The organism is Paenarthrobacter sp. 10L420 (genome assembly GCF_056395385.1).
Genome location: NZ_JBFTJK010000007.1, coordinates 1 through 113958, shown reverse-complemented (window position 1 = coordinate 113958; position 113958 = coordinate 1). Strand labels below are relative to the sequence as shown.

Sequence of the window (113958 nt, the reverse complement as noted above, 5' to 3'; positions counted from 1 at the left end):
GATCGAGCGGAACTCGTCCTCCGCGACCTCGGTCGCGGCATGTCGCCACGTCTGGTGCTCGTTGACCGTTGGTATGCGGCCCCTTAGTGCTTCGAGAAAGGGTGCAAGGTCGGCGCGGATGTACTTGTCGACGTGTGGGTGATCGCTGGAGGGCTCGTTGTCGATGCGGACGACGCGCGTGTCGGGTCCGAAGAGGGTCCCGTAGCGGTGCTGGAAGGAGTTCATTGAGGCTCCGGCGACGAGGACGACGTCGGCCTGTCGTGCGAGGTCGAGGCGGTGCTCGCGGGCGAAGCCCCCGGCGATGCCGAGATTCCATGGGCTGTCGACGATGTTGACGGCCATTACGGAGGTCATGAACATGGCCCCCAGCCGGTCCCCGAGCTCTTTGAACGGGCCGACGGCCTCTCCGAGCAGCACCCCTCGCCCGGCCAGCAGGAGCGGACGCTTAGCATTGCGCAGGATGGCGGCGACCCGGTCGAGCTCCTTCCCGGACGCATTCCAGACGGGCTTGGCTGGCAAAGGTTCGAGGTGGGTCTGCTCCTCCAAGGGTTCGGTGGCCAGGTCGTAGGGGATGGCGAGGACCACGGGTTGGACGGTGCGCAGCGCGAGGTCGAAGGCGCGGTGAGCAATTAGTACCGCGTTTGCGGGGTGCGCCACGAGCGTGAGGACTCCTACCGCTTCTGCCGCTGTGACTTGGTCGATGTCGAACGACCGCGGCCCGGTGCTCGGCGCGTCCCCGACGATGAGCACCATTGGCACCCGGGCGAGCCTAGCCTCGGCCAGTGCCGTGTAGGCGTTGGTGAACCCGGCCCCGTAGGTCGTGGTCGCCGCCGCAATCTGGCCGCCGGCGCGGTAGTACGCGTCGGCCATCGCGACAGTGGCAGCCTCGTGGCGTCCAGAGGTGAAGGGGAATCCCCGGCTGGTGAGGTGGCTGATGAGGTGGGCGTTCCCGTTGCCCATTAGGCCGAACAGATGGCCGGCGCGGTCGGCCACCACGTCCGCGATTGCTGTGGACACCGTCGGGCTGGCGGTGGGTGGGATGGGCGTTGTCATGCGGTTTCCTATCGTGGGCCTTGGCCCGGTGAGAGAGGGATATGCAGTGCCTGCGCTGCGAATGCCGCAGTGACCGCTTAAGGAGTCTGGGGTGGTGGTCGTCCGCCGTGGTGTTGACGTGGAAATGGTGCGCCGACCGGATGCTGCAGGGTGAACCGTCGGGGCGGAGTTAGTCTCCGGGAATGCGTGGCGCTTGCCTTTGAAGGTGGGATGCCTTCGCTGTGGGCTTCCGGCGGAACCGTGGTCCCATGAATAGGGCGGCGGCGGGGCCAGGGTCGCGGAGAGCGCACAGCGCCCCACCGCGTGGCAGCTTTTACATGGCGTCCGGAGTGGAACGGCGCCGATCCTTATTCGGGGTAGACCACCCAGGGAGAATCCATGTCGGATCCTGCAGCGTCGAACTCATGGGTTTCCAAAGTGTAGAAACGGATAGCCAGCCCGTCGGGATCATGACAGACGAGCAGCCAGCCGACGATGCCGCGGAGGACAGACGAATTTGCTACTCCATGTTGGTTCAGGTGCTGTTCCCACAGTTCAAGTTCCTCGAGGGTCCCAACGCTGAGGATTGTCGGATCAAACCCTTTCATGCGCTCCGCGATTTTGGGGGCCAAGCGAAGTTCAAAGTATGTATCGATACCCGGGATCGTAACGATGTAGGCAAAGAGATTCCCTTCCCGGTCGAAGTGATCAAATTCTGCGCATCGTTTAGCTCCCAGGATCTCCTCGTACCATTTCAAGCTCGTCTGGAGATTGGTAACCGGAATTTTCAGGTGGTGGATACCAGCAAGAGATACTTCGGATGCTTTTATATCGTTTGTCATCAGTTACCTGGTTCCTGAATTTGTCGCGGCGAGGGGGCTATCAGCTGGGGGTATTGGCACCATCGGTTGAAAGATCTGGCCGGGGTCGTATTGTGCTTTGACCTCGCGGAGCCGGGCATATTTCGCTGCCCCAAATATGCTTGACAGATCTACAACTTCATCAGCACCGAGGAAGTTGATGTAGGCGCCTTCAGTTGCCAGACGGTTGAGGGATTGATGTGTTGAACGGCACCATCCGATATGTTCCTGGTCGAGTAGGTCACTTTCCCAGCCGGCTGTGACGTTGTAGGCGAAGCGTGCTGACCGTTTGGGGTAGGCCGTTTCGCTTTCAGGCACATCGTCAATTGCCCCTCCGAGAAGGAGAACTTCAATTTGAGCGTCTTCACTCGGCATTGATTCGGCTGCTTTGAGCATGGCGTCCGCAACCTCGGCTGTCAGCGCGTTGAAGTGACCGGGTTTGAGGAAGTATCTGAAGCCATGGGGGTACCTGTGGTCTTGGTGGCTTTGAACTTCCGCGAACCGTTGGCGGGCCATCTGGGCAGACCCGAGGTGCTCCAGCCCAAGCGATTCTTGCGCTGAGAAAGCGTCAACTGGGTCCCCGGACCACATCCATTCAAACGTGACCACGGGTTCACCTCGCCGGTGATTTGGACCCGACTGGCTCAGCGCTTTTTGTACTTTGACCATGACTTGAAGTTGTCGGGGCAGCGTGTCGGCGCGGCTCCCATATTCGATTAACGCGGCTCGCGCCTGCTGCAGATTCACCGTCCGCGTTCCAAACGTCACCCACCCAATCGGCGCGGCTTCGTAGGTGAATTCTGTGACGACACCAAAGTTCCCACCGCCTCCCCGCATGGCCCAAAAGAGGTCGGGATTCTCGGTGCTGCTGGCCAACCTCTCCCTGCCCGTACCGTCAATGACGCGAGCAGAGAGGAGCCGGTCACAGGTGAGTCCCCTACTTCGCGAGAGCCATCCAATGCCCCCGCCCAGGGTCAGTCCCCCCACTCCCGTGTGGGAGACAACGCCTGCCGGGACGGCGAGACCGTACCTGGATGCAGCACGGTCGAGGTCGCCCAGCAGTGCACCTCCACCCACTGAAACGTTGGAACTTTGTCTGTCTACATTCACCGAACGCATGGCGCTAAGGTCAAGGACAACGCCATCCTCTATAACGGCGCCACCGGCAATCTGATGTCCTCCGGCGAGAATTGAAATGGGCACTCCGGCTGCCACGGACTCGGTCAGCGCTATTGATACGTCTCGTCCGTCGGCACACTTGACCAGCCCAAGGGGTCGTTTATCGACCATGCCGTTCCACACTTTTCGCGCGGAGTCGTAGCGCCGGTCCCCTGGTGTAAGGAACCGTTCACCGAAATACTTCGAAAGGCTTGCTGCCAGGGTTCGTGGGGTCATGCGTGTATTCCTTCTGCTTCATGTTCCTGGGCTCGGTTGCCTTCTTCCTGGAGCCACCCAGCTACCAGCGGGTTGGTAAGTTCACCAATTTGTTCGACCGCGACTGTGACAGTGTCTCCGGGGGACATAAACTCAGGCGGGTTACGGAAGGCACCTGCTCCGCCAGGTGTTCCTGTAGTAACGACATCGCCGGGTTGAAGAGTGACCGTCCGGGACAGGAATTCCAGCAACTCCGGGATTCTCGTGAGCATGGTGCCGGTTGTCGAGTCCTGTTTTAGGACGCCGTTGACCGTAGAGGTGATCCGAAGCCCATAAACGTCGGCGATCTCGTCGCGACTTACTATTTCCGGGCCCACCGGGCAAAAGGTATCGGGACTCTTGCAGAGCATGATTTGCATGGCCTCGCGCTGCATGACGTCTCGCGCGCTCACGTCATTTACGAGAGTGTAGCCGTACACGTAGTCCCATGCTTCGGAAGCTTTGACCTTACTGGCGGTCTTCGAGATCACAAACGCGAGTTCAACCTCGTAATCAACGGTGCTATCCGGTTCTGGGATGGCGATGGGATCGCCTGGGCCTATTACGGAGGACCAGAGACCGGGGAAGAAGACCGGTTCTTTGGGCGTTACAAGGTGGGCGACTTCCGCAAGATGGCTTGCGTAGTTTCCACCGGTGTAAATGATCTGGCAGCGTTCGGCCACTGGTGCGAGGAGTTTTTCCGGACGGACAGGGCGGCCATGACCTGAGGCCTCAGTTAGGATTTCGGACCTGCGCGCGGCAGGGGTCTCCAGAAATTGTCTGAGGTCGGCGAAGCCGCTATCAGCAACGAGTCCATCATCGACTCTGACGCCCAGACGTATTTTGTTCTTATGCAGGTATTTAACCAACCTCATTGGGAATTCACACTCTTTCATTAAACATTCGGCTCAAATTAGCTATGCGTGCCCCGGATACACCACTTTCGACGTGTGCAGCATCTAGCCTCCGATGAGCCTGTGTACATGGGCCCTGAGTTCAGCGAACTCGGGGCGGGCCTTGGTTTGGAGCTGGGTGCGGGAGGAGCCAAGTGGAATCGAAAGATTGGCGCGAACATTGGCAGGCCGGCCCCCCAAGACGATCACCCGATCAGCGAGGTAGATTGCTTCGTCGATGTCATGCGTTATCAGGACAACTGCCTGCCCCTGGTCTTCCCTGATCCGAAGTACCAGGTCTTCGAGAGTTTCTCGTGTTTGTGCGTCAACCGAGGCAAAGGGCTCATCCATGAGCATTACTCTCGGTTCGAATACGAGGGCACGGGCGATCGCTACTCGCTGTTGCATCCCCCCCGAAAGCTGCCAGGGGTAGCGATTGGAGGCCTCCCGAAGCCCCACTTCCCGCAGGGCTTTTTCCGCCCTTGCCCGCCGTTCACCCTTGGAGACCCTGCCCTTCAGCGGAAGCGTCACGTTGTCGATAACACTCAGCCAGGGCAGCAGGGAGCGACTGTAGTCCTGGAAGACGAGACTGATTGCTGTCGATGGACCAGCGAGTGGGATGCCGTCAACCGCAACGTGGCCGGCCGTCGGTTGCTGCAGACCCGACAGGCAACGCAAAAGAGTTGTTTTGCCCACGCCCGATGGACCGACGATGCAAACAAATTCCCCTGGCAGCACTGAAAATTCAACAGAGCCAAGGATTTCGGCGCTTCCCACGGAAGTATTGTAGGAATGCCCAAGGTTCACAGCTTCGATGACGGCGTTGACGCTATCCCTACTCTCAGTTTTCGCCGCTTTGACAATAGCGGCCTCATTGGTGCTGTTCGATGTACTCACGGCTTCAATTCCGATCGGTCTGGTAGCTTTTGTCTGATTCACAAGGTGACAGCTCCTGTCGTGGCCTGCTGGCTAAGTGCAGTCTTTGGCGACACAACCTTTCCCCGCGACTGGTTTTGCGTTCGATAGCTGGGGTGCCAGTGCAACAGGCGGCCTTCAAGAATTCTGAAGGCAAGATTCAGCAAGTAGCCGAGGATCCCGAGGACCAGCATCCCGGTCCACATGTCCGTGATGGCGTAGTTCCTTTGGGCCGCCAAAATGAAGTATCCGACGCCGCGGTGGGCCCCTGTCATTTCGCTGACGACTATCAGAACCACTGCTATCGAGAGCGCTGTTCGCGCACCAGCGAAGATTTGCGGAGCAGCAGACGGAAGGCGCACGACGAACAGTCTCGTTGCAGCTGAAAGCGAGAACGCTGTGCTCATATCTTTCACTACGGGATCGAGCGCGCGGATGCCCGCGATGGTATTGAGCAGGACTGGCCACACCGCCCCGAAGGCGATGACAGCAATTCTCATGTCGTCCCCGAGACCCATAGCTATGATCGCGATCGGCAGTATTGCAACGGCAGGAACCGCGCGCAGAAATTCCAGCTCGGGTTCTATCGCTTCAAGAACCATGGGCATCAGCCCTAAAGCTGTGCCGATCAGGACTCCTGCAAGGACAGCGATCCCATAGCCCATCAGGAGATTCAGGAGGCTGGGGACCAGGTCACTTGTGAGGCGTGAATCTGTGATCCATACTTTTACTGCCTTCGTTAGGATCGTCTGCAAAGGCGGAAAGAAGGGCGACTTGCTGGATGCACTAATCGCCAGCCAGAGAGCCACCGCGATCACAGGTAGCCAAAGCTCGAGCAATAGGCCCTTCATTGCCCTAAGAAAACCTCGCTCTGTCCTATTTGTCATGATGGTTCTCTCACCTTCCACGTACAGACGGATGCCAAAAAAGAGCCTTGCGCTGACCGAGGCCCGTCCCAAGGTTGACCGCGACACCGAGAAGCGCGGCGATCACGACGTAGGCGTAAGCTGTAGGTACTTGCGCGCCCATTTGTGCCAAGGTGATCTCACGCCCGATTCCAGGTGCATTCCCGATGAGTTCAGCGGCGACCGCCAGCAGCAGCGCGATCGTGCTGGCAATTCGAAACCCTGTCAACAGAAACGGCGCCGAACTGGGCAGCAGAACATTCAGCCACAGGAACCGTGTCCGCAAGCGGAAAGCACGCGCGAAATCACGAAGAACAGGGTCCACTTCGCGTATGGCGTACGTAGCTTGCACAAAGAGCGGCCATATGCAGCCAAAAACAATGAGGACAATCTTCATCCAAGCGCTTGGGCCATATAGGAGAACGATCAGGGGAATGAGTGTGACTGGTGGGATTGTCCGGAGAAAATCTACGGAAAGGCGTGTGCTGGCCCCAAAGAAGGGACTCGCGCCTACCAACATCCCGAGAGGAACTGCCAGAACTGCAGCAATAGCTAGTCCAATAATGGAGCCACTGATTGTCGCCCACACGGCGGCCCAGAAATCCTGCTCGGGCAGGAGCCGGACCAGAGCCGTACCGACCTCCGCCGGTGAAGGAACAATCCCGGGCCCGAACCTCAGGGCTTGCACCTCCCAAAGACCCATAAAGAGGGCGAATGCAAGAGCTCTCAGGACGGGCCTTCTCCAATCGACGCCCTGACCGCGCCCTATGGACAAGGATGTCCTTGTTCTACTCGAATTCTTCAGAACCATGCCTGGCCTCCAGCCCTATTTCCCGCCGAGCAGGAGAGTGTTGAGGTCGGGCTGATTGTCCAGAAGCTTGTACTTATTCATGAGCCCTGCCAGTGTCCGCATTCCCGAAGTGTCGGCTGCATCTTCGGCATAGATGGGCAGCGTGATGACATTCAGGACTTCCGGGGCAATTTTGGTGTAAGTGGCCGTGATTCGGCGTGTGTCAGCTGCGTCAGCATTCGCTCGAGTTGATGCCTTGCTCATGGCAGCCTGAAATTTCTTAACAACTTCGGGGTGGGCCGAGGCGAACTGCGACGACGAGACGAAAATGGTCGACGGCAGGTCGGCGACTGCGTATGCTTGCGGCGCTATGACTACGTGGAGACCGTTGGCCTTAGCTCCGGACAAGAAGGGCTCAACCAAGAGTGCAGCGCTGACCTTGCCTGTAGCTACGGCCTCGGTCATCTGCGGAAAAGGCAATTCTACGAATTGGACAGCTGCCGAGTTTCCACCTTGGTTCTCTATGGCAGCACGAGCAGTGAGCTCGGAAATGCCTTTCAACTGGTTTACCGCAACCGCCTTCCCCTCCAGGGCCTTTACGTTGGTGATGGCAGGGTCGGCAGCGATGATGCCTGAATAGTCCTTGCCAGGATCGGAGGGCGAAGTCGTGGCAACACCGGAAGCCACTATGCCTACTCCGTTTGCTGCTGCTGTCATGGTGCCGGCGGCGTCACCCAAGGCGAAGGCCAACTCTCCATTCAGCAGACGGGGAATTGCCTCAGCCCCGGACTGGATAGTGGCCGTCTTCACGTCGAGGCCCTGCTCCTTGAATTCCTGCTCAGCGGCAAGATATACGGCTGCTGAAGCTGTGGATGGGCTCACCCCTACAGTTATGGAGGTTGGACCTCCCGCCTGGGTTGCGGTCGGCGCCGGATCTGCCCCGCAAGCCGAGACTGCAAAAAGAGCCAACGCGGCCAGGGACGTCGAAAGAACCATATTTTTCATCGAAGACACACTCCATCGTGTTTTTCAAGTTGGCCTCAAGTATCCTCATGGACAATCAAGGAGTCAAGGTCACTGGGTGACTTTGACACCACCGTACCCGATCATGTGAGTTAAGTCACCGGGTGACTGGGTGCGCTATTCTTGCAGCATGCCTACCTCGAGAGCGGCCTCGCGTCCACCAGCAGTCAGCCTGTCAGGTACCAGCACCCTAAGAAGCACCAACACCGCGGAACGAATTGTCGAAGAACTGCGCGGGCTCATCGCAACCGGGAAGATCAGTAAGGGGGCGCGCTTGCCGACTGAGCGGGACCTGGCCAGCACCTACGGCGTAAGCCCCTCCACTATTCGGGAGGCCATCCGCGCGCTGGCAGTAATGGGCCTCGTGGAGGTGCGCCATGGAAGCGGCACCTATGTTGTCGAAGACACCAGTGCCCTTGTAAGGTCGTCGCTGGTCACAGCCATGCAAATGGAGGGTGTGCAAATCAGCGAAGTGCTTCGACTGCTAGCGCTCATCAACGAGCAAGCCGCCTCCCTAGCTGTGGAAAGAGCCACGCCAGAGAACCTCCAGGCGCTCAGCGAAGCAAACAATGCAGTGGCCAGCGGTTCCACTTCCCGCGAGATCTTGGACGGAGTCGTATCCTTCCTCACCGCACTGCTGGCATGCGCCCACGAACCACTCCTGAGAGTCTTCGGGGGGTTTCTCATCCAACTACTCGACCGCATTGAGAGCGATCTGTTTCCAGACGACGCGCAGTTCTGGCGGACCCTAACCGGAAACGCGTACGAAGACAGGCAGGCCATAATACAGGCCATCTCCCAGAAGAATCATGATGCTGTTGTTCAAGCTGTACGCAAGTACCACGCGGGCGCCATTGATCTCTTGGAGACAAGTGCCCTCGAAACGGGCCCTGGATCAAAGCTCTCGGATGAAAGATTTGCTGCGCTCATTTCCGCCCTCATCACAACCAGGTAGGGACCGTCTAAAGAGGCCTCCTCTCGAGTGGCCCTATCCGGAGCGGTGTAATCCGAAGGGCAGCCGTTGGCCATCGAACTCGCCAAAACTTGGATGCATACTTGATGTCATGTCGCCGCGTTTCTTTGCCATATCCTGCAACGAATCTAGCGCAGGACGTCGCCGACAAGTGGTCACCTTGCAACACGACGATGTCCTTCATTACAAGACTGGCCGAACTGACCGATAGGGCTGCTCTTCGGACTGCGCGTCTGACGGTAGCTCTACCAAGCCATTCAGCACTAGTGGCAGCGCGGCCGCCTGTTCAACGCCCAGCTTCTATAGCTCCGCGACCGATGACTACACTTTTCTGTCACTTCAGGAAATAGCCGTTCTGCAAGCATCCCAACACCATTGGATTGGGCGCTCATGCCCCCGACCAGTCCACTATCACTTGCCTACGTCGGGACAGGTTCGGGGAATGAAGGGGTGGCCCTAGACGATGGCGTTCATGACGTTCCAGCCCTGCCCTACTTGGACTCTTGGCATCCAGCCGTAGTCACCGGCTTCCGGATAGAGCCACAGCAAGCCGTCGTTATCTCTTGCGAGCAGGTCCGGCCTACCGTCGCCGTTGAAGTCACCGGGGACCGTGATGGCGCTCATGGAGTTCCAACCTACCCCTGACTGGAACCGTGGAAGCCAACCCCCGGCACCGTCGCCCGGGTATACCCACAGCAAGCCCTCCGCGTCACGGGCCAGGACATCAGGTTCCTCATCCGCGTTCAGGTCACCAGCGCCAAGGACCGTCGTCATGCCATTCCACCCCTGACCGACCTTGATCCTGGGGAACCAGCCGCCGGTCCCGTCGCCTGGATATAGCCACAGCACACCGCCGGGGTCCCGGGCCAGGACGTCGGGGAAGCCGTCGCCGTCGAAGTCCCCCGCACCGAAAAGGGCCGTCATCGACTGCCAGCCTTGCCCGACCTGGATGCGCGGAAGCCAGCCGCCATCCCCGTCCCCCGGATACAACCACAACAACCCAGCCGTGTCCCGGGCCAGCAGGTCCGCGCGGCCATCGGTATTGAAGTCACCACCGGCGATGATGGCTGTCATGGCGTTCCAGCCCTGGCCCACGCGTTCAGGGCCAAGCCAGCCGCTTGAACCATTCGTGGGGTACAGCCAAAGGGCCCCGTCACCATCACGGGCCACCACGTCCGTTCGACCGTCCGAGGTGAAGTCCCGGTTTGAAGGGTCCCGGATGACAGCCACCGCGCCGACCGGCGAGGGGACATAGACAGAGTGTGATACCGGATCCACGACAGGTCGACCTGGTTTGTGGAACGAAACAACAGAGGACACCGCGCCGCCATGAACTACGGACACCAGGTGGGGACCCGGGCTTGTCACGTACGCGGTGTGGGTTGAAGAATCCACCGCAACATCCCGGGGATACAACGGAACATCAATCGTGCGCACCACCGCGCCGTCGTTGATCACCACGACTTTCCTGAGGAACTCAGCCGGCACATAGACGTCATGGGTTACCGAATCGACAGCAATTGACCAACCGCTGGCCGCCGGGATGGTTTTCGTGACGATGCCATCGACAATGACCGAAACCGCGCCCTTGGAATAGTTCCCTGCATACACTGCGTGCGTGGAGGTGTCCACGGCGATCGACCACACGTATCCTTCATCCTTCAAGGCGATCGTGCCAGTGACTTTATCGCCCTCAATGACGGTCACACCCGCCATTCCGTTGGCGATGTAGACCTTTCCGGCACCGGGGTCCAGTGCCAGATCCTGAGACCCCTCAGGAACCGGAATGGTGGCCGTCACGGTTGTTCCGTTGATGACCGCGACAGTGTTGTGTGTTGAGTCGAGCGCGTACAGCGTGTGCGTCAACGGATTCACCGACATAGTCCCCGTGGCCACGGCGATCTTGCCCACCGTGACGCCGTCCTTCATAACGGAGATAGCTCCGTCGGCTCCCACAAAGAGAGTCCGTGTCGTCGGGTCATAGGCAACCGCGTACGCGGAGTCGCCAACCTCGAGCCAGTCGCTCACCTCAGGAGCGGCCACGGCGACGTTACTGCCCCAGACAGCAGCGGCAGAGAAAGAGAGCGTGATAACCAGAGCAATGCTGATACGAGCCAGACGCCTAGCCAACATCATGCGACATCATTCCCCCAAGGATTTCGCACCGATTCATCCTGCTCAGACAATATGTCCAGGCCCACTTTCCGGCAAGTGGTCTGGACATGCATCGGGGAAATACCGGCGTCTTCGCTGGCTGTTTTTGTATTGGACTCTGTACGCATTCCGATGCCTGTCATGACGAGCGAAGAATTCTCTCAGTCGTGGGTGCACTTCTAGGAATTGGGACGGCGGCGGCGTGACTGTTCCGGCAAGGACGGCCCTAGTACCAGGGACATTGCGGCCGACCTTCTGGGGCTCATTGGATGGGTAGCCAGCTAGCATCCTGATCCAACTAGCGAAGTTGGATCAGACCAGCATTGGTTGGACGGAAACCGCATGCCTCCAGGTAGAAGGTCTTAAGGTGCTCGTCAAAGTCAACATGAAGCCATTCGCAGCCTGCCTGCCTTGATTGCTCCGTTACAACGGAGAGGAGTCGCTTCCCGATGCCCTGACGGCGGGCCCTGTTCGCCACCAGTGTGTCTTCGATAAATGCGTGTACATGACCATCCCAGATCACGACCCACGGAACGTACGCGATACTGAAGCGCCCTATATTGTGCGTAGCGCTGAGGACCACAGCTCCACTTGTGCCAAGAATTGAACCCAGGAGGAAAAGTCTCCAATTCAGGCTCCTGAAGCGCCACCAATAACCCAGACGTCGCCTAACCGTCATAGCGCTGCACCTCTAAGAATTTTGCTTTTGTTTGCTCCAAGGGACTACTCCTCAAGGGATGTCGATGCCGGCAGTCAGGTAATGCTGGCGCAACGTCCCCCTCACGATTCGTCTGAACGCCCCTAATGTTGTCTTCCTTATCCCAGCAGCTTGGATGGGATGACGTCGACGTGGCGCCCGGCGAACGTGAGGCCTCCACTGCCGTTGCCCGGGTAAAGCCAAAAGGCACCAGCGCGGTCCTTGGCTATGACATCGCCAAAGCCGTCATCGTCAAAATCGCCTGGAGCCACCATCAAGTCCATGACCTGCCAGCCCCACACGATCTGAAGCCGCGGCTTCCACCCTCCAACCCCGTTGCCTGGGTAGAGCCACCGATTGCCCTGTGCGTCTCTGGCGATGATGTCTGCTGCGCCATCACCGCTGAAGTCGTGGCCGCTGAAGTTGGACGTCATGACGTTCCATCCCCACCCGATCTGGGCGCTATACGGAGGTCCACCGCCCTCCTTCAGCCCTCCACGTACGTGCAGTCCGCCGTCGGTATTCCGATACAGTCAGTCGGCGTAGCCATCACCGTCCCAGTCTCCCGGCAGGAGCAGGGCATCAGCATCCGGGATCATGGTATGGCCAATGGTGAGCCGCTGGCTCTCCCAATTGGGTTTGCCCTCATAGACCCACTGGTCCCCGTTGTCTTCCACAACCAGGAGATCAGAATAGACAACGTCCCAGTCCCATCAGATCTGGATGAAGTTGTGCCACGAGTCGCCGAGAACTCACTTTAGATCCCGGTGAAGAACTGACTGCAGCAGCGGAGTCACTCCGCGACCTGCTGGCCGCCCCAAAAGCGTGAGCGTCAGGGAAAATCTTCAGCAGTCCCACGGCAGGCTCGCATCACCCTCGCAGACTGGCGCGGGTCACTCCCCCTCACGAATAGAAGTGCGGCCAGTTAACTACGGGGGTAGTAATAGGCGCGAGGACGGTCAGGAAAAGCCTCTAAACACGCCGTCGTCTGTGCGCTCTGCGAACTCTTCCCAGTCCATATTGGATATGTTCAGGTTGTTCTCGACTCCCCAGAGTTCACGCGCGATGCAACGAAACGGCTGACGCGACTGCTCGTCCAGATCAACAACGTGAATCGGATACCCCATCTCCAGAGCAGCACGATCCACTATGAAAAGGACCGACGCCTTGTCGTTGGCTGCCAGAGCAGCCTGACGGACTTGCCCCCCAGCTGGCGCCATCCCAAACCTTGTCATCAACCACTCTCACATAAACGCGGAATCCGTCTTCGTTCTCCGTAAAAACAACGAAGAGCAGATCTGCCCAGACCTCGTCGTCGGTGAAGGTAGTGCGCACCAGGCAGGATTCCTTCGTGCTTGGAAGCATCAACATGACGTTATCGAAACACAGATACCGTCTGCCACCCCTCCGCACGCGCCGTGTCATCATTCCAGCACCGCGCACCTACTTCGGGCTCCTGAATACCCGGTATGCCAGCCAAGAGGAGCCGAGGTAGTCGAGCAAGCTCCCTGCTCCTCGGTCTGCCGCCGATGGCAGCAATACCAGCTGCGCCTTCGCGTTCGTTGCGTTTGGGCGACGGAACTTTGTCTGGAGCTGATGTCACCGGCGTCCAGTGCGCTTATCCCGGCTGCTCCTAAAGAGCTCCAGCCAACAGGCAGCCGCCGACGGATGTATCGCCAGCGGGGTGGACACGTATCCTCATCAAAGACTCATCACTCTGAGGGTGTCCCCAAAAAAATTACCCCGGAGGCTGTGAGGACCGGGGTAATCAGAGTTGATGGTTCAGCTTCGAGCGCTACTTGTCAGTGAGATCCACGACAACGGACTGTGCATTCGCTTTGACTGAGTCGATGCCCTTTTGAGCAGCGGCTTTGCTTGAATACGACTCGCTCGTGGCTATGACCTCGCCATTTCCAGCCTTCAGTCGAAAACGAAAGCCCTGGGACTTGTCTGAATAGATTTCGTACTTACCTGCCATGCGTGATCCTCCTGCAACAATGCCACCCCCAAGGTGAACGTACCGGCGAAATGCTTGAACACCGTCATCCTAATCGCTTGGAATTGCATTTGGGCTGGAACATGAGGAGCGCTTTTAGCATCGCTACTTCGTCAGCAGCGGATGTCTAGCCCTCGCACTCGACGCAGTAGGCATGGCCATCCTTTTCGCGTGCAATCTGGGACCTGTGCCGGACCAGAAAACATGAGAAACACGTGAACTCGTCGGCTGCCGGCGGAATCACCTGGACGATGAGCTCTTCGGCGATGATCTCGCCGCCAGGACCGTCCTGGTCCAGGCCATCGGCCTGGTCGAGCTCCAGAACCACACTGCGTGCATCGGGCGCATTGGCTGACTTCAGGGCATCAAGCGAGCTCTCCTGGGATTCCTTGACGTCGGACCGGACCTCGTCGTAATCAGCTGCCACTTTGTTCGTTTTCTCCCTCATTTGGTGGATCTTCGACCTGCAACATACACGATGGCGGGAAAATTCCGCTCAGCCAAGGCGCACCTTACGGTGAGGAGCGGCAGCCCGACTCTCCCCGTCCGGGAGACCACACCCTACGATGGGGGCATGCAAGCAACCGGCGATGTGGGCAGACAAGCAGTGCTACGGGATCTTGTTGAACTTCGAGCCACTGTCAGCGACATGATCGCACGTTTGGCTGGCTTTGAGGGCCCATCCGCGCAGGATCTGGTGACACTGAGAACCCTTGATATTGCGTTTGCACTCGACCGCTACCAGCGAGCGTTGATCGGCAACGACGAACTCACTTCCTGGGCTGAGACGGTACACAGCCTTGATGACATTGCGCTCGATCCCCAGGATCACGACTTTCTGGCGAACTCACTGTTCGAGTTGTCCACGCCGGAGCTATTCGGCGACATGAAGGACATCGTGCAAACAATCAAGGCGAGAATGCCATGCGAGGTCGCAACCACCGTCCTTGGAAAGATGTCGTGAAGGCCGCAGGCGCGTTCACTGTGGCCATACTGCTAATGACCATGGCTGGCTGCGCGAAAATGCCGGAAGCCAAACGCGATGACGTGATCGGAACCTGGAGCTACTCAGCCAGTGAAAGCACGCAGGGCATGTGGGGTCCACCTGCCGAAATCGAACTTCATACTGACAACAGTCTCGTCATCACGGATTTTCCCCTTGACAGCCTCAGCAGATCGGACTTGTACAAGCTGCCTGTGACGTCGTCGGGGACGTGGGGGTTCATACCGCGGCTGTCCGAAGGAGAACAAGAATTCGAAGATCAGTCCGGGGTGGAAATCCTTGTGCCCTCGCCAGGGTCTAACGGCACGCGAACGCTACGCAATCTCGCCGTGGAAAAACTAAAGAATGGCACAGTGCAGTTGGTCCTCTACATCAATTTCCCGGACATCGTGGACGATAACTACGTACTGACAAAAAGCCAGTAGCGCCTACAGGAAGATCTGATTGTAGACGGCTTTCATCTTCGGACCCAGAAGGCCAAGAACCTCAGAACCAGGTTCCCAGGACAACGGCAAGTGCTCGATGAATGAAGCACAGATCACGTTATCAACGGGGTCCTGGCTCTGCATTAGGGTTTCCAGATGCGCTTCCAGCCACAACAGAAGCTGCAGAACCCGGATCGGATCAGCCTCTCGCTGCGCAATGACCCATCTGCAAATATCGGCCATCAAAAGGTGAGCCAACAATTCACCGTCGTTGTCCTCCATGTGTTCGTCGTAGAGTAGCCGGAGATAATCGCGTTCTGCAATCAGCTCCCGCATCAAAGCATTAGCGTCGCGCTGAGGGATATTAACCTCCCTTCAGAGCCTTGATCTGCGCAGGTCATGGGCGGGCTCCATGGGCTCATCGCGCCCTTGACGCCAATTCATTTCACTGCCTCTCACGAATCACAGGCAGTATATCCCTGAGGAACAATGAGTTCGTGCCTGTCCCCTCTTCTATTTTGGGAACACTGCCGACAGCCGGAGCCGGTACACAGCCATGACTTTGAACAAGGCATCCAGGTCCACGCGCTCAGTGGCAGGATCTTCGAGCTCTTTGAGCCGGATAAGCCGGATCTTCGCGACAGCAGTCACCTGCCGGTGAGTAGCCTTGCCTCTGGACTTCACCAAGAGATCCATAAGCGCAGATCTCCCCCAGTACGGGGTGTGATTCTTGCGTCAGATCGATCCTTGATTGAACAATATGCAGATGCCCGCAGTGTCCTTTGCACCGGTACAAGGTGCTCGATGGGTCATCGCGCAGTTTGGTTGGCATCTCGCCTTCGCGGCGGTACCTGCGTTTGAAGGCCCAGGAACCGTCGCGTTGGGTCTTGCATTCCCGCGGAGCGTGCTCTGGATCCGAAGGCAGCTCCGCCATGCCTGCGCAGCGGGCCGGAGCAGTTCATCGAAACCCGTCAGAACAGCCGGTCGCTAAGGGGTCAGTACTTCTTCATGCCCAAAAAGACGCCCATTATCACTAACGTCTCTGGGTAATACAACTACCCTGCGGCCGGAGCCAGAAGTCGTCCGGCGCGAGGAGCCACGGGATCCAGTTTGAGGTCCTTGAGGATGCGCCACGTGGTGGCCGACGCCGCGGAAAGCACCGGAATGTCGAACTGCTGCTGCACGATGTCCAGCACCGCCAGCGATGGCATCTGCACACAGGCACTGAGAACCAGCGCTTCGGCGTCGGAGGTCTTGACTTGATGCGCCAGCTCGATGAGCTGCTGTGGATCCAGGCGGCCGACGGCCAGGTTGTCCGACACTTCCAAGCTGATTGAATCGACCACTTCGACTCCTTCGAACTCGATGTAGTCGCAGACGGTCGCCGTCAGTTCTTTGACATATGGGGCTAACACAGCGACCTTCTTCACTTGCAGATGCTGCAAAGCCTCCACTAACGCTCCTGCCGACGACACGACAGGTACGGCGGAGCCGGCCACGTCCTCAGCGACGGCGGCAAGCTTCTTCTGCGATTCGCGGTGGTAGCCGGTGCCCTGGGACATGATGGCCACCAGACACGCGTAGGCCATAACATCAACCCGGGCATCTGCAAGCTCAGCTGCACACCGCAGGGAGTCGGCATCCATCGCCGTAAGTTCCTCCGGCGTGACGTGCTTCATCCGCATTCGGGAAGAATGAAACGTAAACGTCTCGGGCCGAATCTCGCTGCGGGCTGCCAGAATTGCAGGGATCTCCGTTTCCATCGTGGTGTTGGAACTCGGCACAATCAGGCCGACTCGATTTTTTTGCATGGTAAACCTCTCGTTGTCCCCCTGAAGAGGGCATGAACAGTGATGCCCTCGAACAGGGCAAAAGACGCGTGGGAGCGGGCGGGTTCTGAACGACCCGCCCGCTCAGGCCCTGGTGAAGACCAGGTTGGAAGTGGTCATGTCAGGTAATCCCGGCGCCTCGGTGTTGGTCCACCGCATAGCAGCGGGCCTATGCGAGTCCAGTTCGTGCAGGCCGTCCACTTCGATCTGCATCGCGCGCAGGCTGACCGCCAACGCCTCAAAACGGTATTCAGGGTCGGCTTCCAGCAGCAGGCCGACAGCGGCGTCGAGCAAATGCATTTCCAGGACCCGGCGGGCCAGCTCTCCGTCCCGACGTCGAACCGCGTCGAGGAAGACTCTGTCGAGCTCCGTGAAGTCGGCCACCGCCAGCGGACGGGAGAAATAGAGCCTCTGGTGGCGGTAGATCTGCTGATGCAAGCGGTTGACGAGATCGGAGGCGGATTTTGGGTATTGTTCCAGAAGTACCGCATGATAATCCGCGTGCGCTTCCTGGAAGATCCTGGTTGAGACCCCCGACTGTTCCATTTTGGAAAGCGCCACTTCCAGTTTGGAAACCTGCTCGTCGGTAACGGTGGAGACGATCGCCGAGGTGACCGCCGGTTCAACCAGCAGGCGCAGAGCGTAAGAACCCTCCACTTCGCTCAGCGAAGATGGAGCCACCACCATTCCCCTGTTGGTTTGACTGATGAGAAGCCCCTCGGTTACGAGACGTTGCAGAGCCTCCCTAAGGGGCGTGCGGGAAACTTCAAGTTCAGCCGCAAGCTCCTGCTGGGAAATCCGCGACCCGGGGGCATAAACCCCCGCAATGATCCGTTCCCGGATCGTGTCCACCGCGTCGTCCACTGCCGTTCCCGGCCGTTTGAGCTGTGTCATCCATTTCCCCTAGTCTTCAGAACCAAACTGTCGCTGGAAAAGACGGGTGAATTCCTGCGGCTTTTGTGCCGCCATAATCTCCAACTGCATTGCGTCCAACAGAATATAATAGCCTTTTCTTGGAACGCGGATTTCGAGGCGTTCGCCATTGCGAGTCCAGACTTTCCGGACCACGACTCCGGAGAACTCGTTCCCGATCCCGATCGCTTCGCCCGTCTTGATGACACCATCCATGCGCCTGTGGGGTGTGCCTGCCGATGCCATGCCGTCAGGCTCGTCCACTGGTTCCTCACCGGAACTCATGAATTCTCCTTGCCTTCTCCTGGATTGCCGGGAAGAACGATGGTCCGGAGCGGAGCCGCGTATACCTCGGGTTTGCGCCCGGCAAGCACCGGAAGGGAGCTCCTGATGGCATCCACTTTGCTTAGATCCAGCTCCACAACCTGCACTGCGGGGCTGTCCATTCCAAGGTCCGTGATCACCTCGCCCCACGGCGAAACGGCCAGAGCGTGACCATAGCTTTCGAAGTCGTCATGACCAGCGCCCAACTCCGACCTCACCGTTGCCGGGGCAATAATGTAGCAGCTGTTCTCAATCGCTCTGGCCTGCAGCAGCGTTTGCCAGTGCGCGGAACCCGTCTGATACGTGAACGCGGCCGGTACCAGGATGACCTGGGCGCCAGCGACCGCAAGTTCGCGGTACAGCTCCGGGAACCGCACGTCGTAACAGATGGTCAATCCGATGGGCACACTGTCCAGCTCAAAAAGCACAGGCGTGGACCCAGCCTGCTCAACGCTGCTGGCTTCGAATGAACGGCCGCCGATCTTCGCGTCAAAGAGGTGGATTTTGTCATAGCGTCCCGCGATTTCGCCCTGTCGGTTGATAACGAGAGCGGAGTTATACACGCCACTTTCGGTGGCATTTTTCATGCCGCCCAAAACAACTGTTACATTGCTTTGAGCCGCGGCAGCACAGACGGCTTTCACTTCCACACAGCTTTCGGAAAGCAGCCGAGCACGCATCTGGGTGTTGGTTCCGAGCATCAGCCCGTTCTCCGGCAGAACGACCAGGGAAGCGCCCTCTGCAGCCGCTTTCCCAATCAGCTCGACGGCGATTGCCACATTTGCCTCGATGTCGGCAGTGGCGTGCCACTGGGTCAGCCCGACTTTCAGTCCGCCGCCCATATCAGCCCCCGGTCCTCTCGGCCGTGCCCGCGGAGACCGCGGCCACATCGAGTCCTGCTGCTTCCAGATCCATCCGCACAACCGTCCAGCCGCCGCCGGAGGCTTCCATCGGTTCGTAGGCATACACCTCACCTCGCACCCCAGGGCCCGCTATGCCGAGCATGATTAGCCAGTTCATGAACTCGTACTGGCCATGATCCAGCAGCGGATATGGTTCGAAGGAGCCAAGGTCCAGACCGCGGCCAGCCTGCAACATCTGCAGGATATAGGTGTCGAATTCAGGGTCCACATGGCCAAACTTGCCCGGATCAAGCCAGTGCGAAAGACCACCCGTGGCCAGCATGGCCACGCGCAGGCCTGACTCGTCGATGGCGGTGCGCAAAGCCTTGCCGAATTCCCGTGCCGTGAAAGGCGAGTAACTGCGGTGAGGCTGAGTGATGATGGGGATCACCGGAATGTCGGCGCGAGGCAGGATTAGCCGCAGGGGCACAACCAAACCGTGGTCCAGGTCAACCTGCCCCGACACTTCCACTTCCAGGCCGGCAGCGCGCACGGCGTCGACCATCTTGGCGGCAAGTTCCGACTGACCTTCCAGTTTGAGGTCCAGATCCGGACGTTTGAAGAACTCCATCGAGCCGACGTGCTTGCTGCCGTTTCCGATCACAATGTGGCCGGTGTCGAAGCTCTGGAAGTGGCAATCGGCAGTTACCAACACGACCTCGGGATTCGCAGCCGCGAGGTCCGCGCCTAGGCGTCGGTACCCTTCCAGCAGACGCTCCACGCCCTCGGCCGGATCAATTTCCGGTCTGGCCAAGAGGTCCGGCACATGCGAGCATCCGCCAGCGAATACGAGTCCGCGTGGCAGATCAGCGTGTGGAAGAGGTGACTCCTCATCCACCACAAAGGTGCCTTTGCTTCCCGCGTCCGTCAGGTCGTCGCCGAACCAGCGGCCCACTAGAATCGTGATGCCGTCGTTCACGCCGGCCGAGCGCAACCGGTCGCGGTTGCCGCTAACAATGGCCTTCGCCCAGGAGGCGTCAATTCCCAACAGTTCCGAGGCACTCTCAGGTTCAGCCTTGATTCGTGCAAGCAGATCCGCGTCACGGGCCAGGGTCAGGATGGCCTTCTCCAGCTTTGAACGCATGGCCTACTCCCCTACCAGCTTGCCGCCCGTGACAACGGGAACGCCGTCGATTTCAACCGTGCAGCTTCGCATGGGAACGTCCAGGTGCGCCGGAGTCTCGCGGTCGGCAAAGCGGTTTGAACCTGTGGACCACATGAAGTTGCCGGCCGTGGAGCGCAGTTCCTGGCCGTACAGGCTCCGCGGATCGTAGACGTCGAACGCAGACCAGCGGGCCCTGGGCAGAACTCCCCAGCCCATGTGACTCAAGGCCCAGACTTCGGGGTCTTCCCAGCTGTCAAAGTAGTCCCGCAGCAGATGAGCATCGGCTCCCTGGCCCTGAACCTCGGTGATGAAACCCTTTTCCACAGTCAGGGTGACAGTTTCGCGAACATAACGCTGCCATGGAATGAGCGCGTCGCCTGGCTGGAGGACGATCTGCCCCTCCGCTGTGCGGTCTCGGGGGAAGCAAGCGACGAATCCGCTGGGCCAGTGGTCCCAGCGGCCCGGTTCGTCAACGTAACCCCATTGATGGGTAATCGGCAGATCGTCTCCGGAAATGTCCGCCGTCAAGTCCGTGCCGGCGCCGTTGGTCACATGCAAAAGCTTACCGGCCCTGAGCTTTTGGCCGCCCGTTTCGACGACCGTGCGCAGTTCCGGCCCGCCCATCAGGCGCTCCAAGACGTCATTGGGCTCGGCAATGAAGAGCATGCGCTTGCCGTTGCCGGTGATTCGCGTCCGGACGTCGGAATGGATAAGACCACCAACAGTCACATCGACGACGAAATCGCATTCTCCGGCGGCGGCAAGAAGAGCGGCCACTTCGCGCCCGTCTGCTTCGTAAGGCGGCAGCATCGGGCTGGAGAGGCTGGAAGCGTGCAGCACCAGCGCGCTGGCACCCAATTGACGGGCGGCTGCCACCGCTGCCTCCACATAGCTCTGCTTCTGGCCGAGCTCGGCAATGACTCCGATGGTCTCGCCTGGGGTGACTTTGCACAGCCGGAACTGCTCGACGAAGTTTTCAGTCAGTGTTCTGGGCATGGGTTTTCCTCATTCATTTTCTAGTTGGCGGCCGCGACGGCTCCGCCGTCGACCGTTAAGATGGATCCGGTCATGAAGCCGGCTCTCGGCGAGGCGGCGAAGGCTACGACGTCGGCAATTTCCTCCGGCTCGGCCCACCGCCCCAGCGGGATGGCAGCGACTATTTCTGCGATTTCGGCCTCGTTGGAGCTGCCATGAGCTGCTGCCTTGGCAGAAACGATGTTTTGCATCCGTTCAGTGCTGGTTGCGCCCGGCATGACCTGCAGGACGCGGACGCCGTCACCAGCCACTTCGCGGGACAGCGTCTTTAGCATTAACGAAGCCGCCGAGCGGTAGGACGAGGACAAGACACCTCCCGGAGCAGGCTGGCGGACCCAGGTCGATGAAAGCAGGACGATTGTTCCGCCGCCTTGTTCCCGCATCTGCGCGGCACCGGCTAGCGCCAACTGAACTACGGGACGCAGCAACAGCTCGTGTGCAGCAGCCCAGTCATCCCAGCTGGTCGACAGCACAGGCATGATTTCGGGCCCGGGAGTGTTGATGACGAGAACGTCCAGCCGGCCATGGGCATCAACGACGCTCGCGACCAGCTTTTCAGTGGCGGTCTTGTCTGCCAGATCACTGAACAGGGGCAGGATTCTGCCGGTACCGTGTTCTTCCTCTTGTCGGTCCGCAGAGCGGGCACCGGCTACCACGGTCATGCCTTCATTGGCCAGCCGACAGGCCACGGCCCTGCCGATGCCGCGGGAGGCCGCCGTCACCAGGGCCGTTTTTCCCGCAAGTTCGAGATCCACTTGAGCTCCTTTTTTACACGCTCGATCAATATCGCTTTGGCTTTTCCTGGCATGTCCTTGCTCTGGCACGGTCTGCGAGAAGCTATTCAGTGAGCTGGACCGCTTCCTCGGGGCAAAGGCGGGCGGCCTTCCGGGCGGCCTTCTCTTCACCGGGAGGAACAATTCCGTCGCCGATGGTGGACACGTAACCCCAGTCGTCCATGTCGAGGACGCTCGGACAGAGGTCCACGCATGCCCCATAGCCCTGGCACTTGGTGGCATCAATGTTCAGACGCATGCTGTGTCTCCTTGCTTGGGGCGGCTGCTGCTCGCTTGCTGATTTCCACGGCGACGCTGCGGGCCAGCGTGGCGGACCCGTTGATGAAGGCGCATGCGCCGCGATTCGACAAGCTGGAACCCCACCGCAGCAGGTTGTCCCGGTCATCCTGCGCCGCGGTGCCCGCGGCGGCTTTGGCAAGTGCTAGGGAAACTGCTTTCGTCCCGTTGATGCAGACACCGCATTGGCCTGCCGACTCCTGCTGGAACCAGCTGGCGAGTTCGGCGGCGATAGCCACAACATCCGTGTCGGGGCCCAGCCCGGTCAGGCAGGCGGCACCGAGGCCACTGCCTCGTGCCGCGACGTCTTCGTAGGAGCAGGCGAGGGAATCCAGATCACCCTGAAGGATGCCGCCGAACCAGCCGCCCATCAGCAGTCCGCCAAATTGTTCAGTCCGCACATCCATACTGGCGAACAGATCGCCGACCGTGGTTCCCAGCGGAGCCTCGCACACCACGGTGCCCGCAGCAGGGTAGGCGAGTGTAAAGAGTGCGGTCCCGGCTGATTCGGCGGTTCCGACGGTTCGGAAAGCCTCGGACCCATGGACTGCGATCCAGGCGGCCTGCGCAAGGGTTTCGACGTTCGAGATCAGCGTGGGCAGCCCGTCGACTCCGCTTTCGAAGGGTCTTGGGGGCTTCGACGTCGGCAGCGCCGGCCCGCCGTTGATGGCCCGGCACACTGCGGATTCCTCGCCTGCGACATAGGCCCTGCCGGTGACGAAACATTCCAGCCGCACACCGTCCGGAACAAGTCCGGCGTCCTCCACATCGGCAATCGCCTGCCGGACTCCAGCAATGCTGTCGGGGTGGGAGACGTAGACGACGGCGCGGGCTGCTCCGACAGCGCGGGCAGCCAAAAGCAATCCGTCAATCACAAGTTCCGGACGACGGGTCAACAGCCAACGGTCCTTGGCTGATGCGGGTTCTCCCTCATGCCCGTTGGCGACGACAACCTTGTCACCTGTCGCCGAGGCCACGCCACGCCATTTGATGTGTGCTGGGAAGCCGGCACCGCCACGGCCGCGCAGCCCTGCAGCCTGTAGCTTTTCGATGAGATCCGTGCCCTGATGGTTGAAATAGCCGAGCGCCCGTTCCTCGGCCAGTCCCCAGCCTGAGGACTCCGCTTCACTCACAACCAAGCGTCCCGGCCCGCCGGGCAGAATCAGCGCGGCGCCAATCGACTCCGGTGCCCGCACCAGCGGACTAATTGCGGTTGCGGTTTTCATCGCGTGTCTCCGATCATGGCCAGGGCCCCCTCAATGGACACCACATCGGCATATTTCGCGTCGAGATCAAGCAGCGCGCTGTCGTGGGGACGCTGTTCGCGGTCGCCGACACAATCGCGTACGACAAAAGTCGGCATGTCAAGCGCACATGCGTCGACGGCCGTGGCCCGCACGCATCCTGAAGTGGTCGCCCCGCAAAGGATGACGGTGTCCACGCCGTCGGCCTGCAAACGATCGGCCAGATCTGTGCGGGCGAAGCCCGAGGCCGCCTGCTTGGTCACCACGACCTCGCCCTTCAAAGGAGCAATTCGGGCATCGATCCGTTCCCAGCCGCTGCCCGCCGACAACACGTTCATGACCGGCATTTTGGCGAGCCAAACGGAGGACGCTAGTTGGTCCTGGTCAAAGGCAATGGTGGTGAAGTAGATCGGCAACCCCTGGCTCCGGGCCTGAGCCAGCAACCGGGCTGTGCCAGCGACGACATCGTCAAGGTCAAAGCCGGGCCCGCACTGCGGGTCGGTGAATCCGGTTTGGAGATCAACGATGACCAAGGCGGGCCGGTCCCCCAATTGCAACCTGCCCGCGAGTCCGAAGTTGCGGTAGCGCTCGTGGATCTCGTCCGCCCAGATGAAGTCGTCGCTCAAGTTTGCCTGCGTAACCTGGACCGCTGGAACAGAGCCCGTCACAGTGTGTTCTCCGGCCATTCGCCGGGCTTGGCGCGCATCATCTCGGCGTAATACTGATACAGATTTCGCTGAACCCCTTCTTCATATCGGGTCCAGTACGCAATGCCCGGCCCGGGCCAGTCATCGACCTTGCTGGCGATGCCCACACCCGGCATCCCCATCTGGTAGTTCAGTGAGAAGTCAAGTACTTCGGCGGCGACGGAACTCCCTGTCCGGGCCACTGTGATCCAGGGTTCGGTGTCATCCATTTCAAAGGAGCCTCCGACGGAGAAGGTGCCCAGCCCTGCCCTGTAGGCACGGTCCTTTTGTTCCGGGGTCATGTTTTTGTATGCCAGGAACCAGTTCCAGATCTCGATCTGACCCGGTCCCTTGGGCTGCCAGGTACGGATGGTGAGCACCCCTGTGGGCGCGTGGTTAGCCCCGTCCTCAGACATGGGCAGTGCCAGAATGGAAAAGTTGGGGAAGACATTGCCCACGAACACGCGTGCCCGGCGGGCAATTTCGAGCTGCTCTTCGCTAATCCGGGAGGTGTCAAAACGCCGAGCTAGATCCTCCGGAAAACCGAAGAAGTTGGGGCCCGGCTCGTTGGCATCCTCAGCCATGGAAAAGGACAGAGAATGCCCCTTGGCAGCCTGAACGTGATAACCCATCATGTTCTCGCTAAACGGCACCGGGAACGCGCCGATGGACCAGACGGAGCGGTGGAGTGTACCTAGGTGGTAGTCGTCACCGGAAAAGTTGTCTGAGCCTGACTTCCAGTTTGCGTCCACCACAAAACGCTGCGGTGCGCCCAGGATCTCCAGACCGTCCTTGTCGAGGCCGAAAATCAGATCCAGGTACCAGGCCATGCCGCCGAGGTACTCCTCCAGCGGAGGTGCGGAGGGGTCCAACGTGGCAAAGATCAGCCCGTGAAAGGATCGGACCTGGGCAGCCTTGGAAAGTCCGTTCTTGGATTTATCCATGCCACCGAAAGCGTTCTTCCAAAGCGGGGCACCTACAAGTGCGCCGTCCGAGGCGTAGGTCCACCCGTGGTAGGGGCACCGGAAATGCGAGCTGTTGCCTGAATCGGAACGGCACACCTGCACCCCGCGGTGTCGGCAAGCATCGAAGAGAACGTGGATTTCGCCTTCCTCGTCCCTGGAGACGATGAAATTGTCTTCGCCGATCTTGCGGACGGTGTAGTCACCATTGGCTGCAACCTCGGACTCGTGGGCCATGAATACCCAGCAGCGCCCAAAGATCTTGCGCAACTCGGCGTCGTAAAGCTCAGAATTGCCGAAGATGGATGCCGGTACCTCCCCCTCCGGCAGGCCCTGCTCAAGCTGGGTCAGCAGGCGGTCCACGTCTGCGGACATAGGCCGTTCAGCACTGGTCATTGTTGCTCCTATTGCCCTGCGCGGGCAAAAAATTGATTGATTGGAAGAATCAGAAAAACAGGGCAAGGTTGTGGGTGCCTATAACGGTCAGGTCAAGGCTCACTACGCGCTCGAGAAGTCTCAGCTCCCCGGCTTCTCTGCGAAGAACGTCCCGACGCTCCCCGGAAAGTATCTGAGGCGTAGTTTGTTCCTGCCTGGTGCGGTAGATCAACACATTGCTGCGCACGTAGAAGAGTTCAGGATCCTCATCGATCCGGACCCGAATGCCGGTCACAAAGTGCCGAACCCGGGAGGGTGGGTCCTCGGCCCAGGCGTAGGGAGTCTCATTCCGAGCCACTTTGGTCTGCAGGGAGCCGTAGTTTTCGTTCAGGTGGAAACTACCGTCTACGATGCCCGTGCCTCGGGCCCGTTCTACCGTTTGCCGCAGCGGCAGTTGGTAGACGATGTCTTTACTGACCAGCGTCTCCAGCCATTCTCGTTCCTTGAGGTCATCCAGCAATTCGGCTTCCAAAGTGAGGAAGTCAACCACGTCCAGATGCTGGGGACTACCGCTGGGAAGTGGGCGGCGTTCCTGCATGGTTCCTCCGATTCTATTTGCATACAAATTTGTATGCAGTTTGCTGGACCCAAGCATGCCATGTGTTTTCGCACTCGACAAGTGCCTTCGAAAAGAATCTCCCAAGGAGATCAACGCCAAGGGCGCCCAGCCCTCGAATCCCTTGACAGCCCACTCGGAACACGGGTACCTTCCAAGGTGTCTTCAAAAATGCATACACTCTAGGCCCCCTTTGGGGTCCTCACGATGCCACGGACATCTTTCAGGCAGTTCCGGGCAGCAAGCGGAACAGCTCCGCAAAATGCCAAGCCTCTGAACGGCCTCAAATCCCCAGAGCACAGCATCTATCGCCACTAGTCGGCCGGCAAACCCAGCTCTGCTCGTGACGGAATCCTGACACCTATCTGGACCCTGTCGCTCGTCAGACTGACACTCTCTAATCACTAAATGGAGGCAAAATTGAACCCGTGCTCTTGCAGCTCCCACCCCACTTCCGAAGTGGAAAAATCGATCATCGCCGGGGGTGCGCGATGAACCGCCTGGAAGGTCAGGTGGTTGTCTTCACGGGAGCCGGCGCCGGAATCGGCAAATCCGTCGTGGAGCGCTACATTCGCGAAGGTGCGCGCGTGGTCGCCGTCGATATCTCCCAGGACCGTGTCACCCAACTGCGGGACGAATTGGGCAGCGCCGTCGAGCCGGTCGCCGCAGACGTCTGCTCCTGGGAAGGTAACTTGGCTGCCATCAATAGGGCTGTTGAGAAGTTCGGCAAGTTGGACGTCTTTGTAGGAAATGCCGGCATCACCGACGGTGCCCGCATGCTGGAAGATATTGAAGGCGCCGATGTCCCTGGGGCATTTTCAGAACTTTTTGGCGTCAACGTACTTGCCCCACTGCTGGGTGCAAGAGCAGCGCTTCCCCATCTGGTGAGCTCAAACGGAAGCATCATCTTGACCGCGTCCTTCGCCAGTTCCAATTCTGCCGGGGGCGGGGTTCTCTACACCGCTTCGAAACATGCGGTCCTGGGCATCGTCCGCCAGCTCGCCTACGAATTTGCACCGGATGTGCGGGTCAATGGCGTAGCCCCCGGAGTCGCCCCGACGAAACTGCGCGGAATAAGCTCGCTCGGGCAGTCCTCGCATGACTCGGTGCTGGACGGTACCAGCGCGGTGCTTCCGCTGCAGGAAGTGCCCGGCACGGAGGCCTACGCTGGCGTCTTCACTCTTCTCGCCTCCCGCGAAGAGTCAGCGGTGATGACCGGCACGGTCATCACCGCTGACAGCGGGCTGGGAATCCGGGGTTTGAAGACCCCGGGAGGCCGTGTGGGCCGACGGACTTCGCAGCCAACCTGAGTTTGGGAGGCGGAGCAAAACCCGCAAAGTCGCATCAGATCCTTCTTCGGATTGAACTCCTTGCAACCCCCTGGCTGCTCGTGCCGGACGAACCGACACCAGCAGCCAAGGGGTTCGAGTTTTAAGCGACTGCGCATGAGCTTGAAGTATCCCCACACCTGATGCGCGATATCGAAGCCCTCTGCCGCCCGGATTTTGTCTCTGCGGAACGCGACCTCCCTGAAGCTTCGCATTGTTGCCCGATTTCGCTCCGAGTTGGCCAGCTGAGCCCCGATGAAGCTGTTAAGTAGCTGTCCGCAGGATCGGAGCCTGACCTCGGCGCTTGCCTCGGCCGACAGCAGGATCTCGCCACCGCCCCATGGCCCTGAGGGCTCTGTTAGTGATGCGGTGCGGGTCTCGACTGGAGCCCGACATTGACTTTCTCTGCCGCGGGCAGAATCCGGATGCCCCTGTCCCTCTCCGCGATAAGCGAGTCCGGCGCGCACTGTTCGCCGACACCAACTGCGCATCCACTACGCGAACCGGCCACGACCCGAATGGCGAGAGACAGTCCCGGCCGGCTTGGTCACCGTGCGCGACAAGGCAATTGCTGGCAATGGTTTGCGGCGCGGATCGCAGCTATCAGAGGAATTTGCCAACTTGAGGGGATTGGGTGGCGTGAAATTGCGGCCGAACTTGGCACGGCGAGATGAACTCGACGTCATTGTGGGGTTGGCGCTCCACGTTCCCGGGTTCCTCGTTGAAGAATTTCGCTCAATGCCGCGTACCCGCCCCGGCCGGGAAGGACCATGGTCAATCTGGGAAAGTCCGCGACGAGCACCGGCAACGCCCAGCGGCGCCCCTCGGCGACCACAACAACGTCGACCTGCACCGCAGGTTCAAGTTCCATGAGCAGCGCCAACATTACCGTCAGAGACCAGGACTCCTCGGGGTTGTATTCGACAACGACCACGAGTGTCTGCAGGGGCCCGCCGGTTGGCTCATCACCGTTCTCCTGCAGGGTTTCCTGACGTGCGACCGACTCCGCTGGGTCTGTTCCCGGCAATTCTTGTGTCCCGCGCGCGTCCCGCATCACGCCCCAGAGCCAATCCCGCGCGGCAAAGGTGTCCTTGTGGATGATGAGCTCAAAGGCCGACGCCCGGATCTTGCCGTGCTCAAAGGCAAGATTCTCCCCGACGTTCATCCACACCATTCGTGACGGCGTTCCATGTTCCGAAGACTTCGAGGGAATCACGTTACGGCACCCCGGATGCACCCTATGCCATGCTCCCAAACCCCCACAGTTAACCTGCCCTTGCTTCGAGTTTCAAAATTGTATTCATTTTTGTATTCATTATACAATGAACCCATGGAATTATCGCTCCGTCAATCCCCAGACGAGCAGTCAAACCCCACTTCACGGCGCTGCAAGCTGTGGTCTCGACCGCCCGGCCCTGCCGAATCCAAACCCTAGGCTGGATACATGCGAACGGATTTCAACCCCAACCAACTTGCGTCCCGGGCTTTTTACCGCTTACTAACGGCGGTAGTCGTTCCCCGTCCGATCGCCTGGGTATCCAGCACATCGCCCGACGGCGTGGACAATCTTGCCCCGCATTCGTTCTTCACCGTCGCCTCGGTCAGCCCGCCGGTCATCGCGTTCACTTCGGTGGGAGAAAAGGACACGTTGCGGAACGTCACCGCGACTGGAGAGTTTGTCGTGAACGTGGCGTCAGCTGGACTCCAGGCCAAGGTCAATGCCACGGGCATCAATTTCGCTCCCGAGGTGAGCGAATTCGATGAAGCAGGGCTCACCAGGGAGCCGGCCAAAACAGTGAAAGTTCCCCGCGTCGCCGAGTCCCCCGTCTCCCTGGAATGCAAACTGCACTCCACCCTGCCAATCGGAGACTGCTTCATGGTTTTCGGTGAAATCACACATGCCGTGGTCGCTCGCGAAGTCCTGCGGGGAACGCATCCGGAGATTAGCCTATTGGAGCCGCTTTCCCGCTTGGGACGCGATGAATGGGGAACCACCAGTTCACTAGGAGAGCTTCCACGGATCTCGATAACGGATTGGCCAGGGCACCTCACACGTGAGGGCGGCAGGCGAAACATGCCGGAGACCCACACGTAGACATGTCGACAGCCTAGGATCCGGTCGACTTGCCACGACGGGGTGGCCAAGGACGGTGACTCGATGGGGAAACCAAACGACGTCTTCAGCTGCCTCCCGGCTGTGATGCCGGCACCAATGCTGGACCCGGTTCGACAAGTCGTGCCAACAGCGGAGGATGAATGGGTCCGAGTGTCTCGCTGAGGCGCTTGCCGGTGGCGTTGCGGCCAAGCGAGATAATTTCAGCAAGGATCGACACAGCTGTTTCCGCGGGCGTCGTGGCACCTAAATCGAGACCAATCGGTGAGGAGAGACGTCCCAACTGGTTCTCCGTGACACCGGCTGCCCGGAGCCGTTCAAGCCGGTCTTGATGAGTGCGCCGGCTGCCCATCGCTCCCACATAGCCGGCTTCGGAGCGGAGCGCGAACTCCAACGCAGGAACGTCGAATTTGGGGTCGTGACTAAGGACGCAGATCGCCGTTGAACTCGTGATGGTGGCCGTCTCCAAGTACTTGTGCGGCCACATGACCACCACCTCGTCGGCGTCCGGAAAGCGGTCTTTGGTTGCGAACACCGGCCGGGCATCGCACAGAGTGACCGAATATCCGAGGAGCTTTGCCGAACGGATGAGTGCATGCGCAAAGTCAATGGCGCCGAAGACCAACATCTGCGGCTGGCTGGTGTTGGACGAAAGCAGCAGAGTCAGGTCGCTCTCCGCACAATCTCCCGTTTCACCCAGGTTTACGGTTGCGGGTGTGCCAGTGCCTAGGTGACGTCTGGCCTGTATGAGGGTGGAAGCGTCAAGATCCGGATTGCCAAACGTCCCTGCCCAGGATGTTTCCGTGACGACCATCGAGCGCCCGAGATACGGACCCTCGGAAATAATCGTTGCGGTCGCCATCGGATCATCGGCAGCAATCATGGAAATCAATCCGATGCCGGGTAGTTCAGCCGGGCCCGCTGCCTGGACCAAAACCTCCATCGCGCCACCGCACATTAGGCCGATGGATCCGGCATCGTCGTCGCTTACGTCAAAACGGCGGATAATCGGCGTGCGGGTTTCCATCACTTCTCCGGCAACATGGAAGAGATCGCTCTCGACGCAGCCGCCGGAGATGCTTCCGACGACTGCGCCCTGCCCTGATATCGCCATGACCGTCCCCACCGGCCGTGGAATTGATCCCGTCGAGGTGATAATCGTTGCGATCGCGCAGTCGGTACCAGCAGCGTGCCAAGCGGCTAGCTGCTCCAGAATTCCGAGCATCCGGGTGTCCGTTCCTAGTTACGTTTGAGGTTCCGCTTGCAGTTTCGACGAAGCAGGACGACAGCGAGCACGGCCAGGAGTGCCGCGGCCGCGAATTTGACGATCTGTGCGGGTTCGGGAGCCAGAAAGCTCACGAGGTCCAAGGGTTCATTTTCGATCCGCCTTCTGGTCGTCGCCGAACCGCTCGGGGTGGCGGCGCTTGAGGTGGTGGCTGCGGCGGTTTCGGGAGCTGCAGTTGTTGCCGTTAGGGCGGGTTCCTCCCTGTTGGATTCCCCCGTAGCGGGCTCAGCACCTGTATTGCGCGACTCCAAGGCCAGATTCTTCGCGAACTGCCCCACGATCTTGGTACTGATGTCTTCCAAGGCGCCGCGGCCAAACTGGGCAGGCCGTCCCGTGATGGCCAAGTCCGTGGTGACGTGGGCGTCGGTGGTCTCCCCGTTCGAGGTCAGCGTCAAGGTGACGGTGGCGTTGACCGTGCCGGCACCGCGATTTTCCTTACCTGCACCCTCGATAACCAAGCGCCTGTTCACCTCGTCGCGCTCGATGAAGCGGCCCTTCATCTTGTAGGCCATTTGGATGGCCCCGACTTTGACGCGGACGTGGCCCGCGACGTCGTCGCCATCAACTGAATCGAGCACCGCTCCTGGCATGCAGGACGCGACACGCTCGACGTCGAGCAGAAGAGCCCAGGCTTGGTCGATGTCGGTGGGAACGTTAAACGAGTTCTCTAAAATCACTGCTGTCTGCCTTGTTTTGTTGGGTTGGAATGACCGGTCATCGGGTGAGACAGGCCTTATCGAGAAGAGTCCAGATCCGGCTTGGAGACATAGGCAGGAATACGAGGTCCTCGGCGATCTCGGGAACAGCCGCTGCGACGGCATTTGCGATTGCACCGGGGGTCGGGATCGTGCCGCTCTCACCGGCGCCCTTGAAGCCGCCCGGAGTGAAGGGACTCGGATGCACCATATGATCCATCTCGATATCCGGGATGTCCTCGGAAGCCGGGAGAATGTAGTCGAGATAGGTGGTGGTCAGCGGCTGCCCTGCATCGGAGTAGACAACCTCCTCCAGGAGTGCGCTGCCGAAGCCCATGGCCACGCCACCGAGGATCTGGCCCTCGACAATCCTGGGGTTGACCACCACCCCGGCGTCGTGAACAAGCCAGTACGCCTCGACCGCAATCTTTCCGGTGTCCAAATCGACAGCCACCTGCGCCGCATGTGTGGCGTATCCGTACGTGATGCTTGGGGGATCATATTCTCCAAGTTCTTCAAGCGCGATTGGGTCACCTGGCTTGCGACCCCAGCCCATCCAGCCCCTGTGCGCGACCTTTGTCCATGAGATCGACTGCCCGCTGTCGGAGGCGGTGTAGTTCAGTCCGTCAAACGTGACATGCCCAACCTCGGATTTGAGCCCTGCGGCGGCTAGAGAGTGCATTCGTTCGCGGAGGCGTTCAGCTGCTCCGAGCAATGCTGCACCGCCGATCGTCACCGCTCGGCTCGCCTGGGAGGCCATGTTGGAAAACGGTGACACCGCCGTGTCGCCGAGTTGTACGGAGACCAGGCTCATCGGGACGCCGAGGGTTTCGGCCGCGATCTGGCCAAGAGCGGTTTCAATGCCCTGCCCCACCGAGGTGAGGCCCGAGAAGACAGTCACCGAGCCGTCCTCGTTGATGCGGACCTTGCTTGAATCCCATGAGCTCCAATGGATCTGATACATCTCGCATAGCGCCGACGGTGCAAAGCCGGTGATCTCCGTCATTGATGAGTAACCGATGCCGCGGCGTATTCGTGCGGTCGACGTGCTGTTCTTGTCCGCGGACATGGTCGCCGCGCGTTCGAGCGCTTGTGGGTAATCGCCGGAGTCGTAGGGCATCTGTAGCCGGGTCACGAAGGGCAACTCGTCGGATGGGATCATGTTCCGGCGGCGCAGCTCGATGGGATCAATGCCGAGCACGCGGGCCGCTTCATCGATCAAGCGCTCCCGCACGTAGGTGGCTTCCTGCATGCCGTAGCCACGGAAGGCCCCGGTGGGAACGGCGTTCGTGTACCAGGCCGTGACGGTGGCTGCTGCGGCCAGGGAGTACCGATATGGACCCTCCACCATCAGCCCAGACACTTGAAAGGGCCCGGTGCCCCCGGTTCCCGTGCAGGAGTAGGCGCCGACGTCACCGTGTAGATCCACATGTAGGGCAAGGAAAATGCCGTCTTCGTCGAGGGCAAGACGGGCCCGGTCCAGCTGGCCTCGGCCCTGGTAGCTGGACACTAGCGCTTCGGCGCGGTCCTCGATCCACTTAACCCTCGCGCCAAGGGTCTTGGCTGCCAGACATACGAGCGCCTCGTCCGGGAAGAGCAGCGTCTTAAGGCCGAAAGCCCCGCCAACATCCGGTGCTACCACGCGCACTTGATCGGCGCGCAGGCTCAGTGCCCTGGCTACTTCCTGGCGCACAAGATGCGGAACCTGGGTGCTCGAATGGACGGTCAGTTGTTCGACGGCCGGAATCCATTCGGCAACAAGGCCCCGCGGTTCCATCGAGTTGTGGCTGATTCGCGGCACGGTGTACTCGCGGTCAATGACCGTATGTGCCGAGGCGAAGGCACCCTTCAAGCTCTCGACGTCGTTGCCCAAGTGGATTTGGCCAACCATGTTCGAGCCGAATTCGGGGTGAACCAGCGGCGCATCCTGTGCCCGGGCATTCGCAATGGATACAACGGCGGGCGACTCTTCGAAGGTGACGTCAATCAGCTCAATGGCGTCCTCGGCAGCAGCACGACTGTCGGCCACGACCACCGCCACTGGCTGCCCGACGTAGCGGATCACCCGTTCGAAGAGGAGAAAATCGACCTCCTGCTGGCCCGGGATGAGCCAGGGCGCAGGGATAGTTTGGAATGCGCCGTCAAGGTCATCCGGCCCGAGCACTAGGGAAACCGCGGGGTCGCTCTGGGCTTCGGAGGCGTTGAATCCGGTGATGCGCCCGGCCGCGATCGGGCTGCGCAGGACGGCGGCGTGCAAAGCCCCGGTGTCCCTGATGTCATCGACATACCAGCCATCACCGCGAAGCATACGGTCGTCCTGGACCCGTGGAACGGAGGTCCCAATCAGGGACGCGCCAGTGTCTGGTTCGGTGATATTCATTCGGAGGCCTCCGCCCAGGTCTTGCGGATTGCGGAGCGGATCCCCGCGTAGCCGGTGCAGCGGCAAATGTGTCCGCCGAGCACGCGGTCCACGGTGTTCTCCACGGTGCGCCCTTCCCGCTGGGCGGCAGTGATGCTCATGAGGATTCCAGGGGTGCAGAATCCGCACTGCAGGCCGTGCTCGTCCTTCATCGCACGCTGAAAACAGGACAATTCGCCGTCGACAGCGAGGGACTCAACGGTTTCGACGCTTGCGCCGTCTGCTTGAACAGCGAGCATCAGACACGACCTGACAGCCACGCCGTCAACCAGGATGGTGCAGGCGCCGCAGACGCCCTGCTCGCATCCGACGTGAGTGCCGGTCAATTCCTGCTCGTGTCGGAGGAAGTCGCTCAGTAATGTCCGCACCGGAATCCTTTTGCTGCATTGGACTCCGTTCAGCATGAACGTAATTGATTTAGCCTGTTCCGTCATTTCTGCTCCTCGTCTAGGGTGGCAATCGCTCGTCGCACGAGCGAACGAAGGAGCCCACGGCGGAAGTCCGAGGTTCCATGGATGTCTGCTGGCGGGTTTACCTCTGCGGCCGCGGCCTTCGCGGCGTCGTCAGCCACTTCGGCGATTGGCCTCCCGATCAGGGCACCCTCGACGCCCACCAGACGTTGTGGAACGTCTGAAATTCCGGCGGCCGCTGCCCGGGCCTCGACGATGACGCCGTTCTCGGCCGACACGCCCAAACACAGCCCCGCGAAAGGGAAGTCTCCCTGGCGACGGGAGATCTCGTCGTAAGTGAAGGCGAGTCCCGGGTGCAGTGGAAAATCTACTGAAACGACGATTTCATCAGGTTCCTTCGAGGTGGAGAAGAGCGATTCGAAGAAGTCTTCCGCCGCCACTGTGCGTGAACCAAGGCGTGAGCGCAGATGGATCATCGCACCGAGAGCCACCGCAATTGCAGGAAGCGCTGCGGAGGGATCAGCGTGGCTCAACGTGCCGCCCACGGTGGTTCGTGCGCGGATCTGAGGATGGGCCACAAAGGAACATGCACGGCCGAGGACCGGCAGGACCGAGCGGACACCTGCGTCGTGTTCAAGCACCCCAAGGCGGACCGTCGAGCCGAGCGAAACAGCGGCCTCTGATATCGCGATGGTATCCAAGCCCTCAACACGATTGATGTCGATGACCAGCTCCGGCCGCGCGAATCGCATGTTAAGCAGTGGGATCAGGCTCTGCCCTCCAGCTAAGATCGTCGCGCCATCCTGCGCATCGGCCAAAAGATCGAGCACCTGGTCCAGAGAACTTGGCGCTTCATAGTCGAACGGGGGTGGTTTCATAAGGGTCCCTAGCGTCAGTGTCGGGGAACGGATCGGGTGCAGTGGCCTTAGCAGTAATAGATACCCGGCCAACGGCGGCACCAGTTCAGGAGCATACATTTTGCATTCAAAAGTGAATACACTTTGTAAGTGTGGCGCACGTCGCAGACTAAAGCAAGAGGGACCCTCGAAATTTGACCGAAGGAGTAGCCGCCAGTGATTAAGTTCCATGTTGGACCGTGATTCCGCCTCGCTGACGGCGGGTGCTAACTACCGGCCAAAGATAGTTCTTGAAGATCTCGGGTGCCCGGCGCGCTTCCCGCTGCGAGGTCCACGGCTTCTCGCGGAGGCTGGTCTTCTGTGCGATGTCGTGGGCCGCGCGGTACTTGGGACCGTGGCACATCGTGGCAGTCACCTACCCTGGCCCATATTAACCAATGGAACCCTGAAAGCGAGTCCCGCGCAGGTACCACGAAGCCGATGGGAAAGCTCTAGAAACGCAAAAAACCCCCGGAAAATCCGGGGGTTTCTTTCGGTGGGCGATACTGGGTTCGAACCAGTGACCTCTTCGGTGTGAACGAAGCGCGCTACCACTGCGCCAATCGCCCGTGTGAAACCTGCATCAACTCGCTGATGCATATAGAAGACTAGCCCACCCTGGCTGGATTGCAAAACGCCCTCAAGCGGCCGAATCACAAGGCTGGAATTACAGCCGTGAAACTCCCCGCCAACCCCGCAGATTCAAGGATCCAGGCCCCTTAAGAACCCAAAGCAACCAACCGATTTGGAGTTTGAAGCAACCTCCTATAGAGTTTTTACTCGTCGGAAAGCGACGGAATGCCTACCGGGCAGGCCGCCGCAACGGCACTGCGGACGTAGCTCAGCTGGTAGAGCACCACCTTGCCAAGGTGGATGTCGCGAGTTCGAATCTCGTCGTCCGCTCGCAAGGCACTGTCAAGGCAAGAATTCCTCGGAATCTGCTTACACGGTGGGTTGGCCGAGAGGCGAGGCAGCGGCCTGCAAAGCCGTATACACGGGTTCGAATCCCGTACCCACCTCGGTGAAAACCATGTCTTCCAGCCACGGCTGGATGCATGGGCGATTGGCGCAGCGGTAGCGCGCTTCCCTGACACGGAAGAGGTCACTGGTTCGATCCCAGTATCGCCCACCAGAACAAGGCAACTTGTTTGTTGTTGAAGGCCCGGCATGCGCCAGGCAGACAACATGTGCGGACGTAGCTCAGCTGGTAGAGCACCACCTTGCCAAGGTGGATGTCGCGAGTTCGAATCTCGTCGTCCGCTCTCCTTTCATTAGGACCCGGAAACGGGCGATTGGCGCAGCGGTAGCGCGCTTCCCTGACACGGAAGAGGTCACTGGTTCGATCCCAGTATCGCCCACCAGAACAAGGTAACTTGTTTGTTGTTGAAGGCCAGGCATCTGCCGGGCAGACAACATGTGCGGACGTAGCTCAGCTGGTAGAGCACCACCTTGCCAAGGTGGATGTCGCGAGTTCGAATCTCGTCGTCCGCTCCAACGAAAAAAGGCAGCTCCTCGGAGCTGCTTTTTTTATGCCCAGACGCGGAGCCACATGCCATTCATTATTTGAAGTAACTGATACACCTAAGAAAAAGTCGCTTTATCTAATGTGATTCCTCTCGCACAATGTAATGCGAGCTCATCACCGTTCCACGCCAACTGGCAGGAGTACCCCATGAATCAACAGACGGCTTCCCAATCCGTCATGAGGCGCAAGCCCATCGACGACATCGAGGAAGAAAGCAAGCACAGCGGACTCTTCAAGAGTCTTGGCCTCTGGCAACTGACGGCCATCGGCGTCGGCGGGATTATCGGCGTCGGCATTTTCTCGCTGGCCGGCCTTGTAGCCCATGGCGACGCAAACAACCCGGGCGTTGGCCCGGCCGTGCTCGTCTCGTTCCTTATTGCCGGGCTTGCTTCCGGCGCCGCCGCTCTGTCATATGCCGAATTTGCGGGCATGATCCCCAGGGCCGGTTCCGCCTACACCTATGGCTATGTGGCTTTGGGCGAGATCATCGGCTGGTTTATTGGCTGGGATCTCCTGCTTGAATACATCGCCATTGTTGCCGTTGTGGCCATCGGCATTTCCGGCTACTTCGATGCTTTCTTGTCCGGCATCGGAATTCACATGCCCACTTGGATGACGTCCACAGCGGATGAAGGAAAGGGCGGCATCATCAACCTTCCGGCAATCCTGGTGTGCCTCTTGGTGACCTGGATCCTGAGCAGGGGAACCAAAGCTTTCGGCCGCTTCGAGTTGGTGGCTGTCGCCATCAAGGTGGTGCTGATCCTGTTCATCATCGGGTTGGGCATTTTCTACATCAACACCGAGAACTTCAATCCGTTCATGCCCAGCGGCTTCGGCCCGGTTTTCTCCGGTGCAGCCACGGTGTTCTTCGCTGTCTTTGGTTACGACGCCATGAGTACAGCTGCGGAGGAAGCCAAGGACGGCAAGAAGCACATGCCCAAGGCGATCGTCCTGTCCCTGATCATCGCCATGCTGCTGTACGTGGCAGCTACGCTCGTCCTGACCGGCATGCAGAACTACAAGGACATCGATCCCAAGGCTGGCTTCGCCTCCGCGTTCACCGGGGTGGGTCTGCCTGTCATCGCCACCATCATTTCGGTTTTCGCTGTCTTGTCCATCCTGACCGTGATGCTGACCTTCCTTCTGGGCGTTACCCGCGTGTGGTTCTCCATGAGCCGCGACGGCCTGCTGCCGGGCTGGTTCGCCCGTACCGACCGTCACGGAACGCCGCAGCGGGTGACATGGATCGCGGGCATCGCCTCCGCCTTCCTCGCTGGCGTTTTCCCCATCAAAGCAGTTGCCGACCTGACCAACATCGGCATCCTGGCAGCCTTCGTCGTGGTCTGCATTTCCGTTATCGTGTTCCGCTACAAAAAGCCTGAGGCCCCCCGGACCTTCCGTTTGCCGTGGATGCCGGTGGTTCCTGCGTTCGGCGTGCTGGCTTCCGGATTCCTGATGTCCCAGCTGCATTGGGAAACCTGGCTGCGTTTCGGCGTCTGGCTCGTTGTTGGCCTCGTGATCTACTTCGCCTACGGCCGTAAGCACTCGCTCATGAATCCGGACAGCCCACGTCACCTTGAGCTCAGTAAGCCCTTGGCGTAGCGCGCCTGAATCCTTGGCACACCCGGATTCTGGTGTTATGGTCGGACGCGGAGGAGCGAACTGGCTCCGCGAAGGAAGGGAGGTGCCCGTGGGTTTAATTGACGACCTGAAGGGTAAGGCTCAGGGTCTCATTCAGGGCAACGAAGAAGCCATCCAGAATGGCATCGAAAAGGCCGGAGACTTCGTCGACCAGAAGACAGGCGGCAAGTTCGCAGGTCAGGTTGACGCGGTTCAGAATGCCGCTTCCGACTTCGTGGCTACAACAGACGGGGACGCCGCACAGGCTCCCGTCGCGGATGAGCCTAAGCAGCTGTAGCTGCCTGAGCCCGCCGTACCAGATACGTCAAGGGGGCACCGGTCCCGCCGAGAGGCGCCACCGGTGCCCTTGGCGTTTAACCGGCGACTGGCTTCCCGTCCGGTATTTTGGTCCTTATGCCATCAGCCTCTTCCGCAGTCCAGCGCCCCTCCCGCCAGGACACGTTGGGGCCGCCTATTACGGCTGGCATCGTCACTGCCCTCGTCGGTTTCACGTCCTCCTTCGCTGTGGTCCTTGCCGGACTGCGGGCTGTGGGAGCCAACCAGGCGCAAGCCTCCAGCGGCCTCCTTGCCCTCACACTGTCGTTCGGACTGGGCACCTTGTGGCTGGCGTGGAGGTCGAAAATGCCCGTCACCTTGGCTTGGTCCACCCCGGGTGCGGCGCTCCTCGCCTCGGCAGGAATGGTCGACGGCGGCTGGTCGGCAGCGGTGGGTGCGTTCGTCCTCGTCGGAGTGCTGATCGTCCTGACGGGGTTACTGCCCAGCCTTGGCAGGCTCATGGCGAAGATACCCACAGCGCTGGCGCAGGCGATGCTGGCGGGCGTGCTGCTCCCCCTGTGCCTGGCACCTTTCCGATCCCTGGGAGAAGTGCCCTTGCTGGTTGGCCCGGTGGCCCTTTGCTGGTTGGTGATGATGAAGTTCGCGGCCCGCTGGGCTGTTCCGGCATCGCTTTTGGTCGCCCTCGCTGTCATCGGCATCCATATCGTGGCGAACGGCGTTCAGATTCCCGGAGACGACCTGTTGCCCCGGCTCGAATGGACTACTCCCACATTTACTGTGGAGGCAGCGGTGGGGCTTGCCCTGCCCCTGTTCATTGTCACGATGGCATCCCAGAACATTCCCGGCGTCGCCGTGCTCAAATCCTTTGGCTTCACAACGCCGTGGCGGGCATCCATGGTGGTCACGGGAGCCGGAACCATCGCGGGCGCTCCGTTCGGAGGCCACGCCATCAACCTTGCTGCTTTGAGTGCGGCGTTGGCCGCGGGCGAGGAAGCGGGGAAAGACCACGGCAGGCGCTGGATCGCCGCGTTCGTTGCCGGGCTGGCCTACCTGATACTGGCAGCGTTCTCCGCAGCCCTTGTCACGGTCGTTGCTGCTGCACCGGCGGGTTTGCTTGAAGCGGTGGCAGGGCTGGCCTTACTAGGCACCTTGGCCTCAGCCATCTCCTCCGCATTGGCAGTTGCCGAAGAGCGCGTACCGGCGTGCATCACCTTCCTGCTAGCCGCCTCAGGGATCAGCTTCGCCGGAGTGGGTGCAGCCTTCTGGGCCTTGGCGGGAGGCATCCTGGTCCGCTGGTTGCTGAAAGACCGGGAACCGCTGACGCCTTCACACAAGTAGCGCCGGAACCGATTCAGGCAGGTTCGTGGTTCTGTCCTTCACGGGCAAGAGCCGTAAGCCTGGACACGGCACGGAAGTACTTCTTCATGTACCCGCCCGTCATCATCTCTTCAGTGAAGAGTTGGTCGAAGGGGACGCCGCTGGCAAGAATCGGCACATCTTTGTCGTAGAGACGGTCGGCGAGGACCACGAAACGCAATGCTACTGCCTGCTCGGTAATCGTCTCGACGTCGCGCCACACCACGGCTTCGATGCCCGAGATCAGCTGGCGGTAGCGGCTGGGGTGAACGCCGGCGAGGTGGTGCACGAGAGTGCCGAAGTCATCCACAGCAACTGTTTGTCCGTCGAACTCGGCGTGCATGCGGTGCTTGAGCTCTTCAGTCTTCAACGGTGACGGAGCTGCGGGCAGGCCGCGGTGGCGGAAGTCTTCGCCGTCAATCCTGACCACATCAAACTGGTCGGCAAGGACCTGGATTTCCCGTTGGAAGTCCACGGCTGCGAAGCGTCCTTCGCCCAAGGAACCCGGCAGGGTGTTCGAAGTTGCGGCCAGCTTTACGCCGGCGTCGGCCAGTTCGCGCATCAGGCGGGACATCAGCACGGTGTCGCCGGGATCATCGAGTTCGAATTCGTCAATGCAGACAAGCTTGTAGTTGCTGAGGGCTTCCACGGTCTTGCGGAACGAGAGCGCGCCTACGAGGTTGGTGTATTCAACGAACGTACCGAAGGCCTTGGGCCCCGGAGACCGGTGCCAAAGGGAGGCCAGAAGGTGGGTCTTTCCGACGCCGAAGCCACCGTCAAGGTAAATGCCGGCCCGGGTGGCGGGAGCCTTCTTGGCGAACAACTTCTTGAACAGGCCACCGCCGTCATCGGCTCCAACACCGTCAGCGAAAGCCGACAGCAGCTTGACCGCATTCGCCTGGCTGGGCTGGGCAGGGTCCGGGCGGTAGCTATCGAACGATACCTCTCCGAATCGCGGAGACGGGTAGAAACCCTTAAGGAGTTCCTCCACGGAGACTGCCGGTGTTCGGGCAGCCAGTTGTTCGATCTGTACCACGGTGGTCCGTTCTTAGAGTATTTGGGTCCCCAGCAAGAATACCGGCATCCGGCCTCCCGAAAACGGCGACGTGACCAAGGCCATGTTTCACCATATGACCAGCGGGGAAGCATTCCTCGCGGCCCGTGGTTAGTGTTGGAGCACGCCGGGCCGGCAACTGATGCAGCTTCCAGGGCCTGGCTCCGCCCGTTGTCAGTGAAAGGCCATCATCATGTCCTACCCCGTTGAACAAAACGAAAAGTTCGCGTCCTACGCCAACCCTGAACGACTCGTATCCACGCAGTGGCTTGCCGAGGCACTTGCCGAAGGCGCCATCGCCGACGGCAAGCTGGTGGTTGTGGAGTCCGATGAAGACGTCCTCCTGTACGAAACCGGCCACATTCCGGGTGCCGTCAAGATCGACTGGCACACGGACCTGAACGATGAAGTGACCCGCGACTACGTCGACGGTGCCGCGTTCGCCGCCCTTGCAGCGTCCAAGGGAATCTCCCGCGACACCACCGTGGTGATCTACGGCGACAAGTCCAACTGGTGGGCTGCCTACGCGCTCTGGGTGTTCACCCTGTTCGGACACGAAGATGTCCGCCTGCTGGACGGTGGCCGCGACAAGTGGATCGCTGAAGGCCGCGAATTGACCACCGACGTACCGACGCCGGCCCCGGGCACCTACCCCGAAGTAGAGCGCAACGACGCTCCCATCCGGGCCTTCAAGGAGGACGTCCTTGCTCACCTGGGCAACCCCCTGATCGACGTCCGCTCCCCCGAGGAGTACACGGGCCAGCGCACCCACATGCCCGCCTACCCCGAAGAAGGCGCACTGCGTGGCGGCCACATCCCCACGGCCGCTTCAATTCCGTGGGCCCGCGCTGCTGCTGAGGACGGCACCTACCGTTCCCGTGAGGAACTGGAAGCCCTCTACCTGGGCGAAGCCGGCCTGACGGCGGGCGACGACGTCGTGGCATACTGCCGCATTGGCGAGCGGTCCAGCCACACCTGGTTCGCGCTGAAGTACCTGCTGGGTTTCGAGACTGTCCGCAACTACGACGGTTCCTGGACCGAATGGGGCAACGCGGTCCGCGTACCCATCGTCAAGGGCGCCGAGCGCGGTTCCGTGCCGGCAGCCTTGGTCCGTAACTAGCGATACAACGTAACTAGCAATGCAATCAGCGCCGTTGTGCGTAAGCTGGAAGTGATGAGTACCAACACTTTGCCCGCCGCACTGGCGGAAATCGTCGATGACTTCCAGGCACTGACGGAGCCTGACCGCCTGCAACTGCTGCTCGAGTTCTCCCGTGGGCTGCCCGAACTTCCGGAGCGCCTCAAGGATCACCCGGAGCTGCTGGAGCAGGTTGTGGAGTGCCAGTCGCCTTTGTTCCTCACGATCGAGTCCGAGAAAAACAAGGACGACGCCGAAGGCCCCCGCGCCTACCGGTTGTTCTTCAAAGCTCCTCCGGAAGCTCCCACCACGCGTGGATTCGCCGGGGTACTGCACGAAGGACTCGATGGGTTGACGGCCCAGGAAATTCTGGACGTTCCGGATGACATGCCGGAGTTGCTGGGATTGACCAGGGCCATCACTCCCTTGCGTATGCGCGGCATGACCGCCATGCTCGGCCGTATCAAGCGGAAAGTAGCGGCCGCAAGCCGCTTGGAACGCTAAGCCGTTTCGGCAAGGCAAAGCGGGCTTTTCTGCAAGGAAAAGCCACTTTCTGTACGGCAACGCTGAGAGGCATCCTGGCACATGGCCAAGAAGATGGCATCACAGGGAACGCCGGCCACTGCAGCACTCGCTGCGGCCGGCGTTCCCTTCGTGCTGCACCCGTATGCCCATGATCCGTCGGCCTCAAGTTACGGGTTGGAAGCTGCCGAAGTCCTGGGCATCGATCCCCAGCGGGTCTTCAAGACATTGATGGTGGAGGTCGAAGGCAAACTCGCCGTGGGCATCGTCCCCGTTTCAGGAAACCTGGACCTCAAGTCCGTCGCGGCAGCCCTGGGTTCGAAGAAGGCAGCCATGGCCGACCCCAAGGCGGCCGAGCGCCGCACCGGCTACGTCCTGGGCGGAATCTCCCCCTTGGGCCAGCGCCAAGCCTCCCCCACCGTCCTGGATGAGTCGGCTTTGTCCTTTGACACCATCCTGGTGTCCGGTGGGCGACGCGGTCTCGACATCGAGCTTGCCCCAGGGGACCTGGTCCGGCTGACCAAAGCAGTGACGGCGCCCATCGGCGCCAAGGGCTAACGTCACCCAGCCTGCGCGTTACCCTCCGACTGCCCGGCACGTTCTGACAGACCAGCAGCCTCCGACTGCCCGGGATTGTTCCGGGGAGCCAACTGACGCTGCAGCCATGAGCGAACCAGCCGTTCCCATTTCTCCGGGTCAACGTTCCACTCCTTCGTGTGCCGCGCTCCATGGAATGGTTCGAACGTCACCATGTCCGGGTTCTTTTCCGCAAGGCTCGCAGAAGGCTCAAACGGGACGTAGTCGTCGTCAACACTGTGGATCAGCAGGGTTGGGGTTCGTAGCTCAACGGCCCGTGCTTCCCAGTCCATCGCTTTGAAATCCACGGGAGCGGATAATCCGGTGAGCCTGCGGCCCAGTGGATGTCCGAGCATCAACTGTCCATAACGGCCCACGTTGTAGGGGATCCTGTTCATCTCAGCGTGGTGGGCCATCACGTTGACCCAATTGATCACTGGCGCGTCCAGCACCAAGGCCCGGATCAGGTGCCTGTGCTTGGAGAGATCTGCTGTCTGGAGGCTGATCGCTCCACCCATGGACCAGCCGAACAGGACAACTTCCCGGGCACCATGTGCCATTGCATATTCGATCGCAGCTTCCACGTCCCGCCACTCCGTGGAGCCCAGGCCGTAGCGCCCATCGATCGCCGAGGGTGCAAGGCCGTCATTGCGGTACGAAATCAGCAGGCTATCCAGTCCCAACTCCCGGGCGGTCCGAACAGCCCTGAGGCCTTCAAGCCTGGTGGCACCGCGGCCATGAACCATGATCGCCCAGATGGGTGCGTGGGTAGCGGCATCGGCCCGGACCAGCCATGCTGGTGCCTTTCCGACGTCGAGGTCGATCTCTACATCCTCGGCGGCCAGGCCGATGGCCGCGGGATCCGGGTACGTTGCGCCGCTCCACCATCCCCGGCGGGCTTCAGCCAGATTGCCGCTGTAAACCTCTTCGACCTCGCGCAGCACCGTTTGTTCAGCTGGTGAGTAGGACACGATCCTGCCAATCCTGGCATGGCCTTTGCCGCCCTCGAAGAAGAGGCTGAACACGCCGTCGATGGTGGTGTCAGGGGTGGCCGCAAGGATGACCTGCAGTCCCTTGTCGCTGCGGATGACGGCGAGAACCTCCTGGTCCTCATGGCGGGCAGCGGGCGTAATGACGCGGCGGGCAAAATACACTGCGAGCGCGGAGGATCCTGCACCGACGAGTCCTGCGAGTGTCCCTCCGGTGAGGATTCCCGCGATGGCCCATTTGGTGCTCAGGGACATTTTCTTCTCTGCAGCGTTGCTTGCTGACCGGGTATTCAATGCCATGGCTCCATTGTCGCCGTTCAGTAGCCGTGGTCCATGCAGGTGGAGGGCGCGCGGCGGATTGGTTGCGGGGAATGGGCTGGCAGGAATTGAGTGCCGAAAATCTGCGTCGTCTTGTTCGGCGGGACTACGCTGTAGCCATGAGCGATCCCATCGTCATCCTGACAGAAGAGCCCCTTGGTCCCGACGACCGCGTCAATATCGCCAAATTGGTCGACGGCGGCGACGCACCTTTGGTTGTCCTGGTCCCGGCCAATACAGAGCGACATCTCCTGGTCGATTTCCTGGAGAACCTTTCCATGCTCGATATTGCCAAAGCGTTCCGGGAACTTGGCGGCCAGTCCCCCACTCCGGATGCTGAGAGGGCGGAGGCGTCGGAAACCCTGACGACTTCTTTGGCAGCGCTGGAAGGTTTGGGCGGCGGTGTCACAGGCGAGATTGTCGACGGCGGTGCCGTGGCCGGCTTGGTATCGAAGGTCCGGGCCCTGGACGCCGCGCAAGCTGTGGTGGTAACGCGTCCGCACGCAATCGCGGATACTTTCCACACGGATTGGGCCAATAAGGCGCAGGACCAGTTGGGGCTTCCGGTTCTTCACTTGTATGCGGGTTCGGGATTTATCGGCGACTCGTGAGCGTTGCATAAGACATGAACACTCCTGAGAACACCAGCAAGACCACGGGCGTGCCCATGGAGAAGTCCGACGCCCAGTGGCGTGATGAGCTAACCCCTGATGAGTACCAAGTGCTGCGCCAGGCCGGTACTGAGCGGCCTTACACCGGCGAGTACTGGGACACTCATACAGAGGGCGTTTATCAGTGCCGCGCTTGTGGCAGTCAGTTGTTCACCAGCCACGAAAAGTTTGATTCCCATTGCGGTTGGCCGTCTTTCTGGGCGCCGTTGGCGGAGGGCACGGTGCGTTACCTGCATGACCGCACCATGGGGATGGACCGGGTGGAAGTCCGGTGCGCGAACTGCGACTCGCATTTGGGTCACGTGTTTGAAGGCGAGGGGTACGGCACTCCCACGGATCAGCGGTTCTGCATTAATTCGATCTCGCTGCGGCTTGTGGAATCGAAAGAGCCAGTTGAGTCCATGGAGCCAGCTGAGTCCGACAAGAAGTAGGCCCTTCCGGGGCGGGCGGGCATGCCGCGCGCCCCGGAACGCACAGCTGCTGCATCTCGAGCACTTTGAAACAACCCTTTGCAACAGTCTTGCTTATGCTCAGCCCATTTTTGGATTAGCTAAGCTTTTCGGTTGCTACGCTCACATCAGAAATATGAACGACTTCTGAAAGGACGAGCATCAATGACCATCACTGCCACCGCCGCCCTCCCGCGTGTCACTGCCGACAACATGGAGTGGACTGCGCTCAAGGCCGCTGCCACCAGACTTCAGGCGTTCCAGGAGCAGGACGGTTCCATTGCGGATCCGGCCGTCCACGCAGAAGCCGCACAACTGGTAGCAACGATTTCGGATGCCATCATCACGTTGGCCCCTCACTTCCCGCACGACGCCCGATACCTTGAACTGTTGGTGGAAGACTTCAGCCGCTGGGTCCAGGGCGGGTTTGGAGCTCCGGATTTCCTGGACTCCCTCCAGGCGTTCCAGCCGCAGGAGCAGCGTGTCGATGGCCTCCAGCATCTGGTGGTCTTCCCGATGTACACCCAGAACGGCAGCACCAACCGCTTGTTTGAAGCTGTCTTGATCGAGGTCATTTGGCCGGAGTTCATTGGCGGACTGGAAGCCGGCGAGTACTCCAACAAGCTCTTCGTTCCCATTCGTTTTGTTGATTTCACCCCGGGCTACGACACCAATTCGGCAGTCCTCTTCCCGGAGACAGTGGCTGTCCGCGAGACACCGACGTTCACGTGGGGCGCCATCTTTGCAGACCGCGAAGCGGCCCGCTTCCGCCGCGTACTCAAAGCTGCGGCTGCCACCACATCACTTGTGCTCCCTGCGGACGCCGCGGAGCTCCTTGAAGACCAGGAACTCACCCAGCGCACTTTCGTCATGTGGGACTTGATCCACGACCGCACGCACATGCGAGGCGACCTTCCCTTTGATCCGTTCATGATCAAGCAGCGCATGCCGTTCTTCCTCTACTCCCTGGAAGAGCTCCGCTGCGACCTGACGGCCTTCCGGGAGTCAGTACTCATCGAAAAGGACGAGAACGCCGATCCTGATGCCCGCAGGCATGCCAAGCTGGTGCAGTACGCGGTGATTTTTGACCGGATCTTCCGGTTCGCCATCACCGGCAGCCGCGTCCGCAATTACGACGGCCTTGGTGGCCAGCTCCTGTTCGCGTGGATGCACCAACACCACGTGCTGCACTGGACGGACAGCAAGCTCAGCATCGACTGGGATGAAGCAGCAGACGTAGTTGTGGAGCTCGGTGCCAGGATCGAAGAGCTGTACTGGCGTTCCATCGACCGCCCGAAGGCCTCCCACTGGCTTGCGGCCTATGAACTCATTTCCGGTACAGTGACTCCACACCCGGCGTCGATCTGGGCCAAGGGCCCTGAAGCCCTGCCTTTGAACGGTGCCCCCCGCGGCCTTACCGACCAGGTCCTGGACGATGAGTTCCCGCTGTCCATGTTCTACGAAGCATTGGAGAAGAAAATGCGCCCTGTTATCGAATCCACTACCGGCATCACTGGCGCGACGGCGGCCTGATGAGCCCACTGACAGTCCTGGTGACCGGCGGCAGCAGCGCGTCCGGTGTAGCTGCGGCGCGCGCTTTGGCGGCCGCCGGTCACAGGGTTTTCACCATCGGTTCAGACGATGTCCGCATCAAGGCCGCATCCTTGGAGGCCGGTGATGGCGTAACCCCGCTGGTTTGCGATCTCGCCAGCCTTGATTCTGTTCGCGAACTTGCAGAGACGATTCATCAGCTCGGCGTCGAGCGAATAGACGGCGTCGTCCATCTGGTGGGCGGCTGGCGCAGCGCGACCGGCATCGAGGACCAGTCCGACGACGACTGGGAATCCCTTGAAGAGGGCGCGATTACCACCCTGCGCAACGTCTCGCGCGTTTTCTATCGCCAGTTGGAAGAGTCACCCCATGGCCGCTTTGCCATGGTCTCATCCACCGTCGTGTCTGCACCGACCGCCGCAACGGCCAGCTATGCAGCTGCCAAGGCCGCGGCGGAAGCCTGGACCCTCGCGGTAGCCGACGGTTTCCGGCAGGATCAGTCAGGAAACAAGCAAGCCCCGGCGCCTCAACACAGCGCCGCGGTGATTTTCGTGGTCAAATCCCTCGTCGATGCCGCTATGCGGCGCGCTCACCCGGAGCGGCGCTTCCCCGGCTACACGGACGTCGAAGAACTGGCTGCCTCCGTCGTCGAACTCTTTAGCGAACCGGCGGACACCCTCAACGGCCAGCGCATCCTGCTGGCCAAATAGACTTGAAAGCGTGAATGAACCAGTGACGAGCACAACAGAGGCGCTCCACAGCGCCACCGCCACAACCGGCCACGGCCAACTCCACGACCCCTCGGTTCGAGGCTTTGCTTCGGACAATTATTCCGGAGTCCACCCCGAGGTCCTCGCTGCTCTGGCTTCAGCCAACGGAGGCCACCAGGTCTCCTATGGTGAGGACGTTTACACCGCCCGGCTCCAGGAGGTCCTGGAACAGCAGTTCGGCAGCGGCATCGAAACCTTCCCGGTCTTCAACGGCACAGGCGCCAACGTCCTGTCCCTGCAATCGCTCCTCCCCCGCTGGGGTGCCGTCATTTGCGCATCCACGGCGCACATCAACATGGACGAGAATGGTGCGCCCGAGCGGGTTGGCGGTATCAAGCTGCTGCAGATACCCACCGAAGACGGAAAGCTCACGCCTGCGTTGATCGACCGCGAAGCCTGGGGCTGGGGGGATGAGCACCGCGCTCAGCCCCTGGTTGTCTCCATTACCCAGACCACCGAGTTGGGCACGTGCTACACCCCTGAAGAAGTACGGGCCATCGCCGATCACGCCCATGCCAAGGGCATGAAGTTGCACATGGATGGAGCGCGGCTGGCAAACGCGGCAGCACACCTTGGCGTTCCCCTGCGTAAGTTCACGCGCGACGCCGGTGTGGACATCCTGTCGTTCGGCGGCACCAAGAATGGACTGCTTTTTGGTGAAGTCGTGGTTGCCCTCAACCCTGAAGCCGCCGACGGCCTGAAATTCCTTCGCAAAATGAACATGCAGCTGGCTTCGAAGATGCGCTTCATCTCGGCGCAATTCATCGCCTTGCTGGAGGACGGACTGTGGCTACGGTCAGCTGCCCGCGCCAACGCGATGGCAGCACGCCTGCGCTCGGCCATCGAGGGTATCGACGGCGTGGAGCCCACCCAGGCCACACAGTCGAACGGCGTCTTCGCGATTCTGCCCGGCGGAGTCGCCGACCGCCTGCGCTCATCCTTCGCCTTTTACGATTGGGACGCTGCCCGTGGTGAAGTCAGATGGATGTGCTCCTTCGATACCACGGAGGAAGATATCGACGCCTTCGTCGCCGCCATTAAGCGGGAGCTGGCCACCGATTTGGCGGCCGGCTAACAAGTGAACAAGGAATTGTCCGGGGCGGCGAGCCTGCAGGGATTCGCTGCCCCGGACGCATAATCTGCGATGGTGAACGCCCTCGCCCAGGTTCCCTCGGAATTTCTTTCCGCCTTGGGATCGCTACGAAAAGCACAATGCCGCAGCGAACTGCGGTTGGACGAAATCCCTGCGCCCGCCCGTCTGGCACCATACGCTGTGGCCCTTGGAGCGGAAGTCTTCAGCCCGACGGCAGCCACCCGCCAAATTCCGGTCCACGGCCCTGCAGCCAAAGCCTTCGCCGAAAAGCAGAACGCCAGCCCTCCGGATGAAGAGGACGACGAGCTGGCTACCGGCCGTTTCATCCTGCTGTACGACCCCGACGGCTCGGCAGTATGGGAAGGCGAATTCAGGATTGTCACCTATATCCGCGCACAGATGGACGCCGAGATGGGAAATGACACCATGCTGGGTTCCGTCGCGTGGACCTGGCTGGTGGAAGCCCTTGAAAACCATGCTGCCCAGTACCGCGCTGCGGGAGGTACTGCAACAAGGATTCTTTCGGAGAGCTTCGGCACCCTGTCCGATCGCCCCGACACGATAGATATCGAATTGCGTGCCTCCTGGACTCCTGCCACGGCAAATGTGCAAGCGCACCTGGAGGCCTGGTCTGACATGGTCTGTACGTTCGCCGGACTGCCACCCTTGCCCCCGGGCGTTACCGGACTACCCAACAGGAGGCTCAATTGATTGCCCTGAATTCGTCCACAAGGGCCTGCCGCAGCAGGAATCGGTAAGCTTAAGCCACCATGACCCCTGAAAACCTGGATAAAACCACAACCGGCGATCCGGTTGCTGATCCCACCACCCACATCAAAGTTGAAGGCTTCGACAGCCACATCCCTGAAGTCATCGATCTCGATACCCCGCGCGAAGGCGTGCCCCTGGTCATCGATACCTTGGCAGGCCTGGAGCGATGTGCCGCGGCTATTGCGGCCGGAACCGGGCCGGCCGGCGTCGACGCCGAACGCGCTTCCGGATTCCGCTACGGCCAGCGCGCCTTCCTCGTACAAATCCGGCGCGAAGGAGCCGGCACCTGGTTGATTGACCCCGAACCGTTTGACAACCTGAACATCGTCAATGATGCGCTGCGCGGTGTCGAATGGATCCTGCACGCTGCCACCCAGGACCTTCCCTGCCTTTCCGAGCTGGGCATGTGGCCGGACAAACTCTTCGATACCGAACTTGCGGCCCGGCTGGCCGGACTCCCTCGCGTCGGGCTCGCTGCCGTCATCGAACAGCTGCTTGGGTTCGGTCTCGCCAAAGAACATTCCGCCGCAGACTGGTCAACACGGCCGCTGCCGGAGCCTTGGCTGCGCTACGCTGCCCTAGACGTCGAAGTCCTGGCTGAACTGCGCGAGGAGCTCATCGAACTTCTTCAGGCCGACGGCAAGCTCGGATTCGCAGAGCAGGAATTCGAGGGAATCCTGGCTGCCGGTATCGCACCCCCAAGGGTGGATCCATGGCGGAAGACATCCGGACTCCACCAGATCCGTGACCGCCGCCAGCTGGCCGCCGTTCGGGAACTGTGGGAGGAGCGGGATCAACTGGCCCGCAAGCGTGACGTCGCTCCCGGACGGCTCATCCCCGATTCCGCCCTCGTCGCAGCAGCCAAGGCGCTTCCCACCACCGTTCCCCAGCTCCTGGCCACCAAAGGCTTCCATGGCAGGTCAGCGCAGCGCGAAGCCCCCAGATGGTTGCGGTGCATAACCACAGCCCGCACGCTCACGGAACTGCCTCCCCTGCACTTGGTCACCAACGCCCCGCCGCCGCCACGCGTATGGGTGGACAGGGATCCGGCAGCTGCCGCACGCCTTGCCACAGCCCGCCCCGCGCTCCAGGAAAAGGCCGACGAACTCAAGCTACCTATCGAGAACCTGCTCACCCCGGACTACCTCCGCCGCGTGGCGTGGCGGCCACCGTCGGACGTTTCACTGGAATCGATAGCCGATGAGCTACGCACCCTGGGTGCGCGGGAATGGCAAATCTCCTTCGCAGCGCCCATCCTGACTGAGGCATGCTTGAACCCAAAGCCACTCCCCGGCAAGGAGTCCAAGTCGAGGGAAGCGCAGCAATCCAAGGACTCCGACTGATTCATTACCTTGCCCCTGGGCCCGTCACCCGAACTTCGGTTCGAGGTGGCGGGCCTTTTGCGTCCCGGGACACGTCAGGCATCCGCAGCATCTTGCATCCTAACCACCTTGCACCCCATCTACCTTGCACCCTAAGTTACTCACGAGTAACATTGCATTAATGCCAATCGGAGACCGCTCTGCGGAATCCGGCACCATGTCTCAACGAGGAGTTAACACATGAGTCCATCACGCAGTGCTCAGAGGAGCGTCCGCGACGTCGTGTTCGTGGACGGTGTGCGGACACCCTTCGGTAAAGCCGGCGAGAAAGGCATCTACGCGGGTACGCGCGCTGATGACCTCGTCGTAAAGTGCATCCGCGAACTGATGCGCCGCAATCCGTCGTTGCCTGCTGACCGCATTGACGAGGTAGCCATCGCCGCGACAACCCAGACCGGCGATCAAGGCCTCACCATTGGCAGAACAGCGGCCCTTCTGGCAGGCCTTCCCCGCACGGTGCCCGGCTTCGCCATCGACCGCATGTGCGCTGGAGCCATGACAGCAGTGACGACGACGGCGAGTGGCATCGGCTTCGGCGCGTACGACGTCGTCATTGCCGGCGGCGTGGAGCACATGGGAAACCACCCCATGGGGTCCGGCGCCGATCCCAATCCGCGTTTCATGTCAGAGCGGCTCGTGGATCCCGCAGCGCTGAATATGGGCAACACGGCCGAGAATTTGCACGACCGCTTCCCGGCCATCACCAAGGACCGAACTGACGCCTACGCGGCCGCTTCGCAAGCGAAACTGGCCCAAGCGTATTCCCGCCAGCAGATCCAGGACGACCTCGTCCCGGTGGCCACCATGAAGCCAGGGCAGGGTTGGGCATTGCACACCGTGGATGAGCCACCCCGTCCAGGAACCACGGTGGAGGATCTTGCCGAACTGCGTACGCCCTTCCGGGCCCATGGACGGGTTACGGCGGGCAACGCAGCAGGCTTGAACGACGGCGCCACTGCTGCGGTACTCGCTTCGGCAGAAGCCGCCGCGGAATTGGGCCTGCCAGTGAAGATGCGCTTGATCTCTTATGCCTTCGCGGGAGTGGAACCGGAAGTCATGGGAATCGGTCCCGTGCCAGCCACGGAAAAGGCCCTCAAAAACGCGGGCCTCGCCATCGAGGACATCGGATTGTTCGAGATCAACGAGGCCTTCGCGGTACAGGTCCTGAGCTTCCTTGATCACTTCGGCATCGCGGATGACGACCCCCGGGTCAACCGCTATGGCGGGGCGATCGCCGTCGGACACCCGCTTGCTTCCTCAGGCGTTCGGTTGATGAACCAACTGGCCCGGCAGTTCCAGGAAGACCCCTCGGTCCGTTATGGCATCACCACCATGTGCATCGGCCTGGGCATGGGTGCCACAGTGATCTGGGAGAACCCGAACCACGCTGACTTCGAATCGTCCCTCCAGACCACTACAGAAGGAGCCGCCGCATGAGCGCCACAGAATTCCAGAAGCTCGCCTCCCTCTTCCCCGACGAGATCGTGACGCATTCCTACGTCCAGGACATCCAGCTTCCAGGCGGTGCAGGCACCTTTGCCTTAATCACCCTGGACAACGGACTGGACCACTCCAAACCCACCACGCTGGGGCCAAACACCCTGGTGGAATTGGGCGAAGTCCTGGATGGACTCAAGGAGCGTGCCGCCAAGGGTGAAATCGTAGGGGTCGGAGTGACCGGCAAACCATACTTCCTGGTGGCCGGCGCAGACTTGTCTGCCGTGAAGACCCTCAAGGAACGCGAGCATGGCCTGTGGATGGCCCAGCTTGGACACGCTGTGTACTCCACCCTGGCCAACCTCGGGGTGCCCAGCTTCGCCTTCATTAATGGTCTGGCGCTCGGCGGCGGACTCGAGATCGCCCTGCAATCCACCTACCGGACCGTCTCCACCGGCGCAGGTTCCCTCGCACTGCCTGAGGCGTTTATTGGCCTTGTTCCGGGCTGGGGCGGCGTCTACATTCTCCCCCGCTTGATCGGACCCGAAAACGCCGTCAAGGTAATGATCGAGAACCCGCTCAGCAACAACCGCACACTCACCGGCCCGGAAGCGTTTGAGCTCGGTATTGCCGATGCCATCTTCGAGCCGGCCGACTTCGTGGAGCAGTCCCTTGCGTGGGCTGCCCGTGTCATTACCGGCAAAGAAACCCCAGTGCGGAAGAACGCCGTCGACCCTTCGGACGAAGGCGTCGCCGGCCGCTGGGCTGCGGCGGTTTCCGCAGGCCGTGCGTTTGTTGAGGCGAAGACCTCCAATGCTTCGCCCGCGCCTGCCAAGGTGCTGGACATCATGGAAGCAAACCGCACCATGAGCCAAGGCGAATCGGCGGAGCTGGAATGTGAGACCCTTGCCGGCCTGATGCAGACGGATGAGTTCCGCTCCACCGTGTACGCTTTCCTGGACCTCGTGCAGAAGCGCTCCAAGCGGCCTGCAGGCGCACCGGACCGGAAGCTGGCCCGCCCGGTCACCAAGGTAGGCGTGGTAGGCGCGGGGCTCATGGCAAGCCAGCTGGCGCTACTTTTCGCCCGCCAGCTCAAGGTGCCGGTCGTCATGACCGACATCGATCAGGCCAGGGTGGACAAGGGCGTCGCGTACGTCCACGCAGAAGTCGATAAATTGCTGGCAAAGAAGCGAATCAAGGCCGACGCCGCCAACCGGACCAAGGCGCTCGTCACCGGCTCGGTGTCCAAGGAAGTCCTCGCCGACGCCGATTTCGTCATCGAGGCCGTGTTTGAAGAGCTGCACATCAAGAAGCAAGTCTTCGCCGAAGTGGAAGAGATCGTCTCCCCCGAGTGCATCCTCGCCACCAACACTTCCTCGCTGTCCGTAACCGCCATGGCCGAGGACCTACGGCACCCGGAGCGGCTGGTGGGCTTCCATTTCTTCAACCCTGTTGCCGTCATGCCGCTCCTGGAAATCGTCAGGGCGCCAAAGACTGACGACGCAGTACTTGCTACTGCTTTTGAGCTCGCCAAGGGCCTGAAGAAGACTGCCGTCCTGGTTAAGGATGCGCCGGCGTTCGTCGTAAACCGCATCCTGCTCCGCCTCATGGGCGAAGTCATCGCCGCTTTCGACGAAGGCACCCCCGCCGAAGTGGCAGACACCGCTTTGCGTCCCATGGGCCTGCCGATGACTCCCTTCACCCTGAGCGCCATGGTGGGACTGCCGGTCGCACAGCATGTGCAGGAGTCCCTCCATAATGCCTTCGGAGACCGTTTCCCCGTTTCACAGAACCTGCAGAAGCTCATCGACAACGGCGTAAAGTCCGTCTGGGTCCCCGGTCCGGATGGAAAGCCAGTCATCCCGGCTGAAACCCTGGCCATCATGTCCTTCGGTAACACTCCCTCCACACGCGAGGAAGTGCTGCGGCGAACCCAGGATGCACTGGCCGAGGAAATCGGAATGATGCTTGAAGAAGGTGTGGTTGCCGGGCCTGAGGACATCGACCTCTGCGTCATCATGGGTGCGGGCTGGCCCATGTTCCTGGGCGGCATCACTCCCTACCTGGACCGCGTTGGCGCCTCTGAACGCGTCAATGGCAAGCGTTTCCTGGCACCCGGCGTCGCCTCTGCCCCGGCCTAAACCGGAAAGTAGGCAGAGTAGGGGCAGTGGCCGGAGCGAAAGCCCGCGCCACTGCCCTTCCTTGTTTACGAGCGCTTTTGTGTCTAGAAGAGTGCCACCTTGGGAGCACGCGGGAAGATCTCGTCCAGTTCCTCGCGCTCCTCCTGGCTAGGGACCCAGCACACTGCTTCCGCGTTCTCACGAATCTGCTCCGGACGCGTCGCTCCAGCGATGACACTGCTGACGCCGGGTTGGGCTGCCAACCACGAGAATGCCAGCTGGAGTTCGGTGATGCCCCGCTCCTTGGCGAACTGACCAAAGCGGCCCAGCTGCTGCCAGTCGGCATCATGCACCAGATTGGTCCGTGTGTGGCTCAGCCGGGAACCCTCGGGGGCATGACCGGCGGAGTACTTGCCTGTGAGCAGGCCATTGGCCAGGGGGAAATACGGAAGCACACCAAGCGAGAAGGCGCTGGCTGCCGGAATGACCTCGAGCTCGGCCCGGCGGTCCAGCAGGTTGTAGTGGTTCTGGGTTGAAATGAAGCGGACCCCTCCAGACTGCCGCCCAACGTACTCGGCTTCGGCGATCTGCCACCCAGCGAAGTTCGAGTGACCGATGTAGCGGACCTTGCCGCTGGTGACCAGGACATCCAACGCTGCAAGGGTTTCCTCAATGGGCGTCTGTGGGTCCGGGGTGTGGAACTGGTAGAGGTCGATCCACTCCGTGCCCAGCCTGCGCAGCGAGGCTTCAACCGCCTTGAGGATGTAGCGCCGGGAACCGCGCCCACCAAAGTCGTTGCCATTGGCCCCGTGCATATCCATGCCAAACTTGGTACCGATGACGACGTCGTCGCGATGTCCCTTCAGCGCTTTGCCCAGCATGGCCTCGCTGAGGCCAGGCTCCCGGCCGTAAACATCTGCGACGTCGAAGAACGTCACCCCGGCATCGATCGCAGCGCGGACAACGGCATCCGTGCCTTCCTGCGACTCCGTGGGAGTGTTGGCGCGCCCCAGGTTGTTACAACCCAGCCCTACAGCTGAGACGGTCAGTCCGGAGTGGCCAAGGCGTCGATATTCAGTCATGGAACCCAGCCTATAACGCTCTTCCGGGGACTATGGCCGATGTTAGCGCGAGCCGAAAGTGATGCCGGATTCCTCCATTGCTTCCTCGAGCTGGGCAATGGCTACCGGCCCCATGCCGTGGAGCTTGGAGGCCTTCTGTTCGCCAAACTCAGCCAGCTGTTCCAAAGTTTCGATGCCTTCGTGGGCCAGGGCGCGTTTTGCCGGCGCCGCAAGGCCCTTGGGTAGCGGCGTATGTCCGGGCCAATTGCTCTTGGACGACATGGAACATCCCTCCTGAGTGCGTTAGGTCCTACTTAGAGGGTAAAGCCCACACCTTGCTTGGGCGAGTGCTTCACGCGGAATGCGGTGGGGTCGCTGTGCGGAGCCGCTGCGATGGAGAGCTTGGTGAAATCCAGGTCCTCATTGCGAACGCAGATCTTGATGGCATTGACGGCCTTGTTGACATCCGGGCACAGGCAAAGAACGTTCAGACGCGAGTTTCCGATCTCCGTGCGGTCCACGATTCCCAGTCCTCGCCAAGCCAGTTCGCCCGTGAGCGCGGCCTTTGCCTTGCGCTCAAAGTGACGGTCACGTTCAGTGCCGTCCTTGGTCTTCAGCGCAAACTGTGCAACCACCCAGAACTGCTCGGACTCCGGGATCTCGGCGTATCCGTCCTCTTCACACTGGGCAGCGAAAGCCGCCATCAAACCGTCTACCGAAGTGTCGTCGTCAACGTCTGTTTCATCGGTCTTGCTTTGGTGGCCCACGACGCCGTGATTGATCACGAACTGGTGGTCGTCGTCGTCGTACCAGGCTTCACGGAAGTGAAGTACTCCCTCGTCGTCGCGTTTGTATGCGCGGATAATGCCGCTCATGTTCGTCCTTTCCTGAACCACTCTGCACTGGTGTTGCTGGTGCCCTCGACGTCGAATGGAGCCTTCATGGCCTCCACTCCCTCACGAAGGGCTGCGCACTCCGCACGCATGGTTTCCACGATTTCTGCGGGATATCCCATGCCTGCCCTGTGGTCCTCAAACTCGTCCTCGTCATCGACGAACACACCGTGAAGTGTGGATCGGATGACGTCCAGGTCCATATCGATCATGTGGAACTCGGTAACGCCTGGCCTGATGGTGTTCCATCCATGACCGGTTGCCAGGTCTACGTAGATCCGGAAGTCACCCGGGTAGGTGTCGTCATAGAAAGTGGCCACGAATTCGCCGGTCCGCGGTACCAGCAATACTGCATCCGAGGCTGTGTAGAAGGCAGCACCAGGACGCGAACAGAACTCCCCCGCACCTTGGAAAATCCACCAACCGTGGATGTCCTCACCCAAGTAGCGGCCGGGCACAACCCAGTGCGCCTTGCCGTTCCACTTCCTGTTTCTCGCCACCACGAGGTCGCCGGGCTGCAGGGAGCCCGGCTCGCGATCGGGGCTCACAGCTTGGGCAGACTGCCGGTGGTGGGGTGTTCCTGACCTGGCAGGGGCCGCGCAAAGGGGACCTTTGTCCCCAGGACCTGCGCTACGACGTCGTGGGCTATTTTCTGGGCCGTCAGCCCGACGCGCTCCAGGACCTGGCTCCTGGATCCGTGCACCAGGAACTCAACAGGCAAGCCGACCTCGTTCAAAGCTGTATCAACGCCTGCTGCGCGCATTTCCTGGCGGATGCGTGAACCCACGCCGCCGGCGCGGACGCCGTCTTCGATACAGATGACCAGGCGGTGCCGGGCGGCAAGGGCGATGATTGATCTGCGCACAGGCAGAAGCCAGCGGGGATCGACCACCGTTGAGCTGATTCCCTGGGCGCCGAGACGGCCGGCGACATCCAGGGCGAGCTCGGACATCGCGCCAACACTGATAATGAGGACGTCGTTTTCGGTGGAACCCTCGGGACGGCGTGCCAGGATATCCACGCCGTCGTGGAGCCGCTCAATGGCCTCCACTTCAGAGCCGACGCTGCCCTTGGAGAACCGCACCACGGTGGGGGCGTCATTGATGGCGACCGCCTCGCGCAGTTCTTCCCTGAGCCGGGTGGCGTCGCGCGGAGCGGCTAAATGGAGTCCTGGGACAATCTGGACCATCGCCATGTCCCACATGCCGTGGTGGCTGGGACCGTCCGGTCCTGTAACGCCTGCACGGTCCAGGACAATGGTGACCCCCGCCTTGTGGAGTGCGACATCCATCAAGAGCTGATCGAAAGCACGGTTCAGGAAGGTTGCATAAACCGCCACCACCGGGTGCAGGCCACCGAAGGCCATCCCGGCAGCAGACGTGAGCGCATGCTGTTCGGCAATACCGACGTCGATAACGCGTTCAGGATGGCGCTCCGCAAACTTGTGCAGACCAACGGGTATCAGCATTGCCCCGGTGATGCCGACAACGTCAGGACGCTCGTCGGCGATGTCGGCGATTTCCTCGGCGAAGACCGAGGTCCAGGATCTGGCGCCGGGCCTTTCGGTCGGCTCACCTGTCTCTGGATCAATGATTCCCACAGCGTGGAACTGATCGGCCTCGTTGGCTAGGGCGGGAGCATATCCGTGGCCTTTTTCGGTCATGGCATGCACGATCACCGGGCCACCGTAGGCCTTGGCCGTGCTGAGAGCGTGCTCCATCGCCTGGAGGTTGTGTCCGTCCACCGGACCGATGTACTTCATGCCCAGGTCTTCAAACATTCCCTGGGGCGCCCACCAGTCCTTGATGCCCTTTTTCATGGCGTGCAGGCTCTTGTAGGTGAACTGGCCTACCGGACCGCCGTCCTGGAGCTTCTTCTTCCACCAGTCAAGCATCCGCTCATAGGCCGGCGTCGTCCGCAAAGTGTCGATGGTGGGGCGCAACGATGCCAGGTAGTCGGCAAAACCGCCCACAGTCGGTGCATAGGAGCGGCCGTTGTCGTTGACCACAATCACCACGCGGCGCCGCTTATCAGCGGCAATATTATTGATGGCTTCCCAGGTCATGCCACCAGTAAGGGCACCGTCACCTACAACCGCGACGACGAACCGGTCGCCTTCGCCGGTCAACTGCCGGGCGCGGGAAATGCCGTCCGCCCAGGACAAGGACGAGGAAGCGTGGGAGCTTTCGACGATGTCGTGCTCGGATTCGGCGCGGTCGGGGTAACCCGAGAGGCCGCCCTGCTGGCGCAGCGTACTGAAGTCCTGCCTGCCCGTGAGGAGCTTGTGGACATAGGACTGGTGCCCGGTATCAAAGACAACGCTGTCCCGGGGAGACTCGAAGATGCGGTGTACGGCAAGCGTGAGCTCGACGACGCCCAGGTTGGGACCCAGATGTCCACCGGTAGCGGCTACGTTGGTAATCAGGAAGTCCCTGATCTCGCCGGCCAGCTGTTCCAGCTCTTGGCCGGACAGCTTGGCCAGGTCCTGTGGATCCTTGATGGTTTCCAAGAGTCCCAACGGCCCTCCTTAGGGTGAATGACGTGCTTGTTAACTTTAGCGCGTGCCCGGGGCAGGTGTTTTCGCACCTGCCTATGGATGCATAGTCATCCGAAGACGCAGCAGCCCCGGCTGGTCGGGCGACCAGCCGGGGCTGCCTGGTGTGGAGAATCAGCTGGAAACCAGCCGGTTCGCTACGCTGCGGAGATCTGCCGAAGCACGTACTGCAGGATGCCACCGTTGCGGTAGTAGTCCGCTTCACCCGGGGTATCGATGCGCAGGACAGCGTCGAAGGACTTGGAGGTGCCGTCCTCGGCCGTTGCTGTCACCTTGAGCGTCTTTGGCGTGGTGCCGTTGTTCAGCGCCGTGACGCCTTCAACCGAGAAGGTCTCCGTACCGGTCAGGCCCAGCGTTGCTGCAGACTCGCCAGCGGGGAACTGCAGGGGAAGAACGCCCATGCCGATGAGGTTGGAGCGGTGGATGCGCTCGTAGCTCTCGGCAACGACGGCCTTGACACCCAGGAGCGCAGTGCCCTTGGCTGCCCAGTCACGGGACGATCCGGAACCGTATTCCTTACCTGCAAGGACAACCAGCGGCGTTCCCGCAGCCTGGTAGTTCTGTGCGGCATCGTAAACGTAGGCCTGCGGTGCACCTTCCTGGCTGAAGTCGCGGGTGAAGCCACCCTCGACGCCGTCCAGCAGCTGGTTCTTGATGCGGATGTTGGCGAAGGTACCGCGGATCATGACTTCGTGGTTGCCACGGCGCGAGCCGTAGGAGTTGAAGTCCTTGCGCTCCACGCCGTTGGCCAGGAGATACTGGCCCGCCGGAGTGTCCGACTTGAAGGAGCCAGCCGGGGAGATGTGGTCCGTGGTGACGGAATCGCCAAGCTTCAGGAGCACGCGGGCACCCGCGATGTCCTTGACGGGATCCGGCTGCGCCTTCATGCCTTCGAAGTATGGGGGCTTCCGCACGTAGGTGGAGTCCTCGGCCCAGGCGAACGTATCGCCTGCCGGGGTGTCGAGTGCCTTCCAGCGCTCGTCGCCGTCGAAGACGCCCTCGTAACCCTTGGCGAACATAGCCTTGTCGATGGAGGAGTCAATGACTTCCTGCACCTCGATGGGGTTCGGCCAGATGTCCTTCAGGAAAACTTCGTTGCCCTCGGAGTCCGTACCCAGGGCATCGGTGTCGAAATCGAAGTCCATGGAACCGGCCAGGGCGTAAGCGATGACCAACGGCGGGGAAGCCAGGTAGTTCATCTTGACGTCCGGGTTGATACGGCCTTCGAAGTTGCGGTTGCCCGAGAGGACAGCCGTCACGGAGAGGTCGTTGGCCTGGATGGCTTCGGAGATCTCCGGCTCCAGCGGGCCGGAGTTGCCGATGCACGTTGCACAGCCGTAGCCCACGATGTAGAAGCCGAGCTTCTCCAGGTACGGGGTCAGGCCGGACTTCTCGTAGTAGTCGGTGACGACCTTCGAGCCCGGAGCCACAGAGGTCTTGACCCACGGCTTGGACGTCAGGCCCTTGTCAACAGCGTTGCGTGCAAGGAGGGCTGCAGCCAACATGACAGACGGGTTGGAGGTGTTGGTGCAGGACGTGATCGAGGCGATCGACACTGCACCGTGGTCCAGCTCGAACTCGCGGCCGTCGGCTGTCTTCACGTGCACCGGGGAGGACGGGCGGCCGTGCGCACCGTTGGCGGCGGACGCAACGCGTGCCGTCTCCGTCGTGTGCGAGTCGGCGTGCGTGAAGGACGGTGAATCCGAAGCCGGGAAGGACTCGTCCAGGGATTCGTCTACACTGCCATCTTCAATGGCGACGTAGTTGTGGATGTCCTTCCGGAACTGCTCCTTGGCATCCGTCAGCTCGATGCGGTCCTGCGGACGCTTCGGGCCGGAGATGGACGGAACAACCGTTGAAAGGTCCAGCTCTAGGAACTCGGAGAAGCGCAGCTCGCGGGAAGGATCGTGCCAGAGGCCCTGCTCCTTGGTGTATGCCTCCACAAGGGCGACATTCTCTTCGGACCGGCCGGTCAGGCGCAGGTATTCCAAGGTGACATCGTCAATCGGGAACATGGCGGCCGTGGAACCGAATTCCGGGCTCATGTTTCCGATGGTTGCGCGGTTTGCCAGCGGCACAGCGGCAACGCCTTCACCGTAGAATTCGACGAACTTACCCACCACGCCGTGCTTGCGCAGCATTTCGGTGATGGTCAGCACAACGTCGGTTGCGGTGGCGCCGGCCGGGATGCTGCCGCTGAGCTTGAAGCCCACGACGCGGGGAATCAGCATGGAGACGGGCTGGCCAAGCATGGCAGCCTCGGCTTCGATGCCGCCGACGCCCCAGCCCAGGATGCCCAGGCCGTTGACCATGGTGGTGTGGGAGTCGGTTCCAACGCAGGTGTCCGGGTAGGCACGAAGCACGCCGTCGATCTCACGGGTCATGACCGTGCGGGCCAAGTACTCGATGTTGACCTGGTGGACAATGCCAGTTCCCGGGGGGACAACCTTGAAGTCATCAAAGGCCGTCTGGCCCCACCGCAGGAATTGGTAGCGCTCACCATTGCGCTGGTATTCGATCTCCATGTTGCGCTCCAGTGCGCCGGAGTTACCGAAGGCGTCGATCTGGACGGAGTGGTCGATGACCATTTCGGCTGGCGCCAAGGGGTTGACGCGCTTGGGGTCGCCGCCAAGTTCTTTAACGGCCTCGCGCATGGTGGCGAGGTCTACAACGCAGGGTACGCCGGTGAAGTCCTGCATGATGACTCGGGCCGGGGTGAACTGGATCTCCGTGTCGGGCTCCGCATTGGGGTCCCAACCGGCCAGGGCGCGGACGTGGTCAGCCGTTATATTGGCGCCATCCTCAGTCCGCAGGAGGTTTTCAAGCAATACCTTGAGGCTGAACGGAAGGCTGTCTGCGCCCTCTACGGAGTTCAACCGGAAAATTTCATAATCGGTGCCGGCTACATTCAGTACGCCTTTGGAACCGAAGCTGTCCACAGTGCTCATGGCAGGACTCCTCTCGCAACAGTTTCATCTTTGTCGCGTGGTTGGCCGCTAGCCAGTTAGGCGCACCTTACTTAGCCGGGCGGCACTCTCAGTTGGTCAACCCCTATCCCCCGCGGAACTACGCGGAGTGGGGCTGCTATGTGGGACTACTATGCCCATCGTAGTGGCATCGATCATGTTGAAGCACTGCCGCAGGCAGTTGCACCCAGCGCGGCACCCTCCACGAATCGCCCGCCATCCGGTGGCGCGGCGGGCGATAGACGCCTAACCGGCGGGAACGATGAGGCTGACGGTCTCCAAGTGATGCGTGTGGGGGTACAGGTCGAACGCCCTCAACGACTCCAGGCGCCAACCGCCTTGCTGGAAGTAACCCAGATCACGTGCAAAAGAAGCCGGATCACAGGACACATAGGCAATTGCGCGGGGATGTGAGGCCATGAGTTGGTTTACCACTGCTTTTCCAGCCCCCACGCGCGGCGGGTCCAGGACCAGGGAATCGAAGTTCCGGGGGCGTTGGTGCAATACCCGCTCCACTCGCCCCTGCACGATCTCAACGTGGGATTCTCCATGCAGGTTCTTGCGGGCATCACGGCTGGTGCCAGGCGATCCCTCAACGGACAATACCGAACCCGTGACGCCTACCGCATCAGCCAAGGGTGCCGTAAACAGGCCTGCACCGGCGTAAAGGTCCGCCACCGCAGCACCGGGTTGGAGATACCCTCCACCTGCCAGGTAGCCGGTCACCGCGTTGACCAACGTCTCCGGCGCGTCCTTATGAATCTGCCAGAAGCCTTCGCCCGTCACACGGTATTCATGCCCTGCCGCCGATTCCTGCACCCAGGTCCGTCCCCGAAGCTGCAGTACTTGGCCCTTGCCGGGATCGAAGCTGGCTACGGAAACTTCGTGCGACAACTGCGAAAGGATGCTGTGCAGCCGCTTGGGACTGGTTGTTTCCTCCGGCGCCAGCAACACGAGCGGCCTGGAGCCATTGGCTGGCGCCGCCACTTCTACGCGTGCTATCCCGCTGAGATCAAGGTCCCACAACTTGAGGTCGTTGATTCCGGAGAGCGCCAGTGGCATCTCCCGTATGGGCACCACGACGTCCGAACGGTGGGCATGCATTCCCAGCCGTCCCTTGGGTGTGACAGCAAAGCTGGCGCGCGTACGCCAACCGAGTCCGCCGTCGTCGTTGGCACCCACGCCCTCAACCTCGACCGCGAGGTCCAGGCCCGCGAGTCTCTTGAGTTGCTCGGACAACACTTCGGCCTTCAGGGCACGCTGCCGTTGCAGGGAAATGTGGCCGAGCTCGGCGCCGCCCACGGGTGGATTCCCGTGCTGCCAGGCCGCCAGCGAATCGGCTGGCTTCCAGAAGTGCGGCACGCGGTCCGGCGAGGCTTCCAGGACCTCGACGACGTCGGCACGCCAGAAGCGCGACGAGTCGCCGGAGTCGGTCAATCGGATCCGGACCTTCTCCCCCGGAATGCCATGGCGTACGAAGATGACGCGGCCTTCATGGCGTGCGACGAAATGCCCGCCGTGTGCGACAGGGCCAACGTCAACGGTCAGTTCGGTGCCGGGCGTACCTTGGCCTCCGCTGTTGTCAGTGAGGGGGGAAATGCTGTGGGAGGTCATTGTGTATCCTGCAGTGCCTTTGCTTCTTCGGAGGACTTCAGCTGCCACGGAACGCTGGCAACCATGACTCCAGGTTCAAAGTGGAGCCGCGTCTTGATTCTGAGTGCCGTCTGGTTGTGAACCAACTGCTCCCACCATTTGCCCACGACGTACTCGGGGATGTACACCACGATCAAGTCCCGGGGTGAGTCGCGTCGCATGTTCTTGATGTACTCCATGATGGGAGTCACGGTCTCACGGTAGGGGCTGGCCAGTACGGTGAGCGGTACTGGAATTTCCAGCTTCTCCCAATCCCGCACGGTATGTTCTGTCTCTTCGGAGTTGATGTCCACGGTAATCGCATCCAGTCGCGAGGGCCGCGACGCCCGGGCGTAAGCCAGGGCCCGCAATACAGGTTTGCGGACGTGCGAAACAAGCAGTACGGCGTGGACACGGGTAGGCAGCGCGCGTGGCGATGAATCCTCGTCAACAGCCAATTCCTTCGCAACATTGTCATAGTGCGCCCGGATACTCCACATGATGAGGAACAGCACGAACATTGCCAGAAGTGCGATCCAGGCACCTTGCTCAAATTTGGTGATGAGGACGATGACCAAGACGAGCGCAGTCATGCCGAAACCCACCATGTTGATGGTCCGCGATTTGATGATCCTGCGGCGGACCGCCTTGTCCCGTGCCAGTTTCAATTCACGGCCCCAGTGCCGGACCATACCGAGCTGGCTGGCGGTGAAGGAAATGAAGACCCCCACGATGTACAGCTGGATGAGCTTGGTGACATCAGCGTTGAACGAAAGGATGAGAACCAGCGCTCCGGCAGCCAAGGCCAGCACGCCGTTGCTGAAGGCCAGCCTGTCGCCACGGGTGCGGAGCTGGCGGGGCAGGTAACCGTCCTGCGCCAGGATGGAGCCCAGCACAGGGAAGCCGTTGAACGCGGTGTTGGAAGCGAACACGAGAATGACGCCGGTGGCAGCCACCACTATGTAGAACGGAATGGAACCGGCCCCAAAAATGGTGTCGGCGATCTGGCTGATGGCCGGATTCTGGATATAGCCCTCGGGCAACGGCTTGCCATCAAGGAGGAACTCCTTGGCGGGATCCAAGACAATGTGCACCTTCGTGGCGTTGGCGAGGTAAAGGATGCCGGCCAGCATGGCCGCCGCGATCGCGCCGAGCAACAACAGGGTGGTGGCAGCGTTCTTGCTCTTGGGCTTCTGGAAATTGGGCACGCCGTTGCTGATCGCCTCCACACCCGTCAAGGCAGCAGCACCCGAGGAAAAGGCACGCAGCAGCAGGAATGCACCGGCAAGGCCAACGAGGCCTTCGTCGAAGCCGGCCTCCGGCACGATGGTGAAGTTGGCGGACGCCGCCTGGCCCAGTTGTCCCGTAATGGCCTGGAAGATGCCCACGAGGGTCATGCCAATGATGGAGGCCATGAAAATGTAGGTGGGAACGGCGAAGACCGTGCCGGCCTCCTTGATGCCTCGCAGGTTGACCAAAGCGAGAATGATCACGCCCACGGTCGCGATCATCGCCTGTTGGCCGTGCAACGAAGGGATCGCCGTGGTGAGATATGCAGCGGCAGAGGACATCGACACTGCAACGGTCAGGACATAGTCCACGAGGAGCGCAGCAGCAACGGTGAGCCCGGCGTACTTGCCCAGATTGACGTTGGCAATCTCATAGTCCCCTCCGCCCGACGGGTAGGCGTGCACATTCTGGCGGTAAGAGGCCACCACTGTGAGCAACACCACCATCACTGCCAACCCAACAAAGGGGGAGAACGCTACCGCGCTCACACCCGCGAGAGCCAAGGTCAGCAGGATTTCATCCGGTGCGTAGGCCACCGAAGACAGGGCATCCGAGGCGAAGATCGGCAAAGCGATGCGCTTGGGCAAGAGGGTGTGGGATAGGCGGTCATTCCGGACTGGCCGGCCCACCAACACACGCTTCGCAGCATTCAGTATTGTCAACACTTTCGCAAAACTACTCTGAATCCCCAGCGATGTCATGACGGCGGTCTCCGACTTACGTCCAGCGCACCGGTAAAGTCATACGCAGCGACACGGTAAACACACATAAGGAGACACGGTGGCTCACTTCGTGATCATGGGTTGCGGCCGTGTTGGCGCAACCCTGGCACACACTTTGGAAGACGCCGGCCATTCGGTGGCCATCATCGACCAGGACGAGCGGGCGTTCCGTCGGCTTCGCAACACGTTTACCGGCCGCAAGGTCACCGGCGTAGGTTTCGACAGGGACACACTCAAGCAGGCAGGAGTGGAAGAGGCCTACGCATTCGCCGCTGTTTCAAGTGGTGACAATTCCAACATCCTGGCCACCCGTGTGGCACGGGAGACATTCCATGTTGGACACGTCGTGGCCCGCATCTACGATCCCGGACGCGCCGAAATCTACCAGCGCCTCGGCATTCCCACCGTAGCCGCGGTGCGCTGGAGCGCCGACCAGGTCCTCAGGCGCATCCTTCCGGAGCAGCATCTCGCCGGCGATTACCGGGAGCCATCCGGCAGGCTCGTCCTGGCGGAAGTGGACCTGCACGAGGGATGGATTGGCCATAGCGTGACGTCCATTGAAGCTGCCGCAGGCATCCGTGTCGCCTTCCTGACGCGTTTCGGCGAGGGCCTCCTGCCCCTGCCAGGCACGGCCTATCAGGAAGGCGATACCGTCCATGCAATGTTGAGCCTGGACAGGACTTCGGAGATCAGCCGGGTCCTTGCCAAAGCACCGGCCAAGGAGTCTTAGTGAAAGTTGTCATCGTTGGCGCAGGCAGCGTCGGCTCGTCCATTGCCCGTGAGCTCCTGGCCCACAACCATCAAATCCTGCTCATCGACCTCAAGCCTGAAGTCATTGGCCGCAGCGGCCTTCGGGGTGCGCGCTGGCTGGTGGGCGATGCCTGCGAACTCAGCACCCTTCAGGACGCCAAACTTGAGGATGCCGACGTCGTGGTTTCCGCTACCGGTGATGACAAAGTGAACCTCGTGGTGTCCCTGCTGGCCAAGACGGAATTCGCCGTAGGGCGCACTGTTGGGCGTGTCAACAACCCCAAGAACGACTGGATGTTCAATGACTCCTGGGGTGTGGACGTCGCCGTCAACACTCCCCAGCTTATGACTGCCCTGGTTGAGGAAGCCGTGGAAATCGGCGACATCGTCCGGCTGTTGACATTGCAGACCGGCGTCGCCTCGATCGTGGAATTTACCGTTCCCCACGACTCCCACGTCATTGGGAGCACAGTGGGCGCCATTGAGTGGCCCGAAGACGCCACCTTGGTAGCCATCCTGCGTGATCAGGCACCCATCACCCCAAGTCGTGACGATGTCCTCGATGGTGGCGACGAACTGTTCTTCGTCACCACCATCCAGGCAGAGGACGGACTGCGGGCCCTGTTGTCACCAGCCTCAATGGCGGGCCAAGGACCCCGCGACGGCGATGCCAGCGTTACTGATCAGGCGGAGGACGACGGCTTCGACGGTTGAGGTGCGGGCTTGGTAACAAGCCATGCCACCCAAAGGCCGAGGATGTATAGCGGTGCACCCATGAGGAGCCGGGTGGTAGCCAACGCCGTCAAGCCTGGCTCACCCAGGAAGTACAGTGGCACCTGCACCACCAGCCGCAGCGCAAGCACCGCCACAACAATCCACGTGCCAAGCTGGTACGCCCGCAGGCGTTCCGGGTCTTTGCGCCATTCGAGACCCTCGTTGCGGACGAAACCAAACAGCAAGCCGGCGATAGGCCACTTGAGCACTATGGACAGCACCATGCCCGCAATATAGGCAATGTTGGTGAAGAAGCCCAGAACGTAGAAGTCTTCAGCCTTCCCCGTGGTGTTGGCCAACCAAGCAGAAATCCCGACGCCGACCACACCGGCAAGTGCCTGCGTCAACGGGCGTCGCTGGATCAGGCGAACAACAGTGAAAATCGCTGCCGTGGCCAACGCTGCCACCAACGAAATCGTCAAGTCGCGGCTTATGGTGAAGGCCACGAGGAAGACGAGGCCAGGCAGGATGCTCTCCGCGATGCCTTGCACTCCCCCGGCAGACTTCAACATGTCCACATGGCCGGCACTGTTGCGCTGAAGTCCCGCCTTTTCTGCATAGCCCGCAGCTAGATCCGCGACCCCCGGGCTTTCGGCTGCAGGGGTCTTGGCTGACCCCGTGGTCGGAGTTTCACCCTTGCCGGTCGTAGGCTGCGCCGGATCCTTAGGTTCTGATCCATTGGCCACTGTCATAAGTGCTCCTGACGGGAAAGTATTTCGTAGCGTGGATTGAACATCGCAGGCAGGCCATCCTTATGTGTCACCACGCCGTTCAAGCGCAACTCCGCTCCTGCTTCAATCCCTGGTACCCGGTTCCTGCCCAACCAGATGACGCGCAACCGTGCATACGGCCTTTTCACGCCCCCGCCACCCACTGATGGTTGGGAACTGTGCTCCAGCGCGTCCACGACAATCGCCGAAAAGAAGGGTTGCTCACTTGGCGGCTGGTACGTGACCGATTCGATGAATCCAGTGCAGGTGGCCCGGCCGCGGGCAGGGAGATCACGGACGCCGTGTTGCCGGGACTGCTGCCCGGCGGATCCTGGCAAGCCGGGCGTATCAGCCAATCTGGGTGATCTCCGGTCCCCGCTCCGGCTGGTGCAGGGCGGGACCACCTTGCTGTGCAGCGGGATCGGAAGCTTCAGCGGGGGCCTGAGCTGGGGCTTGGGCGGCAGCATCCTTGGGCAGACGCAGCTGCAACAGTTCGCGCGGCGGCATCGGATTGTCGCCGCGTACAACAACCACGCGCCGGAAGAGCTCCTCCAGGCCTGCTGCGGCGTCCCGGTCCAGGGCAGCTTCGCCGCCGAGGACACCACGCAGGAACCACCGGGGACCGTCCACCCCCATGAAGCGGGCGGCCCGGAAACCCCGGCTGCCGTCAGTAGCTTCGGCGGGGAGCTTGGCGACGAGCTCTGTGCCAAACGTTCCAGATACTTCTTCTGTCTCGCCACCCTGGCTTGCTACGGATTGGCCAATCTGCTCGCGGATCTCGTCCCACAGGCCTTCCGAACGCGGAGCGGCGAATGCCTGGAGCTGCAGGCTTGACCCTGCCAGGTCCATGGTCACTGCCACCACGCGCTGAGTAGCTTCTTCCACTTCCAGTCGCAACTGGAGTCCATCGGCGGGTGCGATCAGCAGTGCGCCGAGATCCACGTATCCGTCGCGTTCCTCGATCTCATCGATGTCCCAAGGACCTTTGCCAAGCCGGAAATCACCCTTGGTACCGGACGCGCCGGTTGCAGGGGCTGTTGCCTCAGCCGCGTCGTTTTCCTCGACGGTGCCAGCGGTTTCCGGCCGCTCGGCCTTGGACTTTTTGCCGCGCCCAAAAAGCATTGGGTTGTCTCCTTAGTAGTGGTCTATCCCCAAGTAAACCGCAACCCCGTGGGTTATCAGGCCACCGGTGCGTTGAATCCGCCAGTGGAACCAAAGCCGCCCGTACCGCGGGCGGAGTCGGATAGATCATCAACCATCACGAAGCGCGCGTACTCGACGCGCTGAATCACCATTTGGGCAATTCTATCGCCGCGCTTGAGCTCAATGGCGTGGTTTTGGTCTGTGTTCAGCAGCGTGACGGCGATTTCGCCGCGGTAACCTGCGTCCACAGTTCCGGGTGCGTTGACAACCGTGAGGCCATGCTTGGTCGCGAGGCCGGACCGCGGGTGGATCAGTGCCACAAAGCCGTCAGGGAGGGCAATTGAAACGCCCGTAGGAACCAATTTCCGCTCGCCCGGGGCAAGTTTAACGTCCTCGCGGGCCCGGAGGTCCGCGCCAGCATCGCCTGGGTGCGCATAGGACGGTGCTTCCAGTCCGGCGTCGAGCATTTTCAGCTGAACGTCCAAAGTGGGCGTGCCATACGCTGCGGTGGTGTCATTACTGAATACTGCGGTCTCGTTGCTCACAGTGGACCATTCTACGTGGGGCACATCCATGCGGGCACTCCGGGGAGATAGCCAGCCCAAGGGCCGATAAGCTGGACCCATGCCTACGTCTGACCAGTCCGCCCCCATGCCTGCCCGGAATACTCCCTCCGCCTCCGAGGTGTTGTTCACGGAGAAATTATGGCCCACCATCTGGATCTGGGTTGTCGTCGTGGGCCTGTCGAGCGCTGGAATCCTGATGTTCGCGCCCATCAGTGCCGCCGCGGGCGTCATCGCCGCCCTGGTGCTTCTGGCCGTCATGACCACCCTGCTGGTGGTTACAACACCTACCATCACCGTTACGCGGGACAGCCTTCGGGTGGGACGTGCCACTATCGACCGCAAATTCGTCGGCACCGCCGAGGCCTTCAAAAAAGACGAGGCCACCGCCGAACGTGGAACCCGCCTCAACGGCCTCGCCTACATGTGCTTCCGCGGGTGGGTCGATGCCGTGGTGAAAATCGACATTACCGATCCCGCTGATCGAACGCCTTACTGGCTGGTCTCTTCGCGCCACCCGGACGAACTCGTCGCTGCCCTGGGCGCGCGGTAGCCGCTCCCCTTAGGTAGCTCCTGAAGTCGCCGGTACTGCTAGCTCTCGCATTCCGTGCAGTACAGGTGCCCGTCCCTCTCAGTGGCAATCTGGGAGCGGTGCTTCACAAGGAAGCAGTTGTAGCACGTGAATTCGTCAGGCTGTGGTGGCATGACTTGAATCAGGAGCTCTTCGCCGGAGAGGTCTGCTCCCGGGAGCTCGAAGCCATCGGCAAGATCGGTCTCATCGACATCCACCGCGGAGGATTGCTTCCCCGACTGGCGCGTCTTGAGTTCCTCAATCGAGTCCTCGCTGACGTCTTCCTCGGTCTTTCGAGGGGCATCGTAATCCGTGGCCATGGTCCTTCTTCATCCTGTCGTACTTGCTCCGGGTAGGATTCCGGCCTGGCGGATTTCGTGCCCGCCGCCGGTCTAAGGGTGTAACGCCGGACGCCCCGGATTTGTGCCCGATATCGGCCAGATTGTCCTCCCCTGCCCAGCGATTGTCCAGAGGCGGCAAATTGGGCTGGGATGGCTGGAAAGGATCCACCCTGTAATCTGACTCTTTCGCCGGAATATCACGGCACGCCCTTTGTCCTAGTAGGAAAAGGGCAACGGGGGTGGCAGAGTTTCGAATGTCAGTTATGCCATGTGGTGGAGGGTGTTATGCAGGATCTACGGCTGGTAGGCGTCCACGACGACGGCGGGCATCTGCTCCTGAGCGGACCCGGCGGTGCGATGTTCCAGCTTCCGATCGACGAGGCACTTCGTGCCGCGACGAGCCGGACACCCGCCCAGGTCGCTGCGCGGGCGTCAAACACCCCGATTGCCATGTCCCCCAGGGATATCCAGTCCAGAATCCGCAGCGGAGCCACGGCGGCCGAAGTGGCGGAGTTGTCCGGGCTGCCCCTTGCCAACGTGCAACGTTACGAGGGCCCTGTCCTTGCCGAGCGTGAGTACGTTGCGCAGCAGGCCAGAAACATTGAAGTAGCTTCCCCGGCCCCTGGCCATGACATCTACCGCTCTGCCTTTGGCGACAACCCAGCGACGCTCGGCGAAATGGTGGCCCACCGCCTGTCGGCGCACGGCATCGATTCTTCAACGGTTGAATGGGACTCCTGGCGCCGTTCCGATGGTTCCTGGACCGTCGTCGCGCGCTTTGATGCAGTTCCCGGTACGCACGGAAGCATCGGCGAGGAGCCACCGGCCATGTGGACGTTCAGTCCGCAGCGGAAATCCCTGCAGAACGCCAACCGCTGGGCTCAGCAGCTCAGTGAACTGGAGCCCTTGGACGGACCCGTTCCTGCACGCCGGCTTGCCGCCGTCTCGGATCGTCCTTTCGACTTCGAGACCGACGCCGAAACCGCGGCACGCGCGTCGGCGAAGGAATCCGACAGCCTCTTGGAAATGCTCCGCTCACGCCGTGGGCTGCGCCTGGGCGTGGACGAAGACGGCGATGACGCCTTGGCCGTCCTGCTCAGCAACGTTCCGGCCGCCCACCCGCGTTCTGGCGGGGAAGATCAGGAGCCGGCCGAGGAACCCGCCGGAGATCACCCAGAACCGCAAGCTTCCCCTGCGGCTGAGCCAACGCGGAAGGATGGGCGTCCGTCCATGCTGTCCCGGCTGAGCCTGGCGCCCCGGAACCATGACGCGGACGACGACGCGCTGAAACTCCATGACGGCGTCAGCACGGAGACGCGCGAAATCACCGTTGTGGCAAGCCCATTGCGGCCCGTTACTTCCTTAACCGACCGCAAGCCGGGGGCGGCCAGCGCTCCTGAGCCCAAAGATGCGGATCGAATCGATTCCGCGACCAACCAGATGCAACGGGCAGGGCTGGACGAACTGCTTGGCGGAGCCACATCCCCGCAAACACAGACTGATCGTGCTGCCTCCCGTACAGAGACAGCCTCACAGGACAAGGCATCCCTCGAGGCCGAGGACCGGAACACGCACAAGGATGCTGAGGCGCCCGTAGAGCGCCAGCCCTCGCGTCCGAAACGATCAAGTATCCCCAGCTGGGACGAGATCGTCTTCGGCGCCCGCGGCGACTAACCTCTGGCGTGGCGACTAACCTCTGGCGCGGCGACCAGCCCTAGCTACGCGTCAAGCCGGAGCCACTGCCGGAACCGGCTCCCGGCCATAGGCAGGCATCGACGTCGAACGGAAGAGTCGGGTCTCCCCCAGCCATGAGGTTGGCGCCGTGGGCTGTCACGCGGCGCATGTAATGGCGTCGGCACAGGGTCTCGTAGCCCACCACGGGTTCATGGCCGCCAGCTTCTCCAGGGGTAATTTGATCGTTCACGCCCGGGGCGTCGCCGCCTGTCTGGGGTGCGACATCGCCGACCATGACCTGGTCCCCTTCCACCACCATGATGCCGTCCACCGTTCGGGCATTTTGAGTTGCGCGACGCCCGCACCAGCACAGTGCCTCGACCTGGAGCACCTGTACTTTGTCGGCGAGTTCGATCAGACGTTGAGAGCCGGGAAACAGGGTGGTTCGAAAGTCCGAGGTGATCCCGAACGCGAAGACGTCCACGTCCATCTCATCCACCAGGCGTGCCAACTGCTCCACCTGGGCGGCGGAGTAGAACTGGGCTTCATCGCAGATCAGGTAGTCCACGCGGAGCCCACCGGTCCGGCGTACAACCACTTCATCCCAGAAGTCCGTGTCCGCATGGACTTCAACGGCGTCTGTCTTCAGGCCCAACCTGCTGGAAATCGTCGAATCACCTGCGCGGTCGTTGCAGCTGAACCGTACCCCGCCCCTGCCCCGAGCACGGTGGTTGTAGTCCATTTGCAAAGCCAGTGTGGACTTGCCGCAGTCCATGGTGCCGGAGAAGAAGACGAGTTCAGCCACGTTTGCCCTTTTTACCGGCTGCCGGGAAGCAAAGGAACGGCACTTCGCGTTCCGCCTTCGTCAGGGAGCCGTGCTGGCCCACTACTTCCAACGATGCCGGACGGACCCTGCGGGTGTCGTAAAGGGCAAGGGTATCCCGTGCGGCAATCATGACGTCGCCAATGCGCGGCGCCACGTCCGGCTGGACGTCGCCGAACAGCCCTGCGCCTATCGCCTGTTCACGGGTGAAAGCCCAGATGCGTTCGCCAAACCTTGCCCGCCAGGCGGAGATGAGCAACTCGCGGTGCGTGTCCGGAAGGCCGGGCTCAAGGTAAAGATGAACCATGCGGGGCTCGCCTGCAGTGTGGCGGACCCCGGCGACGAGTGAAGCATCAGCTGAGTAGTCAATGCGCTGGGACTCGGGAACGTCCAGCATTCCGTGATCCCCGGTCAGCACGATAGTGGTTCCCGCCGGCAGCGTCGCGGACAATCTTTTGACAGTGGAGTCGAGCTCTTCAAGTTGGTGTTCCCAGCGGTCGGACTGGCAGCCGTAGCGGTGACCTGCTTTGTCCAATTCATTGACGTAGAAGTACATCAGGGAACGGCCACCGCCGGACATGGCCTCTGCTGCAGCGGCTGTGCGCGCATGCAGGCTCGTGCCGCCCACGAAACGGCTGCCCCGCAAGGCAGCCTGGGTCATCGGCGAATTCCCGAACTGCGGGAGGCTCACAGTAACGACGTCGGCTTCGGCCCCTATGCGTTCGAAGACGGTAGCGTGCGGCTGCCAAAGCGCAGGGTCCACATGGGCGTCCCAGTTGCCCAGCAGGTTCACTACTTTGTCCTGGGAAGGATCCAGGACGTCATAGCCCACCATGCCGTGCTGCCCGGCGGGAAGCCCTGTTCCCAGGCTGGCCAGGGAAGCTGCCGTGGTGCTGGGAAAAGCGGAATCAATCCAGTTGGGGACATTGCCCTGTCCGCTGGACAGGAGGGAACGCAGGAACGGTGTGTGCGAAGCCTTTTGCTTGAGCAGGCTGCGGCCCAGGCCATCGGCGAGGACCACACAGACACGCGGCGCAGCAGGCAGGTGAAGCTGGTTGGCAAATCCGGGGATGCCCATGCTGGCGGCAGCACTGGTAAAAACTTCGGCGATCGACCTGCTCCCAAAAAGCGGGGGCGAAGGGAGGTCCGGGGCCGGCGCCGTACCGGATGTCGGCTGCATGTGCTCCTGTGCAGTCACCCTCAACGCTGGTGTCCGCGGCTCAAGCGGTTGCTGAAGACCCCCGAACGTGGCCGCGGCGCGGGGATGCCTGTGTGCGGGATGGGTGTGGGATTTGCCGTGTTCACGGCACGAAGGGCGCGTGCGAAGACCTTCGCATCCTGGACTGCCTGGAGGCCGTCCGCTTCGGCACTGATGCGCAGGACGATATCTTCCTGGGCGATGGTTCCGCTGTAGCCGTGGTCCGCTTCACACTGCGGGTCACCGCAGCTTGCCGGGCCCATATCCAGCCGCTGCCCACCGGACCAGGCGATGGAGACTGTCATTTCCCGCACGGGATCCGACGGCTTGTAGTCCTGCGGCTGGGCGTACATGTAGCTAAGGACCACCGAACGGATCTGTGCAACCGGCACGGACTCCGTGGAAATCTGGGCGACGATTTGTTCCCCGGCTTCATCCAGCTGCTGATCGTCAACGTGGGTGATCACCAGCATGTCTTCCGTGAGCACCAGCACTGTGATGTGGCGGCGAACCTCGGCGCGATCAAAGTGTGTTTCAAGGTGCACGAGGTGTGACAGGCAATCGCGGCCATCCAAGGCGTCATCCACGACGTCGGCCACCAGCCGGGGGTAGAAACCAGCCTGTTGCAGCGCTTGGTCCAGGCTCTGTCCCTGCAGGCTGTGGTTATGGGCGCTGTGGAGCCCGGCATTGGACGGACGGGACTGAGGCGTCGGAGACTGGGTGCTCATTCCCCCATTTTCACAGATCCACTGGGGACTTCCTAACTGTCGGCCTCGCCCCTGGACCGGTCACTGGCCTACAGGGAGCCCTTAACCGCGCATTGCCCTGCGAGCGCTGTCGGTGCGCCGGGCCGCGTTACCTATCCACACATCCGCACCCAGAATCGTTGCACCGGCGGGGCCCGCGAGCACAGGGTTGAATTCCACCAGGGCAATTCCGGGGTGGTCATCCTTGAGTTTGGCAAGCCTCGCGGCAATGTCCTCAAGGGCAGGCACGTCCACGGCGGGGAGGCCTTGGTAGCCGAACAGTTTCCTGGAAGCGCGTGGCGAGCGGATGAGGTCGTGCAGGTCTGCTGCAGACAATGGTGGGACCCTGTGTGCCCAATCGTCCAGCAGATTTACTGCGTCCCCTGCCAAGCCGAAAGATACCACTGGACCCAGCAGGGGATCCTCCATGGCCCGGAAGGTGCATGCTTGGCCTACCGGGGCCATTGCCTGAACTTCAAGCGATGGCGAACCGTAAGGTTCCAGCGCCCGCTTCATTTGGGCGATGTTCTGCAGCAAGGACTCTGCATCCTGAATGTCCAGCCGGACGCCGCCCAGGTCCAGTCGGTGCCTTAGGGCGGGATCAGTGGTCTTCAGAACCACCGGCCAGCCCACGCGTTCGGCTGCTTCAACGGCTTCCTCAGGTGTGTCGAATCCGATTGTTGGCACCACGGCGATACCGTAGCCGGCCAGTAACTCGGCGGCAGCACCGGCGTCGAGCTTGTGGAGTTTTTCGCCTGTCACACCGGTCAGCATCCTTGCCAGGGATTCCTTGGTCCCTTCGATGTCGCAGCCAGCGGGTTCGACGAAAAGTCCTTGGTCGCGGTCCAGCCATTGGGCGTAGCGAACGATCGCGGCCAGGGCGCCTACGGCGGCACCTGCATTGGAATAGCAGGGCAGTAAAGGACCATCAGAGCTGCCTACCATTCCTTCCACGGGGATGGAGGGGTCCAGGATGCCTGTGAACACCGCCACCGCGGGTTTGCCGGCCTCGGCCGCGCACTCGGCCAGGACACCAGCCAACGCTTCTACGGTGAGTCCGCGTGCCGGCAGGAGTGCGGCCACGATGGCGTTGACAGATTCGTTTGCGAGGCTTGCCCGCAGGCTCTCCCGGAGCGCTGGAAGGGCGAGTGACATGCCGGCGTCGAGGTCGACGTCCGTTACCATCCGGTTCACATCAAGCCCGAGGGGTCCCGCACTGTCAGCGACGACTTTCGCCAGGGCGACGGAATTGGAGTAGACCGCCACGCCGGGGCCGGTGGGCAATGCCTGGGAGGAGACAATCTGGGCGATGTCCATCAATTGCTCAATGGTTCCCACCCTGATGACGCCTGCCTGCCGCATCATTGCATCCACTGCGGCGGCGGGTGCTTGCGTGGTCCGGACTTCATGTCCGGGCGGCAGGCGGAGGCCCGTGACATCGGACTTTGCGACGATCACCGGTTTGCTCCGGGACAACCGGCGGGCAAGCCGGGAGAACTTGCGGGGATTCCCGATTGACTCAAGGTAGAGCCCTACAGCGGAAGTATCGGCGTCGTCCTCCCAGTACTGCATGGCGTCGTTACCCGAGACGTCCGCGCGGTTCCCGGCGGAGAGAAAGGTGGACAGGCCCAACCTGCGTCGTCGGGCCGCGGCGTAGACGGCTACGCCTACGGCGGCTGACTGGCTGAAGAGGCCCAGACCCCCGCGGGGCGGCATGCTCGGAGCCATGGAGGCGTTGAGGGACACAGCTGGATGAGTGTTCAGTATCCCCAGCGACTCGGGGCCAATCACCCGCATTCCGTTGGCCCGGGCGCGTCGCACCAACTCATGCTGGCGCGCAAGGCCCCTCTCGCCGTCGTCGGCAAATCCGGCGGTTGCCACCACGATGCCCTTGACGCCCGCTGCTGCGCAGTCGTCCACTACTTTGGGCACTTCCACGTAAGGCACGGCGATGATCGCCAGCTGCACAGGCCCGGGGATCTCCGATAAGCGTGCAAAGGAGATCATTCCGGCGAGCTCGAAGGCTTCGGGGTTGACCGCATAAATCGGGCCCTCAAACCCACCTTCAATGATGTGTTCCAGGAGTTGGTAGCCTACGGTCCCCCACTTGCGGCTGGCACCAATGACAGCCACCGACGACGGCGCCAGGAGGTCGCGCACGCTGCGGGCCTCTGCGCGGTGCTCGCGGGACTCCATGACGGCCCGCGATTTCTCGGTGGGGTCGATATTGAACTCGACGCTCACCACGCCGTCGTCAAACCCGCGCTTGAGGTCATAGCCGGCATCAGCGAAGACCATGAGCATCTTGCGGTTCTCGGGCAGGACCTCGGCAACGAACCGACGAATACCGTTCTCCCGGGCGGCCGCCGCGAGATGCTCCAGGAGGATCGAGCCGATGCCGCGGCCTTGATGGGCGTCCGAAATGTTGAAGGCCACCTCGGCTTCGTCGGGGTCCTCCAGGCGGTCGTAGCGGCCCACGCCCATGATTTCGCCACCGATCGTGATGACGAATGCCACCCGGTTCACATGGTCCACTTCAGTGAAGCGCCGCACTTCTTTTCCGGACAGTTTGGGCTTGAAGGAGAAAAACCGCATGTAGATGGAAGTTTGCGATTGCCCGGCATGGAAGGCCTGCAGGGCGTCTGCGTCCTCGGGGCGGATGGGACGGATGTGGGCTGTCCCGCCGTCGCGCAGGACGACATCGGCCTCCCAATATTCCGGATAAATGCCGACGTCGGGCTGATCCACCATAGGCTTAGCCTAGCTAAAACATCCGCAGTACAACTTTCAAGGATCCACCGACCCCATGGCCCGCAGCCAAACTCCCGCACGCAAAGGCGAGCCTCTCGGCGATTTCACCGAGAACATCGTCGATATCGACGTCACTTCCGAGATGGAGGGCTCCTTCCTGGAGTACGCCTACTCGGTGATCTATTCCCGAGCCCTTCCTGACGCACGTGATGGCCTCAAACCGGTTCAGCGCCGCATCCTCTACATGATGGCGGACATGGGCTTGCGCCCGGACCGGGGCCACGTCAAGAGTGCGCGCGTCGTGGGCGAAGTCATGGGAAAGCTCCACCCCCATGGCGATGCCGCCATCTATGACGCCATGGTGCGCATGGCACAGGACTTCTCCCTCCGCCTGCCGTTGATCGATGGCCACGGCAACTTTGGATCACTCGACGACGGTCCGGCAGCCCCGCGTTACACGGAGGCACGCCTGGCCGCGGCTGCGCTGACCATGACGGACCACCTCGACGAAGACGTCGTGGATTTCGTCCCCAACTACGACAACCAGTTGACCCAACCGGACGTCCTCCCGGCAGCGTTTCCCAACCTGTTGGTTAACGGAACTACGGGCATTGCCGTCGGCATGGCAACCAACATGGCTCCGCACAACCTTGTTGAGGTCATTGCGGCCGCACGTCATTTGATCGCTAATCCGGATGCGACGCTGGGCGACATCATGAAGTACGTCCCGGGTCCGGACCTTCCCACCGGTGGCCGCATCGTGGGCCTGGACGGTATCCGCGATGCCTATGCCACGGGCCGCGGTTCCTTCAAGACGCGCGCCAAGGTGGAAGTGGAGCAGTTGTCTGCCCGCCGCACCGGCCTGGTGGTGACCGAGCTGCCTTACATGGTTGGCCCGGAAAAGGTCATCGAAAAGATCAAGGACGCCGTCAACGCCAAGAAGTTGACCGGCATCAGCGATGTCGTGGACCTTACGGACCGCAACCATGGCCTGCGCCTGGTCATCGAGCTGAAGAACGGCTTCAACCCCAACGCCGTGCTTCAGCAGCTGTACCGCTATTCGCCCATGGAAGATTCCTTCGGCATCAACAACGTCACGTTGGTTGACGGCCAGCCGCAGACCCTTGGCCTGCTGGAGCTCCTGCAGGTTTACGTGGACCACCGTCTGAACGTGGTCCGGCGTCGGACGGCTTTCCGGTTGGGCAAGAAGAAGGACCGCCTGCACTTGGTGGAAGGCCTGCTGATCGCGATCGTCGATATCGACGAAGTCATCCAGATCATTCGCTCCTCTGATGAAGCTTCCGCAGCCCGTGAACGGCTGATGTCCATCTACGACCTCACCGAGATCCAGGCCAACTACATCCTGGAACTGCGCCTACGGCAGCTGACCAAGTACTCCCGCCTTGAATTGGAGAAGGAACAGGACGAGCTGCGCCGCGAGATCGAAGCGCTGGAGGCTATCCTTGCCTCCGACGAGCTGCTCCGTGACCTGGTTTCCGGTGAGCTGGCCGAAATCGCCACGAAGTACGGTACGCCCCGACGCACCGTACTCCTGGAGTCCGAGGCAGTTTCGCCCACGGTCGCCGCGGCCCTTGCGGCGGCGGTACCGGGGCCCAAGGGCAAGGCCGCAGCGCTCCCCCTCGAAATCCCGGACGACCCCTGCTGGGCCCTCCTCAGCGTGTCCGGGCAGATCGCGCGGACAACCAACCAGGAACCGCTGGCCGAGGCTGGTCCGCGGGCGAAGCACGACGTCTTCCGTTCGGTGGTGAAGACCACGGCACGTGGCGAGATTGGCGCCGTCACTTCCCTGGGCCGCATGTTGCGCCTACAGGTCATGGACATGCCAGCCCTGCCCCCTGTCGGAGGCCTTCCAAATCTGGCCGGTGGAGTGCCGGCCAAGGATTTCATCACTCTTCTCAAGGGCGAGACACTGGTTGCGTTCGTTCCGTTGGACGCCATCCTTGCGATTGGAACCGTGCAGGGCGTGGTTAAGCGTGTTCAGCCGGAGTACCCGCTGAACCGTGAGGACTGGGAAATCATTTCGCTCAAGGACAAGGACACCGTTCTTGCCGTTGAACCGGCCCAGGAGGACGACGTCGAACTCGTCTTCGTGACCAAGCAAGCCCAATTGCTAAGGTTCAGTGCGTCAAACGTGCGTCCGCAAGGCCGGACCGCTGGTGGCATGGCAGGCATCAAGCTCGCTGACGACGACGAAGTCATCCACTTTGGCACCGTGCGCGCAGACGATCCCGCCGCCGTCGTTGTCACTATTGCGGGAACCAATGGCGCTCTGCCGGGCACTGCCCCGGGGACCGCGAAGGTGACTGCCTTCGACGAATACCCGTCCAAGGGGCGGGCCACCGGCGGCGTCCGCGTACACCGCTTCCTCAAGGGCGAAGACACCCTGCTCTTGGCGTGGGCCGGACACGGACCAGCGAAGGCGTCATCGGCCGCCGGAGTGGCCCGCGCACTTCCCCACGAGCATGGCCGCAGGGATGGGTCTGGCGTGCCGCTGTCCCAGCCAGTGGAGGCGATCGGTCCGAGCATGGCCTGGGACGAAATGGCTGCGTCCACCGAGTAGGCCAACAGCCAGCAATGGCACAGGGAACAACAGCAGGGCCGGTGGTTTAAGACCACCGGCCCTGCTTGCTGCGTCAGGCGTTTTGGTTGAGGCTCAGTATGTTTCCCTCGGAGTCCAGGAACCAAGCCGCAGCCGTTCCGTCCGGCATCGTTGCAATGCCGTTTTCAGTCTTCAGGCCTGGGAAATCGTAGTCTTCGAACACAACACCCTTCTCGCGGAGTTCCGATACGGTGGCAGCGAGGTCACTGACCATCCAGCCGATCTGGGTGTTCTTGGCCGTACCTGCATTGGATGTTTGGTAAATGAAGAATCCGGTCCCGTCCCCGCACCTGTACTGGAGGTTGTCGTCGGCGTCTGGATTTTCTGGTTCGAGTCCGAGTTTCTCGCTGTAATAAGCGCGGGCCCGGGCAATATCCGATGCCGGAAGAACGGCACCCACTTGCTGATCCTTGAGCATGTTTTTCTCTTTCCGACTCTCTCCCCGGAGCGAACTTTACTCCTGGGCGGCAACGAAGTCAGGGGCAAACAGCTGCGGATTTTACGCCTTGCCTGAGATTGCCGGTGGTGACCCTTTAGACTGGCGGCATGCCGATCATCCCTGACGCAAAAGACTGGACATGGGTGCTTTCAAAGCCCTGCCCCGAGTGCGGCTTTGACGCCTCCACCGTGACGCCGTCCACGGTCCCGGGCACTGTGCTCAATATGCTTCCGAGGTGGCGCGCCGTTCTGCGCCGGGAGGACGTCGCGGTCCGCCCGAATGACCACACGTGGTCTCCCTTGGAATATGCCTGCCACGTGCGCGATGTCTTCAGCCTTTTCGACAAGCGGCTGAATCTGATGCTGAGTGATGACAACGCCGAGTTTGCCAATTGGGACCAGGACCAAGCGGCCATCGACGGCGAATACGGACGTTCGGACCCCCGCACCGTTTCCGACGAGTTGATCGCGGAAGGGGAGCAGATCGCCGAGTCCTTCGCACGTGTTGTGCAGGATGAATGGCGGCGGACAGGGCGGCGAAGCAACGGTTCTGAATTCACCGTGCTCACGTTCTCGCAGTACTTCCTGCACGATGTTGTCCATCACCTCCATGACGTTGACGGCTAAGCACGCCGGGCTATAGCGTCTTCTCCCACGTCATACTCCGGTTCACCGGGCTGTATCCCATGCCAAGGTAGAGTGCCAGGGCGCCGGTCGGATTGGCAGAGTCCACGTCCAGCGATGCAACGTCCATACCTGCTGCGGTGAACCGTCTCAGGGCGTCTGCCAGGAGGGCTTGAGCAATTCCCCGGCCACGGAACGCACGCCGGACACCAAGCAGTTCGGTATAGCCCTCCTTGAAACCCCGGGCAACCGCTGAAGCGGGATCGTAGCTGGCCAGTTGGTACCCAGCTACCTCGCCTGTGGAAGCATCAATTACCACAGCGCTCCAATCGTGCCGCGCCGTGGATTCCTCGATGGTGAATCGCCAGGTTTCTTCGTCGCGTGGCTCGCTTCCCCAGTGGTCCCTGAAAGCATCGTTATGGGCCAGACGAACGGCCTCGTGCAGGGACGCGTCAAACGTGCAAAGTTCCAATCCCGATTCGAGCCGTGCTGCTGGAGCAGGCTTGGCAGCAGGCCCGGACAACGGCCGATGCATTTCATTGAACCAGCGCACAACGTCATAGCCCCGGGACCGGAACAACGCTGCCTGGTGCTGGTGTTGTTCTTCAGTTCGGATGCGGAGGCGGGGTGGGGCACTGCTGTGGCCCGCAGCCTTGTCCGTGTGGAACCTTCTCCGGGTCTGTGCTTCCTGCCACGCGAGGACTGCTGAACCGATGCCCCTGCGTTGCCAGTCCGGGTCCACGCATCCCATGCCTGTGGCCTTGTCCCCCTCCGGGTTCTTGGTGATGCGTCCATACGCGCGGGCAACCCCGTCCCGGTCCAATCCCAGCAGCGTGTTAGTCCTGGGATCATTCTTGGTGGACTCCAGGACGTGGACAAGGTCGGCACGCTTTTCGAACCAGACGGGATGCTCGAGGGCGGCAGTCCGGGCGATCAATTCCGCCCAGTTGTCGAGGTCCGCAGTTGTGGCGGGCCGCCATTGCAGACCTGTTCGGCGGGCATCGGGCTGCATAAGGGGTGGAACCTCAGAAGACATGCCAACAGGCTACTGGGGAGTAGGAACTCTCACCAGCTCAGCCGCGCTGGGGAGCTCAAGCCTGGCGTCTGCAGGATCGATGTCATCAGGGTTATGGGTCACCAAGACTACTGTGACGTCCCGCAAACCCCGGCGAAGGGTGGCCATCATTTCGCGGGCGGCTTCAGCATCAAGGTGCGCCGTAGGCTCATCCAGCAACAGCACGCTCGCGCCCGTCAGAAGTGTCCTGGCCATGGCAAGACGCTGCCGCTCGCCACCGCTGAGGAAGGCCCCGGCTGATCCAATGCGTGTGTCAAGCCCCTCCGGCAATGTCCCTACCAAAACGTCCAGCCCCACATCCTGCAAGGCCTTGGCCATTTCTTGTTCGTTGGGCTTGTTCCCCGGGGGCCTCGCCAGAAGGAGGTTGCCACGGATGGTGGAGTCGAAGAGGTGGGCTTCCTGCGGGCACCACGCCGCGGTTCCCGTGAGCAGTGCCTTGCCTTCCTTCACAGGTAGGAAGCCAAGGAGGACGGAAAGCAGCGTCGATTTGCCGGCTCCCGACGGGCCGGTGACTGCCAGCCAGCGGCCAGGGCCAGCCTCAGCGGTGACTCCGGAGATCACCGACGGGCCACCCGGCCAGGCAGCGGCAACTCCATCCAACTTAAGCCCCGCCTTGCCATCGCGGTCAGGCAAAGGGTGGGTACCGGCGTCGTGTTTTGCGTTGTCCGCATCGATGGGGGCGGACAACGCCCCGGTGACTGCCACGCCGCCCAAGACGTCTGCGAGCGCTGGGCCCTGGCGGACGGCGGAAACCGTTGCCGCAAAAGGTTCCACGAGGGCCAGTTGCATGAGCACAATCACGGCCACAAGGGCAGGCGCGGCGGAACCATCGTGCACCGATTCGGCGCCCCGGAGTGCCGCCCATAGGGCGGCGAGCGAGCAGGCGAGGACGGTGACAGCTTGGCCGAGACCTTCGGCCCAGGCAGAACGCTGCGCCGAAACGGTAGCCGCACGATCTTTGTCGCTGAGTGCGGTCAGGATGCTTCCGGCCACACCGTTGGCGGTTAGTTCGGCGCGGGCATCGAGGGCGGCCGCAACATCGCGGAGCACCACCGAGCGCAGCTGTTGTTCTGCCTTGGCGGCGTTCCGGTCAGCAAGTACGGCAACAAGCGGCGCAACAATGACTCCCATTACGGTGGCAGAGGCAACGGCGGGCACGGCAACGGGCAACACCATGGCCGTTGCCGCGATGGCCGCAGCGCCCACACCCACGGCAGTCAACGGAGGCAGGGCGACCCTCGGTAGAAGGTCCCTGAGTGTGTCAACGTCGTCCACGATCGAGCCCAGGACGTTACCGCCTTGCAAAAGCCGGCGAAGTGAGAGTGCACGGCGGCTCAGGGTGGCCCAGAGCGCCCCGCGCAGGCGTGTCATCGCAGCAAAGACGGCGTCGTGGGTCAGGAGCCGCTCACAGTAGCGAAGGACGGCCCTGCCGATGCCGAAGAAACGCACGCCGACGATCGCGCCCAGGAGGTAGAGAATGGGTGGCTGCTCGCTGGCCCGGATGATGAGCCACCCTGACAGGCCGGACAGGGCGACTGCGAAAAGCGCGGCCAGGACCCCCACCACGCCTGCTGCCGCGAACTTGGCCTGAACCGGCCGCAGGACCAGCGCGAGCCGTTTCACGTTGGGGAGCCATCCCTGGTTGAGGACTGTGTGAAGGTTTCCGTCCTCTGCGTGCTCAGTTTGACTCGTACCGGCAGCTGTCCGGGTGGACTGGTGCAGATCGGTTGATACGAGGGCCGCGGTAGATGCAGCCCTTCGTTCCGGCAGGTCGGTATGCCGGTTCGCTGCCGTCAAGTGCTCTACCCGGACTACATGGTCGGCGAGGGCACGGGTGGCGGAATCGTGTGCGATCAGGATGACGGTGGCAGAGCCGCGAAGGGACGTGATGGCAGAGCGGACCACGCTGGCTGAGTAGTGGTCCAAATGTGCGGTGGGTTCGTCCAGAAGCAGCACGGTAGCGCCGGACTCCAGCCGCGCCAGGCCTCGGGCAAGCGCAACGCGTCGCAACTCCCCCGGGCTGAGTTCGGCTGGATGTTTGGCCGCAAGGTGATCAGCAGAGACTCTCCGCAGGATGCTCGCCACAGCATGTTCGGTTTCCACTGTCCGTTCCCCGCCAAGGTAAAGCTCCATTTCCTCCTGCACGGTATCGGCCACCATCACGGGGTGTTGCGGTACCCAGGCGGCGGTACCCGGTGCCACACCAGTCACGGTGCCGGTCACGGATGCGCCCGGACCCGGGCCGATCAGGCCGGCAAGGACACCCAGCACAGTGCTTTTTCCGGCGCCGCTGTTTCCGTCCAACGCCATAACCAAGCCTGCCGGAGCGGTAAAGTCCAAGCGCTCGACGGCGGGTGCGGGCCGTCCGGTATAGGTCACCGTGAGGCCTCTGACCACGATGTCGGCGAGCCCGGTGCGAGATGTCGGGTTGTCGGTAAGTGGCTGGTTATCGGTAAGACGCTGGTTATCAGTAAGACGCTGGTGCGTGGGTGCCTTCAACACGGTATTGGCAGTTTCCAAGGCCACCCTGCCGTCATCGCTGGCATGGTGGGCAGTACCGAGCTCGCGCAGGGGCAAGTAGCAGTCAGGAGCAAGGATCAGTGCCAAAAGCCCGGCTTCCAGGGCCATGTCCCCGGCGACCAGCCGCACGCCGATGAAGACCGCTACGACAGCGACTGAGATGGTTGCTATGAGTTCCAGGGCTAGAGCCGAGAGGAACGCCGTCCGGAGCGTGACCATGGTCCGGCTGCGGTATTGCTCGGAAATGTCTTCGAGCGCGGCGCGTTGCTCGCTGGCCCGTCCCAAACCCACCAGCACAGGCAGGCCCTTGGCGAGTTCAAGGATGTGCCCGGACAACCTGCGAAGCGTGGTTTGGGCGTCCCTGACGGCGTCTTCCGTGTGGCGGCCAATCAGGATCATGAACAGCGGCACAAGGGGAACGGTCAATACGATGACCACGGCGCTCACCCAGTCGGCAAACAGTATCCGGGCGCCGATGAGCAGCGGAACGGTGGCGCAGTTCACCAGGGCCGGCAGGTATTGGGTGTAGTAGTCATCCAGTGCGTCCAGCCCGCGCGTGGCGAGGATCGCCAGCCCGCCGTCGTTAGTGCCCTCAACCGCGGCTGTTCCGCCCTCGGCCAGTGAGCGCTTGAGAAGCTGCGAGCGCAGCTCCTCTTTGACCCCCAACGCGGCACGGCGCGACGCAACGCCCTGGCCCCACACGGTAAGGGACCGTAGCACCGCTCCGACGGCCCCCCACACCAGCCCGTTGGTCCAATCGGACGGGCTTCCGGCCAAACCGGCCAGTGCACCGGCCACCGCCTGTGCCATCAGTACCAGCGAAAGTGCCTTGAGGGCTGAGAGCAGGCCTATGACGTAGAGCGCGGATCGGGTGGCCGGGCCGGACGGGAACACGGGCTTCATGACGGGGCTAGGCTCCCGGGTTGGAAGGGTTGGTGTTTTCCTTGCCAACCAACACCTTGGCTGCGATGGCCGGAAGGAAACCGTGGGCTTCAGGAATGTGCGCTGCGCTGACACGGCGCCGGAATACCCAGTATGTCCAGGCCTGGTAGGCAATAACCAGGGGAAGCCCCACCGCAGCCACGATGCTCATCAGGCCCAGCGTGTAGTCGGAGGAGGAAGCATTGGAAATAGTCAGGCTGAACGCGGGATCCATGGTTGAGGGGATGACCACTGGGAACGCGGCCCCGAAGATCGACGCCGTGGCGCACACCACGAAAGCTCCGATCGCGCCGAACGCCCGGCCCTCCGAGCCGTTGCGTGCCCACTGCCAGGCCAAAACCACGGACACGACTCCGGCCACAACAATGACCCACGTCCAGGTCTTTCCGCTCAGGAACTGCACAGCAACCATCCATGCGAGCATCGGCAAGACAGCAAACGGCACCAGCCGCACAAACCAGCGGCGGGCACGCAGCCGCACCTCGCCGTCGGTCTTCAACGCCAGGAAGGCCAAGGCGTGAACCAGGGAGAAGGCGACCACACCGAAGCCGCCAAGGAGGGCGTAACCGCTGAACCAGGCGAACGGTCCACCGGTGCGGTCCCCGTTGGCGTCGAGCGGCAACCCGGTGGTGGTCAGCGCCAGGGCTGCGCCGATGCCGAAGGCAGCCACGAAGGATCCAACGGCGATTGCCCAGTCCCAGGTGGTGCGCCAGCGTTCAGTGTCCACCTTGCCCCGGTATTCGAAGGCCACCGCCCGGAAGATCAACGCCACCAAGACGAACAGGAGCGGAAGATAGAGCGCCGAGAACAAGGAGGCGTACCAGAGGGGGAAAGCTGCGAAGGTGGCTCCGGCTGCAGTGAGAAGCCAAACCTCGTTGCCGTCCCAGACGGGGCCGATGGTATTGAGCAGCACGCGCCTGTCCGTGTTGTTCCGCGCAAACAGCTTCATGAGCATGCCTACCCCGAGATCGAAGCCCTCAAGGAAGAGATAGCCGGTCCATAGTACTGCGATGGCCACGAACCAGATGGTTGGCAACAGTTCCATTGTCTATTCCTCTGTTTCTAGTAGGCGAACGCCAGGACGTCGTCGGCTTTGTCGGGGCCGGGTGCGCCGACGTCGTCGCCTTCCTTGTCCCTGTCACGTTCGTCATCGCTGGCGCGGTGCTTGTCCGCGGCGTGGGCAAGCTCAGGCATGGCTGAGGCGACGCCGCCACGGACGTACTTGACCAGGAGCTTGACTTCCACCACCAGCAGGACGGCGTAGATGGCGGTCAGGACAACCAGGGAGGTCATGAGCTCACCGGCACTGACGCCGGGTGAAACGGCAGCGGCGGTGAACATGAAGACCTGGTCAATACCGTTCATGTCGGGATTTGGGGCTACGACAAAGGGTTGCCGGCCCATTTCCGTGAAGATCCAGCCAGCGGCGTTGGCCCCGAACGGTGCCAGGATTCCGAAGACGGCAAGGCGCATGAGCCATTTTGACCCAGGGACAACGCCCTTGCGGGTAACCCATAGGGCCACCAGCGCTGCCAGTGCGGCGACGCCCCCGAAGCCGATCATCATGCGGAAGCCCCAGTAGGTGACTTCCATGACGGGCACGTACTGGATTTCCTGGCCGGCCCGGTCGCCATACAGCGGATTGTCCGGCAAGTGCGTGCCGTACTTCTCCTTGTACTCCCCAAGCAGGCTGTTCACGCCCTTCACTTCGGTGGTGAAATCGCCCTTGGCGAGGAAGGAAAGGATCCCTGGCACTTCGATGACAGCCACGATGTCGTCACAGTTCTTGGCACCCAGGTTGCCGACACTCAGAACGGAAAAGCCTGTGCCATCGTGGCATGCTGCCTCCGCGGCAGCCATTTTCATGGGCTGCTGCTCGAACATGAGCTTGCCTTGCAGGTCGCCCGTGAGGGCGGTGCCGGCAAAGGAGATCATCGCCACCACGGCGCCGATCCGGAGGGAACGCATCCATACTGTGTAGTCACCCTTGTCGCGGCCCGGGATATCGGCTTCTCCGACAAGCAGCCGGCCGTCGGCACCAACCACGTCAATGCCGTCATGGCGGCGGCGCCACAGGTGGTACCAGGCGATTCCGAGCAGGAAGGCACCGGCAACACCAAGGGCACCGAAGAGAGTGTGCGGTACGGCAACCAGTGCAGTGTTATTGGTAAACACTGCCCAGGCGTCCGCCATGACAGGCCGGCCATCCACCATTTCAACGCCCACCGGGTGCTGCATCCATGAATTGGCCACGATGATGAAGTAGGCGGAGAAGACGGAACCGATCACGGCAATCCATAGGCATGCAAGGTGGACACCGCGTTTAAGTTGCTTCCAGCCAAAGATCCAGAGCCCAAGGAAGGTGGACTCGACGAAGAAGGCGAGAAGGGCTTCGAGGGCCAGGGGTGCACCAAAGACATCACCAACGAACCGGCTGTATTCGCTCCAGGCCATGCCGAACTGGAATTCCTGGACGATGCCGGTTGCCACACCCATGATGAAGTTGATGAGGAAGAGCTTGCCCCAGAACTTGGTCATGCGGAGATACTCGGGCTTTCCCGTGCGGTACCACAGGGTCTGAATGATGGCCACCACCAGGCCAAGGCCGATGGTCAGGGGCACCATCATGAAGTGGTAGACGGTGGTGATCCCGAATTGCCAGCGTGCGATTTCCAAGGCGTCCATGGCTGTCCTTTGTCCGGCGGCCCAAGTGCGGTGTAATTACTTCTACGTTGTGTAGAAAACTTTACTTCTACACAGTGTAGAACAAGTGAGGGAACCACATGCCATTCTTCAAGTGGCGTTACGCACACGCAAGGGTCAAGCGCCGTCCGCGACGCGCCGATAGTTCTACCTCACGTAGAATGAGAGGCTGAAAAGCGGTAGATTTGTGATGGAACGTTGGATCATCGCTCCCGGGTGGCGGCTTTTGCCACCGGGACGCGGAAGGTAGGGAAGTATTGATGGCGAGTCTTGGGGAACTGGAACGGGCAGTGATGGACCTGCTCTGGGCAGGCCAGGAGGCTGCAACAGCCAACACCCTGCGTGATCTTCTCGCGCAGGACTCTGAAGCCGGCGACGGCACAGCGGGACACCAGGGCAAGGACTTGGCAGTGACTACGGTCCTGACAGTGCTCTCCAGGCTGGAGAAGAAGGGCCTGGTGGAACGCGAACGCGGGACCAGGCCACACCGATACCAAGCCGTGTCGAGCCGCGCCGACCACACCGCGGAACTCATGCACGAAGTTCTTGGCTCGGCTCCTGACCGCGAAGCAGTTCTTGCCCGCTTCATTGGCTCCGTCTCCGAAAGTGAAGCCGCTACCCTGCGCAAACTGCTCGGCTACAATTAGCCAGTATGTTCTGGACCTCATACTTCCTGGCGGTCCTGGCATTGATACTGGCGTGGCCGGTACCCGTTTTGCTTTCGCGCGCACAATGGCCCGCCCGCTCCCCTTTCACCGCAATGGTGCTTTGGCAGGCAATTGCCCTCGCAGGTGGCCTGTCCATGATCGGCGCAATGCTGGTCTACGGGCTGGAACCAATCGGTGAGAACCTCATCGCTGGGCTCAGGAGCCTGGCCGGCATGGTTTTCAATAACGAGCCAACCACAGCATTGGGCTTCTGGCACCTCTTCGCCCTGTCTGCGGCCGCACTCCTAACGGCCCACCTGGTGTTCACCCTGCTCTTGACCTACTACAAAATTGAACGGCAACGCAGGCGACACCGCGAATTGCTCACGCTTCTGGCATCACCCTCGGACGACGGCCCGGGCACCGTAGTGATCAACCACGACTCCCCTGTCGCTTACTGCTTGCCCGGCGGCGCACGTTCGGTGACAGTCTTGTCCGACGGACTCATGGCCGCCCTCGAACCGGCGGAATTGCGCGCAGTGCTCATCCATGAAAACGCGCACTTGTCCCAACGTCACGACCTCCTGCTCTGGGCGTTCGCAGCCTGGCGGCAGGCACTCCCCTGGTTTCCCACCACACGGCTTGCCCAGACGGCCGTGAACTCCCTGATCGAAATGCTGGCTGACGACGTCGCACTCAGGACCGAAAGCAAGGTCACGCTGATCAAGGCCATTGCCATAGTCTCCAGCGGGTCCTCCACGCCAGGGCTGGGAGAACAGTCCGTGAGCGGCGGTGCACCGAATGGCAAGGCTCTTGCCGGCCAGGCACTCAGCCCGCGGGCGCTCAGCGGCGGGGGCGCCGTAGTCGAGGGTGGCAGCATCAGCGCCACCGGCGGGGCAGATTCACCGCGTACGACGGCGTCACGCGTGAGCCGCCTCCTCTCGCCACAGCCTCCACTCGCCAAAGGTCTTCGCGCCCTGGTGCTGGCCACCTCAGCCTTGCTGCTGGCCGTGCCCACGGGGCTCCTTATCGTCCCGGGATTGCTTGGCTAGGTAGAAGGTCAGCGCTGGCGGTGTTGTTACATGGCGGTGTTGTTACATTGAGGGGCGTGAACGACGATAAGTCGCGCTTGAGTGCCGACATCTCCCCCAGCCACCGATGGCCCCTCTATGCAGCCGGCTTCACCACCGCTTTTGGCGCCCATGCCGTAGCCGCCGGACTTGGCGCCGAAAGCGCGGACATCGGTTTGAGCCTGCTTGGCCTGGGTGTGCTGTTGGCCCTGTACGACATCGCGGAGGTCTTCCTCAAGCCGGTCTTCGGGGCCCTCAGCGACCGCATGGGGCCCAAACCCGTGATCATCGGAGGGCTTCTGGCCTTCTCCGCTGCGTCCCTCATCGGGCTGTGGGCCGATGAACCCCTCATGCTGGCCGTAGCCCGTCTGGGCCAAGGCATGGCTGCTTCGGCATTTTCACCAGCATCCTCTGCCAGCGTGGCGAGGCTGGCCGGCAAACACACGGGTCGCTACTTTGGCCGTTACGGCTCATGGAAGGGCCTTGGCTACGCGGTCGGTCCCCTGTTGGGCGCTGTCGCGATCATCGCAGGCGGTTTCAGCCTGCTCTTCCTCATCCTCTCCCTATTGGGTTTCGCAGTAGCCGTCTGGGCCGCCATCTCCGTGCCGCGCCTGGCTCCCCTGCATCGGCCCAGATACACCATCGTTGATGTCTGGAAGCAAAGTACCGAGCGATCATTCCTTGGGCCTACCGTGGTGCTGGCGGCCTCAACTGGCGCCTTGGGGGCAGCAGTAGGCTTCCTCCCGGCGCTGGCGGCAAGGGAAGGCCTCGGCACCGCCGGCAGTGTCGCCGTCGTAACGGTCTTGGCCTTGGCGTCATCGCTGATCCAGCCGAGGATCGGACGATTGCGGGATCGGGGCGTCCTCGCAGAGCGGCCGGGCATGGTGGGTGGTTTGCTGGCCATAACCGTAGGCGTACTCATCGCGGGCCTTCTTCCCGGAGCACTGGCTATGGACGGTGCCAATTCGATATATCGCGCCGTACCAATCTACTGTGCCGCCGTTTTGATCGGACTGGGAATCGGTACCGCTACCCCATTGGCCTTCGCGCACTTGGCAGATGCGACTCCCGCTGAACGCCTGGGCCGCACGATGGGTTCGGCCGAACTTGGCCGCGAGCTTGGCGATGCCGGCGGGCCCTTGTTGGTGGGCGGGATTGCAGTAGCAGCGGGTCTCTCTTGGGGCTTGGGTGCCCTTGCTCTGGCCGTAGGGGCAGCGGCCTGTGCGGCACCAGCTTCCGCAGGTTCCGGCTCCGTCACAAGAACAGGCCGGAAACCGCGGGTCTGAACCTAGGCGTCGATGCGTTCCCGGTCCAGCGTCGCTGCCCCGGCAATGATGAATTCCTTACGGGGCGCGACGTCCGAGCCCATGAGGAGATCGAAAACCTCTTCAGCACGCTGGGCGCTGTCAATCCCCACCTTCCGAAGGGTCCGGTGACGCGGGTCCATGGTGGTCTCGGCGAGCTGCTGTGCGTCCATTTCGCCCAAGCCCTTGTAACGCTGGATGGGCTCCTTGTAACGCTTGCCCTCCTTGGCCAGGTTGGCCAGGAGAACATGCAATTCCGCCTCAGAGTACGTATAGATCATCTCGTTGGCCTTCTGGCCCGGATTGATGACCTCCACGCGATGCAGGGGCGGAACTGCGGCGAACACCCGGCCCGCCTCGACCATGGGCCGCATGTAGCGGAAGAAGAGCGTCAACAACAGCGTGCGGATGTGCGCGCCGTCGACGTCGGCGTCTGTCATCAGGATGACCTTGCCATAACGTGCTGCATCGAGGTCGAAACTCCGGCCTGAGCCGGCGCCGACAACCTGGATGAGTGCAGCACATTCAGCGTTGGAGAGCATGTCCCCTACCGAAGCCTTCTGGACGTTAAGGATCTTGCCTCGAATAGGAAGCAGGGCCTGGAAATCCGAAGACCGGGCAAGCTTGGCAGTTCCGAGCGCAGAATCACCCTCAACGATGAAGAGCTCGGATCGTGCCACGTCATCAGTGCGGCAGTCGGCAAGCTTGGTGGGCATCGAAGAGGTTTCCAGTGCGTTCTTTCGGCGCTGGGTCTCCTTGTGCACCCTGGCCGAAATTCGCGACTTCATCTCCGCAACGATCTTCTCCAGCAACAGTGCCGACTGTGCTTTGTCATTGCGGTTGGCAGAGGACAACCTGCTCGAAATTTCCTGCTCGACCACCTTGGCGACGATGGCGCGAACAGCGGACGTGCCGAGGATTTCCTTGGTCTGGCCTTCGAACTGTGGCTCGGCCAAGCGGACGGTCAGCACAGCGGTGAGGCCGGCCAGGACGTCGTCCTTCTCGATCTTGTCGTTGCCCGCCTTCAGCTTCCTGGCGTTCGTTTCCACGGCTTTTCGGAACGTCTTCAGCAACGCTGCCTCGAAGCCCGCCTGGTGCGTACCGCCCTTGGGGGTCGCAATGATATTGACGAAGCTACGCATCGTGGTCTCGTAACCGATCCCCCAGCGCAGGGCAATGTCGACTTCGCAGTCGCGTTCGACTTCAGCGATCTTGCTGTGCCCGTTTTCATCAAGGACCGGGACCGTTTCCTTGAACTTCCCCGAACCGTGGAGACGCCACACGTCAGTCACTCCGGAGTCGGCCGCCAGGAACTCCACAAATTCCGAAATGCCGCCGTCGTGGTGGAAGACTTCCTCGTACACACCGTTTTCACCAGGAGTGCCCGCAAGCTTGCGCTCGTCGCGGACAGTAATCTTCAATCCGGGGACGAGGAACGACGTCTGGCGTGCACGCGAGGCGAGGTCGTCATAAGAGAACTTGGCGTCGGGAGTGAAGATCTGCCGGTCGGCCCAGTAACGCACCCTTGTACCGGTGACTCCGCGTTTAGCCTTGCCAACCACATCCAACACAGAATCTTCAACGAAAGGCGCGAAGGTCGCGTTGGGGCTGGGTTTGGCGCCGGCATCAATGAAACGTCCGGGCTCACCGCGGCGGAAGGACATCTGGTACGTCTTGCTGCCACGATCGACCTGGACATCCAGCCGGCTCGACAAAGCGTTGACCACCGAGGCGCCTACGCCATGGAGGCCACCCGATGCCGTGTATGAACCGCCGCCGAACTTGCCGCCTGCATGCAGTTTCGTAAAGACAACCTCGACGCCGGAAAGCCCCGTCTTCGGTTCGACGTCTACCGGGATGCCTCTACCGTCGTCATGGATTTCGACCGAATTATCCGCGTGGAGGATGACCTTGATGTCATGCCCGAAGCCGGCCAGGGCCTCATCAACAGCGTTATCGATGATCTCCCACAGGCAGTGCATAAGGCCACGGGAGTCGGTGGAACCGATGTACATGCCCGGGCGCTTGCGAACGGCTTCCAGGCCCTCAAGGACAGATAGATGCCGGGCGTTGTATTCAGAACTCGGTGCCACTCGCGGTGTGCTCCTTCGGGGTATATCTCAAGGCAAACACTGCCCATCTTAGGCTAGTCGCGGTCCCCCATCGGCACCGGTTGCCACTCCCGGAAACCGACATTCTACTTCGTTACGTTACGCACATGTGATACGCGGACAGCGAAAGTGATCCATCCTTGCCATGGTTCTGCTCCGAATACTGGTTATATGGATGTACAGAACTACTAAGGAGGCCGACATGACAACAGCAGTTGCAGACCGCACACTGAACGCAGCTGACCGATGCGATCGTTGCGGGGCTCAAGCATATGTCCGCGTTGTACTCGAGTCCTCCGGCGGTGAGCTGCTGTTTTGCGGCCACCACGCACGCGCAGTTGAGGCCACGCTTCGGCCCCTGACCTCCGACTGGCACGACGAGACCGAGCGCCTCAACGAGAAGGCACCCGTTCCTGTCGACTAGATAGGACTGGCGGTAAGGCTGGACACTCTCTTGCCACATCACTTCGAGCAAGAACAGGGCTCCTCCCATCCGGGAGGGGCCCTGTTCCGTTGAATACAGGACGCCCACACAGTAACGACCCGATCGGATACTCCGATCGGGCCGTTACTGTTTGACTGCGGACCTCTTTAGCAGAAGTCGTCCTTCTTTAGTCCAGGTAGTCCCGCAGGACCTGCGAGCGGGACGGGTGCCGCAGCTTGGACATGGTCTTGGATTCGATCTGGCGGATGCGCTCACGCGTAACGCCGTAGACCTTGCCGATTTCGTCTAAAGTCTTAGGCTGGCCATCGGTCAAACCAAAGCGCATTGCTACGACTCCGGCCTCACGCTCGGAGAGCGTGTCCAGAACCGAGTGCAGTTGCTCCTGGAGGAGCGTAAAGCTCACGGCGTCAGCCGGAACAACAGCTTCAGAATCCTCGATGAGGTCACCGAACTCGGAGTCGCCATCCTCACCCAGCGGCGTGTGCAGCGAAATCGGTTCACGGCCGTACTTCTGGACTTCGACGACCTTCTCAGGCGTCATGTCCAGTTCCAGCGCCAATTCTTCAGGCGTGGGTTCACGGCCCAGGTCCTGAAGCATCTGCCGCTGGACGCGGGCGAGCTTGTTGATGACTTCCACCATGTGCACGGGGATGCGGATGGTGCGGGCCTGGTCAGCCATGGCGCGGGTAATGGCCTGACGGATCCACCACGTTGCATATGTGGAGAATTTGAAGCCCTTGGTGTAGTCGAACTTCTCCACAGCGCGGATGAGACCCAGGTTGCCTTCCTGGATGAGGTCCAGGAAGAGCATGCCACGGCCGGTGTAGCGCTTGGCCAAGGAAACAACGAGGCGAAGGTTGGCTTCGAGCAAGTGGTTCTTGGCCCGCTTGCCGTCGTGGATAACGAATTCAAGTTCACGCTTGAGCTTCGGGTCCATGGAACCGTCGTCGGCGTTGATCTTTTCTTCAGCAAACAGGCCGGCTTCGATGCGAAGCGCCAGATCGACTTCCTGCTCAGCGTTCAGCAGGGCGACCTTACCGATTTGCTTCAGGTAGTCCTTCACGGGGTCAGCCGTGGCACCGGCCGACATGACCTGCTGGACAGGGGCGTCGTCGTCATCGGCGTCCGAGTAGACGAATCCGGATCCGGAGGGCGCTGCCTTGTCTTTACCGGTTACGGCGCCGTCCTCGACATCGTCGTCTCCGACTTCAACTTCCTCAGCTGCTGCAGGATCGAAATCTTCGTCCTCGACAGCCACTTCTTCGGTGTCGGTCTCGGAGTCCGAAGACTTGTTCGCGGCTTCGGCCGCGGCCTTGGCGCCGGGCTTGGGTCCACGCTTCTTTGGTGCCGGCTTGTCAGAGGTGCCCTCTGAGGCCTTGGTGGCAACACGTGTCGCCGCGCGCTTTGCCGAAGTGGCCGCATTGTTTTCCTCAGCGGACAGTTCGGCCTGGGCGGCGGGTTCCTTCTCGACGGAAGACGGGGTCACAGAAAACCTTTCTAGCGGCGGTCTGTGGAATCACCATGCGGGCAACACCACTATGACCCTGTCAAGTCCGCGATCAATTTCAAATGCGATCGCCGTCTGCAGAGTCACTATGTACAACTGCCAACGACACCGTAATGTTCCCGGATTCCGGGCTCATTGCGGGCATTCAAACGCGGACCCAACCGGGTCTCGGCATCCATTGTCTCACGGTTTTATGAATCCCACGCTTGATGAAGCGTAATGGCTACTGATGGCTACAGGAGGGATCCTTTGTAGGTTCCCCATGCGGACTCTGGACGGCTGGCCCAGCCGCAGATGCTTCCTTGCCCGAGTATCTCGTCCAGCAATTCGGCGAGCCTGTAGCCAGGGTTGGCTGCTTTGGCGCGCATAAGGCAGGCGTGTGCAGAGGACCCACTCCCCTTGCACCAGGCAATCCAGCCTTGCAAGGTCAAGGCAGCAGCAGCAACTTCCCCCACTTCTCCTTGGACGCACAAGTACGACAGGACACGCTGCAGGGCATCAAGCTGCCCCCAGTCAGGAATGGCCGGTTCAACACCCAGAAGGACGTCAGCATAGGCAAAGATGCTGAGCATCCCGTTTGCTTCGAAGGCCTTCCCAACCCCTTTGTCGGTATCAGCCGGGGGCAATGCCAGCTCGCCGGCGTCGAACGGAAGTGGCTCGGAGTCGTCGTCGCCACTGCGCAATCCGAACGCTGCTGCCCCTGCCTTCGCGGAACCGGTTCCAGCAGCTGCCATGATCATGACAGCGTCCCGCCATCCGGGGACACCAAGGGTCGACCTGAGAAAACCCGCGACTCGCGGGGTTAGCAAATCCACGGTTTCACTGCCGGGACGGATCCGGGCGTCGTCCAGCACTTGCCGCCACACCTCAAGTACGCCATCAAAGCACCTCCCACTGCGCCATGACGTTCGCATCCGCTTTGCAAAATCTGATTCGGCCTCGGCCACTGCGGGATCGAGGGCACCAGGACGTCCCGGAACGGGCGGAAGTTCCTTGCTCCTTGGGGAAGCTCCGATGGTACTGCCTCGATAGACCATTTCTGCGCTGAGCCTGCTGTTCCGGATTCGTTCTATCGGCAGCCCCGGCACCGGGCAGCACTCCTGGTCTGCGCAGAAGGCGCCACGCCAATACTCAGGACCAACCAACCAGGCGTCCCGGACAGGCAAATCAGCGTGGTCAAGTGTTTCTTGAAGTTCAGCCAGCAGTGGAAGTGTTCTGGTGACGACCATGCCATCGTCCCAACCGTCGTCGGTGTAGAGGGCAAGGACCACGCCGTCGGCAAGGGTGTCCGCCGTCAAGTAGTGACGCACATGCTCCGCAAAATCAGCAAGCGCGCGGCCCGAAGCCCGGGCAGGCAGGTCAACGCGGAGAGCGGCTCCGAGCAATCTCCCCTGCATCGTGATGGCCACAAGGCTGTCCTCGGGCCAGTAACCCAACAAATGCGGGATGTAACCCAGGATGTCTTCTGGTTGATGAATGCTCAGCGTCTCTTTGGTGGTCATGTTTCAAGCTTGGGCAACGCCAATGGTTGAAAACAGGGACCATCGCGCGTATGTGGATAAAGGTGGCTACCTTTGTGCACGTGCCGCTCGCCGGCGCTCGATCCTCTCGCGGTGCTGCCGGACCAAGGTAGCAGCCAGAGGAGGTACGTGGACACCCTGCTCGGCCATCTGCAACCGCACCTTCCGCCGGGTCAGCATAATAAGGACCGTCCCGATGCCCAGCAGGACGAACTGGACGCTGAGGGCTACACGGAACGGATCAAGGCCGTACAGGTCCCCGCCTGAGAATCCGCTCGCGTTCAGGACGTCCAGGACCAGGCCAATGAGGTAGATCGCTACCAAGGCAGCGATGAATCCGCCCACGTTGACGATCCCTGTGGCGGTACCAATACGCTGGGAAGGATTGAATGTCCGCGCGAAGTCGAAGCCAATCATGGAGCCCGGCCCGCCAACTGCCAACACCACCACCAGCAGCACGAGGAGCCAGAGTGGTGCCCGGTCAGGAAGGATGAGCACCGCCGCCCAAGCCAGCGCAGTGGACGCAGTGATGAGCAGGACCATGGCCGAGCGGCGCATTGGGTGTTTGGAGACGAACCGCCCAAATCCAGGCCCCGAGACGATGGCGGTTGCCACGAACAAGGCCATCAAAGCTGAGACCGTCCCGGCATCAAGTCCCTGCGCAGAGAGGAGGAACGGATAACCCCATGTCATCGCAAAGAGGTTGCCGCTGAACTGGACGGTGAAATGGCTCCACAAACCTAGCCGGGTGCCTGGCTGCTTCCAAGCGCGTGACAGGGAAACTCCGGTAGCGCGAAGGCCCTGCCCGGTTTCCCGGGGCGGATGCCCGGGAGGCTGGTCCCGCAACAGCACGAGGACCAGGACGACAGCCAGCACAGACATCGCCGCGAGTGACATGAACGCGGGCGTCCATCCGGCAGAGTGAAGAAGCAAGGCAAAAGGCACCACGCTGAAGAGCTGGCCCAACTGCCCGCACATCCCGGTCAGCTGCGTAACCACGGGCACCCTGACCGGGCTGAACCACAAGGGAACGAGCCGGATGACGGAGATGAATGTCATGGCGTCACCGGCTCCCACCAGGACGCGCCCCATAACCCCTCCAGGGATGCTATCCGCGAAGGCGAGCTGCAACTGCCCCAGTCCCATCAGGATGGCACCACCGGCAATCATGACCCGCGATCCGAATCTGTCCACCAGGACGCCCACCGGAATTTGTAAGCCGGCGTAGACAAGCAACTGCAATACAGTAAAAAAGGAGATCGCCGAAGCACTGGCATGGAAGCGTTCTGTTGCTTCCAAACCCGCGACACCAAATGAGGTTCGCTGTGCTACGGCCACCAGGTAAGCAAAGACGCCAATCGTCCAGATGAGCCAGGCGCGGGGAGCAGTCACTCCTCAATTATGCCCGCCACAGTTCAAAGCTGATTTATTGAGGCGAGTCTTTCCGCGCCAGGTACGCCTCCACAGCCGCTCCAATGTCCTCGGCGTTGGGCAGTTCGTCGTTCTCATCGGCGAGCAACGAACGCCGGACGATGCCCTCGGATTTCTCGTCATACCGTGCCTCCAGATTGGCGACGACGGCTTGCACTTCCTCCGAGGCTTCAATCTGTTCCGCAATCTGGCGGCCTACTTCCCGGCCGGCCTCCCGGAGCCGGTCAGTAGGAAGCATCAGGGACGTTGCCGCTCCGAGGTACTCCAACCCTGCCACCGCTGCTGGAGGATATTCGGCCTCAGCCAGATAGTGGGGCACGTGAATGACGTAGCCGGCCACATGGCGTTCGGCCTCGGTGAGCCGGAGTTCAAGGATGTGGCCAATGGCGGCGGGAACTTCGACCGTTGGCTTCCAACTCGAGATACCTTCGATAAGTTCGGGCCGGTTGCCGTGAACGGTAACTCCCACCGGCCGCGTATGCGGGACGGGCATGGGGATGGAGTGGATCCAAGTCACCAGGTTGACGTCGAGTTTCTCCACTATTCCTACGACGGCACGGGCGAATCGCTCCCACTGCAAGTCAGGTTCGAAGCCGGCGAGCAGCAGGAACGGCTGGCCCAGGCCGTCTGTGAGCTTGTAGAGCGCCAGTCTGGGTGCCTGATAGTCCTGCAAATGGTCTTCAACGAAGCTGATGTGGGGACGCCGCGAACGGTAGTCGATGAGTTGGTCGGCGTCGAACATGGCCACGACCTCAGCGTCGAGTTGGTCCAGGAGTTCCGCGTTGATCTGCCTGACCACATGACCGGCATCGGCAAAGCCCGTGAAACCCATGACCATATTCAGCCCCCGCAGTTCGGGGCTGTGGAAAATGTCGATGTTGCTCGCATAGAGCGCCTCGGGGTCCAGGAGGGAGCCGGATATCCGTTCAAACACGGCATGTTCCTTTCGCAGTGGCAAACTTCGGTGCCCCCATGCGCCACTGGTCATGGCGTCGCTGACTCCATGAATGTGGTGTGGGGACTCTGTGTCTCTCTGTACAACGCTGCACCTCCAGTAGGCATTCCTGCCCTTGGTGTGCCGCAGCTCTCATTTAATTGCTGTCAGCAGCCTGCGAGAGACTACGATCGAAACGGGCCGACGTCCTTTGCGACGCTGGACCTGAAGACCAAGGCCGCCGTCGCAACAGGACGTCGGGCGCGTACCGGGAGCTGGCCCGCCAAACATGCGGCCCCGCCAAGCAATGCAGAGAGAAGTGAGGAAACATCCTCGTGGTCAAGACTACTGACATCATCCTCGGCGTCATCGCCAAGGACCTGAAAAAGTCACCCAGCGACGCACTTGTGATCGGAGTTGCCCAGGGCTCGGACGGACCAGTGCTGCTGGAGAACCCTTTGAGTGCCAAGGCCGCCGAATCCCTTGAGGGATCGCTGAAGCTCCTTGGCGTCTCGGGTGCTCCCGACCAGGCGCACCGCCTTCCGGGTTTGCCGGAAACGGGCTCAGGGATCCTGGTCCTGGCAGGCGTGGGCAAGTTGTCCGAGGACAGCACCATCCCTGAAGAGGCACTGCGCCGGGCGGCCGGATCCGCGGTCAGGCAACTTGCCGGCGTCCCCTCCGTGACGTTGGCGTTCCCGACGGCGTCCGACACCGACGTCGCCGCAATCGCCGAAGGTGCCGCCATGGGCGCCTATTCCTACACCGAACACCGTTCCAGCCAGGACGGGCTCAAGGACCCGGTGGCCAAGGTTCTGATCTTCACCGGCGTTGATGCCAAAGCTGCCCAACCTGCCCTTGACCGGGCAACAGTGCTGGGCAGGGCCGTCAACGCAACGCGTACGCTCGTGAACCAGCCGCCCAGCCACTTGTACCCCGAGTCATTCGCCGAATCTGCCAAGGAACTGGCAAAGGGTCTTCCCGTGAAGGTGACGGTCTGGGACGAAAAGCGCTTGGAAAAGGAAGGCTTTGGCGGCATCCTCGGCGTTGGCAAGGGTTCAACCCGGCAGCCACGCTTGGTCAAGGTCGAGTACGCTCCGGCAAAGGCCACCCGGAAGATCGCCCTCGTGGGCAAGGGCATCACCTTCGACACCGGCGGTATCTCCATTAAGCCAGCCCTCGGCATGGGTGACATGAAGAGCGATATGGCCGGCGCCGCCGTCGTTCTTAATACGGTCCTCGCCATCGCCTCGCTCGGCCTGCCCATCAAGGCGACCGCGTGGCTGTGCATTGCTGAGAACATGCCTTCCGGCGCTGCCCAGCGTCCGGCGGACGTCCTGACTGTCTATGGTGGAAAGACAGTCGAAGTCTTGAACACCGACGCCGAGGGCCGCCTTGTCATGGCCGACGGATTGGTGGCCGCGAGCCTGGAAAAGCCGGACGCAATCATCGACGTCGCGACACTCACTGGCGCCCAGCTGATTGCGCTCGGATTGCGCACGGCAGGAGTGATGGGTTCCGATTCGGTCACGGCCGCATTGAAGTCCGCCGCTGACAGGGCAGGCGAGCTTGTCTGGCCGATGCCGCTGCCCGAGGAACTGCGCCCCAGCCTTGACTCCCAGGTTGCGGACCTTGCCAACATCGGCGAGCGTAACGGCGGAATGATGACAGCAGCCGTCTTCCTGCGTGAATTCGTGGGCAAGAACGGGGACGGTCAGCAGATTCCCTGGGCACACGTCGATATTGCCGGGCCATCGTTCAACAACGGCAGCCCCTACGGTTACACCCCCAAGCAAGGAACGGGATGCACGGTCCGTACCTTGGTGGCCTACGCCGAGGATCTGTTGGCGCCCTCCGCGTAAGCAACCCACTCCACTGCGTTAAACCGGGCAGTGCGGGTAGGGCGGATGGGTCCGTACCGCCCGCACAACCCCGGAATTATGCGGTGTGTAGCGCTGTGTCACAAGAGAACGTGAGTCTGGACACAAGCGCTCCACAAACGCCCGTGGAGGGTGGAGCATGGGTAGGTGGTTCGCTAAGGTGAACTCGATAGTCACAAATGCAAGAGAACTTAGGTGCTGGCATAATCACGGCAGAACAAGTTCCAAGACCAGATGACGCGTTGTCCCGTGTCATCATTCACGCGAGGGAGCGTTTTAGTGGCCGATCAGGCAACTGCGCAAGAATTCGACATCCTGGTACTCGGTGGCGGCAGCGGCGGCTACGCCACAGCCCTGCGAGCCGTACAACTTGGGTTCACCGTTGGCCTTGTAGAGAAGGCAAAGCTCGGTGGAACCTGCCTGCACAACGGCTGTATCCCCACCAAGGCACTCCTGCACTCGGCTGAACTCGCCGACCACGCACGGGACTCCGCCAAGTACGGCGTGAACGTCACGTTCGATGGCATCGACATGTCGGCTGTGAACGCTTACAAGGACGGTATCGTCGCTGGGAAGTTCAAGGGCCTCCAGGGTCTCATCAAGTCCAAGGGCATCACCGTCATCGAGGGTGAAGGCAAGCTCCAGGGCAACAACACCATCGTCGTCAACGGCACGGCCTACACGGGCAAGAACATTGTCCTTGCAACCGGTTCGTACTCGCGCTCCCTTCCAGGCCTGGAAATCGGCGGCAGGGTGATCACCTCGGATGAAGCCCTCACCATGGACTACATCCCCAAGAGCGTCATCGTCCTGGGCGGCGGCGTGATCGGCGTCGAGTTCGCTTCCGTGTGGAAGTCCTTCGGCGTGGACGTCACCATCATCGAAGGCCTGCCCTCCCTGGTTCCCAACGAGGACGCATCGATCGTGAAGAACCTTGAGCGTGCCTTCAAGAAGCGCGGCATCAAGTTCAGCACCGGCGTCTTCTTCCAGGGCGTGGAGCAGAACAACGACGGCGTCAAGGTCACCTTGGTGGACGGCCAGACGTTCGAAGCGGAGCTCCTGCTCGTGGCTGTCGGCCGCGGCCCTGTCACTGCCAACCTGGGCTACGAAGAAGCCGGCATCACCCTTGACCGCGGCTTCGTCATCACCAATGAGCGCCTCCACACAGGCGTCGGCAACATCTACGCAGTGGGCGACATCGTCCCCGGCGTCCAGCTCGCGCACCGCGGCTACCAGCAGGGTATTTTCGTCGCCGAGGAAATCGCCGGCCTGAACCCCGCCATTGTCGAAGACGTCAATATCCCCAAGGTCACGTTCTGCGAGCCTGAGATCGCTACAGTCGGCTACACGGAAAAGGGCGCCAAGGAAAAGTTCGGCGACGACCAAGTCCAGACGCAGGAGTACAACCTGGCTGGCAACGGCAAGAGTTCCATCCTCGGTACCGGTGGCATCGTCAAGGTTGTCCGCCAGAAGGACGGCCCCGTTGTGGGCATTCACATGATCGGTTCACGCATGGGTGAGCAGATCGGTGAAGCGCAGCTCATCGTGAACTGGGAAGCCTACCCGGAAGACGTGGCCCAGCTGGTCCACGCCCACCCCACCCAGAACGAAACCCTGGGCGAAGCCCACCTCGCCCTCGCGGGCAAGCCGCTCCACGGCTAAGTCTTTACCCAAGACAAACGGACAGGGTGCATGCCGCGGAATCTGCCGCATGCACCTTGTCCGGACCAGCAGAATTCATCCGCACAAAAGATCAATAAGGAGAACGGGGACGACATGTCTGAATCCGTTAACTTGCCCGCCCTCGGTGAGAGTGTCACCGAAGGAACCGTCACACGCTGGCTCAAGCAGGTTGGTGACCGGGTAGAGATCGACGAGCCGCTGCTCGAGGTTTCCACCGACAAAGTAGACACCGAAATCCCTTCTCCGATCGCAGGCGTCATCGAAGAAATCCTCGTTGCTGAAGACGAGACAGCAGAGGTTGGCGCCCCCTTGGTACGCATTGGCGACGGCTCCGGCTCCGCCGCACCGGCTGCTGAGGAAGCACCCGCCGCTCAGGAAGCACCCGCTGCTGCCGAGCAGGCTGCTCCCGCCGAAGAGGCTCCCGCCGCCCCGGCTGCTGAGGAAACCCAGGCTGAAGCTCCCGCCGCCTCCGGTGGCGAAGGCCACGAAGTAACCCTGCCCGCCTTGGGCGAGAGCGTTACCGAAGGCACCGTCACCCGCTGGCTCAAGGCTATTGGCGACACCGTGGAGGTGGATGAGCCGCTTCTTGAGGTTTCCACTGACAAGGTCGATACCGAGATTCCTTCCCCGGTTGCAGGCACCTTGCAGGAAATTCGCGTCAACGAAGACGAAACCGCCGAAGTTGGATCGGTTCTGGCTGTTATCGGCTCCGGCGCGGCAGCCCCCGCTCCGGCTCCGGCGCCCGCCGCTCCTGCCGCTGAAGCTCCGGCCGCTCCGGCTCCCGCTGCTGCACCCGCACCCGCAGCCGCACCCGCAGCCGCACCGGCACCTGCTGCCGCCCCCGCACCCGCACCTGCTGCTGCGCCGGCTCCGGCTGCCGCGCCGGCAGAAGCCGGCTCGTCCTCCGAGTCTGGTTACGTCACTCCCCTGGTACGCAAGCTGGCAAACCAGCAGGGCGTGGACATCGCATCCGTGTCCGGCACCGGCGTCGGTGGCCGCATCCGCAAGCAGGATGTCCTTGCCGCTGCCGAAGCCAAGCAAGCCGCCGCAGCAGCGCCGGCCGCGGCTCCTGCTGCAGCTCCGGCCGCCAAGGCTGCGGCACCCGTTGTTGCTTCCTCCCTGCGAGGCACCACGGAGAAGGCTCCGCGTATCCGCCAGGTCATCGCCCGCCGTATGCGCGAGTCGCTGGAAATCTCCACCCAGCTCACCCAGGTGCACGAGGTCGACATGACCAAGATCGCCAAGCTCCGCCTCAAGGCCAAGAACTCGTTCCAGGCCCAGAACGGTGTGAAGCTGACGTTCCTGCCGTTCATCGCCAAGGCTGTGGCGGAAGCACTGAAGCAGCACCCCAAGCTGAACGCTGCCTACGACGAGTCCAAGCAGGAAATCACCTACCACAACGCCGAACACCTCGCCATTGCGGTAGATACCGACAAGGGGCTGCTGGTACCCGTCATCTCCGACGCCGGCAACCTCAACCTTGCAGGCCTCGCCGGTAAGATCGCCGACGTCGCAGGACGCACCCGCGATGGAAAGATCGGCCCGGATGAGCTGTCCGGCGGTACGTTCAGCATCACCAACATCGGTTCTGTTGGCGCCCTGTTCGACACCCCGATCATCAACCAGCCACAGGTAGGCATCCTGGGCACGGGCGCAATTGTCAAGCGCGCAGTGGTGGTGGCCGACGAAAACGGCGACGACTCGATTGCCATCCGCTCCATGATGTACCTGTCTCTGACGTACGACCACCGCCTGGTGGACGGCGCGGACGCTGGCCGCTTCCTCCAGACCCTCAAGGCCCGCCTTGAGGAAGGTGCTTTCGAAGCAGATCTTGGTCTCTAAGCCCAAGCGTTAGCAGACCCTCCTCACGGAGGGCGCTCAACTCAACCAGGCGGGGCAGGCTCCGGGGAAACCCGGTAGCCTGCCCCGTTTCGTTGTCCCACACCATTTGTCCGCGGCGCTGTTCGTCTACTAAGCGTGGCTTTGCTACAGGACGTAGAACCAACTGGATAAGCTGGGGCCATGAGTATTCTCTTCAACATCCTGCTGTTCTTGCACATCGTCGGCGCAGCCATGATTGTGGGCTACTGGATCGCCACCATCAAGACGCCCACCGTCCACCCCCGCCAGCGGGACGGCGCATTCCTGCAGTTGCTTACAGGCATTGCCATGATGGGCCTCCTGCCCCTCATGCCGGATGCCCATCCCAACTACTTCAAGCTCGGCATCAAATTCGCCATCGGCGTGGCCGTTGCTGTTCTAGCGGTGATCGGCTCCCGCAAGGTCAAGAAGGGCGAACCTGTTTCCACCGGCTTGGCTCACGGCGTTGGTGGATTGGCCCTGGTGAACATCGCCATTGCCACGCTCTGGAACTAAGCGCACGTCGCAGCAGCCGGTCCGCCTTCGCCAGGGGGGTCGGCTGCTTTGTCAACGCAGGTCCGGGGTCACAATCCACTGACAGCGGAATGACAGTGCAGAGCAGCCGGCAAATCCATAGGATTGACCCCGGTGGCATCCGGCGATGGCTGGTTGCCGACACACAAACGACCCCAAGGAGTGGACATGGCAGCAACACGCACCGCACACACGGTTTGGAACGGCAACCTGATTGAGGGTGCCGGCAACACGACGCTGGATAGCTCAGGCCTGGGCACGTTCGATGTCACCTGGAAGGCACGCACCGAGCAGTCCGGTGGCAAGACCAGCCCGGAGGAATTGATCGCTGCAGCGCACTCTGCATGCTTCTCCATGGCGTTCAGCAACTCCCTTGCGCAGGCAGGCTATACCGCTGAGGAAATCCAGACCAAGGCCGACGTCACCTTCGTCCCAGGCACCGGCATCACCAGCAGCCACCTGACGATGACCGCCAGCATCCCGGGCATCTCCGAAGAGGACTTCCGTCGCATCTCCGAAGAGGCAAAGACCGGCTGCCCCGTTTCCGGTGCGCTGGCCAGCATCGAAATCACCCTGGATGCCACCCTCGCGCAGTAATACCCTTCAAAGCGCAAAAGAGCCCCGCCACTCCCCTGAGGGGAGCGGCGGGGCTCTTCTGCGCTCACCTGCTGCTAGCCCTCTTGCGGGCGGGCGGGCAACGGCGCTGGCCGCACCTGGCGGTAGCCTTCACGCAACGGCGGGCGGTCAGTAGGTAGCTCCTGGATCATCTCCTTGAGGGCACCAATGCCATACTCGAGTTGCGGATCGCTGCCTGCTGCATAGGCGTGGGGCGGGAAGAGCACCTCGATGTCCGGCTCCACACCACGGTTTTCAACATCCCAGCCGATCCCACCGCCAAACCACGTGGCGTAGCGGGGCTGGGTTACCCCGGTACCGTCAGCCAGGGCAAAGCGGTTGTCAATGCCCACCACGCCGCCCCATGTCCGTACTCCAATGACAGGGCCAATGCCCCTCAGTTTGGACACTTGGGTGATGATGTCGCCATCTGATCCGGCAAATTCGTCTGCCAGGATAATCACTGGACCCCGGGGAGCATGGTGGGGATAAGTCCGTGGCTTCTCGCCACGCGGCATACTCCACCCAGTGACCTTCCGGCCAATGAGCTCGGCCACGAGCTGTGAGGTGTGTCCGCCACGGTTACGCCGCACGTCTACGATCAACCCGTCCAGGGCGGTTTCTGTATCGAGGTCACGATGCAACTGGGCCCAACCATTGGCCATCATGTCCGGGATGTGCAGGTAGCCGAATTTATCTCCGGATGCCTCACGGACCGTGCGCCGGTTGGCCCGGACCCAGTCCTGATAGCGCAACCGCTCCTCGTCACGGATGGGGACAACGGCAACCCGCCGCTGGACACCCGCAGCTCCACCATGTCCTTCCCCATTCAAGAGTGTCAATTCAACGGTTCTCCCCGCTGCACCCACCAATTGCATGGCGGGCGTCAGCGTGGCGGAAAGCTCGACGCCGTCAATCGCCAGGAGGACGTCGCCCACCTTGGCATCCGCGCCGGGACGCGTCAAGGGCGAGGTTGCGAGGGGATCGGAAGACTCTCCAGCCAGGATCCTGGTTATCTCCCAGCCTTTGCTGCCGAGCTGCAACTCCGCGCCAAGCCTGCCTTGACCATTACGGCCAGGTTCGGTCACAGCGGCCGGCCGCACATAGGCATGAGAGGTCCCCAGTTCACCATGGATCTCCCACAACAGGTCCACAAGGTCATCATGAGACCCCAGCCGTTCCACGATCGGACGGTAGCGTTTGTAGACGGAGTCCCAGTCCTGGCCAGCCATGTCCGGAGCCCAGAAGAAGTCCCTCTGCAAGCGCCATGCTTCATCGAAGGCCTGGCCCCAGGCAGCCACGGGGTCCAGGATCACGCGGATCCTGTTCAGGTCCACTTTGACCAGTTCCCCGGATTCCTCGTCCACCTTGCTGTCTGACGGAACTGACACGATCTGCTTATCAAGGACATAGACAACCGTCTTGCGATCGCCAGACAACCGGTAGCTGTCTACAGCAGCGACGAGGGTGGTTTCCTTGCGCTTGGCAAGGTCAAAGCGCACCAGGGAGGGGGCTGTCTTCTTATCCTGCAGAGTGCCCTTCCCTTCGCCGGTGACACCGGATAGCTCAGTATCAAGCCAGAGCAGTGCCCCGTCACCGGCGGCGAGTCCGGAGTAGTTTCCCTGTGGGACGGGAACCGTAATGACGCGGTGCGCCAGTCCTTCTGCATCCACGCGCACAACTGGCGTATCGCCGTCGTCGTGCTTTCCTGTTGTGGCCGGCGCGTCCTCGAGAGTGTCCACGGACGGCCCGAAAGGAGACGGCGTATCAGCGGCCAGGGCCAGCAGGTACGGCTTGATGGGGCTCGGGAAGGAAAGGTCGAAAGAATGGCCGTCATAGACGGGGTCGAAGCTCCGGTTGGACAGGAAGGCCAGGAATTTCCCGTCGGGGGTGAATCTGGGTGATTCATCGCAGAAGCGGCCGTCGGTGGCATCGATAATGTCGGCGTCGGATGCCGAAGGCCGTGCCAGCCGAAGTTTGCTGCGGGAACCGAAGGACGTCACGGGCTCAGACCAGGCGAGCCACTGCGAATCAGCCGACCACGACAACTGATCGACGCTGCCTTCGCCAATACTGACCAAACGAGTCAATGTCCCGGACGTGGTGTCGGCTACGAAAACGTCGCCAAGAGACGTGCCGATGGCGAGCCAACGGCCATCGGGGCTGGCCTCCAGTGCGCTCGTCCTTGTAGGTGCGGGGAAGTCCAGCCGGAGATCGTCCGCTTGATCATCTCCTGTGGATGCGACAGGTATCGCCGTTCCCCCCACTGTGTCTGGTGACGGTTCGGCTTGGGCGGCTTCGTCGGAGGGTGCGGCCGCTTGGACCGTATCCATGGACTGGTTGGCTGGCTGGTTTGCGGTGGAACCTTGTCTCAGGACGTTGGATGCCGAGACCGGCTTGGGGAGTCCATCGGCTTCACTGGAAGCAACAGCAGGTTCCGCCGCTTTCGGCACCTCAACAACTCCGGACAAGCGTGCGGCGATGCGCTTGACGTACAAAGCCTCCACTCCCCCGTGGTCAGCCACATAAGCGATACGACCATCCGTCAGCGGACGCGGGAGGCGGGCCCGGACACCCGGCGTCGCTTCGACTACTCGCGAGGGCCCGTCCTTATGGCGGAGCCAATGGATGGTGCCATGTGATTCAACGGCGCTGGCCGTTCCTGCAACGTTCGGAAATACGTCGCCCAGATGCGCAGATGCTTTCAGTGGAGCAGGACGCCGCGCCGGTGATGCAGAACCGAGCGTGATGTCCAGCTTCACGGCTTCAGCATCGGCATCGAGCGAGGGCAGGATCCAGAGTTCACCAGCAGATTCGAAGATGATCTGCTGGCCATCCGTGCTGGCATGCCGAACATAGAAATCTTCATGGTCCGTGTGCCGGCGGAGTCCTGACCCATCAGGAAGAACGGAGTAGAGGTTTCCGTAACCTTCGTGGTCAGAAAGGAAGGCGATGCGCCCCTGGATCCACAGCGGGTCAGTCAGGTTGCCCTCAATTTCGGGGATCAAGCGCTCGAACTCACCATTGCCGTCTGCGTCGATCCACAACTTGCCGGCAGTGCCGCCACGGTAGCGCTTCCACCAAGCCGGTTCGCGGGAAAGGACGCTCGCCAAGACCACTGGCTTCTCGTCACCGATTTCGGGTCCATACGCAACAGCCTCCACCGGTCCGAAAGGAAGTTCGACGGCGGCACCTCCGTCCAGGGGGAGGCTATAGGCATAGGTGTGGCGGCTCTCGGACTGCTGGAACGCGCTGGTCACCAGGACGTTTCCAGCGGGCGTGAAACCCTTGACCCGGGTTGTGGTGTGTCCAAAGTAGCTCAGCTGCTTGTACCCGCCGCCGTCGACGTCCGCGGTGACAACTTCCGGTGAGGTACCAACAACAGCAGTCCACACCAGCCGCTTGCCATCGGGAGTGAAGCGTGGGTTCCTGGCCGGCATTTGCTGGGAGGAAACACGCCAGGCCCGGCCACCGGAGACGGGGGCGATCCAGATGTCATCTTCGGCCACGAACGTGACCAATTCGCCATGGACATGCGGGAAACGGAGGTAGCTGGAGGAGGTCATTGTTCGATCATAGTCAAGAGGCGCGGTGTCAAGAGGGACCCGCCCCGCGCTTCGCACCTGTTTCTGCCTCATGCTGGGGTCGTGGTGAGATGGGTCATGCGAATCGTGATGTCCGGAGCCTCAGGAATGATTGGGACGGCATTGTCCGAGCAGTTAAAAAGTGCTGGTGACGAGGTCATCCGGCTGGTTCGTCGGCCTGCAAAGACTGACGACGAAAGGACATGGGATCCAGTTGCTGGAGTCCTGGACGAGGCAATCCTGGAAGGCACAGATGCGGTGGTCAACTTGTCCGGCGCCGGCATCGGCGACCGGCCTTGGACCAAGCACAGAATCAGTGTCATTCGTGACTCACGCCTTCAGCCAACCCGGACACTCACTGCGGCCATGCGTCGCTTGGGCCAGCCGGCATTGTCTTTCGTCAGCCAGTCAGCGTCCGGCTACTACGGCGCCTCCCGGGACGGCGTGCTCCGCGAGGACTCCGGTCCAGGCGCGGGAGTGCTGGGACCGCTCTGCGTTGAATGGGAGCAGACTGCCAGAACCGCTCCAGCCAGCGTGAGGGTAGTGACACCAAGGACCGGAGTGGTGCTCAGCACTTCCGGTGGCGCATTGGGCCCAATGCTTCCACTGCTCAGGCTTGGGCTTGGCGGACCCTTCGGAAACGGGCGACAATACTGGCCGTGGATCACCCTTGCCGACGAAGCCGCTGCACTCGCGTTCCTCCTCAAGTCCGATCTGGAAGGTGCGGTCAATGTGTGCGCCCCGGAAAGCGCGGACGTTAACGCCATTGTGAGGCGGCTGGCGAAAGCGTTCCATCGTCCTGCCTTCTTACGCGTCCCACCACCCGCCCTCCGGCTTGTCCTTGGCAAGCTTGCTGACGAGCTCGTCCTGGCAAACCAAAGGATGGAACCAGCCAAGCTTGCCGCCGCCGGTTTTCAGTGGCAACACCCGGGGCTCGATGAAGCCATGGAGTGGCTGACGAGCAAGCATTCCCGCTGAATCGAACCGCATCCCAGACCCACTCACGCCAAGAACGTCCCATGGCAGTACGGCTAACCGGGACCTAGAATCTCCGAGATGGTCCACTGTCCTGCCAATCTGACAAGGACGAGGCGCAGCTGCTGGCGCTCCCCGGCGGGCTGGGACCTCACCAAGCGATCCGATGCGTCGCGCTCCTCGTAACCGGAGGTTGTTGCCGTCAGGGCAACGACGGCGCGATCAACCTCATGTGGGCTCAACACCGAAACGCTGTCCAAGGTGGTGGTGAGCCCGGCAAAGCGGATACCGTCAGCTCTTAATTGCTGCTTCAACGTCTCATCTGCCGCATGGGCAGCTGAGCCTGCCGCGTTGACGGTTGCCAGCAATTCAAGACGATCCAGTCCCAGCGCCATGTCGCGCACCGCCGATAACGCGGGCATGGCGATTGCCGGATCCTCAGAGTGCAGCGCGTCCAAGAGTGCGTCCGGAATGGGCTGGGCGGCTTGAGTGGCTTGGGCCGGTTCAGTGGCTTGGGCAGCTTCCGTGACTACGGTCGTCGTCCCCGGATCTACTACGGACGTCAAACCAGACGCGGGTTCCTGGATTCCCAGCCAGATAGCAAACCCAACCGCCCCAACCGACACTCCCGCAGGCACCAGGAACCCCACTCGGATGCTGGAACGTGGCCCACCCTGCGGTTTAGTTCTCCGCTGAGGTTGCCTTGTTCGGGTTCGGCGTTCGGGACGCGGAGTCCTTGCTGTCCGCAAGGGCGGAAGCCGCAACACAGCCCCGGCCAGTGGACTCCTGCTCAGCGGACTCCTGCGCTGGGGTCGTCCCCCAGCCTGCCGGCGCGTCAGCAACTCCGGAATCACGGAAGAATGGACGGACCCAGCCAGATCCACGGGCTCCGCGGCCGCGCTGCGATAAATCGCTGTTCCCAACTCCCGGGCCGTGGGACGCGCCCGCGGATCGGGATCCAGTCCCGCCTCAAGGGCAGCGGCGAGCCCTTTGGGGACATCGGGAACCAAGAGAGGCAGCGGTGGGCGGTGCTTGGCGATTTCCGGCGCCATGCCTGTCAAGCAATACCAGCCAAGCGCGGCCAGCGAATAGACATCCCGTTCCGGCTGCAAAGCGCCTCCGGCTCCATCACCCCGCGCACCCCGCGCGGCTATAGAAGGATCAACGAAGCCGTCCGTGCCGACGTCGAGGCTTTGATTCTCCTCACCCACAACACCCGCCACGCCAAGGTCTGTCACCAGGGGCTTCCCCTGTGCCGTAAACAGGACGTTGCCTGGGGAAATATCCCCATGGGCCGTTCCCTGGGCATGCAGGTAAGCCAAGACCTGGGCAACAGGGGTCAGAATCGTCACCGCTTCACCGATTCCAAGCTTGCGTCGGCCACCCACCAGATTCGCAAGGGAACCTCCTGCGGCAAAGTCCATGACGAGCCCGACACTGCCCGTCCCCACTCCCGGCAGGTCCATCACATCGTGGAGTCGGATAAGGTGCTCGTGCTCGAGCCGGGACAGGATCCGCCCCTCACGCAAGGCATGTTGGGACTCTGGTCCGGCCGACCCACGGGAATCCTTGCCGGGCCCTCCCATGATGCACTTGATGGCGAAGCGGGCACCGTCCTTGTCCCTGCTGGCAAGCCAGACTGTCGACGAGCCACCGCTACCCAGTAGGCGTAATGGCGTGTATCCCGGAATGTGCGGGACCGAGGGGGCAGGATCGTCAGTAGTTTCCATATCCAAGGTCTACCGGATGATCGGATTTCCCGCAGAAGTTATCCACAGGCAGCACCAGCTTGCGGGGTACGAAAGCCACGCTGACGGATGCGACTGAGAGGTTCACCACAAAATCATGGTGAGTGACCTGCTGGGTCTAAGCTTGAACCCATGACTCTTGAGTTTTCACAACTGGGTCTTGCCCCGGATTTCGTTGACTACGTGCAGGGCTGGGACCTACAGCGCGAGATCCACAACAAAGTTGTTGCCGGCGAGAAAAACAGCACCGTCCTGCTCCTTGAGCACTCCGCCGTCTACACGGCTGGCAAGCTCACCGAAGACCACGAACGTCCCTTTGACGGCACCCCCGTTGTCCCCGTGGATCGTGGTGGCAAGTTAACGTGGCACGGTCCGGGACAACTCATTGCCTATCCGATCCTCAAGCTCAAGAACCGCGCGGGAATCCGGGACTATGTGGAGCGCCTCGAAGCCATCATGATCGCCGTCATGACGGACTACGGAATCCCGGCAGTCACGGTGAAGGGACGCGCAGGCGTATGGATCCTCGCCGATGACAAGGGACCGGACCGCAAGATTGCCGCGATCGGCATCCGCGTCCTTGAGGGCGTCACCATGCATGGTGTTGCCATCAACTGCAGTAACGACCTCGCGCCGTATGCGCAGATCATCGCGTGCGGAATCACCGACGCCAGCGTCACCACCATGTCGCTGGAGACCGGCCGGACCATCAACCCGGCCGACATCGTTGACCGCTTCGTGGAAGAGTTCCGCAAGCATGAAGAAGCACTCGTTTCCACCCCAGAAGGAGCACTCCAGTGACCCTGGCACCTGAAGGCCGTAAGTTGCTGCGCGTTGAGCAGCGTAACTCGGCTGTCCCGGTTGAACGCAAGCCCGAGTGGATCAAGGCCAAGGTCCAGATGGGCCCGGAGTTCGTCGGGTTGAAGAACCTGGTGAAGAAGGAAGGCCTGCACACGGTCTGTGAAGAGGCCGGCTGCCCGAACATTTTCGAGTGCTGGGAAGACAAGGAAGCGACGTTCCTGATCGGCGGGTCCGAATGCACCCGGCGCTGTGATTTCTGCCAGATCGATACCGGCAAACCCTCCCCGGTGGACATGTTCGAACC

104 protein-coding genes, 7 tRNA genes and 1 pseudogene (1 of these 112 only partly in view) are annotated in these 113958 nt (G+C 61.4%); 44 read left to right on the top strand and 68 right to left on the bottom strand.

The features are described 5' to 3' along the window. The 8 genes from AC1DD5_RS12855 to AC1DD5_RS12820 form a co-directional block, all read right to left on the bottom strand. A protein-coding gene (locus AC1DD5_RS12855; protein WP_477521666.1) for a thiamine pyrophosphate-binding protein crosses the window boundary here: on the bottom strand, positions 1–1053 show its 5' portion. 621 nt of this gene lie to the left of the window's left edge; only the first 1053 of its 1674 coding nucleotides appear in the window; the start codon lies at positions 1051–1053; its stop codon lies off the left edge, out of view. A gap of 347 nt (positions 1054–1400) precedes the next feature. Beyond that, positions 1401–1874, bottom strand: a complete 474-nt coding sequence (locus AC1DD5_RS12850) for a VOC family protein (RefSeq protein WP_477521665.1) — start codon at positions 1872–1874, stop codon at positions 1401–1403. 3 nt (positions 1875–1877) lie between these two features. Then, positions 1878–3287: an FAD-binding oxidoreductase gene (locus tag AC1DD5_RS12845; protein WP_477521664.1), complete on the bottom strand. Its 1410-nt coding sequence runs from the start codon at positions 3285–3287 to the stop codon at positions 1878–1880. Continuing rightward, the gene (locus tag AC1DD5_RS12840; RefSeq protein ID WP_477521663.1) at positions 3284–4180 is read right to left on the bottom strand and encodes a fumarylacetoacetate hydrolase family protein; all 897 of its coding nucleotides are present in this window, start codon (positions 4178–4180) and stop codon (positions 3284–3286) included. Before AC1DD5_RS12840 ends, AC1DD5_RS12845 begins: the two co-directional genes overlap by 4 nt. An 84-nt stretch (positions 4181–4264) precedes the next feature. Beyond that, complete coding sequence (locus tag AC1DD5_RS12835; RefSeq protein WP_477513526.1) at positions 4265–4975, bottom strand: ABC transporter ATP-binding protein; 711 nt, start codon at positions 4973–4975, stop codon at positions 4265–4267. 158 nt (positions 4976–5133) lie between these two features. Beyond that, positions 5134–6000, bottom strand: a complete 867-nt coding sequence (locus AC1DD5_RS12830; RefSeq protein ID WP_477521662.1) for an ABC transporter permease — start codon at positions 5998–6000, stop codon at positions 5134–5136. Between the two features lie 10 nt (positions 6001–6010). Next, a complete protein-coding gene (locus AC1DD5_RS12825; RefSeq protein WP_477521661.1) occupies positions 6011–6721 on the bottom strand; it encodes an ABC transporter permease in 711 nt (236 codons plus the stop codon). A 123-nt stretch (positions 6722–6844) separates the two neighbouring features. After that, positions 6845–7804 (bottom strand): ABC transporter substrate-binding protein, encoded by a 960-nt coding sequence (locus tag AC1DD5_RS12820; RefSeq protein WP_477521730.1) that lies wholly within the window; start codon positions 7802–7804, stop codon positions 6845–6847. 157 nt (positions 7805–7961) lie between these two features. On the opposite strand from AC1DD5_RS12820, the gene AC1DD5_RS12815 reads away from it, so the two are divergent. Continuing rightward, the gene (locus AC1DD5_RS12815) at positions 7962–8786 is read left to right on the top strand and encodes a FadR/GntR family transcriptional regulator (RefSeq protein WP_477521660.1); all 825 of its coding nucleotides are present in this window, start codon (positions 7962–7964) and stop codon (positions 8784–8786) included. A 474-nt stretch (positions 8787–9260) separates the two neighbouring features. Here AC1DD5_RS12815 and AC1DD5_RS12810 read toward each other — a convergent pair whose 3' ends face one another. The 8 genes from AC1DD5_RS12810 to AC1DD5_RS12775 form a co-directional block, all read right to left on the bottom strand. After that, positions 9261–10940 carry an FG-GAP-like repeat-containing protein gene (locus AC1DD5_RS12810; protein WP_477521659.1) on the bottom strand — a complete coding sequence of 560 codons (1680 nt, stop codon included), beginning with the start codon at positions 10938–10940 and terminating at the stop codon, positions 9261–9263. Positions 10941–11256: 316 nt separating this feature from the next. Continuing rightward, entirely contained in the window at positions 11257–11637 is a 381-nt protein-coding gene (locus AC1DD5_RS12805) for a GNAT family N-acetyltransferase (protein ID WP_477521658.1), read from the bottom strand. A 137-nt stretch (positions 11638–11774) separates the two neighbouring features. Then, positions 11775–12089 (bottom strand): FG-GAP-like repeat-containing protein, encoded by a 315-nt coding sequence (locus AC1DD5_RS12800; protein WP_477521657.1) that lies wholly within the window; start codon positions 12087–12089, stop codon positions 11775–11777. A 99-nt stretch (positions 12090–12188) separates the two neighbouring features. Then, on the bottom strand, positions 12189–12332 hold the full coding sequence (locus AC1DD5_RS12795) for a hypothetical protein (protein WP_477521656.1): 144 nt from the start codon (positions 12330–12332) through the stop codon (positions 12189–12191). Positions 12333–12614: 282 nt separating this feature from the next. Continuing rightward, positions 12615–12875: a DUF6924 domain-containing protein gene (locus tag AC1DD5_RS12790; RefSeq protein WP_477521729.1), complete on the bottom strand. Its 261-nt coding sequence runs from the start codon at positions 12873–12875 to the stop codon at positions 12615–12617. After that, a complete protein-coding gene (locus AC1DD5_RS12785; protein ID WP_477521728.1) occupies positions 12757–13020 on the bottom strand; it encodes a DUF6924 domain-containing protein in 264 nt (87 codons plus the stop codon). The genes AC1DD5_RS12790 and AC1DD5_RS12785 overlap by 119 nt, the downstream gene beginning before the upstream one ends. 430 nt (positions 13021–13450) lie before the next feature. After that, positions 13451–13633, bottom strand: coding sequence for a YegP family protein (locus AC1DD5_RS12780; RefSeq protein ID WP_477521655.1), 183 nt, complete (start codon positions 13631–13633; stop codon positions 13451–13453). A gap of 145 nt (positions 13634–13778) precedes the next feature. Beyond that, complete coding sequence (locus AC1DD5_RS12775) at positions 13779–14078, bottom strand: DUF4193 domain-containing protein (RefSeq protein ID WP_477521727.1); 300 nt, start codon at positions 14076–14078, stop codon at positions 13779–13781. 147 nt (positions 14079–14225) lie between these two features. Here AC1DD5_RS12775 and AC1DD5_RS12770 point away from each other — a divergent pair, with 147 nt between their 5' ends. Further along, positions 14226–14615: a hypothetical protein gene (locus AC1DD5_RS12770; protein ID WP_477521654.1), complete on the top strand. Its 390-nt coding sequence runs from the start codon at positions 14226–14228 to the stop codon at positions 14613–14615. Beyond that, positions 14612–15079 carry a hypothetical protein gene (locus AC1DD5_RS12765; protein ID WP_477521653.1) on the top strand — a complete coding sequence of 156 codons (468 nt, stop codon included), beginning with the start codon at positions 14612–14614 and terminating at the stop codon, positions 15077–15079. The genes AC1DD5_RS12770 and AC1DD5_RS12765 overlap by 4 nt, the downstream gene beginning before the upstream one ends. A 3-nt stretch (positions 15080–15082) precedes the next feature. Here AC1DD5_RS12765 and AC1DD5_RS12760 read toward each other — a convergent pair whose 3' ends face one another. From AC1DD5_RS12760 to AC1DD5_RS12695, 14 genes are all read right to left on the bottom strand, one after another. Beyond that, entirely contained in the window at positions 15083–15415 is a 333-nt protein-coding gene (locus AC1DD5_RS12760; protein WP_477521726.1) for a DUF7674 family protein, read from the bottom strand. Positions 15416–15592: 177 nt separating this feature from the next. Beyond that, a complete protein-coding gene (locus tag AC1DD5_RS12755; protein WP_477521652.1) occupies positions 15593–15763 on the bottom strand; it encodes a hypothetical protein in 171 nt (56 codons plus the stop codon). Between the two features lie 371 nt (positions 15764–16134). Then, positions 16135–16890, bottom strand: a complete 756-nt coding sequence (locus AC1DD5_RS12750; protein ID WP_477521651.1) for a maleate cis-trans isomerase family protein — start codon at positions 16888–16890, stop codon at positions 16135–16137. Positions 16891–16992: 102 nt separating this feature from the next. After that, a complete protein-coding gene (locus AC1DD5_RS12745) occupies positions 16993–17802 on the bottom strand; it encodes a GntR family transcriptional regulator (protein ID WP_477521650.1) in 810 nt (269 codons plus the stop codon). Between the two features lie 9 nt (positions 17803–17811). Then, positions 17812–18105, bottom strand: coding sequence for a hypothetical protein (locus tag AC1DD5_RS12740; protein WP_477521649.1), 294 nt, complete (start codon positions 18103–18105; stop codon positions 17812–17814). Beyond that, a complete protein-coding gene (locus AC1DD5_RS12735; RefSeq protein ID WP_477521648.1) occupies positions 18102–18986 on the bottom strand; it encodes a carbon-nitrogen hydrolase family protein in 885 nt (294 codons plus the stop codon). The genes AC1DD5_RS12740 and AC1DD5_RS12735 overlap by 4 nt, the downstream gene beginning before the upstream one ends. A 1-nt stretch (position 18987) precedes the next feature. Next, a complete protein-coding gene (locus tag AC1DD5_RS12730; RefSeq protein ID WP_477521647.1) occupies positions 18988–20130 on the bottom strand; it encodes a DODA-type extradiol aromatic ring-opening family dioxygenase in 1143 nt (380 codons plus the stop codon). 3 nt (positions 20131–20133) lie between these two features. Continuing rightward, the gene (locus AC1DD5_RS12725) at positions 20134–21147 is read right to left on the bottom strand and encodes a 2,5-dihydroxypyridine 5,6-dioxygenase NicX family protein (RefSeq protein ID WP_477521646.1); all 1014 of its coding nucleotides are present in this window, start codon (positions 21145–21147) and stop codon (positions 20134–20136) included. A gap of 20 nt (positions 21148–21167) precedes the next feature. Then, positions 21168–21941, bottom strand: coding sequence for an SDR family oxidoreductase (locus AC1DD5_RS12720; protein WP_477521645.1), 774 nt, complete (start codon positions 21939–21941; stop codon positions 21168–21170). 82 nt (positions 21942–22023) lie between these two features. Next, the gene (locus AC1DD5_RS12715) at positions 22024–22218 is read right to left on the bottom strand and encodes a ferredoxin (protein ID WP_477521644.1); all 195 of its coding nucleotides are present in this window, start codon (positions 22216–22218) and stop codon (positions 22024–22026) included. Beyond that, the gene (locus AC1DD5_RS12710) at positions 22202–23482 is read right to left on the bottom strand and encodes an NADH-ubiquinone oxidoreductase-F iron-sulfur binding region domain-containing protein (RefSeq protein ID WP_477521643.1); all 1281 of its coding nucleotides are present in this window, start codon (positions 23480–23482) and stop codon (positions 22202–22204) included. The genes AC1DD5_RS12715 and AC1DD5_RS12710 overlap by 17 nt, the downstream gene beginning before the upstream one ends. After that, positions 23479–24126 (bottom strand): isochorismatase family protein, encoded by a 648-nt coding sequence (locus AC1DD5_RS12705; protein ID WP_477521642.1) that lies wholly within the window; start codon positions 24124–24126, stop codon positions 23479–23481. Before AC1DD5_RS12705 ends, AC1DD5_RS12710 begins: the two co-directional genes overlap by 4 nt. 38 nt (positions 24127–24164) lie before the next feature. After that, complete coding sequence (locus AC1DD5_RS12700) at positions 24165–25544, bottom strand: aromatic ring-hydroxylating oxygenase subunit alpha (RefSeq protein WP_477521641.1); 1380 nt, start codon at positions 25542–25544, stop codon at positions 24165–24167. 49 nt (positions 25545–25593) lie between these two features. After that, positions 25594–26121, bottom strand: coding sequence for an aromatic-ring-hydroxylating dioxygenase subunit beta (locus AC1DD5_RS12695; protein WP_477521640.1), 528 nt, complete (start codon positions 26119–26121; stop codon positions 25594–25596). A 509-nt stretch (positions 26122–26630) separates the two neighbouring features. Between AC1DD5_RS12695 and AC1DD5_RS12690 the strand changes: the two genes are divergently transcribed. Next, a complete protein-coding gene (locus AC1DD5_RS12690; protein ID WP_477521639.1) occupies positions 26631–27449 on the top strand; it encodes an SDR family NAD(P)-dependent oxidoreductase in 819 nt (272 codons plus the stop codon). A 700-nt stretch (positions 27450–28149) separates the two neighbouring features. On the opposite strand, the gene AC1DD5_RS12685 is transcribed toward AC1DD5_RS12690, so the two are convergent. Next, positions 28150–28641 (bottom strand): hypothetical protein, encoded by a 492-nt coding sequence (locus AC1DD5_RS12685; protein ID WP_477521638.1) that lies wholly within the window; start codon positions 28639–28641, stop codon positions 28150–28152. Between the two features lie 270 nt (positions 28642–28911). Between AC1DD5_RS12685 and AC1DD5_RS12680 the strand changes: the two genes are divergently transcribed. Then, the gene (locus AC1DD5_RS12680) at positions 28912–29562 is read left to right on the top strand and encodes a flavin reductase family protein (RefSeq protein ID WP_477521637.1); all 651 of its coding nucleotides are present in this window, start codon (positions 28912–28914) and stop codon (positions 29560–29562) included. A gap of 85 nt (positions 29563–29647) precedes the next feature. Here AC1DD5_RS12680 and AC1DD5_RS12675 read toward each other — a convergent pair whose 3' ends face one another. From AC1DD5_RS12675 to AC1DD5_RS12645, 7 genes are all read right to left on the bottom strand, one after another. Beyond that, on the bottom strand, positions 29648–30805 hold the full coding sequence (locus AC1DD5_RS12675) for an XdhC family protein (RefSeq protein WP_477521636.1): 1158 nt from the start codon (positions 30803–30805) through the stop codon (positions 29648–29650). Between the two features lie 14 nt (positions 30806–30819). Then, on the bottom strand, positions 30820–31542 hold the full coding sequence (locus AC1DD5_RS12670; RefSeq protein WP_477521635.1) for an SRPBCC family protein: 723 nt from the start codon (positions 31540–31542) through the stop codon (positions 30820–30822). Between the two features lie 37 nt (positions 31543–31579). Then, the gene (locus tag AC1DD5_RS12665) at positions 31580–33940 is read right to left on the bottom strand and encodes a xanthine dehydrogenase family protein molybdopterin-binding subunit (RefSeq protein WP_477521634.1); all 2361 of its coding nucleotides are present in this window, start codon (positions 33938–33940) and stop codon (positions 31580–31582) included. Beyond that, complete coding sequence (locus tag AC1DD5_RS12660) at positions 33937–34413, bottom strand: (2Fe-2S)-binding protein (RefSeq protein WP_477521633.1); 477 nt, start codon at positions 34411–34413, stop codon at positions 33937–33939. Before AC1DD5_RS12660 ends, AC1DD5_RS12665 begins: the two co-directional genes overlap by 4 nt. Then, positions 34410–35267 (bottom strand): FAD binding domain-containing protein, encoded by an 858-nt coding sequence (locus tag AC1DD5_RS12655; RefSeq protein WP_477521632.1) that lies wholly within the window; start codon positions 35265–35267, stop codon positions 34410–34412. Before AC1DD5_RS12655 ends, AC1DD5_RS12660 begins: the two co-directional genes overlap by 4 nt. A gap of 199 nt (positions 35268–35466) precedes the next feature. Continuing rightward, complete coding sequence (locus AC1DD5_RS12650) at positions 35467–35661, bottom strand: hypothetical protein (protein ID WP_477521631.1); 195 nt, start codon at positions 35659–35661, stop codon at positions 35467–35469. Positions 35662–35782: 121 nt separating this feature from the next. Further along, positions 35783–35854: transfer RNA gene (locus AC1DD5_RS12645), tRNA-Val, on the bottom strand. A gap of 261 nt (positions 35855–36115) precedes the next feature. Here AC1DD5_RS12645 and AC1DD5_RS12640 point away from each other — a divergent pair. The 9 genes from AC1DD5_RS12640 to AC1DD5_RS12600 all read left to right on the top strand — a co-directional run bounded on the left by AC1DD5_RS12640 (position 36116) and on the right by AC1DD5_RS12600 (position 40065). Continuing rightward, positions 36116–36188: transfer RNA gene (locus tag AC1DD5_RS12640), tRNA-Gly, on the top strand. Between the two features lie 45 nt (positions 36189–36233). Beyond that, positions 36234–36304: transfer RNA gene (locus AC1DD5_RS12635), tRNA-Cys, on the top strand. Positions 36305–36342: 38 nt separating this feature from the next. After that, positions 36343–36417, top strand: a tRNA-Val gene (locus AC1DD5_RS12630). A 57-nt stretch (positions 36418–36474) separates the two neighbouring features. Then, positions 36475–36547 (top strand) — tRNA-Gly (locus AC1DD5_RS12625). Positions 36548–36571: 24 nt separating this feature from the next. Then, positions 36572–36646 (top strand) — tRNA-Val (locus AC1DD5_RS12620). A 57-nt stretch (positions 36647–36703) separates the two neighbouring features. Then, positions 36704–36779 (top strand) — tRNA-Gly (locus AC1DD5_RS12615). A gap of 178 nt (positions 36780–36957) precedes the next feature. Then, positions 36958–38412 carry an amino acid permease gene (locus AC1DD5_RS12610; RefSeq protein WP_477521630.1) on the top strand — a complete coding sequence of 485 codons (1455 nt, stop codon included), beginning with the start codon at positions 36958–36960 and terminating at the stop codon, positions 38410–38412. 82 nt (positions 38413–38494) lie between these two features. Then, positions 38495–38728 carry an antitoxin gene (locus tag AC1DD5_RS12605; RefSeq protein ID WP_223936935.1) on the top strand — a complete coding sequence of 78 codons (234 nt, stop codon included), beginning with the start codon at positions 38495–38497 and terminating at the stop codon, positions 38726–38728. Between the two features lie 116 nt (positions 38729–38844). After that, positions 38845–40065: a benzoate/H(+) symporter BenE family transporter gene (locus AC1DD5_RS12600; RefSeq protein ID WP_477521629.1), complete on the top strand. Its 1221-nt coding sequence runs from the start codon at positions 38845–38847 to the stop codon at positions 40063–40065. A gap of 13 nt (positions 40066–40078) precedes the next feature. On the opposite strand, the gene zapE is transcribed toward AC1DD5_RS12600, so the two are convergent. Continuing rightward, positions 40079–41119 carry a cell division protein ZapE gene (gene zapE, locus AC1DD5_RS12595; RefSeq protein WP_477521628.1) on the bottom strand — a complete coding sequence of 347 codons (1041 nt, stop codon included), beginning with the start codon at positions 41117–41119 and terminating at the stop codon, positions 40079–40081. A gap of 211 nt (positions 41120–41330) precedes the next feature. On the opposite strand from zapE, the gene AC1DD5_RS12590 reads away from it, so the two are divergent. From AC1DD5_RS12590 to ybaK, 3 genes are all read left to right on the top strand, one after another. Beyond that, on the top strand, positions 41331–42257 hold the full coding sequence (locus AC1DD5_RS12590; RefSeq protein ID WP_431119791.1) for a sulfurtransferase: 927 nt from the start codon (positions 41331–41333) through the stop codon (positions 42255–42257). A gap of 54 nt (positions 42258–42311) precedes the next feature. Further along, entirely contained in the window at positions 42312–42779 is a 468-nt protein-coding gene (locus tag AC1DD5_RS12585; protein ID WP_442006526.1) for a SufE family protein, read from the top strand. A gap of 81 nt (positions 42780–42860) precedes the next feature. After that, entirely contained in the window at positions 42861–43355 is a 495-nt protein-coding gene (gene ybaK, locus AC1DD5_RS12580) for a Cys-tRNA(Pro) deacylase (RefSeq protein ID WP_477521627.1), read from the top strand. A gap of 2 nt (positions 43356–43357) precedes the next feature. Here ybaK and AC1DD5_RS12575 read toward each other — a convergent pair whose 3' ends face one another. After that, the gene (locus AC1DD5_RS12575) at positions 43358–44662 is read right to left on the bottom strand and encodes an alpha/beta hydrolase family protein (protein WP_477521626.1); all 1305 of its coding nucleotides are present in this window, start codon (positions 44660–44662) and stop codon (positions 43358–43360) included. Positions 44663–44799: 137 nt separating this feature from the next. Between AC1DD5_RS12575 and AC1DD5_RS12570 the strand changes: the two genes are divergently transcribed. From AC1DD5_RS12570 to AC1DD5_RS12530, 9 genes are all read left to right on the top strand, one after another. After that, positions 44800–45291, top strand: coding sequence for a hypothetical protein (locus AC1DD5_RS12570; RefSeq protein WP_442017509.1), 492 nt, complete (start codon positions 44800–44802; stop codon positions 45289–45291). Between the two features lie 14 nt (positions 45292–45305). Then, the gene (msrB, locus tag AC1DD5_RS12565) at positions 45306–45782 is read left to right on the top strand and encodes a peptide-methionine (R)-S-oxide reductase MsrB (RefSeq protein ID WP_442017510.1); all 477 of its coding nucleotides are present in this window, start codon (positions 45306–45308) and stop codon (positions 45780–45782) included. Between the two features lie 183 nt (positions 45783–45965). After that, positions 45966–47333 (top strand): DUF6421 family protein, encoded by a 1368-nt coding sequence (locus AC1DD5_RS12560; protein WP_477521625.1) that lies wholly within the window; start codon positions 45966–45968, stop codon positions 47331–47333. Continuing rightward, a complete protein-coding gene (locus AC1DD5_RS12555) occupies positions 47333–48061 on the top strand; it encodes an SDR family NAD(P)-dependent oxidoreductase (protein WP_442017512.1) in 729 nt (242 codons plus the stop codon). Before AC1DD5_RS12560 ends, AC1DD5_RS12555 begins: the two co-directional genes overlap by 1 nt. A 22-nt stretch (positions 48062–48083) precedes the next feature. After that, positions 48084–49196, top strand: a complete 1113-nt coding sequence (locus AC1DD5_RS12550) for a threonine aldolase family protein (RefSeq protein WP_442017623.1) — start codon at positions 48084–48086, stop codon at positions 49194–49196. Between the two features lie 69 nt (positions 49197–49265). Further along, positions 49266–49925: a DUF3000 domain-containing protein gene (locus tag AC1DD5_RS12545; RefSeq protein ID WP_442006519.1), complete on the top strand. Its 660-nt coding sequence runs from the start codon at positions 49266–49268 to the stop codon at positions 49923–49925. Positions 49926–49984: 59 nt separating this feature from the next. Next, on the top strand, positions 49985–51328 hold the full coding sequence (locus AC1DD5_RS12540; protein WP_442017514.1) for an HRDC domain-containing protein: 1344 nt from the start codon (positions 49985–49987) through the stop codon (positions 51326–51328). A gap of 219 nt (positions 51329–51547) precedes the next feature. Beyond that, on the top strand, positions 51548–52804 hold the full coding sequence (locus AC1DD5_RS12535; RefSeq protein WP_477521624.1) for a thiolase family protein: 1257 nt from the start codon (positions 51548–51550) through the stop codon (positions 52802–52804). Continuing rightward, positions 52801–54945 (top strand): 3-hydroxyacyl-CoA dehydrogenase NAD-binding domain-containing protein, encoded by a 2145-nt coding sequence (locus AC1DD5_RS12530; RefSeq protein ID WP_477521623.1) that lies wholly within the window; start codon positions 52801–52803, stop codon positions 54943–54945. Before AC1DD5_RS12535 ends, AC1DD5_RS12530 begins: the two co-directional genes overlap by 4 nt. An 83-nt stretch (positions 54946–55028) precedes the next feature. Here the strand turns inward: AC1DD5_RS12530 and AC1DD5_RS12525 are convergent, their stop codons facing one another. From AC1DD5_RS12525 to AC1DD5_RS12490, 8 genes are all read right to left on the bottom strand, one after another. Beyond that, entirely contained in the window at positions 55029–56006 is a 978-nt protein-coding gene (locus tag AC1DD5_RS12525) for an aldo/keto reductase (RefSeq protein WP_477521622.1), read from the bottom strand. Between the two features lie 42 nt (positions 56007–56048). After that, positions 56049–56267, bottom strand: coding sequence for a helix-hairpin-helix domain-containing protein (locus AC1DD5_RS12520; RefSeq protein ID WP_442006515.1), 219 nt, complete (start codon positions 56265–56267; stop codon positions 56049–56051). A 32-nt stretch (positions 56268–56299) separates the two neighbouring features. After that, positions 56300–56860, bottom strand: a complete 561-nt coding sequence (locus tag AC1DD5_RS12515; protein WP_477521621.1) for a hypothetical protein — start codon at positions 56858–56860, stop codon at positions 56300–56302. Continuing rightward, positions 56857–57426: a DUF402 domain-containing protein gene (locus AC1DD5_RS12510; protein ID WP_442006513.1), complete on the bottom strand. Its 570-nt coding sequence runs from the start codon at positions 57424–57426 to the stop codon at positions 56857–56859. Before AC1DD5_RS12510 ends, AC1DD5_RS12515 begins: the two co-directional genes overlap by 4 nt. Next, entirely contained in the window at positions 57423–59396 is a 1974-nt protein-coding gene (dxs, locus tag AC1DD5_RS12505) for a 1-deoxy-D-xylulose-5-phosphate synthase (RefSeq protein WP_442006512.1), read from the bottom strand. Before dxs ends, AC1DD5_RS12510 begins: the two co-directional genes overlap by 4 nt. 173 nt (positions 59397–59569) lie before the next feature. Next, a complete protein-coding gene (acnA, locus tag AC1DD5_RS12500; protein WP_477521620.1) occupies positions 59570–62380 on the bottom strand; it encodes an aconitate hydratase AcnA in 2811 nt (936 codons plus the stop codon). A gap of 264 nt (positions 62381–62644) precedes the next feature. Next, complete coding sequence (locus AC1DD5_RS12495; protein WP_477521619.1) at positions 62645–64012, bottom strand: class I SAM-dependent RNA methyltransferase; 1368 nt, start codon at positions 64010–64012, stop codon at positions 62645–62647. After that, complete coding sequence (locus tag AC1DD5_RS12490) at positions 64009–65985, bottom strand: APC family permease (RefSeq protein WP_477521618.1); 1977 nt, start codon at positions 65983–65985, stop codon at positions 64009–64011. The genes AC1DD5_RS12495 and AC1DD5_RS12490 overlap by 4 nt, the downstream gene beginning before the upstream one ends. Positions 65986–66100: 115 nt before the next feature. On the opposite strand from AC1DD5_RS12490, the gene AC1DD5_RS12485 reads away from it, so the two are divergent. Both AC1DD5_RS12485 and AC1DD5_RS12480 read left to right on the top strand, forming a co-directional pair. Further along, positions 66101–66772, top strand: a complete 672-nt coding sequence (locus AC1DD5_RS12485; protein WP_442017531.1) for a potassium channel family protein — start codon at positions 66101–66103, stop codon at positions 66770–66772. Next, positions 66772–67506 (top strand): potassium channel family protein, encoded by a 735-nt coding sequence (locus AC1DD5_RS12480; RefSeq protein ID WP_442006507.1) that lies wholly within the window; start codon positions 66772–66774, stop codon positions 67504–67506. Before AC1DD5_RS12485 ends, AC1DD5_RS12480 begins: the two co-directional genes overlap by 1 nt. Here AC1DD5_RS12480 and AC1DD5_RS12475 read toward each other — a convergent pair. The 3 genes from AC1DD5_RS12475 to dut form a co-directional block, all read right to left on the bottom strand. Next, positions 67476–68258, bottom strand: a complete 783-nt coding sequence (locus AC1DD5_RS12475; protein WP_477521617.1) for a DUF3159 domain-containing protein — start codon at positions 68256–68258, stop codon at positions 67476–67478. The genes AC1DD5_RS12480 and AC1DD5_RS12475 overlap by 31 nt on opposite strands. A 366-nt stretch (positions 68259–68624) precedes the next feature. Next, positions 68625–69398 carry a DUF3710 domain-containing protein gene (locus tag AC1DD5_RS12470; RefSeq protein WP_477521616.1) on the bottom strand — a complete coding sequence of 258 codons (774 nt, stop codon included), beginning with the start codon at positions 69396–69398 and terminating at the stop codon, positions 68625–68627. Positions 69399–69454: 56 nt separating this feature from the next. Continuing rightward, positions 69455–69964 (bottom strand): dUTP diphosphatase, encoded by a 510-nt coding sequence (gene dut, locus AC1DD5_RS12465; RefSeq protein ID WP_442006503.1) that lies wholly within the window; start codon positions 69962–69964, stop codon positions 69455–69457. A 79-nt stretch (positions 69965–70043) separates the two neighbouring features. Here dut and AC1DD5_RS12460 point away from each other — a divergent pair, with 79 nt between their 5' ends. Then, a complete protein-coding gene (locus AC1DD5_RS12460; RefSeq protein WP_442017535.1) occupies positions 70044–70535 on the top strand; it encodes a DUF3093 domain-containing protein in 492 nt (163 codons plus the stop codon). A 38-nt stretch (positions 70536–70573) separates the two neighbouring features. Here the strand turns inward: AC1DD5_RS12460 and AC1DD5_RS12455 are convergent, their stop codons facing one another. Next, entirely contained in the window at positions 70574–70873 is a 300-nt protein-coding gene (locus AC1DD5_RS12455) for a DUF4193 domain-containing protein (protein WP_216923072.1), read from the bottom strand. Positions 70874–71179: 306 nt separating this feature from the next. Here AC1DD5_RS12455 and sepH point away from each other — a divergent pair, with 306 nt between their 5' ends. Next, positions 71180–72568: a septation protein SepH gene (gene sepH / locus AC1DD5_RS12450; protein WP_477521615.1), complete on the top strand. Its 1389-nt coding sequence runs from the start codon at positions 71180–71182 to the stop codon at positions 72566–72568. 40 nt (positions 72569–72608) lie between these two features. Here the strand turns inward: sepH and AC1DD5_RS12445 are convergent, their stop codons facing one another. From AC1DD5_RS12445 to AC1DD5_RS12430, 4 genes are all read right to left on the bottom strand, one after another. Further along, the gene (locus AC1DD5_RS12445; protein WP_477521614.1) at positions 72609–73373 is read right to left on the bottom strand and encodes a thymidine kinase; all 765 of its coding nucleotides are present in this window, start codon (positions 73371–73373) and stop codon (positions 72609–72611) included. Then, the gene (locus tag AC1DD5_RS12440; RefSeq protein ID WP_442006499.1) at positions 73366–74571 is read right to left on the bottom strand and encodes an alkaline phosphatase family protein; all 1206 of its coding nucleotides are present in this window, start codon (positions 74569–74571) and stop codon (positions 73366–73368) included. Before AC1DD5_RS12440 ends, AC1DD5_RS12445 begins: the two co-directional genes overlap by 8 nt. Positions 74572–74591: 20 nt before the next feature. Then, complete coding sequence (locus AC1DD5_RS12435) at positions 74592–75317, bottom strand: DUF5998 family protein (protein WP_442006498.1); 726 nt, start codon at positions 75315–75317, stop codon at positions 74592–74594. 81 nt (positions 75318–75398) lie between these two features. Next, a complete protein-coding gene (locus AC1DD5_RS12430; RefSeq protein WP_477521613.1) occupies positions 75399–78086 on the bottom strand; it encodes a bifunctional acetate--CoA ligase family protein/GNAT family N-acetyltransferase in 2688 nt (895 codons plus the stop codon). Positions 78087–78141: 55 nt separating this feature from the next. Between AC1DD5_RS12430 and AC1DD5_RS12425 the strand changes: the two genes are divergently transcribed. Continuing rightward, positions 78142–80667 carry a DNA gyrase/topoisomerase IV subunit A gene (locus AC1DD5_RS12425; protein ID WP_477521612.1) on the top strand — a complete coding sequence of 842 codons (2526 nt, stop codon included), beginning with the start codon at positions 78142–78144 and terminating at the stop codon, positions 80665–80667. A 73-nt stretch (positions 80668–80740) separates the two neighbouring features. Here the strand turns inward: AC1DD5_RS12425 and AC1DD5_RS12420 are convergent, their stop codons facing one another. After that, entirely contained in the window at positions 80741–81124 is a 384-nt protein-coding gene (locus AC1DD5_RS12420) for a VOC family protein (protein ID WP_442006495.1), read from the bottom strand. 128 nt (positions 81125–81252) lie between these two features. Between AC1DD5_RS12420 and AC1DD5_RS12415 the strand changes: the two genes are divergently transcribed. After that, complete coding sequence (locus AC1DD5_RS12415; protein ID WP_477521611.1) at positions 81253–81771, top strand: DinB family protein; 519 nt, start codon at positions 81253–81255, stop codon at positions 81769–81771. A gap of 10 nt (positions 81772–81781) precedes the next feature. Here the strand turns inward: AC1DD5_RS12415 and AC1DD5_RS12410 are convergent, their stop codons facing one another. Genes AC1DD5_RS12410 through AC1DD5_RS12395 form a run of 4 tightly spaced genes read right to left on the bottom strand, consistent with a single transcriptional unit; the run spans position 81782 to position 88990 of the window. Further along, entirely contained in the window at positions 81782–82804 is a 1023-nt protein-coding gene (locus tag AC1DD5_RS12410) for a GNAT family N-acetyltransferase (RefSeq protein ID WP_477521610.1), read from the bottom strand. 9 nt (positions 82805–82813) lie between these two features. After that, positions 82814–86266, bottom strand: a complete 3453-nt coding sequence (gene cydD / locus AC1DD5_RS12405) for a thiol reductant ABC exporter subunit CydD (protein ID WP_477521609.1) — start codon at positions 86264–86266, stop codon at positions 82814–82816. Between the two features lie 7 nt (positions 86267–86273). Continuing rightward, the gene (gene cydB, locus AC1DD5_RS12400; protein ID WP_477521608.1) at positions 86274–87350 is read right to left on the bottom strand and encodes a cytochrome d ubiquinol oxidase subunit II; all 1077 of its coding nucleotides are present in this window, start codon (positions 87348–87350) and stop codon (positions 86274–86276) included. Between the two features lie 17 nt (positions 87351–87367). Continuing rightward, positions 87368–88990: a cytochrome ubiquinol oxidase subunit I gene (locus AC1DD5_RS12395; RefSeq protein WP_477521607.1), complete on the bottom strand. Its 1623-nt coding sequence runs from the start codon at positions 88988–88990 to the stop codon at positions 87368–87370. Between the two features lie 278 nt (positions 88991–89268). Here AC1DD5_RS12395 and AC1DD5_RS12390 point away from each other — a divergent pair, with 278 nt between their 5' ends. From AC1DD5_RS12390 to AC1DD5_RS12380, 3 genes are read left to right on the top strand one after another with little or no spacing between them, the layout of a single operon-like run. Continuing rightward, a complete protein-coding gene (locus AC1DD5_RS12390; protein ID WP_189016115.1) occupies positions 89269–89655 on the top strand; it encodes a BlaI/MecI/CopY family transcriptional regulator in 387 nt (128 codons plus the stop codon). A 5-nt stretch (positions 89656–89660) separates the two neighbouring features. Continuing rightward, positions 89661–90707 carry a M56 family metallopeptidase gene (locus AC1DD5_RS12385; RefSeq protein WP_442017545.1) on the top strand — a complete coding sequence of 349 codons (1047 nt, stop codon included), beginning with the start codon at positions 89661–89663 and terminating at the stop codon, positions 90705–90707. 56 nt (positions 90708–90763) lie between these two features. Continuing rightward, on the top strand, positions 90764–92011 hold the full coding sequence (locus tag AC1DD5_RS12380; RefSeq protein WP_477521606.1) for an MFS transporter: 1248 nt from the start codon (positions 90764–90766) through the stop codon (positions 92009–92011). Between the two features lie 2 nt (positions 92012–92013). Here the strand turns inward: AC1DD5_RS12380 and AC1DD5_RS12375 are convergent, their stop codons facing one another. Continuing rightward, positions 92014–94122, bottom strand: coding sequence for a DNA gyrase/topoisomerase IV subunit B (locus AC1DD5_RS12375; RefSeq protein ID WP_477521605.1), 2109 nt, complete (start codon positions 94120–94122; stop codon positions 92014–92016). Between the two features lie 220 nt (positions 94123–94342). Here AC1DD5_RS12375 and AC1DD5_RS12370 point away from each other — a divergent pair, with 220 nt between their 5' ends. Beyond that, positions 94343–94564 carry a DUF7455 domain-containing protein gene (locus AC1DD5_RS12370; protein ID WP_021473125.1) on the top strand — a complete coding sequence of 74 codons (222 nt, stop codon included), beginning with the start codon at positions 94343–94345 and terminating at the stop codon, positions 94562–94564. A gap of 187 nt (positions 94565–94751) precedes the next feature. On the opposite strand, the gene AC1DD5_RS12365 is transcribed toward AC1DD5_RS12370, so the two are convergent. From AC1DD5_RS12365 to AC1DD5_RS12350, 4 genes are all read right to left on the bottom strand, one after another. Beyond that, the gene (locus tag AC1DD5_RS12365) at positions 94752–96071 is read right to left on the bottom strand and encodes an RNA polymerase sigma factor (RefSeq protein WP_442006486.1); all 1320 of its coding nucleotides are present in this window, start codon (positions 96069–96071) and stop codon (positions 94752–94754) included. A 254-nt stretch (positions 96072–96325) separates the two neighbouring features. Next, complete coding sequence (locus AC1DD5_RS12360; protein ID WP_477521604.1) at positions 96326–97594, bottom strand: DUF4192 domain-containing protein; 1269 nt, start codon at positions 97592–97594, stop codon at positions 96326–96328. A gap of 66 nt (positions 97595–97660) precedes the next feature. After that, the gene (locus AC1DD5_RS12355; RefSeq protein WP_442006484.1) at positions 97661–99004 is read right to left on the bottom strand and encodes an MFS transporter; all 1344 of its coding nucleotides are present in this window, start codon (positions 99002–99004) and stop codon (positions 97661–97663) included. Positions 99005–99038: 34 nt separating this feature from the next. Further along, positions 99039–99977 carry a proteasome assembly chaperone family protein gene (locus AC1DD5_RS12350; protein ID WP_477521603.1) on the bottom strand — a complete coding sequence of 313 codons (939 nt, stop codon included), beginning with the start codon at positions 99975–99977 and terminating at the stop codon, positions 99039–99041. Between the two features lie 335 nt (positions 99978–100312). Here AC1DD5_RS12350 and AC1DD5_RS12345 point away from each other — a divergent pair, with 335 nt between their 5' ends. From AC1DD5_RS12345 to AC1DD5_RS12325, 5 genes are all read left to right on the top strand, one after another. Further along, the gene (locus AC1DD5_RS12345) at positions 100313–101836 is read left to right on the top strand and encodes a leucyl aminopeptidase (protein WP_477521602.1); all 1524 of its coding nucleotides are present in this window, start codon (positions 100313–100315) and stop codon (positions 101834–101836) included. Positions 101837–102133: 297 nt separating this feature from the next. Next, the gene (gene lpdA / locus AC1DD5_RS12340; protein ID WP_442017552.1) at positions 102134–103516 is read left to right on the top strand and encodes a dihydrolipoyl dehydrogenase; all 1383 of its coding nucleotides are present in this window, start codon (positions 102134–102136) and stop codon (positions 103514–103516) included. 114 nt (positions 103517–103630) lie between these two features. Beyond that, positions 103631–105379, top strand: a complete 1749-nt coding sequence (gene sucB, locus AC1DD5_RS12335; RefSeq protein WP_477521601.1) for a 2-oxoglutarate dehydrogenase, E2 component, dihydrolipoamide succinyltransferase — start codon at positions 103631–103633, stop codon at positions 105377–105379. Positions 105380–105559: 180 nt separating this feature from the next. Beyond that, positions 105560–105913 carry a hypothetical protein gene (locus AC1DD5_RS12330; RefSeq protein ID WP_442006479.1) on the top strand — a complete coding sequence of 118 codons (354 nt, stop codon included), beginning with the start codon at positions 105560–105562 and terminating at the stop codon, positions 105911–105913. Between the two features lie 186 nt (positions 105914–106099). Next, complete coding sequence (locus tag AC1DD5_RS12325) at positions 106100–106528, top strand: OsmC family protein (protein ID WP_477521600.1); 429 nt, start codon at positions 106100–106102, stop codon at positions 106526–106528. A 74-nt stretch (positions 106529–106602) separates the two neighbouring features. Here the strand turns inward: AC1DD5_RS12325 and AC1DD5_RS12320 are convergent, their stop codons facing one another. Continuing rightward, entirely contained in the window at positions 106603–110112 is a 3510-nt protein-coding gene (locus AC1DD5_RS12320) for a S41 family peptidase (RefSeq protein WP_477521599.1), read from the bottom strand. A gap of 96 nt (positions 110113–110208) precedes the next feature. On the opposite strand from AC1DD5_RS12320, the gene AC1DD5_RS12315 reads away from it, so the two are divergent. Continuing rightward, positions 110209–111108 carry a TIGR01777 family oxidoreductase gene (locus AC1DD5_RS12315; protein WP_477521725.1) on the top strand — a complete coding sequence of 300 codons (900 nt, stop codon included), beginning with the start codon at positions 110209–110211 and terminating at the stop codon, positions 111106–111108. 53 nt (positions 111109–111161) lie between these two features. On the opposite strand, the gene AC1DD5_RS12310 is transcribed toward AC1DD5_RS12315, so the two are convergent. After that, entirely contained in the window at positions 111162–112835 is a 1674-nt protein-coding gene (locus tag AC1DD5_RS12310) for a serine/threonine protein kinase (protein ID WP_477521598.1), read from the bottom strand. A gap of 150 nt (positions 112836–112985) precedes the next feature. Here AC1DD5_RS12310 and lipB point away from each other — a divergent pair, with 150 nt between their 5' ends. Both lipB and AC1DD5_RS12300 read left to right on the top strand, forming a co-directional pair. Continuing rightward, positions 112986–113654, top strand: coding sequence for a lipoyl(octanoyl) transferase LipB (gene lipB, locus AC1DD5_RS12305; RefSeq protein ID WP_442006475.1), 669 nt, complete (start codon positions 112986–112988; stop codon positions 113652–113654). Then, positions 113651–113958, top strand: a pseudogene (locus tag AC1DD5_RS12300) (lipoyl synthase); the annotation flags it as partial. The gene lipB and the pseudogene AC1DD5_RS12300, both read left to right, overlap by 4 nt.

What these genes read in the sequence shown, in the direction of transcription:
- AC1DD5_RS12850 (WP_477521665.1), bottom strand. Translation starts at nt 1,874, where the DNA reads ATGACAAACGATATAAAAGCATCCGAAGTATCTCTTGCTGGTATCCAC.
- AC1DD5_RS12845 (WP_477521664.1), bottom strand. Translation starts at nt 3,287, where the DNA reads ATGACCCCACGAACCCTGGCAGCAAGCCTTTCGAAGTATTTCGGTGAA.
- AC1DD5_RS12840 (WP_477521663.1), bottom strand. Translation starts at nt 4,180, where the DNA reads ATGAGGTTGGTTAAATACCTGCATAAGAACAAAATACGTCTGGGCGTC.
- AC1DD5_RS12830 (WP_477521662.1), bottom strand. Translation starts at nt 6,000, where the DNA reads ATGACAAATAGGACAGAGCGAGGTTTTCTTAGGGCAATGAAGGGCCTA.
- AC1DD5_RS12825 (WP_477521661.1), bottom strand. Translation starts at nt 6,721, where the DNA reads ATGGGTCTTTGGGAGGTGCAAGCCCTGAGGTTCGGGCCCGGGATTGTT.
- AC1DD5_RS12820 (WP_477521730.1), bottom strand. Translation starts at nt 7,804, where the DNA reads ATGGTTCTTTCGACGTCCCTGGCCGCGTTGGCTCTTTTTGCAGTCTCG.
- AC1DD5_RS12815 (WP_477521660.1), top strand. Translation starts at nt 7,962, where the DNA reads ATGCCTACCTCGAGAGCGGCCTCGCGTCCACCAGCAGTCAGCCTGTCA.
- AC1DD5_RS12810 (WP_477521659.1), bottom strand. Translation starts at nt 10,940, where the DNA reads ATGATGTTGGCTAGGCGTCTGGCTCGTATCAGCATTGCTCTGGTTATC.
- AC1DD5_RS12805 (WP_477521658.1), bottom strand. Translation starts at nt 11,637, where the DNA reads ATGACGGTTAGGCGACGTCTGGGTTATTGGTGGCGCTTCAGGAGCCTG.
- AC1DD5_RS12800 (WP_477521657.1), bottom strand. Translation starts at nt 12,089, where the DNA reads ATGACGTCCAACTTCAGCGGCCACGACTTCAGCGGTGATGGCGCAGCA.
- AC1DD5_RS12790 (WP_477521729.1), bottom strand. Translation starts at nt 12,875, where the DNA reads ATGGCGCCAGCTGGGGGGCAAGTCCGTCAGGCTGCTCTGGCAGCCAAC.
- AC1DD5_RS12785 (WP_477521728.1), bottom strand. Translation starts at nt 13,020, where the DNA reads ATGCTTCCAAGCACGAAGGAATCCTGCCTGGTGCGCACTACCTTCACC.
- AC1DD5_RS12780 (WP_477521655.1), bottom strand. Translation starts at nt 13,633, where the DNA reads ATGGCAGGTAAGTACGAAATCTATTCAGACAAGTCCCAGGGCTTTCGT.
- AC1DD5_RS12770 (WP_477521654.1), top strand. Translation starts at nt 14,226, where the DNA reads ATGCAAGCAACCGGCGATGTGGGCAGACAAGCAGTGCTACGGGATCTT.
- AC1DD5_RS12760 (WP_477521726.1), bottom strand. Translation starts at nt 15,415, where the DNA reads ATGCGGGAGCTGATTGCAGAACGCGATTATCTCCGGCTACTCTACGAC.
- AC1DD5_RS12750 (WP_477521651.1), bottom strand. Translation starts at nt 16,890, where the DNA reads ATGCAAAAAAATCGAGTCGGCCTGATTGTGCCGAGTTCCAACACCACG.
- AC1DD5_RS12745 (WP_477521650.1), bottom strand. Translation starts at nt 17,802, where the DNA reads ATGACACAGCTCAAACGGCCGGGAACGGCAGTGGACGACGCGGTGGAC.
- AC1DD5_RS12740 (WP_477521649.1), bottom strand. Translation starts at nt 18,105, where the DNA reads ATGAGTTCCGGTGAGGAACCAGTGGACGAGCCTGACGGCATGGCATCG.
- AC1DD5_RS12735 (WP_477521648.1), bottom strand. Translation starts at nt 18,986, where the DNA reads ATGGGCGGCGGACTGAAAGTCGGGCTGACCCAGTGGCACGCCACTGCC.
- AC1DD5_RS12730 (WP_477521647.1), bottom strand. Translation starts at nt 20,130, where the DNA reads ATGCGTTCAAAGCTGGAGAAGGCCATCCTGACCCTGGCCCGTGACGCG.
- AC1DD5_RS12725 (WP_477521646.1), bottom strand. Translation starts at nt 21,147, where the DNA reads ATGCCCAGAACACTGACTGAAAACTTCGTCGAGCAGTTCCGGCTGTGC.
- AC1DD5_RS12715 (WP_477521644.1), bottom strand. Translation starts at nt 22,218, where the DNA reads ATGCGTCTGAACATTGATGCCACCAAGTGCCAGGGCTATGGGGCATGC.
- AC1DD5_RS12710 (WP_477521643.1), bottom strand. Translation starts at nt 23,482, where the DNA reads ATGAAAACCGCAACCGCAATTAGTCCGCTGGTGCGGGCACCGGAGTCG.
- AC1DD5_RS12700 (WP_477521641.1), bottom strand. Translation starts at nt 25,544, where the DNA reads ATGACCAGTGCTGAACGGCCTATGTCCGCAGACGTGGACCGCCTGCTG.
- AC1DD5_RS12695 (WP_477521640.1), bottom strand. Translation starts at nt 26,121, where the DNA reads ATGCAGGAACGCCGCCCACTTCCCAGCGGTAGTCCCCAGCATCTGGAC.
- AC1DD5_RS12690 (WP_477521639.1), top strand. Translation starts at nt 26,631, where the DNA reads ATGAACCGCCTGGAAGGTCAGGTGGTTGTCTTCACGGGAGCCGGCGCC.
- AC1DD5_RS12685 (WP_477521638.1), bottom strand. Translation starts at nt 28,641, where the DNA reads ATGGTGTGGATGAACGTCGGGGAGAATCTTGCCTTTGAGCACGGCAAG.
- AC1DD5_RS12680 (WP_477521637.1), top strand. Translation starts at nt 28,912, where the DNA reads ATGCGAACGGATTTCAACCCCAACCAACTTGCGTCCCGGGCTTTTTAC.
- AC1DD5_RS12675 (WP_477521636.1), bottom strand. Translation starts at nt 30,805, where the DNA reads ATGCTCGGAATTCTGGAGCAGCTAGCCGCTTGGCACGCTGCTGGTACC.
- AC1DD5_RS12665 (WP_477521634.1), bottom strand. Translation starts at nt 33,940, where the DNA reads ATGAATATCACCGAACCAGACACTGGCGCGTCCCTGATTGGGACCTCC.
- AC1DD5_RS12660 (WP_477521633.1), bottom strand. Translation starts at nt 34,413, where the DNA reads ATGACGGAACAGGCTAAATCAATTACGTTCATGCTGAACGGAGTCCAA.
- AC1DD5_RS12655 (WP_477521632.1), bottom strand. Translation starts at nt 35,267, where the DNA reads ATGAAACCACCCCCGTTCGACTATGAAGCGCCAAGTTCTCTGGACCAG.
- AC1DD5_RS12610 (WP_477521630.1), top strand. Translation starts at nt 36,958, where the DNA reads ATGAATCAACAGACGGCTTCCCAATCCGTCATGAGGCGCAAGCCCATC.
- AC1DD5_RS12600 (WP_477521629.1), top strand. Translation starts at nt 38,845, where the DNA reads ATGCCATCAGCCTCTTCCGCAGTCCAGCGCCCCTCCCGCCAGGACACG.
- AC1DD5_RS12590 (WP_431119791.1), top strand. Translation starts at nt 41,331, where the DNA reads ATGTCCTACCCCGTTGAACAAAACGAAAAGTTCGCGTCCTACGCCAAC.
- AC1DD5_RS12585 (WP_442006526.1), top strand. Translation starts at nt 42,312, where the DNA reads ATGAGTACCAACACTTTGCCCGCCGCACTGGCGGAAATCGTCGATGAC.
- ybaK (WP_477521627.1), top strand. Translation starts at nt 42,861, where the DNA reads ATGGCCAAGAAGATGGCATCACAGGGAACGCCGGCCACTGCAGCACTC.
- AC1DD5_RS12575 (WP_477521626.1), bottom strand. Translation starts at nt 44,662, where the DNA reads ATGGCATTGAATACCCGGTCAGCAAGCAACGCTGCAGAGAAGAAAATG.
- AC1DD5_RS12570 (WP_442017509.1), top strand. Translation starts at nt 44,800, where the DNA reads ATGAGCGATCCCATCGTCATCCTGACAGAAGAGCCCCTTGGTCCCGAC.
- msrB (WP_442017510.1), top strand. Translation starts at nt 45,306, where the DNA reads ATGAACACTCCTGAGAACACCAGCAAGACCACGGGCGTGCCCATGGAG.
- AC1DD5_RS12560 (WP_477521625.1), top strand. Translation starts at nt 45,966, where the DNA reads ATGACCATCACTGCCACCGCCGCCCTCCCGCGTGTCACTGCCGACAAC.
- AC1DD5_RS12555 (WP_442017512.1), top strand. Translation starts at nt 47,333, where the DNA reads ATGAGCCCACTGACAGTCCTGGTGACCGGCGGCAGCAGCGCGTCCGGT.
- AC1DD5_RS12545 (WP_442006519.1), top strand. Translation starts at nt 49,266, where the DNA reads ATGGTGAACGCCCTCGCCCAGGTTCCCTCGGAATTTCTTTCCGCCTTG.
- AC1DD5_RS12540 (WP_442017514.1), top strand. Translation starts at nt 49,985, where the DNA reads ATGACCCCTGAAAACCTGGATAAAACCACAACCGGCGATCCGGTTGCT.
- AC1DD5_RS12535 (WP_477521624.1), top strand. Translation starts at nt 51,548, where the DNA reads ATGAGTCCATCACGCAGTGCTCAGAGGAGCGTCCGCGACGTCGTGTTC.
- AC1DD5_RS12530 (WP_477521623.1), top strand. Translation starts at nt 52,801, where the DNA reads ATGAGCGCCACAGAATTCCAGAAGCTCGCCTCCCTCTTCCCCGACGAG.
- AC1DD5_RS12525 (WP_477521622.1), bottom strand. Translation starts at nt 56,006, where the DNA reads ATGACTGAATATCGACGCCTTGGCCACTCCGGACTGACCGTCTCAGCT.
- AC1DD5_RS12520 (WP_442006515.1), bottom strand. Translation starts at nt 56,267, where the DNA reads ATGTCGTCCAAGAGCAATTGGCCCGGACATACGCCGCTACCCAAGGGC.
- AC1DD5_RS12515 (WP_477521621.1), bottom strand. Translation starts at nt 56,860, where the DNA reads ATGAGCGGCATTATCCGCGCATACAAACGCGACGACGAGGGAGTACTT.
- acnA (WP_477521620.1), bottom strand. Translation starts at nt 62,380, where the DNA reads ATGAGCACTGTGGACAGCTTCGGTTCCAAAGGCGTACTGAATGTAGCC.
- AC1DD5_RS12495 (WP_477521619.1), bottom strand. Translation starts at nt 64,012, where the DNA reads ATGACCTCCCACAGCATTTCCCCCCTCACTGACAACAGCGGAGGCCAA.
- AC1DD5_RS12475 (WP_477521617.1), bottom strand. Translation starts at nt 68,258, where the DNA reads ATGACAGTGGCCAATGGATCAGAACCTAAGGATCCGGCGCAGCCTACG.
- AC1DD5_RS12470 (WP_477521616.1), bottom strand. Translation starts at nt 69,398, where the DNA reads ATGCTTTTTGGGCGCGGCAAAAAGTCCAAGGCCGAGCGGCCGGAAACC.
- AC1DD5_RS12460 (WP_442017535.1), top strand. Translation starts at nt 70,044, where the DNA reads ATGCCTACGTCTGACCAGTCCGCCCCCATGCCTGCCCGGAATACTCCC.
- AC1DD5_RS12455 (WP_216923072.1), bottom strand. Translation starts at nt 70,873, where the DNA reads ATGGCCACGGATTACGATGCCCCTCGAAAGACCGAGGAAGACGTCAGC.
- sepH (WP_477521615.1), top strand. Translation starts at nt 71,180, where the DNA reads ATGCAGGATCTACGGCTGGTAGGCGTCCACGACGACGGCGGGCATCTG.
- AC1DD5_RS12440 (WP_442006499.1), bottom strand. Translation starts at nt 74,571, where the DNA reads ATGCAGCCGACATCCGGTACGGCGCCGGCCCCGGACCTCCCTTCGCCC.
- AC1DD5_RS12435 (WP_442006498.1), bottom strand. Translation starts at nt 75,317, where the DNA reads ATGAGCACCCAGTCTCCGACGCCTCAGTCCCGTCCGTCCAATGCCGGG.
- AC1DD5_RS12430 (WP_477521613.1), bottom strand. Translation starts at nt 78,086, where the DNA reads ATGGTGGATCAGCCCGACGTCGGCATTTATCCGGAATATTGGGAGGCC.
- AC1DD5_RS12425 (WP_477521612.1), top strand. Translation starts at nt 78,142, where the DNA reads ATGGCCCGCAGCCAAACTCCCGCACGCAAAGGCGAGCCTCTCGGCGAT.
- AC1DD5_RS12420 (WP_442006495.1), bottom strand. Translation starts at nt 81,124, where the DNA reads ATGCTCAAGGATCAGCAAGTGGGTGCCGTTCTTCCGGCATCGGATATT.
- AC1DD5_RS12415 (WP_477521611.1), top strand. Translation starts at nt 81,253, where the DNA reads ATGCCGATCATCCCTGACGCAAAAGACTGGACATGGGTGCTTTCAAAG.
- AC1DD5_RS12410 (WP_477521610.1), bottom strand. Translation starts at nt 82,804, where the DNA reads ATGTCTTCTGAGGTTCCACCCCTTATGCAGCCCGATGCCCGCCGAACA.
- cydD (WP_477521609.1), bottom strand. Translation starts at nt 86,266, where the DNA reads ATGAAGCCCGTGTTCCCGTCCGGCCCGGCCACCCGATCCGCGCTCTAC.
- cydB (WP_477521608.1), bottom strand. Translation starts at nt 87,350, where the DNA reads ATGGAACTGTTGCCAACCATCTGGTTCGTGGCCATCGCAGTACTATGG.
- AC1DD5_RS12395 (WP_477521607.1), bottom strand. Translation starts at nt 88,990, where the DNA reads ATGGACGCCTTGGAAATCGCACGCTGGCAATTCGGGATCACCACCGTC.
- AC1DD5_RS12390 (WP_189016115.1), top strand. Translation starts at nt 89,269, where the DNA reads ATGGCGAGTCTTGGGGAACTGGAACGGGCAGTGATGGACCTGCTCTGG.
- AC1DD5_RS12385 (WP_442017545.1), top strand. Translation starts at nt 89,661, where the DNA reads ATGTTCTGGACCTCATACTTCCTGGCGGTCCTGGCATTGATACTGGCG.
- AC1DD5_RS12370 (WP_021473125.1), top strand. Translation starts at nt 94,343, where the DNA reads ATGACAACAGCAGTTGCAGACCGCACACTGAACGCAGCTGACCGATGC.
- AC1DD5_RS12360 (WP_477521604.1), bottom strand. Translation starts at nt 97,594, where the DNA reads ATGACCACCAAAGAGACGCTGAGCATTCATCAACCAGAAGACATCCTG.
- sucB (WP_477521601.1), top strand. Translation starts at nt 103,631, where the DNA reads ATGTCTGAATCCGTTAACTTGCCCGCCCTCGGTGAGAGTGTCACCGAA.
- AC1DD5_RS12330 (WP_442006479.1), top strand. Translation starts at nt 105,560, where the DNA reads ATGAGTATTCTCTTCAACATCCTGCTGTTCTTGCACATCGTCGGCGCA.
- AC1DD5_RS12325 (WP_477521600.1), top strand. Translation starts at nt 106,100, where the DNA reads ATGGCAGCAACACGCACCGCACACACGGTTTGGAACGGCAACCTGATT.
- AC1DD5_RS12320 (WP_477521599.1), bottom strand. Translation starts at nt 110,112, where the DNA reads ATGACCTCCTCCAGCTACCTCCGTTTCCCGCATGTCCATGGCGAATTG.
- AC1DD5_RS12315 (WP_477521725.1), top strand. Translation starts at nt 110,209, where the DNA reads ATGCGAATCGTGATGTCCGGAGCCTCAGGAATGATTGGGACGGCATTG.
- AC1DD5_RS12310 (WP_477521598.1), bottom strand. Translation starts at nt 112,835, where the DNA reads ATGGAAACTACTGACGATCCTGCCCCCTCGGTCCCGCACATTCCGGGA.
- lipB (WP_442006475.1), top strand. Translation starts at nt 112,986, where the DNA reads ATGACTCTTGAGTTTTCACAACTGGGTCTTGCCCCGGATTTCGTTGAC.